Origin of the sequence: Krasilnikovia sp. MM14-A1259 (assembly GCF_047159535.1) — a bacterium.
GTDB lineage: Bacteria > Actinomycetota > Actinomycetes > Mycobacteriales > Micromonosporaceae > Actinoplanes.
In genome coordinates this window covers 4,047,509-4,159,950 of sequence record NZ_BAAGAJ010000002.1, presented here as the reverse complement: position 1 = coordinate 4,159,950, position 112,442 = coordinate 4,047,509, and the positions used below count along the sequence as shown (strand labels likewise).

Below are 112,442 nucleotides of genomic sequence, written 5' to 3'. Positions count from 1 at the left end.
CCCGCCCGCTCGCAGGGCCCGGGCGGCCAGCCCGTGCCCGAGCAGCAGGTGGTGCACCGCGGCGAACGCGGCGGCCGGGTCGGTCACCCCGGGCGCGTGCCGCCCGCTGGCGTGCCCCAGGTACGCCGAGCACCACGGCTCGTTCAGCGTGGTCCAGGTCTGCACCCGGTCGCCGAGGCGGCGGAACGCGATCCGGGCGTACTCGGCGAACGCTTCGGCGGTCTCGCGGACCGTCCAGCCGCCCCGGTCCTGCAGCGTCTGCGGCAGGTCCCAGTGGTACAGCGTGACCACCGGGTCGATGCCCTTGGCCAGCAACTCGTCGGTGAGGCGGTCGTAGAAGTCGAGCCCGCGGGTGTTGACCGGGCCGGTGCCGTCGGGCTGGATCCGCGGCCACGAGATCGAGTACCGGTACGACGCGAGGCCCAGCTCGGCCATCAGCGCCACGTCGTCGGCGTACCGGTGGTAGTGGTCGCACGCGATGTCGCCGGTGTGCCCGGCCACGACGCGCCCCGGCGTACGGCTGAACGTGTCCCAGATCGAGGGGCCCCGACCGTCCTCGGCCGCGGCGCCCTCGATCTGGTACGCCGCGGTGGCCGCGCCCCACACGAACCCCTCCGGGAAGCGCGGGCCGGCCTCCGCCGGGGCGCCGCCGGCTGCCGTCGCCGACTGGGACGAGACCGTGGCTGTCATCCGCCTCACCGTTTCCTGCCCGCCGCCCACGCGGCCCAACTTAACCGGTACAGCGTACGGCCACCAGGGCGCCCTTTGCGGTGTGCGGCGGTTCCGGAACCGGATCCGGAACCGCTTCAGCCCACCTGGAGCGCGGCGATGAGGCGGGGGTCCCCGGTGGTGACCAGAGCGTCGGTGGTACGGCGGCCGGTGAGCGCGAGCAGCAGGTCGCTCGCGGTGCCGCCCGCCTGCGCCCGGGGGTGGTGATCGTCGGAGTCCAGGATCGTGCCGGTGTCCAGCAGCGCCACCCCGGCACCGCGGAGCCGGACGAACCAGTCGTAGCCCGCGTCCGTGGCCACCAGGTGCACGACCCCGTGCACGTCGGTCGGGCCGGTGCGCCGCCCGGCGGGCAGAAAGGTGTCCAGCACTTCGCTGATCCCGTCCGCGGCCAGCTTGGTCTCGACCGCGGTGGGCCGGCCCACGGCGGCCTCGGCGTCCCAGCGCCGCAGTGCGATCTCGTGCGCCGTCCGGCGTTGCCAGAACGCGGCCTTCTTCGGCTGGGGTGCCCAGTTCCATGCGGGCAGCTCGGCGTCGACCGCGTCCAGCGTCTCGATCGTGCCGGTGAGCTCGCGGCGCAGCCCGTCCAGCGCCTCCGCCCATACCGGGCGCGGGTCGTGCGGCCCCGGGTCGACGGGCCGGTCGGTGACGCCTCGGGGGGTGTGCTCGCGCACCCAGCGCAGCTCGGTGGTCAGGTGCTCGACGAGATCGGCCGTGGTCCACCCGGGGCGGGACGGGATCGGCAGGTCAGGGCCCGCCTCCGTGACGGCCTCCTGCAGCGCGGGGCCGTCGGCGCGCAGGGCGGAGAGCCAGAAGTCCTTCGTCGCGTGCAGCCTGTTCATCGGAATCTCCGCTCAACCGGACCGCGTGAGGCACCCCGGGCCTGCGAGCCCTAGGGTGAACGTCGTGCCTGACGTTAGTGCTGACCGGCAGACCACCGCATCCCCGGCAGACGCGCGTTCGCTGGGGGCGTACACGACGCTACGCCTCGGTGGTCCCGCGGGCGCGATGTCGGTGGTGAACCGGGCCGACGACGCCGTCGCGGCGGTCCGGGCCGCGACCGCCGCGGACGAACCGGTGTTCGTGCTGGCCGGGGGCAGCAACGTGGTGGTGGGCGACGCGGGGTTCCCGGGGACGGTGGTGCTGCTGCGCACCTCCGGGGCCACGGTGGTGTCCCGGGATGCGACGCACGCGGTGCTGCGGGTGGCCGCCGGTGAGGTGTGGGACGACGTGGTCGCCCGTACGGTGGCCGAGGGCCTTTCCGGGCTGGAGTGCCTGTCCGGCATCCCTGGCAGCGCGGGCGCGACCCCGATCCAGAACGTCGGGGCGTACGGCCAGGAGGTTGCCCAGACGATCGTCGCGGTGCACGCGTACGACCGGGTCACCGACGAGGTGCGGGCGTTCACCCCGCAGGAGTGCGGGTTCGCGTACCGGTCCAGCATCTTCAAGCACACCGACCGCTGGGTGGTGCTGGAGGTCGACTTCCGGCTGGCGGTCTCGGGCGATTCCGCGCCGATCCGGTACGCCGAACTGGCCCGCGGGCTCGGCGTCGAGGTGGGCGCGCGGGTGCCTCAGGCGCTGGCCCGCGAGGCCGTACTGAAGTTGCGCGCGGGCAAGGGCATGGTGCTCGACGCCGAGGATCGCGACACCTGGTCGGTGGGGTCTTTCTTCACCAACGCGGTGTTGTCCGCGCCGCAGTGGGCGGCGTTGCGCGAGCGTGCCGAGCCGCCGCACTGGCCGGGGGACGAGGGTGCGGTCAAGGTGTCGGCGGCCTGGCTGATCGAGCATGCCGGCTTCCCGAAGGGGTACGGCCGGGACGGCGTGGCGATCTCCACGAAGCACACACTCGCGCTGACCAACCGCGGCGGCGGCACGACGGCGGCGCTGCTCGGCCTGGCCCGGGAGATCCGCGACGGGGTGCGCGATCGGTTCGGGGTCGAGCTGCACCCCGAACCGGTCCTGGTGAACTGCGCTCTCTGAATCAGATCCGGCGGAATCAGATCCGGCCGAAGAGCTGGGTGTAGTAAGGCGTGCCGTCCGCGGAGAAGGTGACTCCGGTGCCGATGGAACGGGCAGTGCAGTCCAGCATGTTCGCGCGGTGGTCGGGGCTGGCCATCCAGGCCGCGATGACCTGGTCGGCGGTGGTGTAGCCGAACGCCAGGTTCTCCCCGGTCGGCTGGAGATAGCCGGCGGACCGGGACCGGCTCACGAACGTCGACCCGTTCAGCCACACGTGGTTGAAGTCGCCGGTGAGTGCCATGTGCTCGCTCTGCTGAACGGACGCGATGATCAGTTCCTGGTCGACGCCGAGCAGCCCGCACCCGGCCGCCCACCGCTGCTGGTTCGTCTTCGTGACGAGCTGCGACATCAGCTGCCGGGCGGGTACCGGCAGCTGGGCCATGAGCCGCGCGGCGATGATCGCCGGGACGGGGCTGCCGGCATGGGCGGGTGCCGGTGCCACGAGCGCGAGCGGCGCTGCGGCGGCGAGCACGGCAAGCTTGCGTACGGCGGAATGGAACACGTTCTGCCTCCGGGTCCACGGGTGGGCGCCAATCGCCCCCTTGGCTATCGGACCGGGCGTGTGGAGTGTTTGTCTCATCTTTCGCCGTTCGCGGTGTTCGTCGGCGGCGTCCGTGTCAGCCTGGTGGGATTGCCGCGGCCGCAAGTATGAGGACGCTGGGTGAGTATCTGTCCGGCCGGGTGATCGGCGGTGCTGCGCGTGCCGAGACGGGACATGCCTGCTGAGGGGCCTGGGGTCGAAGACGGCGGAAACGCGCGGACCTGCCCCGAAGGCGGACGAGAACGCTAAACTGTGACTGTCCGTATATGAACCACTAGGTCGTCATACGACCAACCCGGTGACGTTTGTCTAGCTATCGTGGGGTGATTTCTCCCGGCGGAGTCGGACCGATCGCTCCACGGTCGCCGGGGGCCGAATGCCACGACGCTGACCGACGCCGCGCCTGGCGGGCCGGGACAGCCGCGTCTGCCGACGCACAGCGGGGGTGTACGCCATGGGGATGAGGGCATGAGCCGCCTCCTGGTCGTCGAGGACGACCCGGACATCGCGCTCGCCCTACGGCTGCTGTTCAGCCGGGCGGGCTACGAGGTGGCGCACGCCGGGGACGGGCGTACCGGCCTGAAGGAGGCGTACGCGGAGCATCCCGACCTGGTCGTGCTGGACGTCGGCCTGCCCGAGATGGACGGGTGGCAGGTGCTGGAACGGCTGCGCGACGTGTCCGACGTACCCGTGTTGGTGCTGACCGCCCACGGCCAGGAGGCCGAGAAGGTCCGCGGCCTGCGCGGGGGCGCCGACGACTACCTGACCAAGCCGTTTGCCAACAACGAGCTGTTGGCCCGCGTCGAGGCGCTGCTGCGCCGCTCGTCGTCCGGGCAGAACAGCTGGGCCAGTCAGATCTACGACGACGGGCTCGTGCACCTGGACCCCACCAAGCGCCGTGTCTACGTCAAGGGCGACGAGAAGCGCCTCACTCCGACCGAGTTTCGACTCCTCAACGCGCTGGTCCGGCATGCCGGAGCAGTGCTGTCGCCCAACCAGCTGCTGACCCAGGCGTGGGATGACCCCACGGGAATCGGTCAGGAGCGGGTGAAGTTCGCGGTTCTCCGGCTGCGCCGCAAGCTCGGCTGGTCGGATCCGGACGAATCACCGATCGAGTCCGTACGCGGATTCGGCTATCGATACCGGCGCCCCGGAGGCGAGAGCTGATTCGTCTGAGGGCACCGGGTGCGGTGTTCTCATGTGGGGGCCCCGGGAGTCGATGAGGGATCAGGAAGCCCGAGCAGGAGGTAGGCCGTGGAAGACCTTGGCGAGATCGTCGGCGAATTTCTCATGGAGAGCCATGAGAATCTCGACCAGATCGACCGGGACCTCGTCGCCCTGGAGCAAAGCCCCGGCTCGCGTGAACTGATCGCCCGGATCTTCCGGGCCATCCACACGATCAAGGGCACCAGCGGGTTCCTCGCCTTCAGCAGGCTCGAGACGCTGGCGCACGCGGGCGAGTCGTTGCTGTCCCGGCTGCGGGACGGCGTGCAGCCGGTCACCCCGGAGACCATCACCACGCTGCTGGCCACGATCGACGGCGTCCGTTCGCTGCTCGCGGCGATCGAGCACCGCGGCTCCGAGGGCGACATCAACGTCGACGGGATCATCGCCTCCGTGCACGCCCAGATGCAGACGGAGGCCCCGGCTCTGGAGGCGGCTCCGGCCGCGGTCGAGGCGGAGGCGCCGGCCGAGACGCCGGTTCCGCTGGAGGAAACGAAGCCGGTACGCCCGGCACCCGCGCCCGTCGAAGGACAGCGCAAGCCGCTCGGCGAGATTCTCGTCGAGACCGGTGCGTCGTCGCCGTCGGACGTCAGTTCGGCCCTGCAGCAGCAGCTGGAGGGCGATGAGCGCAAGCTCGGCACGATCCTGCTGGAGGAGGGCAAGGCGGCCCCCGCGGCGGTCTCCGAGGCGCTGCAGACCCAGGCTCCCAAGCGCAGTGTCGCGGACTCCGCGATCCGCGTGGACGTGGACCTGCTGGACAACCTGATGAACATGGTCGGCGAGCTGGTGCTGGCACGTAACCAGCTCGTCCGCGGTGTGATGGAGCTCGGCGACTCCGGGCTCGTGCGCAGCGCCCAGCGGCTCGGCATGATCACCAGCGAGCTGCAGGAAGGGATCATGAAGACCCGGATGCAGCCGATCGAGCACATCTGGTCGAAGCTGCCCCGGGTCGTCCGCGACCTCAGCACCGGGCTGGGCAAGCAGGTCCAGCTGGTCATGGAGGGCAAGGAGACCGAGCTCGACCGCAGCCTGCTGGAGGCGGTCAAGGACCCGCTGACCCACCTGGTGCGCAACGCGGTCGACCACGGCATCGAAGAGGCCGACGTCCGGGTCGCCAACGGCAAGACGCCGGAGGGCACCCTGGCGCTGCGCGCGTACCACGAGGGTGGGCACGTCGCGGTCGAGGTGGCCGACGACGGCGCCGGCCTCAACGTCGAGCGGATCGCGCAGAAGGCGGTCGAGAACGGCCTGATCCGGGCCGACCAGGTCGCCACCATGGACAAGCGCGAGATCATGGCGCTGGTCTTCCAGCCCGGCTTCAGCACCGCGCAGAAGGTCACCAACGTCTCCGGCCGCGGCGTCGGCATGGACGTGGTGAAGACCAACATCGAGCGGATCGGCGGCGCGGTCAGCGTCGACTCGACCCCGGGCCAGGGCACCGTCTGGCGGCTCACCATCCCGCTGACGCTGGCCATCATCCAGGCCCTCACGGTCGACTGCGGCGACCAGCGCTACGTGGTGCCGCAGGTCGCGGTGCTGGAGCTGGTCTTCATCGACGGCAACAGCACCAAGATCGAGTACGCCTCCGGCGCGCCGGTGTACCGCCTGCGCGGCAAGCTGCTGCCGCTGGTCCGGCTGGACCGCGCGCTCGGCTTCGAGGTCGGCAGCGACCAGGGCGTCTACATCATGGTGCTGCAGGCCGACGGCCGCCGCTTCGGTCTCGTCGTGGACCGCGTCCTGAACACCGAAGAGGTGGTGGTCAAGGCGCTCAACAGCCGCCTGAAGGACATCGGCCTGTACGCCGGCGCCACCATCCTCGGCGACGGAAAGGTCGGTCTGATCCTCGACATCTCCTCCCTTGCCCGCCGCTCCCACCTGGGCGCGGAAGGCGAACGGGAGAACATGGTCGGCGCCTCCCGCGCGGTCGGCGCCGGCGATCGGGGCGAGCGCCTGCTCATCACCGCGGTCGGGGAACGCCGGGTCGCGATCCCGCTGGACACGGTCACCCGTCTCGAGGAGTTCCCGCGGGACCGCATCGAGCAGGCCGGTTCCCGCGAGGTCGTGCAATACCGCGGGCAGATCCTGCCCCTGGTGCGCCTGTCGAGCCTGCTCGGGGCGTACAGCGAGGAACCCGAAGGGGACACCGTGCCGGTGGTGGTCTACAGCGAGGGCCCGCGCAGCGTCGCGCTCGTCGTCGACCGGATCGTCGACATCGCCGAGAACGAGACGACCGCCCGCCGCGACGCGGAGGAGGACGGCCTGGTCGGCACCGCGGTGATCCAGCAGCGGGTCACGGAACTGCTGGACGTGCGGCGCGCGATCCTCGCCGCCGACCCCAACTTCTACCGTGACACGACCGACGAGATGCTGGTGGAGGCCTGACATGGCGAGTCGTCAGTTCGCCACCTTCGAGGTGGCAGACCAGTTGTTCGGTGTCGAGGTGGACACCGTCCAGGAGGTGCTCTCGTACAACGAGTACACCCCCGTGCCGTTGGCCCCGCCGGCCGTCGGCGGGCTGTTCAACCTGCGTGGCCAGGTCATCGCCGCGGTCGACCTGCGGGTGCAGCTGGGCCTCAACCGGCAGGCGCTCGAGGGCCCGGTGATGAACGTGATCATCCGCGGCAGCGGCGAGCGTGAACCGGTCAGCCTGCTCGTCGACCGCATCGGCGAGGTCGTGGACCTCGAGGACGAGGCGTTCGAACCGCCGCCGGACACGCTCAGCGGACCGACCCGCGAGCTGGTGGTGGGCACGTTCAAGCTCGACGGGCGGCTCATGTTGGCCCTGGACGTCAACCAGGCCGTCGACACGTACCGAGCCACCACCTGATGTACAGCCTGGTCAGCGCTCCTGTCCTCGGCTTCGACCTGACCCGCCTGGGCGGCGGGTCAGCCACTGCCGAGGTGCTCCTGCGTGCCCTGAAGCTTCAGCTCGGGGACCTGCCGGTGCTTGCGGAGCGGCTGCCCGACGAAGGGGTGCGCGGCCCCCTGTGGGTCGAGGTGGAGAGCGCGGCACGGCGGTTGCCGACCCTCAAGGGGGTCGGCACCGACGACCCCGGCTCTCTCGCCCTGATCGAACGGGCGCCGATCGGCTCGGTCGACGCTCTGCTCACCTGCATCCGTTACGACGTGATGGCGTGGACGTGGCAGGGCACCGGCCGGGAGGCGACGCAGAGCGAGGCCGCGGCGGCGGCCACGGCGCTGCTGTGCGACGCCGCGGTCGCCAGCTACCTGCGTGAGGTGCTGGACGAGCAGACCCGCCGGATGCTCGGCGCGGGCTGGGTCGCCGCGGTGCGCAAGCTGCCGACCGGGGCGCCGATCGACCTGGGCCCGTACCACTACGCGATCTCGTCGCTGCTGGACCGGCTGCGCTCGATCCGGCCCGCCGACCTGAACCGGCTGGTGCAGTCCGCCGAGGATGCCCGGCGCAACGCGGGCGGCTGGTCGCCCGCGGTGCATTCGGCGTCCTGGGCGGCGTACCTGTCCGATCGGGTCAAGACGGCCGCGGCGGCGCAGTTGCTGCTGGTCCAGGCGATCGACATCGCCGCGATCCCGCTGTCCGACCGGGCCGGCGGGATCTGGAACATGCTCAGCGGCGCCGTGCAGGCGCTGGTGGTCAAGGACCTGCTGGACACCGCCACGGCACACCGGCTGCTCGCGCCGGTGATCGCGGCGCTCGGACCGGCCTGGCTGGGGTGAGAGGGGGTGGCCCGAATGATTTCCGTGCTCGTCGTCGACGACTCCGTCGTCGTGCGCCGGCTCATCGTGGACGCCCTCGGCGACTCCCCGAACATCGAGGTCGTCGGCACCGCCGCGAACGGCCTGCTGGCCCAGGCGAAGATCGACCGACTCAAACCCGACGTCGTGACCATGGACATCGAGATGCCGCAGATGAACGGCATCGAGGCGGTCCGGGAGTTGCGCAAGCGGCACCCACGCCTGCCGGTCATCATGTTCAGCACGCTGTCGGCAGCGGGCGCCAGCGCCACGCTGGAGGCGCTCTCCGCGGGCGCCACGGATTACGTCACCAAGCCGTCGAACGTCGGGTCCATCGCCCAGTCCATCGCTGCCGTACGCGAACAGCTGGTGCCGAAGATCCTGGCGCTGGCCGGCTGGCAGCGCCCGGCCCGTCCCGCGCCGCCCCCGGCCCGTCCGGGTGCGGCGCCGCCGCGTGCCGGCCGTCCGGCGGCCCCGAGCCGGCTTGCAGTCCCGCCGCTGTCGCGTCCGGCCGCGCCGGCGCGCAGGCGGCCCCCGGGCCGGGTGGACGTGCTGGCCGTGGGGTGCTCGACCGGAGGACCGGACGCGCTGACCAAGGTGCTGATGGCGTTGCCGTCGGACCTGCCGGTGCCGGTCGTGGTCACCCAGCACATGCCTCCGGTGTTCACGCGCATGTTCGCGGAGCGGCTGGATCGCAGTACCCCGTTGCACGTCGTCGAGGCCGTCGACGGGATGGAGATCACCGCGGGCACGGTCTACATCGCCCAGGGCGATCGGCACCTGGTGCTGCATCGCCGGGGCAACGCGATCGTGACGCAGCTCAGCAGTGCACCGCCGGAGAACTCGTGCCGTCCGGCGGTCGACGTGATGTTCCGCTCGGTCGCCGACGTGTACGGCGCGAACGCGTACGCGGCGGTGCTCACCGGAATGGGGCACGACGGACGAGTCGGAGCGAAGTTGTTGCAGGAGGCGGGAGCCGAGGTGTTGGCGCAGGATGAGGGAACGTCGGTGGTGTGGGGCATGCCCGGGGCGGTGGTAGCTGCGGGCCTTGCGGACGAGGTGCTGCCCCTGGACCGGATCCCGGCCGCCCTGCTCAGCCGCTTGAAGGTCGGACGTTCCGCGGCGGTGGCCCGATGACGTTGTCTCAGTCGGACTTCGCGTTCGTGTCCCAGCTGGTCAAGCGGGAGGCGGCGATCGTGCTCGCACCGGGTAAGGAGTACCTGGTGGAAGCACGGCTGATCCCGGTCGCCCGGCAGTTGGGTGCGGGCAGTGTCGGGGAGTTCCTGGCGGGCCTGCAGCGCCGCCCGAACGTCGCCGACCAGCAGCGCATCGTGGACGCGCTGACCACGAACGAAACGTCCTGGTTCCGCGACCGGGAACCGTTCACGGCCCTGACCGAGGTGGTCCTGCCCGAGCTGGTGCAGGCCCGGGCCAGTGCCCGCAAGCTGCGGGTCTGGTCGGCTGCCAGCTCCAGCGGGCAGGAGGCGTACAGCCTGGCCATCACGATGCAGGAGGCTCTGCCGAGCGGGTGGGGCTACGAGATTCTCGGCAGCGACATCTCCACCGAGATGATCGGTCGGGCCGAAAAGGGTGAGTACAGCCAGGTCGAGGTGAACCGCGGACTGCCTGCCACCACGCTGGTGCAGTACTTTGACCGGATAGGCACGCATTGGCGGGTCGCGCCGACGCTGCGACGCAACGTGTCGTTCCGGCTGATGAATCTGACCGCTCCGTTGCCGACGATGCCGCAGTTCGACGTCATCTTCCTTCGCAACGTGCTCATCTACTTCGACGTGGCAACGAAGAAGTCGGTGCTGCACAACGTCGCCAAGCTGCTGCGGCCCGACGGATGGCTGTTCCTCGGCGCCGCGGAGACGACGATCGGGATCGATGACAACTACGAACGGGTAGCGGCCGGTCGGACGTCTGCCTACAAAATCCGAGCCGCGGTGCCAGCGGGTACCGCCAAGAGGGGATGAGCACGCGATGCGCGCCATGGTGATCGACGACTCTCGCGCGATGCGCATGATCCTGAAGCGCATCGTCGCGAAGCTGAACTTCGAAGCGGTGGAGGCGGGTGACGGCCAGGAGGCCCTGGACCTGCTCAACGGCATGGAAGAGGTGCCTGAGCTGGCCCTCATCGACTGGAACATGCCGAACATGAACGGGCTGGAATTCGTCACGAAGGTCCGCTCGGATCCGCGGCTGCGGGAAATGACCCTGGTCATGGTCACGACCGAGAGTGAACAGAGCCAGATCGTACGGGCGCTGGCCGCTGGCGCCCACGAGTATGTCATCAAGCCCTTCACGGAGGGCGCAATGATCGAGAAGCTGGCCCTGCTGGGCCTTGTCCCCACCGGAGCTACCTCATGAGCGTCGATGTTGTGGTGAGCGAGTCCGAGCTCGCCGAAATGGTCGAGCAGGTCTGGATGTCGTACCTGGACCCTGAGGGCGTCGACCCGCTCGTCGCCACCGGGGATGCCACGCAGGTGTGCGAGGTGCATTCCTCGGTCTCCATCACCGGGTCGTGGAGCGGACACGTCGTGTACGCCACCTCCCTCGTTGCCGCGCGCCGTGCCGCCGCCGCGTTCCTGGCCATGGAGCCGGACGAGGTGAGCGAGGAAGACCTCACCGACGTGCTCGGTGAGCTCGCGAACATCGTCGGTGGCAACGTGAAGGCCATGCTGCCGACCGGTGCGCTGCTGTCGCTGCCGCAGGTCGTGCTCGCACCCGAGTCGACCACGAAGTACCCGGCCGCCGAGCGCGTGACCGGTCTGTACGGGCAGTGGGGCGGCGAGCCGGTGTCCATTTCGATGTGGCAGAGCCGCAACGACGTCAAGAAGGAGGGCGAGGCGTGAAGATTCTGATCGCCGACGACAGCCGGGTCATGCGGCAGATCGTCACCCGTACCCTCCGTCAGGCGGGCTTCGACGGACACGACCTCATTGAGGCGTCCGACGGCAAAGAGACTCTGGACATGGCACAGGGCGAGAAGCCGGACCTCATCATCTCCGACTGGAACATGCCGGAGATGACCGGTGTGGAGGTTCTGCGCAAGCTGCGTGCCGCGGGCAACAACGTGAAGTTCGGCTTCGTGACTTCCGAGTGCACGCAAGAGATGCAGGACGAGGCCACGGCGGCGGGGTCAGCGTTTTTCATCGTCAAGCCATTCACAGCGGAGCAATTCGACGAGGTGTTCACTCCGATCCTGGGATGATGTGGTCATGTCCGATACCTCGGTTATTCCTGGCTCGCTCGCCATCCGCAATCTCTTCGAGGACCTCCTCGGCCGTGAGGTCGCCGTCAGCTCCGGTAACCCGCTCGGCGCCGCGGACCTACCCACCGCGACCATCGCCATCTACACGGACGCATCCCAGCAGATGTACGCGGTGCTTGCCATGCAGCTCGGCCTCGCGGCCAATGCAGGCGCCGCCCTCGGTCTGTTGCCAGCCGGCGCGGCCGAGGACAGCATCGAGATGGAGAAACTCCTCCCGAACATCGCCGAGAACGTCTTCGAGCTCTGCAACGTCCTGAGCAGCGTGTTCAGCAACGTGGAGGGCGCCCCGCGCGTCAAGCTCTACCAGGTCATCTACCCGGGCATGGACCTGCCCAACGATGCCCGCGCTCAGCTGCTGGCGCTCGGCAAACGCCTCGACCTGGACATCGAGGTGGCCCGATACGGCAAGGGCACGCTCTCGCTGTCGATCGCCTGATCCGCGCCGGCTGCCGGTTTCGCAGAGTGCCATCTCGCCTCCGACAGCCGGCGCCGCCAACTCTGGATCCGGCCGGATGCCGCGGCGTCAGGACGGCTGCTCGGCCGACTCCGGATCGGGCGTACCGCCCGGTGCGGGTTTGGTCGCGCCGGCCGCAGGCTCAGCCGCCGGCTTGACCGCAGATTCAGCCGCCGGCTTGGCCGCCGGCTTGACCGCAGGCTCGGCCGCCGTCTCCGCGTCCGGGCTCTCCTCGTCAGTCTTGCCGTAACCCGCGGTGACGAAGCGCAGGCCGGCGAGCAGCAGCGCGGCGATCGGTACGGCGATGAGGAACCGGATCAGCACCTGCGTGATGTCCACCTCGTCCGTGACGTAGCGGTACACCGCGGGCGCGCTCATCAGCAGCGCGAACAGCAGAACGGCCGGACGGAGCATTCGTTACCGTCCCCGGGCGCGGCGGGGCGCCGCGGCCATCGGCACGATGTCGGATGCGATCCGGGCGCACAGCATCGCCGCCCACGCGTGCGGGCTGGCCGGGCGGCCGTCCAACGAATAGATCGGCACCTCCAGGCCCAGCACGGTGGCCGGGTCTGTGGTGATCTCCACGTTGTGCACCACGAGCGCCTCGACGTCGCCGAGCGTACGCAGGTGCCGCGCGGAGTCCGGGGTCTTGCGCGTCGCATCGACCACCGCCCACACCGCGGTGGCGCCGAGCGCGTCACACATGTCGTTGACCCAGATGGGATCGGTGTCCCCGACCGGGGTGTCCAGGACGACCACCCATGCGTTCTCCGCGTTCTGCAGCTTCTCGGCGCGGGCCGCGGCCTGCGCGGGAGTGTGCATCACGCGGGACGAGTGCAGACCGGTCCCGGCGGACGACGGTCCGGCGTACAGCAGGTGGTTGGCGTCCAGCTCGATCTCCTGCAGGAGCTGCTTGCCGATGCCGATCGCGTGGGCTACCTCGCCCGCCACGACCAGGATGTCGCCGGGCGCCTCCGGGATGCCCGGCGCGGCGGGGCGCTGGGCCAGCACGGACAGCACCCCGGCGTACGTGTCGCCGCCGGTGATCTGCGCGGCCAGCTGCTCCGGCATGCCGACCGAGATCAGGTTCATCACCACGGGGTCGCTCTGCACCGGGCGCAACGCGGTCGAGGTCGAGGACACCGTGGCGACCGACGAGGAGGCGGCTGTGGTTCGGGCGGGGACCACCGAGCTGGGGACCGGGGTGCGCGGTTCGAAGCTGACGTTCTCGTCCTCGGACATGCCGAGGCCGCCCATCAGCTCGGCCAGGCTGGGCACCGGCGGCAGGGGCCGCACGGCCGCCGGGTTCTCGGCCGAGGGCATGCCCATGCCGACCGCGGCGCCGCGGCCGCCGCCCATCGCGCCGGACGGCGTACCCGTGGCGCCCAGCCCGGCAGCGGCCGCGCCCGGCCGGGTCGTCGTGGGGCCCCGCAGGCCGCCGTTGTTGACCGGCGAACCGGACGCCTCGGAGGGACGGAACGGCCGTACCGTCTGGGCCTGCGGCCGCTCCTGGGCCGCCTGGCGGGCGGAGGCCGCCTCGGCCTTGTCCAGCCCTGCCATCAGCTGCGCGAACGCGGCGCCGCTGCCGGCCGCTCCCGCGGGCTGTGCGAGGTCCTCGTCGCTGAAGCCCGCGACCGCGGTCCGGCCCTGGGTGATCCGGTCGCGCGACTCGGCGCGTTCCAGGAGCTGCTCCAGGCCTTGGGGCTCCTCCGTCGCGGCCGCCGGCCGCCGGAACGCCCGGCCGCCGGGCCGGTCCTCGGGGTCCGGCACCTCCACGGCCAGCTCGTAGTGCTGCTTGGCGAAGAAGCCGCCGAAGCCGCCGCTGCGCACCTTGTCCGCTGAAATGATGCGGACGCCGGAGCCGTACTCCTCCCGCACCTGGGCCAGTAGCGGCTCGATGGCTGGTCCCTCAAGCAACACCCGCGTAGGCACCGTTCACCACCCCCATGGTCTCGATCTGCGCGGTGGAACCGGAGATCTCCGAGTACGACAGCACCTGCAGCTTGTGGCTGCCGGCGCGCAGCAGCCGCATGAGCGGAAGCCGCAACTGGGGGGAACAAGCCAGCACCGGGGTGAGACCCTGCTGCTCGGCACCCTCGACGAGGCGGCCGGCCTCGCTGATGATGCTCTCGGCACGCATGCCGTCGATCGCCATGAAGGCGCCCGTCTCGCTGGGCCGCAGGGACTCCAGCAGACCCTGCTCCAGCATGGGGTCGAGCGTGATGACCGTGAGCCGGCCCTGCGAGACGTACTGGGCGGCGACGGCCGGGCCCAGTGCGGTCCGGGCGGCCTCGACCAGGCCGTCGTGCTCGACGGAGACCTTCGCCCGCAGCGACAGCGCCTCGAAGATGCGGACCAGGTCGCGGACCGGCACACCCTCGTCCAGCAGTGCCTGCAGCACGCGCTGGATCTGACCGAGGCTGAGCAGGGCGGGCGTCAGCTCCTCCACCACGACCGGGTGGGTGCGCTTGACCGTCTCGGTGAGCGCCCGCACGTCCTCGCGGCCGAGCAGGCGGCTCGCGTTGTTCCGGACGATCTCGGCCAGGTGCGTGATGACCACCGAGGCCCGGTCGACGACCGTGGCACCGGAGAGCTCGGCCTGGTAGTGCAGCTCGGCCGGAACCCACTTGCCCGCCAGCCCGAAGACCGGCTCCACACCGGCCCGGCCGGGCAGGGCCTGCAGGCCGTCGCCGATCGCCAGGACCGTGCCGGGAGGCGCCTGGCCGGTGCCGGCGTCGATCCCGGAGATCCGGATCGCGTACGAGGAGAGCGGCAGGTCGAGGTCGTCGCGGGTACGCACCGGCGGCATGACGATGCCCAGCTCCAGCGCCATCTTGCGGCGCAGTGCGCGGACCCGGTCGAGCAGGTCGCCGCCGCCGGCGTCGACGAGGTCGACGAGATCCGGGGAGAGCGCCAGCTCCAGCGGGTCGACCCGCATCTCGCCCATGAGCTGGTCCGGGGAGTCCGGCGAAGGCTTGTCGGCGTCGGCGGTGATCGCCGGGGCCTCGGGCTCCGGGTCCTTCACCCGCTGGGCCATGATCAGTACGGCCGCGCCGACCAGCAGGAACGGGATCTTCGGCAGGCCGGGGATGATGCACAGCGCGAGCGCCGCGCCGCCGCCGATGCGCAGGGCCAGCTTGTTCTGGCTCAGTTGCTGGCTGACGCTGGTGCCCATGTCGCCCGTGGTGGCCGAGCGGGTCACGATGAGGCCGGTGGCGACCGAGAGCAGCAGGGCCGGAATCTGGGAGACCAGGCCGTCGCCGACGCTCAGCAGGCTGTACTGGTTCATCGCGTCGGCCGGGGACATGCCGTTCTGGATCATGCCGATCGCGAAGCCGCCGACCAGGTTGATGACCGTGATGATGATGGCCGCGATGGCGTCGCCCTTGACGAACTTCGAGCCACCGTCCATGGCGCCGTAGAAGTCCGCCTCGGCGGCGACCTCGGCGCGGCGCTTGCGGGCTTCGGCCTCGTCGATCAGGCCGGCGTTCAGGTCGGCGTCGATCGCCATCTGCTTGCCGGGCATGGCGTCCAGGGTGAACCGGGCGCCGACCTCGGCGACCCGCTCGGCACCCTTGGTCACCACGACGATCTGCACGATGATCAGGATCAGGAAGATGACCAGGCCGATGACGAGACTGCCGCCGACCACGAAGCTGCCGAACGCGTGGATCACCTTGCCGGCATCACCGTCGCGGAGAACGAGTCTCGTGGCGCTGATGTTGAGCGCCAATCGGAACAATGTCGCCACGAGCAGGATCGCCGGGAAGGACGAGAAGTCCAGCGGCTTCTGCACGAACATGCTGACCAGAAGGATCAGCAGCGCGGCGGTGATGTTCAGCGCGATCAGGAGATCGAGAAGGAAGGTCGGCAGCGGCACGACCATCATCACGATGATGCCGATGACCCCGACGGGTACGGCGAACCTGCTGAGGTTCTTGTTCTTCACGGCACCTTCCGAGTGTGGGAAGTCCGGGGCCGATCCGTGCCCTGCTGGCGCGCCATCCCTGGCGTCCTTCTGATCGGCGGTCCGTCGCGGTCACTGAGCGGCAGTTTCCGGGCCCGGCGAGCCCATCGTCTCGCGGTTATGGACGGGATGTGAGTAAATCTCCCACATTGGCCCCTATGCGGCGGCAGCCGCGGTTGCGTGCGGGTTGCGATGCATACCGGCCGCGGAGCCCTTGGACTTGAGGCTCATCACAAACGCCAGCACCTTTGCCACCGCACCGAAGAACTCGGCCGGGATCTCCTGACCCACGTCGACACCCTTGTACAGGGCGCGAGCCAGCGGAACGTCCTGCACCATCGGGACGCGGTTCTCGGTGGCCAGCTCACGGATCTTCGTGGCGATCGCACCCTGACCCTTGGCGATCACCTTGGGCGCGCCCTTGTCCGGGTCGTACCGCAACGCCACGGCCACATGCGTGGGGTTGACCAGCACCACGTCCGCGTTCGGCACGTCGGCCATCTGGCGGTTGCGGGCCATCGCCATCTGCCGGGACCGGATCTGTCCCTTGACGTGCGGGTCGCCCTCGGTGTTCTTGTGCTCCTGCTTGACTTCTTCCTTGCTCATGCGCAGTTGCTTGTTGGTGCGGCGGCGCACCATGAAGTAGTCGGCCGCGGCCATCACGATGCCGGCCACGGAGGCGGCCCGGATCACCGAGATCACCGCCTTGTTGACGACCCCGAGCAGCGAACCGAGCGGCAACTGGCCCGCCGTCATGAGCAGCGGCACCATGTCCTTCATCGTGGCGTACACCACGGCGGCGAGCACGGTCGTCTTCACCAGGGCCTTGGTCAACTCCCACAGCGACTGGGAGCCGAACATCCGCTTGATCCCGGGCAGCGGGTTGAGCCGGCTGAACTTCGGGATGAACAGCTTCGTGGCGACCCGGATGCCGCCCTGGCTGGCGGCCGCGGCAATGCCCACCGCCATCATGGTCAAGGCGAGCGGGAGCACGGTCCAGGCCGCGCTCATCAGCCCTTCCTTGAGAATTCCGAGGGCGACGTGCGGGTCGGGATCCGCGATCGTGTCGGGGATCTTCGACATCAGCTCGCGGGCGTGATCCATCGCCGTACCCAGCGTCTTGGGCAGCACGATGCTTCCGGCCAGCATGCCCACCCAGGCGCCGATGTCCGGGCTACGCCCGATCTGGCCTTCCTGTCTGGCCTTCTTGAGCCGTTGCGCGGTGGGCTTCTCGGTCTTCTCGCCGGCCACGTCACCTCCCCGGGTCTGCTGTCATCCCGTTCGGCGCGAATCAGCCGCCGCTGAGCTGTACCACCGCGGTGACCGCCTTGTCGACGAGCGTGTCCAGCGCGCGCGGCAGTGTGGCGATCGCGATGCCGGAGAGGAGCAGCAGCAGAAGGATCTTGGCGGGGAAGCCGAGCTGGAACGCGTTCAGCGCGGGAGCAACCCGGTTGAGCAGGCCGAACGCCACGTCGGTGAGGAACAGTACGGCGATCAGCGGACCCGCGATCTGCAGCGCCGCCAGGAACATGTCACCGACCCCCTGGGTCAGCAGGCGCCCCAGCGTGGAGAGCGAGAACGAGGAGTCGAGCGGCACCGTCTCGTACGAGTGCAGGAAACCGCGCAGGATCAACTGGTGCGCGTCCGTGGCGAACAGCAGGGTCACCGCGATCAGGTTGTAGAAGCGGCCGAACACCGAACTCTGGTTCAGCGACAACGGGTCGAACGCGGCCGCGAGCGTGAACCCGCCGAACACGTCGAGCAGGTCGCCGGCCGCCTGGATGGCGGCGAAGTACAGCGCCGTGATGAAACCGAGGGTCGCGCCGATGAAGACCTGCAGGGCCGCGCTCGCGATGATCGCGGAGGTCTCCACCGAGGGCAGGCTGGCGGTCAGGTACGACGTCATCGGCAACGCCAGCCCCACCGACAACAGCGCCTTGACCGGCGCTGGGATGAGCCGCGAGTTGAACGGCGGGCACACGACCAGCCACGCCGCGGCCCGTACCGAACCGAGCATCACCGCGAGCAGTGTCGCCAGCGGCGCGTCGAAGTTCATCCGTAACTCGCGACCAGCGCGGTGATGATCAGACTCCACCCGTTGACCAGCACGAACAGCAACAGCTTGAACGGCAGCGCCACCGTCACCGGGGGCAACATCATCATGCCCAGTGACATCAGTGAGGCGGACACCACCATGTCGATGATGATGAACGGGACGAAGATGACGAACCCGATGATGAACGCCGCACGCAGCTCCGACAGCACGAACGCGGGCACCAGGGTGGTCAGCGGCAGGTCGTCCTTGTTCGCCGGGGTCGGCTGCCCCGACACCTTCACCATCAGGGCGATCTCGTCGTTCCGGGTCGCCTTGTACATGAACTCGCGCAACGGCTGGATGCCGTCGTGGAACGCCTGCGACTGACTCTTCTGGCCGTTGAGATACGGCTGCAGGCCCTGCTGATTCATCTGCTGCAGCGTCGGGCCCATGATGAACATGCTGATGAACAGCGCCAGCCCGGCGATCACCTGGTTGGGCGGCATGCTGGTCAACCCGAGCGCGTTACGGGCGATCCCGAGGACCATGAACACCTTGGTGAACGGCGTACACACCAGCAACAGCGCCGGCAGCACCCACAGCAGAGTGATGCCCAGCAGGATCACCAGCGAGTTGCCGGGCCGGTTCTGGCCGTTGACGTTCACGTTGATGTTGACCGGGGCGCTCGGCGAGATCGGCGCGGCCGGGGTGGTCGGCCCGACCGGCGCCCGGTACGCGAGCACCCGCACCGCGGGGGCGTGCTGCGTAGGGGCGGGCGCCGGGGTGGGAGCGGGAGCCGGCGGCGCGGCCGACGCCTGGGTGGCGGGCGACATCGCCAGCGCCAGGCCGGTCAGCAGCAGCACGAGCCCTCGACGCATCATCGCCTCGACGTCCGTTCCCGGAGAAACTCCATGGTCGCCCGCCAGGTCCGCGGCGACAGCAGCGAGCCGTCCAGCCGGCCACCACGATGCCGTACCGCCAGGTCTGCCGGGAGTGTGAGGTCGGGGTGGAGTCCGAGGTCCGGCGCGAGGGTGGCCTCCGGTTCCAACGACACCGGGTCCCGCTTCTTCGTCGTCACCGGTGGAAGCGGATCGAACATGTGCAGCTCGGCCTCGCCGAGCAGGCTCACGTACTGGTCGGTGACCCCGAGGATCAGGGCCCGGTCGGCGACCTGCACCACCGTCACCACGGCACCGCGGGCGAGCTGCTGACGGTCCAGTACGGCGAGGTTGGGCGTCCTGTGGCGGCCGGTCAGCGGGCGCCGGACCACCTTGGCCAGGCCCCACATCAAACCGAACACGATCAGCAGCGAGAAGCCGATCCGCAGGACGAGTTCGATCACCGACGGCTACCCCTGTTCGCTGCCCGGGGCGATAATCTCGGTGATCCGGATCCCGAAGTTCTCGTCGATGACCACGACCTCGCCGCGGGCGACGAGACGCCCGTTCACCAGCAGGTCTGCGGGGCTGCCCGCGGCACGGTCCAGCTCCACGATCGCGCCCGGAATCAGTGACAGCAGTTCGCGCACGCTCATCCGGGTACGCCCCAGCTCGGCCGAGACCTCCATCTCGACGTCGTGGAGCATGTCCAGGCCGCCGCGGATCGGGCCGAGATCCGGGCGCCGGGCCGGTACGCCGCCGGGGCCGATCTCCGCGGGCCACGGGTTGGGCGCGAGTGCCACGATCGCCCGTATGGTTTCGCCGTCCACCAGGGGAACGGCTACCGAGCCCGGCTTGGGGGCCAGCGCGCTGAGCGCCACGGCGGGCTCCATCACCTGACCCGGGTCCAGCACGACCGGTCCGAACATGCGGGCGGCAGCCTCCAGGGCGGGGCGTACCGCGGCGGTGAGGTCCAGCTCGCCGAGCGGGCTTTCCTTGAGCGCGTCCGCCAGGTCCTGCTCGACCACGATGACCACGTCGCCGGTGGCGGCGCCACTGAACCGGGCAGTGATGGCCTGGCCGGTCGCGAGCAGGTCCTCGCTGGGCGCGACCGGGTCGCCGACAACCAGCTCGCGGCTCGTGGGCAGGACGGCGCGGGCTGCCTCGGCGGCGCTGCGCGCCAGCGCGACCTGCGGCTCGGTGATGGTGGGCGCGGTCACAGGCGGCCAACCTCCTTGGACGGTTCCTGGGGCGACGGCACGACGAGGCACGCGAGCCGGGCGCCCTGGTTACCCGGCACAGCGTGGGCGAAGACGGTGTCGTTGACGGTCACGTCCAGCGGCACGCTGATCGGGTGTCCCAGCGGCACGACGTCGCCAGGGCGTAGATCCACGATGTCATCGGTACGCATCCGAATGGGGTGGAATCGGACGGCTACGTCGATCGGAGCGGCCGAAAGTCCTGACGTCAGGTTCCGCAGCGCGAGGTCGCGGGTCATCTGCTCGGCGGCGGTCAGCTCGATCGCCTCCTGGTGCTCCAGCACCGGCAGGATCGTGTTGAACGGCAGGCAGATGCTGGCCACGCACTCCTCGGTGCCGATCTTCATCTCGAACGTCGCGATCACCACCGCGTCGCCCGGCTGATGCGCCCGCAGGAACTGCGCGTTGTATTCGACGTCCCGCAGCTTCGGGCTGATGTCGACCAGCGTCTCGAAGCCGTAACGCAGTTCGCCGAGCATCCGCTCCAGCAGCCCGCGCAGCAGCGGCATCTCGACGTCGGTCAACGGGCGTTCCGGCTGGGGACCGCCCGGACCACCCAGCATGTGGTCTATGGCCGTCATCACCGCGGGTGAGGACATTTCCATGAGCACCGTGCCGGGCAGCGGGTCGAGGGAGACCAGCGCCAGGATCGTCGGGTTGGCCAGCGTCGCGACGTACTCGTCGTAGTTCAGCTGCTCGATCGAGTTCAACGTCACGCTGCTCACGACCCGCAGCCGGGTGGTGAGCAGCGTGCCGCAGCCGCGGGCGTACGTCTCGAACGCGATCTGCAGCATCCGGACGTGCTCGCGGGACAGCTTGATCGGGCGGCGGAAGTCGTAGGGTGCCGGCCCTCCGGTACCGCGGCGGGACATCTTGCCCCGCCCGGCCGGCGGCATACTTCCCCGCCCCGTGGCGGGCGCAGACGGAGAGTTGGTCACGTCGTCCTTATCGGCTCGTTTCGCGAACCACTGAGCCTGTGGTTCGCTTTTGTCCACCAGCGCGCCGGATGGGCGGATATCCGTCCGGTCCGGCGCACCGTCAATGCGTCAATGCGTCACTGCGTCACGAACTGGGTGAAGTAGATGTCCATGATCATCTGCTTCTTGTCCTTCTGGTACGCCTGCTCGAGCTTGGCGAGGAGGTCCTCCTTGGCCTTCTCCCGGCCCTTCTCGTTCTCCAGCACCGCGACGTCCAGGCCGGTGTACTGCTCGATCGCGAGGTCCTTCGCCTCGGCGGTGTCGACCTCCTCGGTGCCCGCGTCCGTGGTCATCTGCATGGCGAAGCCCAGTTTCAGATAGTGCCCGGCCGACAGGTTGATCGTCAGCGGATCCTCCAACGTGACGACCACGCCCTTCTCCGGCGCCTTCGGCTTGGCCTCCGCCTTCTGCGGCCCGAACAGCAGATACCCGCCCGCTCCGCCGCCGCCCAGCAGCAGGACCGGCGCCACGATGAAGAGCAGCAGCTTGCCCTTTTTCTTCTTCGGCGTGTCGGCCGATTCCTTCTCGCTCATCGAAACCTCCTGTCGGTCAGCCGTGCGTGGTGGTGGTCGTGTTCGGGGTGGTGCCGTTCGTGGTGGTGCCGTTCGGGGTGGTGCCGTTCGTGGTGGTGCCGTTCGTGGTGGTGCCGTTCGTGGTGGTCGACGGGGTGGTGGTCCCCGCGCCGGCGTTCGCCTCGGCCGTGGTCTGGCCGATGTGCGGCTTCGCGTCGGCGCCCGCAGCGGACGGCAGCAGCGCGGCCTGATCGGGCTTGAGCATCGTCAGCACGACGACGTCGACCCGGCGGTTCATGGTGATCGACCGCGGGTCCTTCGGGTCGATCAGCGGCCTGGTGTCCGAGAACCCGGCGGCGCTCATCCGGCCCTTGGCCAACCCCGCGTCGGTCAGGTACCGGACCACCCGCGAGGCGCGGGCAGCCGACAGCTCCCAGCCGCTGGGGTAGTACGTGGTCGGGGCGTTGAGCTGGTTGGTGTGCCCGTCCACCTCGATCGGGTTCGGCAGCACCCGCAACGGCGGGGCGACCGCACTGAGGATCTTGGCGCCGCCCGGCTGCAGGTCGGCCCGGTTGCCCGCGAAGACCACCTCGTTGGTCACCACGGTGACCACCAGACCGCGCCGGTCGATCGTGAACCGCACCTGGTCGAGCAGCTTCACCTTGACGAGTGCGTCCGAGATCTTCCGCTCGATCTTCTTGAGGTCCTCGGCTTCCTTGGCCGCCGCATCGGCGTTCTTGGAAGCCTGGATCCGGCCCTCCGCGAGGATCGCCCGCTTGACGGCTTCCTTCTGCTCCGGCGTCATCTTCTGCGTGCCGGAGGTGCCGTCGTCGGGCCGCGCCCCCGGGTCGATGTTGAGGACCTGCGTGGCCGGGCCGTTCCCGTCGAGGTTCGACGTCTGGCCCTGGAACGCGACGGTCTGCGCACCGAAGCCGGCGGACAGACCCGCCGCCAGCTCGGCGAACTTCTTCTGGTCGACCGTGCTCATCGCGAACAGGACCACGAACAGTACGAACAGCAGCGTCAGCATGTCGGCGTACGACACGAGCCAGCGTTCGTGATTGACGTGTTCCTCGTGCTCCTCGTGGCCACCGCCACGACGGCGCTTCACGCCCTTGGAAGCCATCGGCTACGCCGCCTTCTTGGTGGATGCGGCCTCGGCGGCCTTGCGCGCCTCCGGAGGCAGCAGGCTGCGCAGCTTCTGGGCCACCAGGCGCGGGTTCGAGCCGGACTGGATGGCCAGTACGCCGTCGATGATGAGCTCCATCTCCTCGCACTCGATGGCGGACAGCCGGGAGAGCCGGGAGGCGAGCGGAAGCCAGATCAGGTTGGCGCTGAGCACACCCCACAGCGTCGCGACGAACGCGGCGGAGATGGCGGGGCCCAGCGTCTCCGGCTTGCTGAGGTTCTCCAGCACGTGTACCAGGCCCATGACCGTGCCGATGATGCCGATCGTCGGCGCGTAGCCGCCCATGCCTTCGAAGATCTTGAAGCCGGCCTTGTCGGCCTTCTTCTTCGCGGCGATCTCGGCCTGCAGGATGTCGTGCAGCTCATCCGGGTCGGTACCGTCGATGGCCAGCTGCAGGCCGCGCTTGAGGAAGGTGTGCTTGACCTCCTTGACCGCGTCCTCCAGCGCCAGCAGGCCCTCGCGGCGCGCCCGCTCGGCCAGCTTGACGATGTCGTCGACGAGCTGGGTCGGCGGCGCCACCTTGGCGAGGAACGCCTTCTGCAGCAGCTTGGGGAAGTTCATCGCGTCCTTCAGCACGCCGCCGGCCGTAGCCGCCATGAACGCGCCGCCGAACACCAGCAGCAGTGACGGGATCAGCAGGATCGACCCCGGCGAGCCACCCTCCAGCAACTGGACGGTGAACACGATGACCAGGGCGGCGCCTACGCCGACGATGGTGGCGATATCCATCAGCGGTCCTTTCGGTGCAGCGGGAGCACCACGGCGTCCTGCGTGTCGTCGATGGTGGCGGACGCGTCGGCGTCCTCGATGCGGCTCGCCTGGGCGATCAGGGAGGCGCGGTAGTGCCGGATCGAGTCGATGAACTCGGGCACCGACTCAGCGATGACGTACTTCGTGCCATCCACCAGAGTGATGACCGTGTCGGGCGTGCAGTCGGCGCGCTCGACCAGGTCCGGGTTCAGGGCGAACACGGCACCGTTCAGGCGGGTTACGAGGATCACGGATCCGTCCTTGGTCGTCTTGCGGCTGGTCAGGGCCTTCCGTGGCCCCTCACATGTCCATCGGACATGCGGTGGGTGCGATTGAGGGCGCACAAGTCGCGATCCGGGTGCGGAGTCCGGTCTGCGACTACCCGGCCACGAGGGCCGGACATGCGACGGCCGGGACAGGCTGACCCATCCCGGCCGTCGTTTCAGTCACCGTCAGCGCTTGAGGTTGACGAGCTCCTGCAGGATCTCGTCGCTGGTGGTGATGATCCGGCTGTTGGCCTGGAAACCGCGCTGGGCGATGACCAGGTTGGTGAACTCCTGGGCGAGGTCCACGTTCGACATTTCCAGCATGCCGCTGGAGATCAGGCCGAGGCCACCGGAACCGGCCGCACCGACCTGCGCCAGACCCGAGTTCACCGTGCTGCGGAACATCGAGTCACCGATCTTCTCCAGACCGTTGACGTTGTTGAAGTTCGCGAGCGCGAGCTGGCCCAGGGTCTGCTTGAGACCGTTGCTGAACACACCCACGATCTGGCCGGTGTTCGACACCGTGTACGAGCTGAGGACGCCCGCGCCCGAACCGTCGGAGTTGCTGACCCGCGACTCGGTGAGACCGCTGTACTGGGTGCAGTCCGTGATGTCGAGGTTGTAGCCGTTCATGGTCAGCGACGTGACGGTCGGCTTGCCGTTGACGAACGTGATGCTCTGCGGGGCCGGCGGCGGGACCTCGTTCGGCATGGAGATGTCCCACGTGTCCGCGGCGGCCTGCCGGGTGAACCGCACCAGCAGCGGCTTGGAGGCACCGGCGGCGTCGTACACCGTGACCGGGATGTCCTTGTAGTCACCCGGGACGGCCTCGTAGGAGAAGTTGCCGGTGAACGTCATGCTGGTGGTCTGCGTCGGGGCCAGGCTGATGCCGATCGGCAGCTTGATGTTGCCCGGGGCGCCCGCGGTGTTGACCACGCCGTTGTTCGCGGTCCAGCCCTGCACGATCTGGCCGTTCGGGGTGGTCAGCGAACCGTTGCCGTCGAACGTGAAGGAGCCCGCGCGGGTGTACAGCGACTCGCCGTTGCTCTTGACGACGAAGAAGCCGTCGCCCTGGATCATCATGTCCGAGGACTTGCCGGTGGTCTGCGCGGCGCCCTGGGTGAAGTTCGAGTTGATGCTCGCCATGCGCACACCGAGGCCGACCTGGGCCGGGTTGGTACCGCCGGCCTGCGGCTGCGGCGCACCGGCCGCGTTGACCATCTGCGACAGGGTGTCCTGGAAGACCGCCTGCGACGACTTGTAGCCGGTGGTGTTCACGTTGGCGATGTTGTTGCCGGTGACGTCCATCATCTGCTGGTGGGCGCGCAGACCGGAGATGCCGGAGAACAGGGAACGCAGCATGTGGTTGGGGTGTCCTTCCCGGTTTGGAGAGAGTTGGGGCGGGTGGGCTGGGATCAGCCCGGCCGGTGGACTTCCGTGACCTTGGACAGCAGCACATCCATGTTCCCGACCACGAGGATCGGGTCGCTGTCTCCGTTGAGCTTTGCCGTGCTGACGACACCCGTCTGGGTGGCGCCGTTGTCGTCCTTGTAGGAGACCTGCTGACCGACCAGGGCACTGGCCCCGATCAGCTGCTGGCTCTTGAGAACGTTCTCGATCTGGCCGAGTTTCTCGACCTGGGTGAACTGCGCCGTCTGAGCCAGGAACTGGGTCGAGTCGGCGGGGTTCGAGGGGTCCTGGTACTTGAGCTGCGCGACCAGGAGCTTCAGGAACGTGTCCTGGTCGGCGAGGTTCTTGGAGCTGCCGGCGTCGGTGGTCGTCTTGTTGCTGTAGATCGACGTCGCCGTCTTGTTGACGTCGAAGTCCTTGCTGACGAAGCCGCTGATCGGCGAGGTCATGACGGCCCTCCTGGGTCGGCGTGGGTGGGGCGGATTTTCTTCTCCCGCCATCGAGTTCGGCGGGGATTCCGCGCGGCTTAGGTGCAGTTCGGGTGCTGGCCGTTGCGCCTGGGCAGCGGTCAGGCCCGGATGTCGAGCCGGCTTGCGCCGTCGGCCCGGACCGGGCCCGGGACGGGCGATTCCGGCGCCTGCGGTGCGGTGTTCGGCCGCGTACCGCCCGGTGCGCCGCCCTCCCGGAAGCCGAACTGCTGGCGGGCCTGTTCCTGCTGGGCAGAGCCCTGCCGCAGGTCCAGAGAGCAGTTCGTGAACCCGGAATCGGTCAGCTGGCGGCGCAGGTCGTCCAGGGACTGCCGGAGCAGGTCCGTTCCGGCGTCGGTCGCACCGGACAGCTGGACGTTGATCTCGCCGTTGCGGATCTCCGCGATCACCTGTACCGGCCCGAGGTCCGCCGGGTGCAGGTTGACGGTCAGGCGGTGGACCCCGTCAGCGTCCAGCCGTAGCGGGGCGATCCGCAGCGCGATCTGGGCCGCGGCCGGTACCGGCGGTGCCGGTGCGGGCGGCGCGGGCGCTTCGGCCCGGGCGACCGGGCCGACCGTGGACACGGGCACGCTCACCTGGCCCGGTACGGCGATCGGCGGGCCGGCCGCTTCCGTGCGGGCCGCGCCCGGCGGGGTGGCCGCGCCCTGGTCCGGGGTGGGACGGCCGTCCGGGTTGCCGCCGGATTCCGGCTCGGGGTGCGCAGCGGGGGCGGCCGTTGCCGGCCCGGAGGCGGGCGCGGCGGGGTCCGTGGCCATGGTGCCCCCCTCCGTGGCAGCGCGCGAAGGCTGGGTGCCACTCGGGGCGGCAGCCTGCGCGGTCACGGCCGGGTTCGCGTCGACGGTGGCCACGGCCGGGGCGGCCTCGGACGGCTGAGCGCCGCCGGGCGTGGCGGCCGGGGCGCCGGTGCCCGCCGGGGCGGTACCGGTGAGATCCGTGCCGTCCGGGACGGTGGTGGCGGCACCGGGTGCCGCCGGGGCGGCGGCAGCAGTCACCGGGTCGCCGGCGACCGGTGCGGCCGGCGGCGCGGAACCGGTGGCCGGAGCGTCCTGGACCGGGTTGGCGGGCTGGGCCGGACCGGCCGCGGTGACCCGCGGGCCCGGCTGCTGCGCGGCGGTGGGGACCGCGGCGGTGACGAGGCTGTCCGGACGGATGACGCCGGCCGGGTCGGAGCCGGTCACGGGTACGCCGGCCGGCGCCGGACCGTCCAGGACCGGGCCGGTGGCGGGCTGGGCGCCGGTGGACGGGCCGGTGGCGGGCTGGGCGCTGGCGGACGGGCCGGTGGCGGGCTGGGCGCTGGCGGACGGGCCGGTGGCGGGCTGGGCACCGGTGGACAGGCCCGTGGTGGCCGGGGACGGCGCCACGTCGGCCCGGCCCGTGGCCGAGGAGAGCCCCGGAGTGCCGGCCGCGGCGACGCGTCCGATCCCGGTCATGGCTCCCGCGTCCCCGTCGGTCGTCGCCGCGGGCACGGTGACCAGCGGCTGGCCGGCGCCAGGTGCGGCCGGGTCGGTGGGTACGCCGTTCGCGGCCGCACCCTCGGCGGGCGCGGCCGGCACGGTGCCGGGCATGCTCTGGGCGGGGCTGAGCACAGCTCCGGCGCCCGGCTGTGACGTCGTCGCCGCGCCCGCAGAGGCGGCGGTCGTTGCGGTGATCACCAGGCCGTCCGTCGCGGAAGCGGCATCCGTCGCGGCGGCCTGGCCCGCCCCGGTGGGCGAGACAGCCGGGACCGCGGCGTTCTGCGGCCCGGCGTTCGGCTGCGGGGTGGCCGGTGGCGTGGTGGCGGGTGGCTCGGTGGCGTCCGCGGTTTCCGGTCGCGCCGGGCGCGTACCGCGGCGGCCGGTCGTGCTGGCCTCGGCGTACCGCTGCTCGGCGGCACGGGACTGCGCCCGCCGCTGCGCCGCGCGACCCTGACCGGCCCGTTCCCGGGCCGTACGGTTCTGCAGCGCGCGGTCCCGGCCGCGGTCGGCCTGGACGGCCCGCTCCTGGACGGCGTCGTCGTCAGCGGCCCGGGTCTGGGCGGCGCGGTCCTGCCCGGCGCGGTCCAGGCGGCCCTGGTCCGAAGCGTCCTGCTCCGCGGGGCGGCGGCTCAGCTCGGCGGACAGCGCCGAACCGAACGCGTCCCCGGTGCCGCTGGACGTGGTCGTGGAACGGCGGAAGGCGTCGGTCACGGTCGTACGGTCCGCCCCGGTGACGGTGCTCGGCGTGCTCATCGCTCGGTTTCTCCTCGATGTCTCGGTGTCAGCCGCCAAGCGCGGCGAGCGCCTTCTGGACCTTCGGCACGTACGCCTGGGTTTCTGCGTACGGAGGGATGCCGCCGTACTTGTGCACTGCGCCGCCGCCCGCGTTGTAGGCCGCGATGGCCAGCGGCAGCGACTTGAATTCCTTGAGGTTGTGCGCGAGCAGCTTGGCGCCGCCGTCGATGGCCTGCGCCGGGTCGAAGGCGTTCTGTACGCCCAGCCCGCGGGCGGTCGACGGCATGAGCTGCATGAGGCCCTGCGCCCCCACGGGGCTGACGGCCTTCGGGTTGTATCCGGATTCGACCTTGGCGACCGCGGCGAGCAGCTTCGGTGAGACGCCGTACTTCGCGCCGGCCTGCATGAACAGGTTCGCGTACGGCACCCCGGCGAGGTCGCCCGACTGCTGCAGGGCGGCCGGGCGCGCCACGGCGGCCGTGCCGAACGTGCCGGCTGCCGCCTCGGTGCCCAGTACGCGGCGGATGTGCGTCGGCTTCTCGTACACCGACTCGATCTTGACGTGGTCGCCCGGCTTGGGCGCCGCGATCATCTTGTTGTCGCCGAGGTAGATGGCCACGTGGTGGACCGGGGACCCGAACGCGAGGATGTCACCGGCCTTGGCGTTGGCCAGGCCGTCCACGGGCGTGCCGACCTTCGCCTGCTGCCACGAGTTTCGGGGCAGGTCGACGCCGAGGTCGCCGTACGCTCGCTGGACCAGCGCGGAGCAGTCCAGCCCGTTGGCGGGGTCGGTGCTGCCGAACACGTACTTGGTGCCCAGGTACTTCTTGGCGGCCGCCACGACGTCGTCGCCGGTGGCGCCGGTGCGGGTCGTGCCGGTGTCCGTACCCGTGGCGTCGGCCAGGGCGGCGGCGAACGCCGTGCCGCCGGTCTTGCCGGTGGCGCTCGTGGCGGTGGCGGTGGCGGCGGGAACGATCCCGAGCTGGTTCTGCAGCTCCGAGATGCGGGCCATGATCCCGTCGATGCCCATCATGCGCGGCTCCGGTTCTCGTCGTCGGTGCTGTCGTTCTCGATGTCGGCCGGTTCCGTGCGCTGCTGAGCGCTCACCAGGGCGGCGCGCTGGGCGGCGAGGGTGAGGGCCGGGTCGGCGAGGTCGATGGTGGGACGCTGCGCGGCGACCGCGTTGGCGGCGGCGCGGCTGGCCGCTTCCCGGTCGGCGGCGGTGCCGCGGCCGTGGCGCATCGGGTTGGCGCGTTCCTCGCGGAGCCCGTCGAGTCCGCGGGCGGCGTTGCGGGCCTTCGCGGTGATGGCCAGCTCGTCGAGGTTCTGCTGGTCGGTCGCGAGGTCGTGCTTTCGTACGGCCTCGGCGTGCCGTTCGGACAGCATCTCGACGGCCCGGCGGCGTTTGGCGGCGTCGGCGAGGTCGGCCATCTTCTCCCGGTTGGCCTCCTCGGCGTCGGTGACCATCCGGTGCGCGTCGAAGAGGCTGGCCGCCAGGGACTGGCGGGCCACGAGCGAGGCGACCATGGCGCGGGCCGTGCCTTCGGTGGGCGCGTCCGAGCCGGTGAGTTCCAGGTGGCGCCGTTTCACGAGCGCCTGGGCCTGACGGATCTCGGCCTGCGACTGCAGCACCGCACCGCGGGCCGCGTCCTCCTGTGCCTTGCGTGCGCGCAGCACGGGCGCGAGCCGAAAGAACCGGTTCACGGGGCCTCCTGGCGGGCTGGGCGGGCGTCTCCATCCCGACGTTCGGCCCGGCCCGGATGGCGCTGAGCGCCTGCACCCGATCTGCACCCCGGCGGCGGCTTACCCGGCCTGCGGAAGCGGCGGCCGGTCTGCACTCGGACCTGCGGGGGCGGCGGCTCCCCGGCCTGCACTCGGACCTGCGGAGGTGGCGCGCGCTACTCGGCCGGCTGCACGAGCGCGTGCAGCCCCTGCCACGCCTGCTCGGCGGTGACCCGCTCGTCCAGGCCCTGCCGCAGGAACGCGGTGATCTCCGGCCAGATGGCGTTGGCGCGGTCCGCGTCGGCGTTGGTGCCCGGCACGTACGCGCCGATCTCGACCAGCTCGCGGATGTCCCGGTGGGCCGCCATCATCCGGCGCAGCTCGGTGGCATCGGCCCGCTGATCCGCCGTGGTGATCTTGTTCGCGACCCGGGAGATGGAGTCCAGCGCTTGAATGCTGGGGAAGTGGCCCGCGGTGGCGAGCTTGCGGTCGAGCACGATGTGGCCGTCGAGGATCGAGCGGGCCGCGTCCGCGATCGGCTCGTTGTGGTCGTCGCCCTCTACGAGCACGGTGTACAGGCCGGTGATGCTGCCACGGGCGCCCGGGCCGGCGCGTTCCAGCAGCGAGGCGAGCATGGCGAACACGCTCGGCGGATAGCCGCGGGTCGCGGGGGGTTCGCCGACGGACAGCCCCACCTCGCGCTGGGCCATCGCCGCGCGGGTCACGCTGTCCATCATCAGCAGCACGTCGGCGCCCTCGTCGCGGTAGTACTCCGCGATCCGGGTGGCCACCGACCCGGCGCGCAGCCGGACCAGCGGCGGCTGGTCCGACGTGGCGATGACCACGACGGAACGGGCCAGCCCCTCGGGGCCCAGGTCGTGCTCGATGAACTCGCGCACCTCCCGGCCGCGCTCGCCGACCAGGGCGATGACGTTCAGTTCCGCTGCCGTGCCGCGGGTGATCATCGACATGAGCGTGGACTTGCCGACCCCGGATCCGGCGAAGATGCCGATGCGTTGGCCCTTGCCGCACGGCACCAGCGTGTCGAGCACCCGGATGCCCAGCGCCATCGGTGCGTCGACGAGCTGGCGTTCCAGCGCGGACGGCGGCGCGGTCTCAATGCCGACCGGGTCGCCGGTCAGCGGCGGGCCGCCGTCCATCGGCCGGCCCAGCCCGTCCAGGATGCGCCCGCGCAGGTCGGGGCCGACCGGTACGCGCAACGGGCCACCCGTGTTGACCACCGGGCTGCCGGTGCCCAGGCCTGTGATGGAGCCCAGTGGCAGGCAGGACAGCCGCTCACCGTCGAGCGCGGCGACCTCCGCGAGTACGGTGTCGGCGCCCTCGCCGACCTGCAGCAGATCGCCGACGCGCGCCTCGAGGCCGCTGACCGTGATCCGCAACCCGACCGCCCCGGTCACCTTGCCCTTGGCCTGGGGCCGGGCGGCGACCATGGCGGCGTTGAGCCGGTTGCGGAACACGTCCGTCACAGCCTCAGTGCCTCCCGGGCTCGCTGCACGGCGGCGGCGATGGTGGCCTCCACGACGGTGGAGCCCACCGTGGCGACGGCGTCGCCGGGGTTCAGGGCCGGATCCGGTCGCAGCTGCAACGCCCGCCCCTCGTAGTTGTAGTCGGTCTCGGTTGCCGCGCCGACCAGATTCTCATAATCGTCCGGATGCAGGCTGACCGTGACATCGCCACGGGGCGGCACGATGGCCATGGCGCGCCGCAGCGCGTCGACCCCGCGTCCCTCGGCGTCCGCCAGGCTGCGCCCGATGATCGCCTCGGCCAGCGCGAACGCGTGCGCGAGGATTTCCTCGCGCATGTCCTCGACGGACGGCACGTACCGTGATTCCAGCTGGTCGGCGGCCTGGCCCATCGCTTCCACGGCTTGGTCCAGCACCGCTTCGCGCCACTGGACGTGCGCCTTCGCGTCGGCGCGGGCCTTCTCCAGGATGCTTTCGTGCTCGAGGGCCGCATCGCGTTTGCCCTGGGCCCAGCCCTGGGCGTAGCCGGCGCCCCGCGCCTCCTCCTTGGCCCGCTGCACCGGCGGGGTGTCCCCCGGCTCCCGCCGACGCAGGTCCACGGCGAACCGGGCGACCGCCGCGGATTCGGCGTCGGTGCCGCGCAGCACCGCGTCAGTCAACAAGTTCATCGGCTTCTCCACCACGCTGGATCTCGATCTGGCCGGAGTCCTCGAGCGAACGGATCACCGACACGATCTTCTGCTGCGACTCTTCGACCATCCGCAGCTTGACCGGGCCGAGCAGGTCCATCTCGTCGAGCAGGTTCTCGCGGCCACGCTCGGAGAGGTTGCCGGTGACCTTGTTGCGCACCGTGTCCGCCACACCCTTGAGCGCGGTGGCCAGGTCGTTGGGCTCCACCTGGCGCAGTACCAGCTGCACCGCGCGGTCGTCGAGCAGGATGATGTCCTCGAACATGAACATCCGGCGCCGGATCTCCTCGGCGATCTCCGGGTTGCGCTCCTCCAGCGCCTCCAGGATGAGGCGCTCGGTGGTGCGGTCGGCCCGGTTGATGATGTCGACCAGCGGCTGCACGCCGCCGACCGTGGAGAGCTGGTCGGGCTGCAGCACCGTGGAGAGCTTGCGCTGCAGGGCCTGCTCCACCTGCCGGATCACGTCCGGCGAGGTGCGGTCCATCACGGCGATGCGGTGGGCGACGTCGGACTGCACCTCGGGTGCGAGGCCGGACAGGATCGAGGATCCCAGTGCCGCCGGCACGTGGGCCAGCACCAGCGCGATGGTCTGCGGGTGCTCGTACTGAACGTACGAGAGCAGCTGGCGCGGGTCGGCGTGGCTCAGGAAGTTGAACGGCATGTCCGTCATCGAGGCTTCGAGACGGTCCAGGATCAGCGCCGCCCGCTCGGGGCCGAGCGACGCCTCCAGCAGATCCCGGGCGTAGGCCAGGCCACCGACGCCGGCGTTCTTGGTGGTGGCCATGGCATAGAACTCGTCGATCACGTCCGTGACGACTTCGGGTTCCAGCTTGCCCAGCCGGGCGATCTCGGCGGAGAGCTCCTCCACCTCGTTCTCGCGCAGGGTGGACAGCACCTTGCTGGAGTGCTTCGTGCCCATCCGGACCAGCAGGATGGCTGCCTTGCGCAGGCCCGTCATGGACGTCGTGGTCAGTGCCGCTGTGCTCAACTCAGTCTCCCCCTCGTACTGGTCAGGTGGTCAGCGGCCGGCGCCCAGCCAGCCCCGGAGCAGGGCGGCGATTTCATCGGGCTGCTGTTCGACCATCTTCTCGATCTCGCGCTGGCGTTCCTCGAGCTGCTCGTTGGCAACAGCCTCGATCGCGGGCGCCGGGATGACGGCGTTCAGTTCGGCCAGGCGCTGCTGCTCCAGGGCGGCCTGCATGGCCTCCAGGTGGGCGAGCTCAGCGGCGGTCAGCGCCTTGCGCTTCTTGGCCCGCCGGCCGCGCCACCACACCGCCAGCAGCAGGAAGAGGACGATCGCGACGAGTCCGCCGGTCTTGAGCATCGACATCTGCTGGCTGGTCTTCTCCGCAGCGGCCTGCGCCAGTGCGTCCTGCTTCGCCTGGTCGGCGGCGCTGGTGTCGAACGGCATCGCGCTGACCGCGACCGTGTCGCCCCGGGTGGCGTCGACGCCGGCGGCGGCGCTGACCAGCTTCTGGATGTCGGCCGGGTTCACCAGGCCGGCGGTCTTGCTGTTCAGCAGTACCGCGACGCCGAGCCGCTTGATCGTGCCGGGCGCGCTCTTGCGGTCCTCGATGGTCTTGTTCAGCGCGTTGTTGCGGGTCGTGGCGGTGTTCTCGTACTGGCCGTTGCCGTTGCCGGACGCGCCGTTGGGCACCTGGATGTTGTCCGGGCCGAGCACGCCGCCGGTGCTGGTGCCGCTGCCGTTGTACGCCTCCCGGCTGATGCTCTCGGCGAGCGCCGGCAGCGACGGGTCGGCCTGGTACGACTCCTTCTTCGTCTCGGTCTGGTCGAAGTCGAGCGCCGCGTTCGTGGTCACCTTGGCGTTGCCCGGGCCGACGACCGCGTCGAGCATGGTCTGCAGCGAGCTGTTGAGCCGGTTCTGGAACGTGACCGTCTGGTCGTCGGAGCCGTCCCCGCCGTTGCCCGCGCCGATCGCGGCGCCGTTGCCGGTGGACAGCATCCGGCCGTTGGCGTCGGCCAGGGTGACCTGGTCCGGCTGCAGACCCTCCACGCTGGACGCGACGAGGTGCACGACCGACTGCACCTGCTGGTTGCTGAGCTGGTCGTTCGCCTTCTCGGTGATCAGAACCGACGCGGTCGGCTTCTTCTGGTCGTCGGCGAAGACGTCCTTCTGCGGGATGACCAGGTGCACGGTGGCGCCCTGCACCCCGTCGATGCTCTTGATGGTGTTGGCGAGCTCGCCTTCCAGCGCCCGCTGGTAGCCCACGTGCTGCATGAAGTCGCTCGTGGTCACGCCCTGCTTGTCCAGCAACGAGTATCCGGTGTCGGATTCGCCGGGCAGACTCTCGCCGGCCAGCTGCAGCCGCACGGAGTACACCTGGTCCTGGGGGACCATGATGGTCTGGCCGTTGTTGGCCAGCTCGTACGGCGTGCCGCTCTTCTGCAGCGAATCGACGATCGCGCTGGCGTCCTTGGTCGACAGGTTGTTGAACAGGGTGCCGTAGGTCGGTTTGGCGGCCCACGTGGCGAAGAAGTAGCCACCGATCGCGAGTGCGAGCACCGCGAAAATGGTGACGGACTTCTGGCCGGGCGTGAATGCCTTGAAACCGTCGATGACTTTGCGTACGGGCGCGGGAAGGCGGTCGATCATGTCAGGCCTGCATCCTCATGATTTCCTGGAAGGCCTCGACGGCCTTGTTCCGGACAGCCACGGTCAGTTGCATTGCCAGGGACGCCTCATTGGCGGCCATCGTGTATTGCGCGGGGTCCTTCAACGTGCCGTTGGCGACCTGTACCGCCAGGTCGTCCGCCTTGCCCTGGGATGCCTGCACGCTCTGCAGTCCCTTGCTCAGCATGTCGGCGAAGTTCGCGTTCGGGCCGGTCGCGGCCTGGGCCCCGGAGGCGGCGGAGACATCGCCGATCCCGGAGACATTGCCGATCCCGCCGATACCGGAGACACCGCCGGCGCCGGAGATGGCGCCAATCGCATCGATCGGAGAGGTCATCGTCGTCACTTCCCGAGGTTGATGGCGGCGGTGTACGAGTCGCGGGCGCGGTCCACCACGGAGAGGTTCGCCTGGTAGGCGCGCTGCGCCATGATCATCTGGGCCATCTGGCTGCCGAGGTCGATGTCCGGGCGGCGGACGTAGCCCTCGGTGTCGGCCAGCGGGTTGTCCGGCTCGTACGAGAGCTGGCCCTGGGCGCTACCCAGTGCGATGCCGCCGACCTGGGCGCCGTTGCCGTCCTGCGCCTCCTGGGCCTGGACGTACCGGGCCTGGAACGCGTTCTCGGACGTCCGCTTGACGGTGTCCATGTTCGCGATGTTGTCGGAGATCGCGTCGAGCCACTTGCGGTACACCGTGACGCCGGTGCCGGCCACGCCGATCGCGTTGAAGATGCTCATGCTCAGACTCCCTTGATCGCGTCGCGGATCAGGCCGTACTTGCTGTCCACGGCACGCAGCGCGAGCTGGTAGCGCATCGTCGTGTCGATGTGCGACAGCGTCTCCTCGTCGAGGTTGACGTTGCTGCCGTTGAGCCGGGTGGGCTCCAGCGAGCGCTGCACGCTGGGCGACACGGATGACGGCGAACGGCCGGCGGCGATCGCGCCGCTCAGCGCCTCCTCGAACTTGACCTTCCGGGCGTGGTAGCCGGGGGTCTCGATGTTCGCGATGTTGTCCGCGATGGCGGACTGGCGCGCAGCCAGACCGGACACGGCCACGCGCAGCGCGGATGACGAAACGTCGTCGAACACGGCAACAACTCCTTCCGTCTCTACTTCTGTGGTTGCCGCCGGTCCGTGGCGTTCGTGCTGAGCTATCCGTGCTCGTATTCCGCTTCGGCGTCCGCGCGAATCCGCTGAGTGGGAAACGGTTGCCGTGGAGTTGCACGCAAAAAAACCTGGTAGCCCCGCGTCTGCGGGGCCACCAGGTTCGGTGTTTCGGTGCTGTGGGTCACATGGCGCGACGGGTCAAGTGCGCGGTGGGTCACATGGCGCAGTCGACGTACGAGGGAATGGCCTTGCCGGCCGTGCCGACCTCGATCCTGGACGCCAGGGCGGTCTGCCGCCGGTTGGCGGTGATCGCCAGTGCGGTGGCCTTCGCGACCTCCAACTGCCGGGCCAGGATGCCCTCCGCGCGCGAGCGCAGGTCCAGCGGGAGCGGCCCGATACCCGCCGGCGGCTTCCACGGCGTGGCCTCCGGCAGATCCTGGGTGCGGTGCTCGTCCCTGATCATCTGCTCGATGACCTCGACGTTCGCCTCCAGCTCATCCAGGGCGCCGACCCACGCGTCACGCCAGTCGTCGGTCATCGTGGCCTCAGCTTCCGGTGGACGCGGTGGCCAGCGCCGCCTCGCGCCATGTGTCGCGCAGCGGCTCCATCAGCTCGCGGCACTGGCGTACCTTGACCGCGTCGCTGTTCACGTTGGCGTTGATGAGCTCTTTCGTCACGAACGCGTAGAGTGCGGCGAGATCAGCGGCGCCGTCCCAGGCGTCCAGCTTCAGCGAGGACTGCAGTTCCAGGACGATGTCCTGGGCGTGCAGCAAATTGCCCCGGGCTTCCTGCCGGTCCCCGTCGAGCAGGGCCTGCTCGCCGCGAGTCAGGTCCAGCATGAGCCGGTCGAACAGCATCATCAGCAGCTTGGCCGGGGAGGCTGTGGCGATGGAGTCGGCGAGATAGCGCTCGCGCATGGCGGGGGTCGCAGAGGTCACAGTCAGGCTCTTTTCGTTAACCGTGGCTGGCGGTCGGGGTCATCAACCGAGGCTGGCGATCTGGCCGGACAGCCAGCTTTGCTGCTGGTGCATCTGGCTGAGGGCGGTATCCAGGGCGGTGAACTGGGTCTGCAGCGCCAGCCGGCGCAGCGCCAGCCGGTCGTCCCATTCGCTGACCTGCTCGTTGAGGTCGCTGATGGTGTCGTTGCGGCTCTGGATCAGGGCCTGCAGGGTGCCCTGCTTGGCCTTGCTGAGGGGGTCGCCCGGACTGATGATCCCCTCCGTGGCCTGCAGCGAGATCTGCTCCAGCTTGCGGCCGAGCCCCTGGGCAACGTCGAAGTTGGGCTGGAACAGGCCTTCGGTGCCCTTGCCGCCCGGATTGGCGGTGCTCTTGGAGTCCGTCTCGGTGTACGACTCGAAGTACCGCTGCGTCTTCGCCGGGTCGGCCGCCAGCGAGGCGACAAACTTGTCCTTGTCGAACGCGATGGTGCCGTCGCGGGTCAACGACACGCCGACGTCCGCGAAGCTGCTGGTGAGCGCGGGGTTGAGTGGGTCGGTACCCGTCACGCCCCGGGAGACGCTGCTCAGCAGATCCTGTCGCAGCGTGCTCAGGGTGAAGTCACCGGCGAGCGGGCCGGCGTTGGCGGTGGTGGCGCCTTGGGTCCGGGTCTGCGTGGAGATCTCGGTCAGCGCCGCGTTCATGCTGTCGACCAGGGACTGCACCTTGGCCGCGACGGCGTCGGAGTCGGTGGCGACGTTGACCGTGACCGCCGCGTCCGTGGCGGCCTGCTTCCGCGTGGCCGTGATGGTCAGGCCGGGCAGCACGTTGGCGAAGGTGTTGGTCGCCGAACTGATCGTGTACGACGACGAGACCGGATTGCCGGAGCCGTCCACCGCGTCCTCGCCGATCCGGAGCTGGGCGTCGGCGCCCTGCACGGTGGTCGTCGCGGCGCCCAGGGTGAGGCCGGTGGGCAGCTTGCTGGCGTCGAACGCGGCGGTCGCGCCGCTGGTCTTCGCGGTGAGCTGCAGGGTGTACTTTCCGGCGCCGATCTGCACGGCGGACGCCTTGTAGGCGGCGTTGGCCTCGCCGTTGATGGCGGCCACCACCGAGTTCAGCGAGCCGTTCACCGGCGTCAGCGTCTTGGTGGAGCCGTCGGCCAAGGTGATGTCGAACGTACTGCCGGACAGCACTGACGAGCCGGTGGCGTCGCTGGCGGAGCTGACCGACCCGCCGGTGAAGGTCATGGAGTGGGTGGTCGCCATGGACTCGACCCGGAAGCTCAGCGCTCCGGCAGACGCGCCGGGCTGCGCCGTCACGACGGCGGCGTCGGAGCTGCTGGTGGCCTTCATCGCGCCCCAGGTGTCGGGGCTGCTGAGGTTCTTCGCGGCGGTGGCCAAGATGGAGACCTTGGTGTTCACCGCCTGATACGCGCTGACCGCCGCGCTCTGGGTGCTGACCTTGTTCTTGAGCAGACTCTGCGGGACCGCCTCGGCCTGCATCAACTGGTTGATGATGTCCGTGGTGTTCAATCCCGAGCCGAGACCATCAATCGCCATGGCCATCGCGGCGTTCCTCCTTCACTGACTGCCCCTGTCCGTGGGACGGAACGGGCGGTCGGCGTCATCGCCGACCGCCCGTCTGTTCGGTTGTCTATTCAGTTGGCTGAGCTTTTCAGCTCGGTACCGCCGTCACTATTGGGTTGTCGTGAAGAGCGATCAGCGGAGCAGGGAGAGCACACCCTGCTGCGACTGGTTCGCCTGCGCCAGCATCGCGGTGCCGGCCTGGGACAGGATCTGCGAGCGGGTGAAGCTCATCATCTCCTGGGCCATGTCGGTGTCGCGGATGCGGCTCTCCGACGCAGACAGGTTCTCGACCGCGACGTTGACGGAGTTCACGGTGTGCTCGAACCGGTTCTGCAGCGCACCGAGCGAAGCCCGCTGGGTCGAGATGGACGTGATCGCCTTCTGCACGTCGTCACTGTTCGTGGCCGCCGTGATGTCCAGCGTGCTGGTGGCAGTGGTGAAGTCGGCCAGCCCGGTGGTGCCGTCGACCGTGATGGTGTCGGTCGTGCCGAAGCCGACCTGGAAGGTCATGTCGGCGCCGGCGAACAGCGAGACACCGTTGAACGTGGTGTTCTGCTGGATACGGGTGATCTCACTGTTCAGTGCGTCGAACTCGCCCTGCAGAGCGGCCTTCGAGTCCGTGTTCTGCACACCGCTGTTGTACTGCACGGACAGGTCGTTCATGCGCTGCAGCATGCTGTGCACCTCGGTGAGGGCACCTTCAGCGGTCTGCACGACGCTGATGCCGTCCTGGGCGTTGCGGGCGCCGACCTTGAGGCCGCCGACCTGGCTGCGCAGACCCTCGCTGATGGCCAGACCCGCGGCGTCGTCGGCCGCCCGGTTGATCCGGAAACCCGAGGACAGCTTCTCGAGCGACTTGCCCATCTGGGTGTCCGTGACGGACAGGTTCCGGTAGGCGTTCTGCGCGGCGATGTTCTGGTTGATGCGGAGACCCATGAAAAATTCCTCCTTGAGTAGGGTCTTGGTCGACTCATCCGTGAGCCGTTTGACTTACGCCCTCATTATTCGGCCGGTCCCCGGCGGTGATGAGGACAGTGCGGAGAATTTCTGGAACTTTTCCTGAGCCTCCTTGCCCCGCGCTTGAGCTGGCCTTGAGACCCCCGCCCAGCGGCGAGTTCCGCTGTGCGGGGCCCTTTTCAGGCGCGGATACCTCTTATATGCACGGGGGCGTTCCACGCTTATGTCGCGGCACCTCACCGCCGTCGCGCACCTCTGATATGCATGCCTGCGGCCGGTCCCGCAACCGTCTGACCTCCCGATCGGCGGGGAAGCCTCAGTCGCGCCGGGAACGTGCCGACCATTTCGGGTGAGCAGGGAACGGCCGGCGCGGCCTGTCCCCGTACGAGCCGAGTCCCGAGCCGAGAGTGAGGAGCCCGCGGGTGAGCCTGACAGACCTTTCCAGCGTGCTGTGGCGTTCGCGTGAGCTGTTGGAATTGTTGCTCTTCAAGCTTGAGGAGGAGCAGCTGATCCTCGCCGCGGGCCGCACGCGCTGGTTGCCGCATGCCACCCGGGAGGTGGAGGTGGTGCTGGACCAGATAAGGCAGACCGAGGTCGCCCGGGCCGCCTATTCGCAGGGCGTCGCGGTCGATCTGGGCCTGGCGCCGGAAGCGTCGCTCGGCGAGCTCGCCGACGCGGCCCCCGACCCGTGGTCGGATCTGCTGCACCAGCACCGCAAGGCGTTCCTGACGCTGACCGCTGAGATCAACGGCATGGCGAACGCCAATCGTGAGCTACTCACCGCAGGCCAGCGTGCGGTGCGCGACACGATGCACGTCATCGCGGGCAACGTGGAGACCTATGGCCGGCAGGGCCAGACCGTTGTCGGCGGTGCACGCCGTCCGAGCTTGGTAGATGAGGCAATCTGATGACGACGAATTTCGGTAGTTCCTTCGGTTCCATGAACATCGCCCTCACCGGCCTCTACGCCAACCGGCGCGGGCTGGACGTGGCGGGCCAGAACATCTCGAACACGAACACTGAGGGATATACCCGGCAGCGCGTCCAGATGCAGTCGGTGGTCGGCGGCAGCTCCGCCGCCATGTACGCCCGGTCCACCGGGCTCGGCGACGGCGTCGAGGTGACCTCCGTGCAGCGCCTGCGCAGCGAGTTCCTGGAGGGGCGGGGCCGCAGCGAGCACGCCGTCGGCTCGTACCTGACCACCCAGTCCACGATCTACAACGCGATCGAGGACGCCTTCGCCGAGCCGAGCGACACCGCCCTGCAGGCGCAGTTCCACGACATGTGGGCCAGCTGGGCCGATGTGTCGAACTCGCCGGACAATCTGGCGGCCCGCTCCGCACTGCTGCAGAAGAGCGCGACGGTGGCCGACGGGCTGCGCAACGCCCACGACGCGCTGGACTCGCAGTGGCGGGACCTGCGTGGTCAGACGGACGCCTTCGCCTCCGAGATCAATCAGACCGCGACCGCGATCGCGGAGCTGAACAAGAACATCGTGCTGGCAAAGGCGTCCGGGGCGACGGTCAACGAGCTGGAGGACCAGCGCGACCTGCACGTCATGCACCTGGCCGAGATGGTCGGTGCGACCGCCCAGGAGCGGCCCAACGGCGCGGTGGACGTCCTGATCGGCGGCGCCCCCCTGGTCAGCGAGTACGTGGCGCGCGGCGTCGAGGTGACCGGTGCGGTGCGGCTCGACGACCAGGCCATCGACCCCGTGACGCTGCGCTGGTCGGACCTTGGCACGGCGACCACCGCCGGCGGCAAGATGGGCGCGATGTTCGACGGCCTCACCACGGTTATTCCGGACATTTCCACCAAGCTGGACAACGTGGCCAACACGCTCATCTCCGTGGTTAACGCCGCGCACACCCCGGCGTACGGCCTGGACGGGGTCAACGGCCGGGCGTTCTTCACCGGGAACAGCGCGGCCACCATCGCGGTCGCCATCCCCATGGACAAGCCGGACCAGGTCGGGGCGGCCCCGACCGCCGGAACCTTCGACGGCTCGGTGGCCGACCTGCTGTCGCGCACGGGTGCCTCGACCACTGGCCCGGACAAGGTGTACCAGAACATGATCGCCGACCTGGGTGTGGCGTCTCAGACGTCGAGCCGCCGGGCCGATATTCAAGGCAACATCACTCTGCAGATCGACTCGGCCCGAGAGGCGGAGGCGGGCGTCAACCTCGACGAGGAGATGACGAACCTGCTGACGTACCAGCGTGGGTACGAGGCGGCCTCCCGGGTGATGACCACGATCGACTCGATGCTTGACCAGCTGATCAACCGCACCGGCCTGGTCGGAAGGTAGGTAGGACGACATGCCTCAGATGAGGGTCACCGAGGGCAGCATCACCAGCCGGGTGCTGGCCAACCTGCAGCGCAACGTCGCCCGCAGCGGGAACATCCAGGAGCAGCTTTCCAGCGGCAAGCAGCTCAACCGGCCGTCCGACTCGCCGACCGGCACGCTGACGTCGATGCAGCTGCGCGGCGAGGCACGGGTCAACGAACAGTACGCCCGCAACGCCGACGACGGCCTGGGCTGGCTCGGTACGGTCGACAACACGCTGACCACGTCGCTCACCCAGCTGAACCGGGTGCGCGAACTCGGCATCCAGAGCCAGAACGGCGCCTCCTCGCCGGAATCGCGCCAGGCGCTGGCGGTCGAGGTGGACAACATCCGGGGTGCGCTGATCGGCCTGGCGAACACGACCTACGTGGGACGGCCGGTGTTCGGCGGCACCACGACGGGGCCCGCCGCGTACGACAGCGCCGGCAACTACCTGGGCGACAACGGCCAGGTGACGCGTACGGTGGGCAGCAACGCCCAGGTGCGGGTCGGCGAGACCGGTCCGAGCATCTTCGGCACGGGCGCCACCCAGCTCTTCTCGGTGCTGTCGGACATCTCCGCGGCGATCCGCAGCGGCAGTTCGTCGGCCGTGCAGGCCGGGATGGATCAGCTGAACGTGTCCGACGGCGTCATCAAGTCGACCTTGGCGGACGTGGGTGCCCGATACAACCGTGTGTCGCAGTCGAAGGACACCGCACAGAACCGGATGGACACGCTGAAGAACCAGGTCTCGGACATCGAGGACATCGACCTGCCCAAGACGATCATGGATATGCAGCTGCAGCAGACCGCGTATCAGTCCGCGTTGGCCGCGACCGCCAAGGTCCTGCAGCCATCGCTGCTCGACTACTTGCGGTAGGAATGGTTCGTGCCGACGGCCCCCGGATTTGCCGGGGGCCGTCGTCGTTTCAGGGCGGACGCCCACCCTGCGAGGCCGACAAAGCCGCTGACAAGCGGAAATCGCCCTTTCCGGAGATCGGACGACGCTAGAATCGGAACGCGCAGACGAAGACGCTGCCGGGGACCGCTCGGTGTCCGTGGCGCCGCAACGGTCCGACATCGAGGACATCGATCTGCCGAGACCATCATGGAAACACAGCTCTAGCAGACGTCGTACCAGGCCGCCTTGCCCGAGGGGCCAAGGCGGGCCAGCCCTCGCTCATCGACTTCCTGAGGTGACCATGACTACTCGCACCGCGTCCCGACCTTCTATGGGGGACATCATGACCGACATCGATCTGCCGATCATCGACATGGCCGCGCCCATGGCCGGCTTTCCCGCGCATCGGCAGTTCGTGCTGGTCCGGTTGAACGACGAGGGCTTGCTCTACGCGTTCACCTCCGTTCAGGACCCCAGTCTGCGGTTCCTGGTGGCACCGCCCGAGCCCTTCTTCCCGGACTACGCCCCGGAGATCGAGAACGACACTCTCGCGGCCCTGAACAACAAGGACCCGGACCGAGTACTGGTCATGGTGGTCATCACCGCCGGCACGGAAGAGACGACGGCGAACCTGCTGGCCCCGATCATCGTGGACCGGGACAGCCGCCGGGCCATGCAGGTCATCCTGCAGGACAGCAGCATGCCGGTCCGGGCGGTTATGCGGCGCAACTACTGACGGCACCAGGTCCGGCCGCTTCCGGCCGGACCCGCGCCGTCAGCGGCCGTACGGCGCGGGCGCGGCGCGATTGTCCTTGTCCATGGATGGTGAAAGGGCAGCCAATGCTGGTGCTGACCAGGAAGGCCGGCGAGAGCGTGATCATCGGCGACAACATCGTCGTGACCGTGCTCGAAGCGCGCGGCGATGTGATCCGGATCGGCATCCAGGCCCCGCGCGACGTGCAGGTGCACCGCGAGGAGGTCTATCGGGAATTGCAGGCCGCCAACCGGGAGGCCGCCTCACCGGCTGAGGAGTCGGTGCAGGCGTTGACCGACAGCCTCCGCCCGACTCCCAGGCCGGACTGACGACAAGGGTGCTGGGCGAGGCCGCTGGGCTGGGGCGACCGCGCGCGTGTTGCGGGAGTGGCGTTCGGGTTCGGGTTGGTATGACACGATTGCTCCACCGATGGTCGGCCGCACTTCCCGGGTGCCGCTCGGACGGCCGATCGGTCAGAGGTGATTGGCGTGCCAGTCTCAGTGATCGTCACCGCCAGCGGCAGTGCCAGCGACTTTCAGACCCTTCTAGCTGGGCTGCGCCCGGCTCTGGGTGTGCGTGACGAGGTCGTCTGTGTGTTCCCACCCCAACGTGGCGATCTGGCTGCCAAGGCTCGTGCCGAGTCCTGGCTGACGGTTCTGGACCAGACCCCATCGGAACAGGGTGCTCGCTGGTCGGCGGGGCTGGCCGCGACCATCCATCCGGTGGTGGTGCTTCTCGACGGCGACACCGTCCTGCCGCCACGCTGGCTCGACGCCGTCGCCGCAGCTTTCGACGACCCTGCCGTTGTCGCCGCGGGCCCCCGCTGTCACCGCAGTTTCGGCCCGCAGGGGGTCGAGTTGCCTGAAGAGGCTCTCATCACCGTAGCGGCGTTCAAGGCGTATGCCCGGCAGTGGCGCCAGGACCACCGTGGCCTGACCGACGTGGACCGGCTCGGCCCCGTGTGTGTCGCGGTCCGCCGTGAAGCATTGGAGCGTGCGGGCGGACCGACGTTGGACATGCCGTACGACAAGCTGCGCGAGCAGGGTCGGCTGGTGCTGGTCGAAAACGCGCTCGCCAGCCACATTGGAGGCCCGCAGTGCGCGCTGCGGACAACGGCGGCTGCCGATGCGCCGCTGCTGTCGGCGAGCCTGATCGTCAAGGATGAGGAAGCGGTCATCGCCGACTGTCTGAGCGCACTGCGCGATGTGGTCGACGAGATCGTGGTCTATGACACCGGCTCCACCGACCAAACCAGGGAGATCGCCCGCGAACACGGCGCCCGCGTCATCGAAGGTTACTGGGACGATCATTTCGGCGACGCCCGCAACCGATCTCTCGCCTACGGGACCGGCCGGTGGATTCTCCACGTCGATGCCGACGAGGTCGTCAGGGGCGACGTCACCGCGCTACGACGCGAGCTTGTCTCGACCGACCCGCCGGTCGACGCGCTACTCGTACGGGTCACCAGCCCGACCGAAGCCGGCGGCATCTCGGGCTTGGGGGCGCGCTTGTTCCGGGCCGGCGGCTACTGCTTCAGCGGTCGACTGCACGAACAGGTCACCGATCGGATCACCGGTGGCGTCCCGCAGGCCCGAACCACCGACGCGCTGGTTCTCGAACACTCCGGCTACCTCGTCGCCACCGTGGCGACGAAGGACAAGGTCGCGCGTAACCGCCGTATCGCCGCAATGGCCAAGGCTGACGGACCGGACGCGCTTTACCATTTCGCCCGTACGGAGGCCGACGTCGGCAACTTCGCCGAGGCCATCGATGCTTGCAGATCAGGCCTTGCCGCCAACCCCGGCACCGGAATCCGTACCGGGCTGCTTCACCTCCTGATCCGCTCATGCGCACAGACCGGTCGCCTCTCGGAAGCGAACGAGGCCCTTGCAGATCTGCGTAAGGCCGCCCGCATACAGGTCACGATAGATGCGGCGGAGATCATGGTGCGGAGCGCGGAGGGTGACCACGAGCGAGTGCTGGAAATCCTCCGTGGCATGCCCCAATCCGCGCCCAACGATCTTGCCGCGGAGTCCGGCCGTGGTCAGATGGCGGGCTACGAAATCATGAGCCTCATGGCCACCGGCCACTCGGCAGAAGCGGCTGAGATTCTCCGGGCGGCGTTGCGCAGGGGCCGCCTGATCCTGCCGCTCGTCGGAATCGTCGGGGTGCTGGAAGGCGTGGGCTCCGACGTGGGTGAGCTGGCCAGGCTGATCCCGGCGGACACCGTGCGGCAGGTGCTTTACGCCACTCGGCACGTGGAACCGCCGCTCGCCGAGGCCGTCGTAGAGGCGCTCTGGCAACGCTTCCCCGGCGATCCCCAGCTGTTCGGCGTGGTGGTGTGGCTCGCCGACCAACTGCCGCTGGACAGGGCCATCGAATGGTCGGGCCGGCTACGGCAACAAGGGCTGGCGAAATACTGCCCGCTACTGGCCATCGCGGCCTCCACCAAGCGCCCGGCCGACGAACGGGCGCTTGCCGCGGCAGTCGTACTGGAGTCGTACAACGACCAGGAGGCGCTTCCCCTGCTGTCCGAGGCGCTGGACCAGGTGCCCGAGGACCGGGCCGGCGCGGTGCTGGAGAAACTGCGTGCGCTTGCGCCCAATGTGGCATCCGCAATCGAACTGGTGTGACACAACGATGCGCGGGGCCTTGCGTTCCCCCCACTCCTTCTCGCGCGCCGGCCGCCTTGTCGCCCTCAAGTCAATCAAGGGCAGAGCCGATAGGTCAGAAGGCAGGGTGAGAGCCCGAAATTCGACTCGACTGGGGGGATACGCCTTATGGGCCAGATGCGCCGGATTGCAATCGGAAGCCCGGTTCAGCAGAAGCCGGCTATCCTCCGGCAATTCCTCAACGGTCTCTACCAGCAGGAGCTCGACGGCATCGAGGCCGAGTACGTCTTCGTCGACGACAATCACGATGAAGCGTCGTCCGCGCTGCTGCGCCAGTTCGCCGACGCGGTTCCCGGCGTGGTGTTGGTGCCCATCCCGCCCGCCGAACCGTATCAGTGCGATGACACGACGCATCGCTGGAAAGAGAGCCTGGTCTGGCGGGTGGCGGAGATCAAGGACGCGATCATCGAGCATGCCCTGGAGAAGGGGCACGAAGGGCTGTTCCTCGTCGACTCGGACATCGTGCTCCAGCCACCGACTGTGCGGCACCTCGCAGAGTTGGGCTGCGACATCGTCTCGGAGGTCTTCTGGACGAAATGGCAGCCGGACGCGCCCGAGTACCCGCAGGTCTGGTCCCTCGACCAGTACGACCTCATCCCGAGGAAACGGGGCGAGCAGCTGTCCAAAGAGGAGGGAGTCCGGCGGCTCAACCTCGTGCTGAGCCAGCTCCGTACCCCTGGGCTGTACGAGGTCGGCGGCCTTGGGGCGTGCACGATGATCAGCCGGCGCGCCCTGGAAATGGGGGCTCGGTTCAAGGAGATCCCCAACATCTCCCTCTGGGGTGAGGACCGGCACTTCTGCGTTCGGGCCGCCGCGTTGGGCATCGTCCTGAATGCCGACACGGAATTCCCGCCTTTGCACATCTACCGCGATGGGGATCTCGAGAGGGTCCCGGCCTTCGCGGAGTCCTGCGGGCTGTCGCTCGACGCGTTCGACAAGCCCGCCCTCGTGGCGCCGTGATGGCGCAAGCCATGCCGCCGCGCGTCATGCTGGTCTTCGGGACGCGACCCGAGGCCGTCAAGATCGCCCCGGTGGCGAAGGCTCTCGCCGCCGCTGACGTCCCCCACGACGTCGTCTCCACGGGGCAGCACGGGCCGATGCTCCAGCCGATCCTCGACGACCTCGGGCTGACGGTGGACGCCGATCTGGGACTCCACCGGCCCGGCCAGACCCTCACCGACGTCACCACCGGGGTTCTGAACAGCCTGCGGTATCTCCTTCAGGACCGGCGGCCGGACGCGGTGATGGTCCAGGGCGATACGACCAGCGCCCTGGCGGCGGCCCTGGCAGCCTTCTACGAGTGTGTGCCCGTGGTGCATCTGGAGGCCGGGCTGCGCAGCGGCGACCTGCGCCACCCCTGGCCGGAGGAGGGCAACCGCCGGCTGCTCGCCCCGCTGGCCGATCTGCACCTCGCCCCGACTCCCGCGGCCCGGGACAACCTGCTCGCCGAAGGCGTGCCGGCCGAGCAGGTGCTGGTCACGGGTAACACCGTCGTGGATGCCCTGCACCACGTCGTCCGGTCGGGCAACGGGTTCGCCGAACCCCGGCTGCGCTTCCTCGACAGCGATCCGGACCGCCGCATGGTGCTCGTCACCGCGCACCGCCGCGAGTCGTGGGGCGAGGGCATCCGCGGCATCGGGGAGGCGATCCTGACCATCGCTCGGCGGCATCCTGACATCGACGTGGTGATGCCAGTCCACCCGAATCCGGCGGTGCGGGCCGCGCTTCCCGCCGACCTCGAAGATCGGGACAACGTCCACCTGTTGCCCCCGGTGGGTTACGCCGACCTCGCGCGGCTGCTGGCGCGCTGCCACTTCGTCGTGACCGACTCCGGTGGCTTGCAGGAGGAGGCGCCGTCACTGGGTCGGCCGCTGCTGGTCACCCGCGAGGTGACTGAGCGGATGGAGGCTGTCCACGCCGGCTGCGCCCGCCTCGTGGGCACCCGGCGCGAGGCGATCGTTGACGAGGCCCAGCGTCTCCTGACCGACGCCGAGGCGTACGCGGCCATGGCGTCGACCGGCAACCCCTTCGGTGACGGCAGGGCGGCCGAGCGCGTCGTCGCCGCGCTGCTGCACCGGTATGCCGACGGCGACCACCCGGAGGAGTTCCGACCTCCGGCAACGACTCGGCTCCACACGGTTAGCGTGTTGCCCGGCCCCGTCGCACCGCCGCGGGCGCTGGCCAGCTGAGCGGACCGGCCGGCCGCGCCTAACGGCTGATCTTCTGGTCCAGGGTCTTCGTGGCCGAGCGGTTGCCCGCCCGGTCGATCGCCGCGTACGCGAACCGGACCGTACCCTTGGTCAGGCTCTTGATCTTGGTGCTCCACGCGCCGGAGCCGGAGGGAACGACGGTCAGCACCTTGGCCTTTTTCGCCGCGACCGACGAGGAGGACGCCTTCTTCCACGCCGAGCCCGTGTAGTAGTACCAGGCGCTGCCGCGCTTCTCCACCGCGGTCAGCGTCACGTTGCGCACCCCGGCGCCCGCGTCGGACGACTTGCCCCGCACGGTCGACCAGGACGTGGCCTTGGTCGGGTTCGCCGGCCTGGTCAGCGACACCACGGGCTTCGTGCTGTCCGTCTTCGCCGTCACCGTGCCCACCGTGCGGGCCGCGGCGGTGCCGTTGGCGTTGGCCGGTGCCGCCGTGACGGTGAACGTCCCCGCCTTGGCGTAGGCGTGCGCCACCGTCTTCAGGTTGATGTCGGCCTTCGCGGTGCTGGTCGTGCCGTCGCCCCACGAGATCCGGACGGTGTCCGTGTCGTCGGACTCGTGGTGTTCCAGCGACACCGGCTGGCCGACGAACGCCGCGGTCTGCCTGAGCTTGAAATGCGCCACGTACGTGTTCACCGAGACGACGCTGGGCGCCTGCATCGAGTAGACGCGCGCGTCCGTGCCGTCCGACACCGTCACCGTCGGGCTGTACGTGCCCGCCTCCGGATAGACGTGCGCGATCCGGGTCGTGGTGCCGGGAACGCTGCTCGGCGCCGAGCCGTCACCCCAGTCGACGACCTGGGTGATGACGGCGTTCGGCGTCAGGTCGTCGACCAGCGAATCTTGCACGACCGTGATCGACTGCCCGGGCCAGATGTCGGTGGCCGACAGGTGGTACTCGCCCTGCGGCGCGCCCGGCTCCACCGTGGCGCCCAGGGCCGTCTGGGCCAGGACGATCCCGCCACCGCCGAGGACCGCCGCACCCAGCGTGACGGTCACCAGCGCGGTCACGCGGCGATTCTTGGCCATGCGAACTCCCCGACGCTCATCGCCGCGGGCCTGCCCGCGGACTTCGAGATCGGCAGGATATGGAGTGGCAGGGGATTCGATCAAGGCCGAAGTAACTTACGACACCCGAGAACCGGGCAGCTCCAGGCCGTGGGAGCGCAGGAACGGGATCGGGTCGATCGCGTTGGCTCGGCCGGCCGGCGGCCCGCCGGTGTGTACCTCGAAGTGCAGATGCGGACCGGACGACGACCCCGACGTGCCGACGAACCCGATGACCTGACCCGCGGCCACGTCATCACCGACCGTCACCGACGGGCGTCGCACCATGTGGCAGTAGCGCGTGATGACCCCGCCCCGGTGCTCGATCTCCGCGTACCAGCCGCAGCCGCCCAGGGAGCGGCTGCCGTCGACGTCGCAGCTGCCCGCCGAGACGTTGCACCGCACCCTGATCACGGTGCCGGCCGCCGCCGCCCGGATCGGGGTCTCCCGGGCCGCGCCCAGATCCACCCCGTCGTGACGCGGACGGCTCTGGGTGCGGAACCCGCTGACCAGTCCGGCCTCGACCGGCAGGGTCCAGGCACCCGCCGCGGAGACGCGCTTGTCGCGGCACGCCGGGAGGGTGGGGTCGGCGCGCGTGACGTACGCGTCCGAGACGTAGGTGTCGTCGGTCAGCCGGTCCCACAGCCCGGTGGTCCGTACCGTGCCGTCGATGTGCTCGCCGACGGCCTGGCAGACAATCGAGAGGGAGGCGCCGGGTTTGATCCCACCGGTCCGGTCCGCCGCGGTGTTGGGCCCCGTGCGTGTGTTGAGTGAGCCGCCTGCCGTGCTCACCCGGCCGGCCGTGGGAGCGGCGAGGGCGGCCGAGGCCGGCATCAGAACGCCGGCGACCACGCCGGCGGCAGCGAGTCCGGCCCGGGCGGTAGGTCGGCCCTTCATTGACACGGTTTCCCTTCCGGCGCGAGCCGCGGGGGTGATCTGGGCGCACGGAGAAGCGCTCCCATGGACGAGGCTTCCGAGCGGCGGGTGCCGTACCGGTGCGGCCGGAGTGCAGAACAGTTGCGCCCGGGTCTGCTGCGCGGCATGGGGCGCACCCGGAATGCACCTGCCGCGGACCCCGGCCCACAACGCCGCGGACCGAGTCTCAGGTTCGAGGCGGAAGCACCCGCCGAGCAGAGGTTCGGGAGCACAGGTGAGCGTGGAGCGGGAATCAGTCATCGTGGGTGGCGGTGCCGTCGGGGCCGCGCGCCCGGTCGACCTGCTCGTCGACGCGCACGTGCACACCGGCTTCGCGGCCGGGCGGGACGCGATCGGGGTGGTCGTTTCGGCCGCCGACCGGGCCGGTCTGACCGCGCTCACGTTCGCTGACCAGGCCGGGCCGGACACCACCTGGCTGCAGGCGTACGCGGACGCGGTGCGCCGGGCCAGCCGCCGTACGGAAATGACGCTGCGGGCAGCGATCGAGGTGGAGATCGTGCAGCCCGACGGGTGGCTCGCGTTCCCCAACGATCTCGGTCAGCTGGAGGCGGTCTCGGTCGCGATGTCCCGGCTGCCGCTGCCCGACGGCCCCGTGGGCCCGGGCGAGATCCGCGCGCTGCTGACCGCGGGTGCCCTCACCCCCGAGCAGGTGGCCGAGCAGGCCGTGACCGCCATCGTCAACGCGATCGAGCGGGCCTCCCGGTACGCGCCCACCCAGCTCGCCCGCCCGCTCAGCCTGCTGGCCCAGGTGGGCCTGGACGATTGCGTGATCACCGCCGAGCTGGTGGACGCCCTGGCCTCGGCGTGCCGTTCGACCGGCACCGCGGTGGAGATCAGCGAGGCGTGGCGCAGCCCGTCCCCGCGCATCGTGGCGATGCTGCGCGACGCCGGGGTGACCCTGCTCGCCGCGAGCGACGCCCGGTACGCGGTCGAGGTCGGCCGCTGGCAGTACCTGCGTCGGATCTGACGAGAAACCAGACGCGAACAGTTCACTTCTACGTACTCTCTGTCATGCCAGCACTTCAGCATGGGGGAGAGACGCGATGAGTATGGTTCAGCAGGCCATCGAGATCGGCGCGCCGCTGCACATGGTGTACGAGCAGCTCGCCACGTTCGAGAACTACCCGCGCTTCATGGCCGGCGTGCATCGGGTCACCACGACCGGCAACGACCAGACTCACTGGGTCATGGACGTCGACGGCCACCGCCGCGAGTTCGACGCCCAGATCACGGAGTGCTCGCTGGACGAGCGGGTCTCCTGGTCGACGATGGAAGGGCCGCTGCTCGCGGAGACTCTCACCGTCCGGCCGCTGGGGGAGATGCGTACGCAGGTGGTCGCGCAGATGGAGGCGGACATCGCGTACCTCATGCCGAGCGACCGGCACGGGCAGGAGACGCTGAACCGCCGCCTCAAAATGGATCTCGAGGAGTTCAAGTACCTCATCGAGTCCGGCGAGCTGGCCGGGGCGGCCATGTTCGGCGGGGCGAGCACCAAGCGGCTTTCGGGGGACCGCCCGGACCTGGCCTCGCCCGCCTCGGTCGCCGCGCGGATCAATGCGAACCGGGCCGGCACCGGCCGCGGCGACATCTCCGGCCGGCGTTCCGACACCCCGGACGAGGTCGTCGACATCACGTCCGCGCCGGGCATCCACAGCCCCACCGACCTCGAGGACGTGCTCGCTCCCGGACGCCGCATTGCCGGCAACCGCCCGGTGCGCGGCGGCGCGGCGGGAACCTGGCCGGCGACCGGCGGCGGGGGCACCGCCCCGATGGGTGGCCAGCGGATGTCCGCCCAGGACGCCTGGGGCGACGGAATGATCAACGAGGGGGACCGGGGCGGCGCCCTGGACTACTGAGAGCTGCGGGCGCGGTCAGCCGCGTACCGCCGCGATCTCGAGGGTGAGGATCATCCGGGCGCCACGCGGCTCGGCCCGCTCGTAGCGGACCGAGCCGCCGTTCGCCTCTACGAGATGGCGCACGATGAACAGCCCGAGCCCCGCCCCGCGCGCGAACCGGTCGAACAGCCGGGGCAGCTTCTCGTCCGGGATGCCGGGGCCCCGGTCCTGGACCACCAGCTCTACACCGTCGGCCAGCCGTCGCGCCCGCGCCTGCACGGGCGGCTCCCCGTACGCGACCGCGTTGGTGAGCAGGTGCTTCACGACCACGTCCAGGTGACCGCGGTCGGCGAGCGCCGCCACCTCGTCGTCGATGTCGATCTCCGCATCCGGGGCGCACCCGGCGGCGACCGACTCGACCAGCTCGCGCAGCGGCACCGGGGTCCGCCGGGCGGTCACCGTGCCGGTGTCGAGCCGGAACAGCAACTGCAGGTCGTTCATCATTTTGATGAGCCGCCGCGTGTTCTTGTCGATCTTCGTGGCCAGCTCCAGCCGGATGTCTTCCGGCAGGTCGGCCCAGTCCGCCGCGAGCAGCTCGGCCAGGCTGGCGATCGAGCTGATCGGCTGCGCCACGTCGTGGGTCAGCATCGACGTCAGATCGTTCTTGAACGCCAGCGCCCGTTCCAGCCGGGTGTTGTTCTCGCGCAGCCCGACGTTGCTGCGCTCCAGCTCACCGGCGCGCTCGGTCAAGGCCTGCTCGGCCCGCTTGCGGTCGGCGATGTCGACGTACGTGGCCACGTACCCGCGCGGCCGGCCCGCGGCGTCCGGGATCGGCGCCATCGTGGCTAGCACCGGGACGTCGGCGCCGTCCGGGCGGCGGACCCGCCATTCGCCGGTCCACTCCCCGCCGGGGGAGGGGGGCAGGCCGTCGGGGCGGCGGCCCAGCTCGTCCTCGGGGGGCCGGCCGCTGAGCTCGTGCCAGCGCCGGTTCACGTCGAGCACCCGGTAGTTGGCGTCCAGGACCATGACGGCTTCGTTGATCGACTGCAGCAGGGTGTCCGCGTACTCGCCGCGTTCGCGCAGCTGGGCCACGAGGTCGCGCTGGCGGCGGTCCGCGTCGTCCAGCGACCGGACCAGGCGGCCGGCCAGAGCCAGCAGGAACAGCGCGGTGAGGATGGCCCCGGTGCTGATCGCGGCGACCGGGCGGCTGACGCCGCTGCGTGCCGCCAGCGCGCTCACCACGGCCGCGACGACCGGCACGGCGACCAGCAGGGGCAGCGCGTGCCGCACGGTGGTGCCCGGTCCGGCCTGCGCCGTGGTGCGCAGCGGACCGGCTTCGGGGCGGGCGAGGATCGCGCCCGCGGCGAGCGCGAGCAGGGCCCAGGCGGCGTACGCGGACATCACGCCCTCCGGAGCCCGGCCGGGCGGGAAGGCGGGCGCGAACAGCCGGGGCACCAGCGCGACCAGGGCGATCACAACCACGGCACCCAGCAGCGGGTCGGCCGCCCGGAACGTGGCCTGCGCGCCGCGGCGCAGCCGGATCCGTACGTCGAGGCAGAGCAGCGCGAGCCCGGCGAGGAGCGTGGCGGCCCCGGCCGCCGCGTGCCGGGTGAGGCCGGCCGCGCCGATCACCGCGGTGAGGCCCGCGAGTACGCGGGCCGTTCCCCGTACGGCGGGGCCGGCGCCGGGCAGCACGTGGAGCAGCAGCGCGAGGCCCGCGGTGACCAGCGCCGCCACGAGGGCCGTGACCGGGTCCCGCAGCGGCGGGTGGTCCGTGACGAGCAGCACGATCAGGGCGGATGTGGCGACCGTGGCCCCGGCGCACCCGGCGATCAACCGGGATAGCCGGCCCACGCGCTGTGCCGCTATCCGCACCCGATAAACCCCTCTATTACGGGCCTATCCGCCCGGAAGTGAGGGATCGATCATAACGCCACGGATCTGGTCAAGAGCTCACGCGGTGGGAACGCCGCCCACCCAGCCGAAGCCCTCCTCGAGCTCCACGCGGGCAGCCACCCGGGCGATGTCCGCGGCGTGCTTGTTCGAGTGGTGCCCGCAGAACGCCAGCGAGCCGCCACCGGCGACGGTGACCTCCAGCTTCGCGGCGGCGCTGCAGCGGTCGCAGCGCTCCGACAGCGACGCGACGGTGCGGATCTCGGGCGACAGGGCGGTGGCGGTCATCCTGGTGCTCCTTGCTCGATGACGGTCCGGCTGGCTGACACCTGCACGTTCGGCCGGCCGTCGGGGCGGCTTAGGGATGCCTTCGCTGACCCTGCCGGGCCGAGTTGAGGGATGCCTTCGCTCGGGCCGGGTTTTGGGGATGCCTTCGCTGACCGCGGGCCGGTTCGGGGGATGCCTTCGTTGACGCAGCGGGGACGGTCGCAACTGGGGCGCACCCGTACGGATCCTCCCGGCCTCCCGGCGCCCGGCAGGCTGATGCGCACCTTGCCCTCGCCATGCCTCGGCCGGCTGCCCGGTGCCGGAGGCGGAAACGGAGCAGCCTGCATGATCCGCGTCGTACTGGTTGGTGGACTCGCCACGGCCATCCTGGCCGCCACCGCAGGCCCGGCCCTCGCCGACACCCCCACCAGCACGCCGCCGACCGGCACGGTGCTCGACGCCGATCCGGGCGAGGCGATCAGCAACAGCTACATCGTCGTGCTGAAGCCGGACTCGGCCGCCGCCGACCAGGTCACCTCCGCTTCCCTGGACCTGGCCCGCCGGTACGGCGGCCAGGTCCAGGACAACTACCTCGCGGCCGTACGCGGCTTCCACATCCGGATGAACGCGACCCAGGCCGCCCGGATGGCCGCCGACCCCTCGGTCCAGTACGTCGAACAGGACGCCAAGGTCGAACTCGCCGACACGCGTACCGACCCCACCTGGGGACTCGACCGCATCGACCAGCGGGCGCTGCCGCTGTCCCACTCGTACACCGCCGGGTCCGCGTCGAACGTCACCGCGTACGTGCTGGACACCGGAATCCGCACCAGCCACGAACAGTTCGGCGGACGGGCCCGCTACGGCTGGGACTTCGTCGACGACGACCCCGTCGCGGACGACTGCAACGGCCACGGCACCCACGTCGCGGGCACGATCGGCGGCGCCACCTACGGCGTGGCCGACGACGTGCAGCTCGTCGGCGTACGGGTGCTCGGCTGCGACGGCTCAGGGTCGTACGCGTCGATCATCGCGGGCGTCGACTGGGTCACCGCGCACGCGGTGAAGCCCGCGGTCGCCAACATGAGCATCGGCGGCCCCGCCAGCGTCGCCCTGAACGACGCCCTCGCCAACTCGATCGCCTCCGGGGTCACGTACGCGGTGGCCGCGGGCAACAGCGACGACGACGCCTGCCAGTACTCGCCCGCCTCCGCGCAGGCTGCGATCACGGTCGGCGCCACCGACACCGACGATTCCCGCGCCTGGTTCTCCGACTACGGCTCCTGCGTCGACCTGTTCGCCCCCGGGGTGGGGATCACCTCAGCCTGGTACGACTCCGACACGGCCACAGCCGACCTGAGCGGGACCTCGATGGCCTCGCCGCACGTGGCGGGCGCGGCCGCGCTCACCCTCGCGGCCCACCCCGGATGGACGCCGGCCCAGGTACGCGACGCGCTGGTCGGCGCGAGCACTGCGACCGTCACCGACCGCGGAACCGGCTCACCGAACCGTCTGCTCTACACCGGGCCGTTCACCCCGGCGCCCCCGGTGAAAACCGCGACCGTGGTGTGCCGTCCGTTCACGAACGCGAGCCGGTCGATCATCCCGGCCCGCCGGACCGTCACCCGTACGCGCGTGGTCTCCGGCTGTTCCGGCGTGGCGTCACGCACCTCGACGGTGACCGTGCGCCTGCGCGGCTCCTACCGCGGCCGTCTCGGCGCGGTGCTGGTCACGCCGGTCGGCCGGACCAGGATCCTGCCTGCCGCGAGTTCCGCCCGGCGCGGCGGCGAGACCGTCGTCACGTACCGGGTCAACCTGAGCGGGTTCCGGCGTAACGGCAGGTGGACGCTGCGGATCACCAACCCGCGCGGTCCCCGTACGGGGTACCTTGACTCGTGGACCCTGGCGCTCTGACCTGGAGCTGAGCACGCTGAGGCGGGCGTCCAGGCGGCACCGCCGGACTCGGGTCCACGGCGACTCAGGGGAGGCCCCATGACGGAGGCTCCGGCACCGGCGCGACCCACCGTTCTCGTCGTCGACGACGAAGAGGACCTGCGCGACATCATGCGCCGCATGCTGGAGCGCCGCGGCTTCCACGCCCTGATCGCCGGAAACTCCGAGGAGGCCTTGGAGATCTGCCGGAGCCCGGGGGCCGCCATCGACGTGCTGGTCACGGATCTCGGCCTTCCCGGCGTGTCCGGGGGGGAACTGGCAAACGCCGCGGCCGCGCTGCGGCCCTCCATGGCGATCGTGTACGTCTCGGGCCTGCTCAAGGAGATCGCGATCGACCAGGGCCTGATCCCGGACGACGCGGTGCTGATCAAGAAGCCGTTCACCTCGGACGTGCTGATCGACACGCTGCACTCGGTCCTGGGCAGCGAGACGCCGCCCACCGCCTGACCCGTGCCGGCGCCCGCGGTCCGTACCTGAACCGCGCCGGACCGCCGCGCCCGTGCCCATCCCCGGCCCCGCACCGCTTCCGCTTCCGCTTCCGTGCAGCGCACGCGGAAGCGGACGGTGAGCCACGTCCTATCCGCTCATACCCCGCCCGTCGGGCACCGATCTAGGCGCCGGAGGTTCGTCCCACCGCTTCCGGCACCCGCCCCTTGGGCCGCCGGACCATCTCGGCCGAACGGATGAAGAGCCCGATACCGGCCGCATTCAACGATGTCCGTTTGGTGCACCTGGGCTGCACCTGTTCGGAGCCCGGCCCCGCACCCGCTTCTCCCGACCGTGGATGGCACAAGCGATCCGACGAATCAGGGGGAACGGATGGACGCGAGGCGGGTAGTCATTTCCACCGCCGTTGCCGGTGCCATGGTGGCTGGAGGGCTCACCGTGGCCGGAACCGCCGAAGCCGCGGCTACGACGACCACGGGCACCGTGGCCAAGTCGGCCACCGACGACGCATACACCTCCAGCACGCGCCGCAGCACCAACTTCGGCAGCGCGGACAAGCTCGTGGTGGGCAAGGCGGACGGCGAGACGCGTCTGTCCTATGTGAAGTTCGCGACCGGTGCGCTGCCGACCGGCGCGGTCGTCAAGGGCGCGCAGCTGCGTCTGCCGCTGAACGGCAAGCCCATCGCGGCGACGTTCAGCGTGCAGCCGGTATCCACCGCGTGGACCGAGTCGAAGATCACCGCCGCGAATGCGCCGGCGGCCTCGTCGACCGCCGCGTCGGTGAAGCCCGCGACCACGGACACCGTGCTGAAGGTCGACGTCTCCAAGTGGGTCACCAAGGCCGGCACGTACGCGTTCGTGCTCAAGTCCGCGTCGACCACGGACGTGACCCGCCTGTACTCCACCGAGTACGGCAACGACACGACGGGCGGCCCGCAGCTGGAGGTCACCTGGAGCCGGACGGAGCCCACCAAGCCCCCGACGACCCCGCCCACCAAGCCGCCGACGACGCCACCCACCAAGCCGCCGACGACGCCGCCCACGACGCCGCCCACGACGCCACCCACCAAGCCGCCGACGACGCCGCCCACGACGCCGCCGACGACGGCCCCGCCCACCACGACGCCGCCGACCACGCCGCCGACCGCGGCTCCGGGGTGTGTCACCGATGCGTTGCTGGTGCCCTCGTGTGGGGTGTTGTGGGGTGCGGCCGCGGGTGGGTTCACCAGCGCGCCGCGGGACCAGGCGTTGAAGGACTGGGAAGCCAAGACCGGCCGCACCGCGGCGATCTTCCACACCTACCACAAGGGTGACGAGCAGTTCCCGACCAAGTCGGAGATCGCGATGACCCAGGACCCGGCACACCCGCGGGTGCTGCTGCTGAACTGGAAGGTCGCGTACGGCACCACCTGGGCCAAGGTCGCCGCCGGGCAGCAGGACACCCGCATCGACAACTGGGCCAAGTACGTCAAGGCCAACTACGGCACCCAGAAGTTCTACCTGGCCCTGCACCACGAGCCGGAGAACGACGTCAACCCGACCGCCGGGTCCGGGATGACCGCGAAGGACTACGCGAACATGTACCGCCACGTCATCACGCGGCTCAAGGCTGACGGCGTGACCAACGCGGTCAACGTGGTGGCGTACATGGGTAACGAGAAGTGGATGGCCCAGTCCTGGTGGAAGGACCTGTACCCCGGCGACGACGTCGTCGACTGGATCGGCCTGGACTCCTACGTGTCCGTGGAGAAGGGCTACTACCACTACGGCGACTTCGGTGACATCCTCGACCGCCAGCCCACCGGTGGCGGCCAGGGCTGGTACGACTGGGCCGTGGCCAACCACCCGTCCAAGCCGGTCATGCTGGCCGAGTGGGGCATGTACCACCGCGTCGCATACCCCACGGACAAGACGGCCGCGTTCAACACCGTGCTGCCCGAACTGGCCACCCACCCGCAGGTCAAGGCGATCGTCTACTTCGACACCGCCTCCGACAACGAAGGCGACCGCAACATCGCGGTCGACTCCACCCCGGCCAGCCTGACCGCGTTCAAGCAGGTAGCCGCCAACAAGATCTTCGACGTGAAGATCACCCAGTAACGCGCATCGCAACCCAGCCCGGGCCGGTCCTCAGTGGAGGACCGGCCCGGCTGTCGTCTGCGGCCACGGCACACTCAGCTCACCGAGCCGCCACCGGGCCGGGCCGTCCAGCACCGCCGTACCCTCGTCGCGCAGCCGGGCCACGGTGGCGAGCCAGCGCTGCCGCGCCCCGAACGGCGTGGCCGACGCGTCCCACGCCCGGCCGATCGACCGCACCAGGTCGTGGATCGGCTCGCCCGGCACGTTGCGATGGATCAGCGCCTTGGGCAGCCGTTCCGCGAACGTCGCCGGGTGATCCAGGGCGGAGAGCCGGGCCGAGAAGGTCAGCGAGCGCGGACCGGAGGAGTCCACGCACGCCCAGGTGGCGATCCGGCCCAGTTCGTCACAGGTGCCCTCGATGAGGAACGCGCCCGCCCCGGTCATCGCCCGCCACGCGCCGGCGACCTCGTCCTCGGCGTACTGGCGCAGCACGTTGAACGCCCGCACCACCACCGGGCGCAGTCCGGCCAGCTCGAACCCGCCCCGCCGGAACTCCAGCCCCGGCGGGTCCGCGGCCGGTTGCGCCTCGGCCACGCGTACCGGATCGATCTCCAGCCCGACGACCCGGACGTCCGGACGGACCGTGGCCGCGAGCCGGGCCCGCAGTTCGACCGCGGTGACCGGCGTCGCGCCGTAACCCAGGTCCACGACCAGCGGATCGGTGGCGTCCGCGAGCAGCGCCCCGCACCGGTACGCCAGGAACGCGTCGACGCGGCGCAGCCGGTTGGGATTCGTGGTCCCCCGGGTGACCGCCCCGACCGGCTTGGTCATCAGCGGTCCCGGACCACCTTGTGCTGCGCGGCCTGCGCGATCGGACGGACGACCAGGCGGTCGACGTTCACGTGGTGCGGGCGGGTCGCCACCCAGGTCACGCAGTCCGCAATGTCGTCGGCGACCAGTGGCTCCCTGACTCCGGCGTACACCGCGTCGGCCTTGGCCTGGTCACCGAACCGGTTCAGGGCGAACTCCTCGGTGTGCACCATCCCCGGGTCGATCTCGATCACCCGGACGGGCCGTCCGGCCAGTTCCAGCCGCAGCGTGCCGACCAGCGCGGTCTGCGCGTGCTTGGCCGCGGCGTACCCGGCTCCGCCCTCGTACACCGTGAAGGCCGCGGTCGAGCCGATCGTCACGACCGTGCCGGCACCGCTCGCCTCCAGCGCGGGCAGCAGCGCGTGGGTGACCCGCAGGGTGCCGAGCACGTTGACGTCGTACATCCACTGCCAGTCGGCGACCCGGCCCGCCTCGACCGGGTCCAGGCCGCGAGCCCCGCCCGCGTTGTTGACCAGCAGCGTGACCGGCGCGCCCAGCTCGCCCACCGCGGCGGCCAGCGCGGCAACGCTGTCGTCGGCCGTGACGTCGCACGTGATCGCGGTGGCGTCCGCGCCGATCTCGGCGACCAGGGCGTCCAGCCGGTCCGCGCGCCGCGCCGCGGCCACCACGTGGAAGCCCTCGGTGGCCAGCCGGCGGGCGGTGGCCGCCCCGATGCCGCTGGATGCGCCGGTCACCACGGCGATGTTCTTCTGCACCATGGGTCGATCCTGCCGCACGTCCCGGCACGGGTCCGTGCGGGCCGGGTAAGAGAGCTGGGTCACCTCACGCGCCCTGGGCATAGGCGGAGCGAAGGTCGATGGGGAAGATGAACGACGGCGTAACACCTTTGCGCGTCACTTTTCCGCTCTGAAGGGATTCGACGTGGCTGAGCTGCCGGCTGCAGGCTGCTGGCCGACCCCCTCACGCATCGCGACCCTGTCGGTGCACACGTCGCCCCTCGAGCAGCCCGGCACGGGCGACGCGGGCGGCATGAACGTGTACATCGTCGAGGTCTCCAAGCGGCTCGCCGAGCGCGGCGTCGAGGTCGAGATCTTCACCCGTGCCACGTCGAGCGAGCTGCCGCCGGTGGTCGAGATGGCGCCGGGCGTGAACGTACGGCACGTCACGGCGGGCCCGTTCCAGGGCCTGTCGAAGGAGGAGCTGCCTTCGCAGCTGTGCGCGTTCACCCATGGGGTGCTACGCGCCGAGGCCGCCCGCCCGCCCGGCCACTACGCCCTGATCCACTCGCACTACTGGATGTCCGGGCAGGTGGGCTGGCTCGCCGGGGAGCGCTGGGGGGTCCCGCACGTACACACCGCGCACACCCTCGCCAAGGTCAAGAACAGGTTCATCGCCGAGGGCGACCGTCCCGAGCCCAAGGCTCGGGTGATCGGCGAGGAGCAGGTCATCGGCGAGGCGCAGCGGCTGGTGGCCAACACCCGGTTCGAGGCGCAGGACCTGGTGGGCCACTACGGTGCGGAGCCGACGCGGGTCTCCGTCGTGCAGCCCGGGGTGGATCTCGACCGGTTCCGGCCACGCTCCACGCGGACGGCCGACCGCCGGCGGCTGGGACTGCCCGAACGCGGCCACGTCATCGCGTTCGTGGGTCGCATCCAGCCGCTCAAGGGTCCGGACGTCATCGTCGCGGCGCTGGCCGAGCTGCGCCGTCGAGACCCCGACCTGGCCCGCGACGTCACGGTCGTCATCTGCGGCGGCCCCAGCGGCACCGGCCTCGACCGTCCGACGTCCCTCATTGACCAGGCCGCCTCCCTCGGCGTCGGCGACGCGGTCCGTTTCCTGCCGCCGCAGACCGGCGACTCGCTGGCGGCGCTGTACCGGGCGGCCGATCTGGTGGCCGTGCCCTCGTACAACGAGTCGTTCGGGCTGGTGGCGCTCGAAGCGCAGGCCTGCGGCACCCCCGTGGTCGCCGCGGCCGTCGGCGGCCTGGTCACTGCGGTGCGCGAAGGGATGAGCGGCACCCTCGTGGACGGGCACGATCCGCAGGACTGGGCCCGGGTGCTGGCCGCGCTGCTGCGCGCGCCGGCCAGGCTCACGCACCTGTCCGCGGGCGCGGTCCGGCATGCGGCCAACTTCTCCTGGGACCGTACGGCCGACGGCCTGTTGCGGGTCTACCGTGAGGCCGTGACCGAGCACCGTGCGCTCATCGCCACCCGCCTCACCGGCTGCCTGGCATGACCGCGGGTGCTTACGGCGAGCTCATCGAGCGGGTCTGCGCTGAACGGGAGCTGCCGTGCGATCCCACGGGCGATCGCGGGTACGCGGTGACCCTGCCCGGCACGCACAAGCTGAAGACGGTGTGCAACCTCATCGTCGGTGAGCATGCGTTGCGCGTCGAGGCGTTCGTGATGCGCCGCCCCGACGAGAACCACGAGCAGTTGTGGGCGTGGCTGCTGCGCCGCAACGCCCGCATGTACGGCGTCGCGTTCTCCATCGACGCCGTCGGCGACGTCTACCTGACCGGCCGGGTGCGCCTGACCGGCCTGGACGAGGACGAGCTGGACCGGCTGCTCGGCGCGGTCGTCACGTACGCGGACGAGTCGTTCGACACGATGCTGGAGATCGGGTTCGGCTCGGCCATCCGGCGCGAGTGGCAGTGGCGCGTCAAGCGCGGGGAGTCGCTGGCGAACCTCCAGGCGTTCGCCCATTTCGCTGCCCCATCGGGCGAAGCTGACCCCGTCGGGTGACATCGGTCGGCTGGTGACCCCGTTCCGCTGAAGTTCGACGACTGTTCGCGCGTCGTGTCTGACCCGATCCGGGCCTCGGACCGTACGATTGTCCGGTGCCCGCTGGCTCGGAAGGATCACGGATGGACGGCCTGGTGGATGGCAAATCAGGCGGTTCTTCCGTGATGTTTGATGCATCTGCGGTCTGCTGTGACGGTTCAGACAGATGGCAGACAGCCAACTGGCTTGTGGCCGGTGACCGGCCGAACTAGCGTGGTCAATGGATGTCGAGTCGTCAGTTCGGGGAACGGGTTTCACCGGCAACGGTGGCCGCGGCTCGACGTCGGGGACGGGTGGCATTAGCCGTTGGGGGACGGCGCGACCCGAGACCGGCGGCATGTGCGGGCGACGCCTATGGGGATGGGGGTCGTCCGCCGCCGCCGGCGCCAAACATCGGCGCCGCCCGGCACTGGGCGGCGCCGCTTTTGTATACCCAGGCTGACGCTCGCGGGGCCAAACGCCTGCGTCGGGCCCTCTCGGTCTGATGACGTGGATGGATCGCCCCGGCGTCCGCTGCCTGTCCGTGTCCGGCGACCTTCTCAGGCGGCGTTTCGGACCTCTGCGCGCGCCACGGCGGAACGCGTGCGGGGCACGATCGCGGCTGAGGCGCGTGTCGTGGCGGCGCGCAGCGCGGCGGCCCGGCGTTCCCGGGCGGGGCCGGAGGCCAACTGCCCGGCGGCCGCCACGAGCCCGACCCCGGCACACGCCAGCCACAGCGCGGTGTTGCCGAGGTGTTCCTGCACGTACCCGCCGACGATCGGCGCCAGGGCGGTCGCTGCGGACCACGACAGCGAGCTGACGCCCTGGTAGCGGCCGCGCAGTTCGGCCGGGGACAGCTCAGCGACCAGCGCCGAGTTGGACGGTGACTGGATCATCTCGCCGAGGGTCCAGATCGCCACTGTGCCCGCGAAGAGCCAGGCCGTGTCGGCGAGCGCGCACAGGCCGAAGCCCGCGCCGATGAGCACGGCCGCGACTGCCAGGATCCGGGACCGCGCGCGGCCCGCGAGCAGGCGGGGCACGAACAGTTGTCCCGCGACGATCATGATGCCGTTGACCGCGACCACCCAGCCGTACGTGGTGGTGCTCAGGCCCTGGGTGGTCATCGTGATCGGCAGGGTCGACATGTGCTGCATGAGCACCAGCACGATGAGCAGGTTGAGGCCGAGGTAACCGAGGAATACCCGGTCGCGGAAGACCACGCCGAGCCCGGCGGGACGGCCGGGCGAGGCGCCGGAGGCGGGCCCACCGGCGGCCGGGTGGGTCAGGCGTCGGCCGTCCGCGCGTTCCGGGCGGCTCTCGGCCAGGAACAGCAGCGTGGTGACGGCGGTGACCGCGGTGGTTCCGGCGTCCACGACGAACAGCAGCAGGTAGTCGGCGTGTGCCGCGAAACCGGCGAGGATCGCGGCGAACGAGTAGCCGAGATTGATGGCCCAGTAGTTGAACGCGAAGGCGCGCAGCCGGTCCTGCGGGCGGACCACGTCGATCATCATGGCCTGGAACGCCGGGCGGGCCGCCTCGGCGAATACGCCGAGCAGGAACGCACCGATCGCGAGCTGCCAGAAGCCCCGGCCGAATCCGAGCGCCAGCATCAGTGCGGCCGCGCCGAACTGGGCGGTGAGCAAAGTGGGCCGGCGGCCCCAGCGGTCCGCGAGGACGCCGCCGGAGACCGTGCCGAGGGCGCCGCCCGCGCCGTACGCGCCGAGGACGAGACCGGCCTGCGTCTGGCTGAAATGCAGCGGCCCGGTCAGGTAGATGGCGAGGTAGACGATGGCGAAGGCGCCCAGTTTGTTGATCAGCGTCCCGGTCCAGAGAAACCAGAACGGCCGCGGCAAACCACCCGCGGCCTGCCGCAGCCAGCCCGGCACACCCCACCCCCGTACACCCGTAAGCACCGATACGCCATCGTTGCCTTACAACCTATCGGCTGGGCCTGATCTTGCGCAGCGGAGTTTCCACGTGGTGGTCGCCACTGCGGGTCCGCGTACGGTCGCAACCGAGCTGCGGCAGGATGACCTCATGACTGTGGGGACCCTGGTGCTGCTGCGGCACGGCGAAAGCGAATGGAACGCCAAGAACCTCTTCACCGGCTGGGTCGACGTCGACCTGAACGTCAAGGGTGAGACCGAGGCGCGCCGCGGTGGTGAACTGCTCAAGGAGCACGGGCTACTGCCCGACGTGGTGCACACCAGCGTGCTGCGCCGCGCGATCCGGACCAGCGAGATCGCGCTGCACGCCGCCGACCGGCACTGGATTCCGGTGCGCCGCTCGTGGCGGCTCAACGAGCGCCACTACGGCGCGCTGCAGGGCAAGAACAAGAAGGAGACCCTGGAGGCGTACGGCGAGGAGCAGTTCATGCTCTGGCGCCGCTCGTACGACGTGCCGCCGCCCGCGATCGCGGACGACGACGAGTGGTCGCAGGTCGCCGACCCGCGTTACGCGGTGCTGCCGGACGAGCTGAAGCCGCGTACGGAATGCCTCAAGGACGTGCTGGAGCGCGCCCTGCCGTACTGGTACGACCAGATCGTGCCGGATCTGCGCACCGGGCGCACGGTCCTGGTGGCCGCGCACGGCAACTCGCTGCGGGCGCTGGTCAAGCACCTCGACGGGATCTCCGACGAGGCCATCGCGAAGCTGAACATCCCGACCGGCATCCCGCTGCGCTACGACCTCGATGCGGAGCTCAAGCCGGTCAAGGCGGGCGGCGAGTACCTCGACCCGGAGGCGGCCAAGGAAGCCGCCGCGGCGGTCGCCAACCAGGGGCGCTGATCGGCGCACCGGACCGGGGCGCCCCTCCGACGCCCCGGCCCGGTGCGGGCGCCGCAACTGCGGACGCCCGTGACCGGCGCAGCTCGGGACCAGCGGCGCCGGACCAGCGTGGTCTCAGCCGGGCCTTTTGTGGGGACCGGGGACGCTCAGTCGCCGATCGGCTCGCCCGTGGCGAGCTCGCCGGTGACCAGGTAGACGACGTGCTCGCCGATGTTCACCGCGTGGTCGGCGTACCGCTCGTAGAACCGGCCGAGCAGGGCGCCGTCGATGGCGGTCTCGGCGCCGTACGGCCAGTCCTCGGCCAGCAGCACCGCGAACAGGTCCCGCTCCAGGTCGTCGATCGCGTCGTCGTCCTTCTCCAGTCCCGCCGCGATCGCGGCGTCCGGCTCGGCGAGCAGGCCGGTGATCTTCTCGGCCATGCGGCCGGCGACGTCGGCCATCTGCCAGAACACCGGACGCAGCTCGGCGGGCACGGCGGGGGACGGGTGGCGACGGCGCGCGGTCTTGGCGACGTGCTCCGCGAGGTCTCCCATCCGCTCCAGGTCGGCGGAGATGTGCAGGGCGGTGATGACCGTACGCAGGTCGGACGCGACCGGCGCCTGCCGGGCGATGGTGTCGGACACCTTCGCCTCGATCTGGCGGTAGAGGTCGTCCACCTCCTGGTCACGGCCGATGACCGCCTCGGCGGCCTCGCGGTCGGCGGCCAGCAGGGCGGTGGTCGCCTTGCTGAGGGCGGCACGGACCGCCTCCGACATGGTGACCAGCAGCCGATTGACCTCCAAGAGATCGGCGTGAAACTCTGCGCGCATCTTCTCGTCCCGGATCTCGGGGCCGTCGCTGTCGACGGGCGGCGGCCTTGGTGAGCTCACGCTAGGTGGGTGGGGCGGCGGTTACGTGAACAGCGGTGAACGAAGCCGGGCCGGGCGATGAACATTAACCGACGGCCGCCGGATTTGTCCGAATTATCGGGTGGCCCAGGTAAACAATGACCCTACGATCGCTGCGTGGACTGGGTGTACCGCGTCGGCCTCCTTCTCGCTGCCCTCGCCGTCGGCGTGGCGGCGGGACTGCTGCTCGCCCGCAGCCGCCGGTCCGCCCGGGCGACCGCCGGGACAGGCGGCGCGGACGAGCCCCGAGGAGGACGTGCCGTCGACATGGACGAAGGGCAGACGCAGGCAAAGCAGGGCTTCAAGGGGCTGGGCCGGCGCAGCCTGGACTCGTTGCGGGTCGGCGTCGTGGTGCTCGACGCGAATGACGAGCCCGTACTGGTCAACCCGGCGGCCCGGGCCATGGGCCTGCTGCGCTCCGGCGGCGCCCCCGGAACGATCGCCGCCCACCCCATCCTGCGTACGCTGGCCAGTCAGGTCCGGCGCACCGGAGTGCGCCGCGAGGTCGAGCTCGACCTGCCGCGAGGTCGCGCGGGCGGCGCGTCGGCGCCGCTCGGCCTGCACCTGCGCGCCGTGGCCCTGAACGCCACCCATGTGGCGGTCGAGGCCGCGGACGTGACCGAGTCGCACCGGCTCGCCCGGGTCCGGCGCGACTTCGTGGCCAACGTCAGCCATGAGCTCAAGACCCCGATCGGGGCGCTGCAGTTGCTCGCCGAGGCGCTGCTGGACGCCACCGAACTACCCGAACCGGCGCCCGAGGCGCAGAGCGAGGACCTGCTCGCTGCCCGGCGCTTCGCGGAACGTATCCACCACGAGTCCGCCCGGATGGGCCGGCTCGTCAACGAGCTGCTCGAACTCACCCGGCTGCAGGGTGCCGAGCCGCTGCCCACCCCGGAGCCGGTGGCCCTGGACTGGGTGATCGCCGAGGTGATCGACCGGACCCGAACCACGGCGTCGGCCAAGGGCATCGACGTCGAGTACACCGGGCCCAAGGGCGCCACGGTGTACGGCAGCGACAGCCAGATCGCCACCGCGGTGACCAACCTGGTCGAGAACGCCATCGCGTACTCGGGGGAGGACACCAAGGTGTCGCTGGCGGTGCGGCCGAGCGACGACTGGATCGAGATCGACGTCGCCGACGAGGGGATCGGCATCGCCCCGCACGATCTGGACCGGGTTTTCGAACGGTTCTACCGTGCCGACCAGGCCCGCTCCCGGGCCACCGGTGGCACCGGCCTCGGCCTGGCCATCGTCAAGCACATCGCCACCAACCACGGTGGCCGCGTCGGCGTCTCCAGCACTCTCGGAGGCGGCTCGACGTTCACCTTGCGCCTACCTGCGCGACCCCCGGAAGCCCCCCAGCCGCTACCCGCGGCGATTGAGATCGAGTCCGGTGCGACGGGCCACTGACCCCGCCACCGACGACGGAAGGAACCGCTTTGGCCCGCGTGCTCGTGGTCGAGGACGAGGAGTCGTTCTCCGACGCCCTGTCGTACATGCTGCGCAAGGAAGGCTTCGAGGTGTCGGTCGCACCGACCGGGACCTCGGCGCTGACGCAGTTCGACCGGACCGGGGCCGACATCGTGCTGCTCGACCTGATGCTGCCCGAGATGTCCGGCACCGAGGTGTGCCGGCAACTGCGGCAGCGCTCCGCCGTACCGATCATCATGGTCACCGCGCGGGACAGTGAGATCGACAAGGTGGTCGGCCTGGAGATCGGGGCCGACGACTACGTCACCAAGCCGTACTCGCCGCGTGAGCTCGTCGCCCGGATCCGGGCCGTGCTGCGCCGCCACGGCAGCGACGCCGCCGAGGTCACCGCGCCGACGCTGGCGGCCGGTCCGGTGCGGATGGACGTCGAACGCCACGTGGTCACGGTCGCCGGCTCCTCGGTGCAGTTGCCGCTGAAGGAGTTCGAGCTGCTGGAGCTGCTGTTGCGCAACGCCGGCCGGGTGCTGACCCGCGGCCAGCTCATCGACCGGGTGTGGGGCGCCGACTACGTGGGCGACACCAAGACCCTGGACGTGCACGTGAAGCGGCTGCGGTCCAAGGTGGAGCCCGAGCCCAGCGCGCCGCGGTACATCGTCACCGTGCGCGGCCTGGGCTACAAGTTCGAGCCCTGATCAGCCGCGCTTGCGCGGGTTCGCGGCGGCTGTGGTCGCCGGGTGCACCGCCACCAGGCCGGTCTTGAGGCGGGCTTCGCACAGCTCGGCCAGTTTCGCGTACGCCTCGTCGCCGACCAGCGCCGCCAGCTCGGCCGCGTAGCTGCGGAACATCGGCTCCGTCCCGACATGCGCGTCCGGCGACGAGGTGCACCACCAGTCGAGATCGTGGCCGCCCGGCCCCCAGCCGCGCCGGTCGAACTCGGTCAGGGTGCTCTGCAGCACCTTGGTGCCGTCGGGCCGCTTGATCCAGTCCTGCTCGCGGCGGACCGGCAGCTGCCAGCACACATCGGGTTTGTAGGTCAGCGGGTGCTCGCCGTCGCGCAGCGCCTGGGCGTGCAACGCGCATCCGCCGCCGCCGGGGAAGTCCGGGTCGTTGAGGAAGACGCACGGTCCGTCGTCGGGCTGCGTGGCGGTCCGGCGGGCCGGTTTCGTCCCGTCGACCGTGTCCATCTCGGTGTAGTTCTTGAAGCCGCGCCGGTAGTGCTGCCAGGTCTCCGGGGTGAGCTTGGCGGCCGCGGTCTTGACCCGGTGCTCGTCGTCGGCGTCGGTGAAGAACGCGCCGTGCGAGCAGCAGCCCTCCTGCTCGCGGCCGGCGATGATGCCGTGGCAGGCGGAGCCGAAGACGCACGTCCAGCGCGACAACAGCCAGGTCAGGTCGGCGCGGACGACGTGCTGCTCGTCGGCGGGGTCGACGAACTCGATCCACTCGCGAGGGAAGTCGAGGTCGACTTCGCGGTCGCGGGCGGCATCCGAGTCCAGCGTGATGCGAACGGGGGTCTTTCGGCTCACCCACGTCAGCGTACGCGGGGGTGAATCCGCGTGCGGGATGTGGCCCTGTTTGACAGGATATGTCCTGATCTTGCTCGGAGGGGCCGCGCGCCGCGGGTCTACCCTGGTCCCGTGGCCTTCCGCGTCCCCGTGCTCCTGTCCAGCTCCTCGGTGTTCCCCGAACCCACCGCGGCCGCCTTCGAGATGGCGGCGACCGTCGGATACGACGGTCTCGAGGTCATGGTCTGGACCGACGCCGTCAGCCAGGACGCCGGCGCCCTGCAGGGCCTGGCCGATCACTACGGCGTCCCGGTGCTGTCGGTCCACGCGCCCTGCCTGCTGGTCACCCAGCGGGTGTGGAGCCCCGACCCGTGGGAGCGGCTGAGCCGGGCCGCCCAGCTCGCCGAGACCCTCGGTGCCCCGACCGTCGTGGTGCACCCGCCGTTCACGTGGCAGCGCGACTATGCCCGCAACTTCGTCGCGGGCCTGGCGAAGGTCCAGGCCCGGCACCCGGACACGACCTTCGCGATCGAGAACATGTACCCCGTGCGGATGGCCGGGCGGACCTTCGTGCCGTACGTGCCGGGCTGGGACCCGACCGAGACCGGGTACGACGCGTACACGCTCGACCTGTCGCACTGCGCGGCCGCCCGCGGCGACGCGATGGAGATGGCCGACCGGATGGGCGGGAACCTCAAACACGTGCACCTGGGCGACGGCACCGGCGAGGGGCGCGACGAGCACCTCGTACCCGGACGTGGCGCCCAGCCGTGCGCGGAGCTGCTGCGGTCCCTGGGGCCGCGCGGCTTCCGTGGCTCGGTGGCCCTGGAGGTCTCCACCCGCAAGGTGACCAGCCGCGCCGTCCGGGAGGCGGACCTGCGCGAATCTCTGGAATTCGCCCGCCGGCACCTGGCCGCCGCCGACTCCCCGGCCCCGCTGCCGAGCTGACCCCGGCCGGGGCGGGTCGTCAGGCCGGGGACAGTGTGGTGGTGGCGGCGCGCTTGCGCGCGCGATGGGCGGCCACGTGCGAGCGGGTGGCGCAGCGCTCCGAGCAGAAGCGGCGGCAGTTGTTCGACGACGTGTCGAGGTAGACGTTGCCGCAGCGCTCGTCGGCGCAGATGCCGAAGCGGGCGCTGCCGTACTCGCACAGCCACACCGACAAGCCCCACACCGCGCCGGCCAGGAACTCTGCGCTGACCGAGGCGCCGCGGCTGGTGACGTGCATGTGCCAGTCGTGTGCGTCGTGCCCGGAGATGCGCGGCTGCACCGGGAACGCCTCCAGCAGCGCGTTCAGCTCCGTGACCGCATCGGCGTCGCGGCCGGAGGTGCCGTACTCGAAGACGTCGCGCAGGCGGCGCTGCGCGCGCCGGAAGACCGGCAGGTCCTTCTCCACGACCTCGTCGCGCATCCACTCCTGGTCGTCCGCGAACAGGGCGCGCAGCCCGTCGAAGTCGTCCAGGCCCGCGTTGACGAGATCCACGGCGGTGCGCGCGTACGCGTCGAAGTTCACCCGCCAACCGTAGCCAATGGGCGCCCACTGCCGCCGCGTCCGAATGGGCACCACCGGGCGTGCCCACGGCGGGGACCGTTGGCCGCAGGCTCCGCCGAGGTGGGCGATACGCTCGGCCCATGCTCCGTTCCGTCATCCTCGCCGCCGCCGGCTCCAGCCGGATGGAGCGGTTCGTCGCCAACGCCCCTGTCAGTAAGAACATCGTCCACCGGTTCGTCGCAGGCGAGGGCGTCGAGGACGCCCTGCGGGTGAGCCGGGAGCTGGCCGACGACGGCCTTTCGGTCAGCCTTGATCACCTCGGTGAGGACACGCTCACCGCCGAGCAGGCCGTCGCGACCCGCGACGAGTACCTGGCGCTGCTGGGCCGGCTGAAGGAGACGGGCCTGACCCCGACGACCGAGGTCAGCGTGAAGCTTTCCGCGCTCGGGCAGAAGGTCGACGACCGTACGGCGTACGAGCACGCGCGAGCGATCTGCGCCGCGGCGGCCGAGGCGGGCACCACCGTGACCCTGGACATGGAGGACCACACCACCACGGATTCGACGCTGGAGATCCTGGCCGAGCTGCGCAAGGACTACCCGACCACCGGCGCGGTGCTGCAGGCGTACCTGCGGCGCACCGAGGGGGACTGCCGGGAGCTCGCGGCGAGCGGTTCGCGGGTGCGGCTGTGCAAGGGCGCATACGCGGAGCCGGAGTCGGTGGCGTTCCAGTCGGCGCTGGACGTGGACAAGTCGTACGTGCGCTGCCTCAACATCCTGATGGCGGGCGAGGGTTACCCGATGATCGCGACGCACGATCCGCGGCTGATCGCGATCACCGAAGACCGGGCCCGCTGGTTCGACCGGGACCCGTCCGAGTTCGAGATCCAGATGCTGTTCGGTGTGCGTCCGCAGGAGCAGACCCGGCTGGCCGCCGCGGGTTACACCGTGCGCGTCTACGTGCCGTACGGGGATCAGTGGTACCCGTACCTGATGCGCCGGCTGGCCGAGCGCCCGGCGAACCTGGCGTTCCTCGGCCGCGCGCTGACCTCGCGCAAGTAGCGTCTGTCGGCGATCGGCGCGGAAATAGCCATTTCGGGGGAAACCCCACCGATCCGCGGCGAGTCGCCTTGACTTTTTGGTGGCGTTTTCACGGAACGCATCGCCCTGGTCACAGCCGTCTCGATACCGTACTGAAGACACGCACGTTGGCCCCAAGCCTGCGAAGGGATCGGTGCGAGGAGATGACGGGACCAGCCCAGTCCGAGGAACGTCTCTCGGAGGTGCGCTTCCTGACCGTGGCCGAGGTGGCCGCGCTCATGCGGGTCTCCAAGATGACCGTCTATCGCCTGGTCCATGGCGGCGACCTGACCGCCGTACGGGTCGGTCGCTCGTTCCGCGTGCCGGAACATGCAGTTCATGAGTATCTGCGCGGGGCGTTCAGCCAGAGTGCCTGACGGCGTGGCGGGGGCCCTGTTGGTCCGGGGGAGGTCGGGCCGCTACGCTGAAGCGGCTGGTTCCCAGGTCTTCGTGCGCGCCAGTGGCGTTGGTGGTCGCCACCACCGCCTCGTGCCGGGCCTGGGCCGCGGTCCAGTTCGGAGACCGGACGCGCCGTAATGCGCGGTCCGCTCCGACCCCTACATGGTTTCGAGAGGCTTGTCGTATGGGCTCCGTGGTCAAGAAGCGCCGCAAGCGTATGGCGAAGAAGAAGCACCGTAAGCTGCTGCGCAAGACCCGCGTCCAGCGTCGTCGTCTCGGCAAGTGACCCCCGGCCGGGCCACTGGCCCGGCCGCGTCACCCACGCAACCGCCGCCGACCCCCGAAGGGCATACGTGGTGACGTCTTCCGCCCCGGCTGCGCCGCGGGTCGTCGTGGTCACCGGGGTCAGCCGCCTACTCGGCGCTCGCGTGGCGTCACAGCTCGCCGCCGACCCGCGAGTCGAACGCGTCATCGGCCTGGATCCGCACGAACCACCGCCGCCCCTCGCGGGCCTGCTGGAGGACGTCGAGCTGATCCAGGCCGACGCGCGGGCCGCCACGGGCGCGCTCGCCGAACTCGGCGCGGAGGCACTCGTCCACGTCGCCATCACCGGTGCCCCCGACCCCCAGCACGGCGGTCGCGCGGCGATGAAAGAACAGAACGTCATCGGCACGATGCAGTTGCTCGCCGCCGCCCAGGGCGCGGCGCGGCTGCGCAAGCTCGTGGTCCGCTCGTCCACCGCCGCGTACGGCGCGTCGTTCCGCGACCCGGCCGTGTTCACCGAGGACACCGAACCCCGGGCGGTGCCGCGCGGCTCCTTCGCCCGCGACATCCTCGACATCGAGGGGTACGTGCGCGGCTTCCGCCGCCGCCGTCCCGACGTCACCGCCACGGTGCTGCGGTTCGCTCCGTTCATCAGCTCGACCGCCGAGACCAGCCTCACCCGGTACTTCGCCCAGCCGGTGGTGCCCACGGTGCTGGGCCGCGACGCCCGGCTGCAGTTCGTGCACGTGGACGACGCACTGGAGGTCCTGCACCGCGCGGTCATCGAGGACCATCCCGGCACGTTCAACGTGGCGGGCGCCGGGGTGCTGGCGCTGTCCCAGGCGGTGCGCCGGGCCGGGCGCATCTCGGTGCCGCTGCCCGAGTCCACGCTCTCCTCGCTGAGCGGGGCGGCGCGCGCGGCCGGCATCGGCCAGATCGGGCTGGACCAGATCGACCTGTTCGTGCACGGCCGCGTGGTGGACACCGCCCGGCTGGAGCGCGAGTTCGGCTTCACGCCCCGCACCACCGCGGCCGCGTTCGACGACTTCATCCACGGCCACACGGGCGGTTCCTCGCTGACCGCGGACCGGATCGTCGCGGCCGAGCAGGCCATCCTCGACGGGATCCGCCGGGTGCGCGCGGCCGCGTCGGGCACCGGCCGCCCGGCAGCGCTCGACGCCGTGGCGGGTGACCAGTCATGACCCTCGACGCGGTGCACCCCGGCGACGACGCGCCCCGGGACGTGGCCGATGTGTGGGATCGGCGGGTCGCGAGCGGCCTGGCGTTCCTGCGCCGCCGGCTCACCGGGGCGTACGAGGTGGACGACTTCGGCTTCGACCCCGAGCTGACCGACACGCTGTTCTACCCGATGCTGCGGCTGCTGTACCGGGACTGGTTCCGTACCGAGGTCTTCGGCATCGAGAACGTCCCCGACGACGGCGGCGGGCTCGTGGTCGGCAACCACTCCGGGACGATCGCGCTGGACGCGCTGATGCTGTCCGTGGCGCTGCGCGACGGCACCCCGGCCGGCCGGCACCTGCGGCTGCTCGGCGCGGACCTGGTGTTCAGCGTCCCGTTGATGTCCGAGCTGGCCCGCAAGGCCGGCGCGACCGTGGCCTGCAATCCGGACGCCGAGCGGCTGATGCGCACCGGTGAACTGGTCGGTGTCTTCCCCGAGGGGTTCAAGGGGATCGGCAAGCGCTACTCGGAGCGGTACAAGCTGCAGCGCTTCGGCCGGGGCGGCTTCGTGTCGGCGGCGCTGCGTACGGGCACGCCGATCGTTCCGGTGGCGATCGTCGGGGCCGAGGAGATCTACCCCATCCTGGCCGACTTCAAGCCGCTGGCCCGGCTGCTCGGGATTCCGTACTTTCCGGTCACGCCGACGTTCCCGTGGCTGGGCCCGCTGGGGCTGGTGCCGCTGCCGAGCAAGTGGCTGATCCAGTTCTGCCCGCCGATCCCGACCGCGCACCTGCGCGACTCCGCGGACGACCCGATGGTGGTCTACAACCTCGCGGACCAGGTGCGCGAGACGATCCAGGCCAGCCTGTACGCGCTGCTGGAGAAGCGGCCGGACCCCTTCGGCCTGTAGCCGAAGGGGTCCGCTTCACGTACTGCTCCGGTTCAGCTTTCGTCGCCGAACACCCCGCCCAGGAGCCCCCCGAGCAGGCCCTTGTGGCTTCCGTTGCCGGACTGCGAGTCGGCGGACGACGCGGGGGAGGCGGTCGGTTCCGGGCCGTCGTCGGGCGCGGCGGTACCGGGCGGGACCGTGTCCGCCGCGGGCTTGTCGCCGTCCGCGGCGGTGGTGGTGCTGTGTTCCGGCTTCGCCTTGGTGGTGTTTTTGCCGGCCGCGCCCTGTTTGCCGGGCTTCCCCGTGCCGGACTGCTCTCGTTCGGACGTGGTGTCCGCGCCGGCCGGGCAGTCGCGCAGCTTCGGGCCCAGCTCGTCCGTACCGGCCGGGGTGGGGTTGTCGCAGGCCAGGGCGTCCTTCAGGCCATCGGCCCGGCGCAGCACGTCCTCCAGCAACTGCAGAGAGGTGACCACCCGCGCCCGGTCGAGGGGGCTGAGCCCGTCCAGGACCGGGGTGAGGGTGTGCTGCTGGCCCACGACGAAGGACTCGATCGTGGTGAGCGGGGCGACGTCGTGCCGGGTGACGGCCGCCGAGGTGAGCAGCCGCACGCCGGTACGGGTGTCCGCGTCCATGTCGTTGAGGACCTGGCCGAAGCTCCCGCCCGTACCCATACCGGCCGCTTCGAGGAGCCGGTTGCGGGCGAAGTCCAGGGACAACTGGCCGCGGGTCAGGTCGGAACCGGCCATGGCGAGCTGGGCTCGTTCGGTGGAGCGCTTGACGCCGTACAGGGCGTCGCCGGGGGCGGCGTTCTCGCTGGCTGCGGAGATGCCGGAGACCGCCATGGCGCCCGCGGCGACCCCGATGACAATGGCGCCGCGTGCCCGGAAGCGCCGGACCACCCCGCCCCGCAGGCCGCCGCCGTGGTCCAGCCCGCCGACGGGCAGCGGATCCGCCTCGACGGCCGAGGCGGAACGGCCGATCCCGTCGCGTTCCGCGGTGGCGACCAGCATGGCGCGCAGGCCGACCCGGAAATCGGCGTCGACCCGGACGCCGGGCCGGACCGCGGAAAGGCTGTGGCCGATGGCGACCAGCTCGGCGAGCTGCTCGTCCGCCTGGGCACGGGCGTGGTGCCGACGCCCGCCGATCGTCTCGTCGAGCAGCTCTGCGAAGCGCTCGGCACTGCGGCGGTCGAGGAAATCGAAGTTCACCACGGGCACCTCCCTTCGCTCGTGATTGTGTCGTCGGCTCCGTTGCCGGCAGTCGCGACGTCGGCGGAGGACTTGCCGTCCTGCGCGGGTCGCACCCGGTCAAACGCTCGACGGGCGCGTACGGTTACGGGTCGGGGACTGCCAGGAGGTGGGGTGGAGATCGACATCGGGGAAAATGTCGTCACCACTGGAACCCTTCGGGCAGCAGCCGGGCGAGCGCCCGGACGGCCCGGTACTGCAGGGCCTTGATGGCGCCCTCGTTCTTGCCCATGGTCTGTGCGGTCTCGGCCACGCTGAAGCCCTGCAGGAAGCGCAGCACGATGCACTCCTGCTGTTCCGGGTTGAGCTGTTTGACCGCGGTGAGCAACGCGACGTTGGTGATGTGGTCGACGACCGCCGCCTCCGGGCTGCCCTCGGGGCCCCGGTCCTCGCGGTCGGCGTCGAGCACGTCGCCGGTGGTCACCTCCAGGCGGTACCGGCCGGACTTGAAGTGGTCCGCGACCAGGTTGCGGGCGATCGTGACCAGCCACGCGCCGAGGTCGCGGCCCTGCCAGGTGAAACTGCCGATGCGTTTGAGCGCGCGCAGGAACGTGTCCGAGGTGAGGTCCTCGGCGAGCTGGCGGTTGCCCACCCGGAAGTAGACGAACCGGAACACCGTGTCGACGTACCGGTCGTAGATCAGGCCGAACGCCTCGGCCTCGCCCGCCTGGGCCCGCTCGACCAGCGCCCACACCTCGGCGGCGGCGTCCGTGGGGTCGGGGCGCGCCGGGTATCGGGGCGGCTCGGTTTCGGTCGGGGGGCCCGTGGTGCTCTGCGTGGGCACGACCACGCCGGTGTCACCGTCGGCCGCCGGGATCTCGCCGGGGCGCTGTCCCGGGCCGGGCTGGGCGGGCATCGCGGGCCGGCCCGGTGCGGTCACCCGGCCCGCGACCGGCGTGACGTTGCCGGAGGGCGGCAGGTGCTGGCCGGGCGACTGGTTGAGGTGCGGCCGGTTGGGTGCCCGCCTGGTGCCGTCCCCGCGGATCGCGTGCGCGATCATCCCGTCCACGCTGCGCCGCAGGGCGGTCAGACCCTCGGTGAGCGCGAGGCGTGCGGCGAACACGTCGCGGCGGTACGGGTCGCCGGCGTACACATGGCTCACTGCGCCTCCTTGTCCCGGCAGTCGGTCAAATCACAGCAAAAGGGGTGGGGCTTCCCAGCAACGTGCCGGGCCGGCCTCACCCACGGGTGTGGAATCCGTTACACGAGTGGGAAGTGTTACGGACCTTGAACACTCCGAGTCGCACACCGTGTGCGCTGGGCGAGATTAGCCCGAAGTGGCACACACGGGACGTCAGGAACTTTGTGTCATCATGTCGGGCACGCTTGTCGCGGGTGACGGACACCGCGTGCGTGGCACCCGTTCGGGTGGCCGATGTGCCAGACTCGGGCCTCGTGCAGGACGTTGCCCCCGACCCCGTACGCGCGGCCGCCGCGCGTCGCCCCGACGCCACCGCCCTGATCGCGGGCGAGACCGTGCTGAGCTGGCAGGACCTCGACGCCCGCGTCGACGAGGCGGCCCGCCGTCTGTGGGCGCTGTGCCCGCAGGCCGGCGCCCGGGTCGCCCTGATCCTGGGCAACACGCTCGACTGCGTGGTCGCGTTCCACGGCGTGCTGCGCGCGGGCCTGGTCGCGGTGCCGCTCAACCCGGGCTACACCGACGACGAGCTGTCCTACGCGCTCGGGGACGCCGGTGCGGCCGTGGTGGTCGCCGAGGATGCGGTGCGGGCCCGCCTGCGTCCGGGGCAGGCGGTGGTCGTACCCGCGGAATTGCCCGTCGCCGACGAGCCCGGCACCGCCCCCGCCGCGCCGCGGGCCGACCAGGTCGCGGTCCTGCTCTACACCTCCGGCACGAGCGGGCGGCCGAAGGGCGCCATGCTCAGCCATGCGGCGCTGGCCGCCAACCACGACCAGCTCGACAGCATCGACCCACCCGTCGTCGGCCCGGACGACGTCGTGCTGCTGGCGGTGCCGCTGTTCCATGCGTACGGGCTGAACACCGGCCTGGGCACGGTCGCGCACCACGGCGCCTGCGGCGTGCTGGTCGACAAGTTCGACCCCGCCGGGTCGCTGGCCACAGCCGCCCGGCACGGCGTCACCGTCACCCTGGGCGTGCCTTCCATGTACGCGGCCTGGTCCCGTCGCCCCGAGGCGGCGCAGGCCCTGGCCGGGCTGCGCACCGCGGTCTGCGGCGCCGCCCCGCTCGACCCGGCCGACGCGACCCGCTTCGAGGAGGCCACCGGCACCCGGATCATCGTCGGGTACGGGCTGACCGAGACCGCCCCGGTGCTCACCACCACGGCGGTCGGCACCCGGCACAAGACCGGCTCGATCGGGCGCCCGCTGCCCGGGGTGTCGCTGCTGCTGCGCGCCGCGGACGGCACTGTGCTGTGGCGCGACGGCACCGCATCGCCCGACGAGGACCTGGCCGAACTGGATCTCGCGGTCGCGGACTCCGACGGCACCGACCCCGGCGAGATCGTGGTGCGCGGGCCCAACCTGTTCTCCGGGTACTGGCCCGACGGGCACGGCGGGCCGGACGCGGACGGCTGGTGGGGCACGGGCGACGTCGCGTACGCCGACGGCGACGGCGACCTCGTTCTGGTCGACCGGATCGGCGAGCTGATCCTGGTGAACGGCTTCAACGTCTACCCCGCGGAGATCGAACGGGTGCTCGCCGAGCATCCCGGGGTGGCCGAGGCCGCGGTCATCGCGGCACCGGACCCGGAGACCGGCCAGGCGCCGCACGCGTTCGTGGTGCCCGCCACCGAACTGCCGCCCACCCCCGCGGAGCTGACCGAGCACTGCGCGCGGTGGCTGGCCCGCTTCAAGCTGCCGAAGGCGATCGACATCGTCGCCGAGCTGCCGCACTCCCCGATCGGCAAAGTCCGCAAGAGTGCCCTCTCATGAGTCGGATGACGTTGATCAGCCGGGACGGCTGCCACCTGTGCGAGGACGCCGAGAAGGTGCTCGACCGCATCGCGGCGGAGACCGGGGAGCAGTGGACCCGGGTCGACGTGGACGGCTCGATCGAGCTGGAACGCGACTACGGCGACCGTGTCCCGGTGCTGCTGCTGGACGGCCGCGAGCACGGCTACTGGCGCATCGAGGAGGCCCGGCTGCGCCGCGATCTGGCCCGTCCGCCGGGGACGCCACCGCTGTGAATATCTCGGAAGCGGTTGTCGGTACCGGCCGCTAAGGTCGTCGGGTGGCGCGCAAACACCTGGTCTGGGACTGGAACGGCACCCTGCTCGACGACCTGCACCTCGTGGTCAGTTCGACGAATCACGCGTTCGCGGCGATGGGTGGTCGCAGCGTCGGCACCGACGAGCACCGGCGCCGGTTCCGCCGCCCGGTTGCCGAGTTCTACGCCGAGATCCTGGAACGGGCGGTCGACGCCGAGGAGTTCGGCCGGCTCGACCGGATCTTCCACGAGGCGTACCGGCTGGGGCTGACCACCGCGTCGCTGGCTGCGGACGCGCAGGCCGCGTTGACCGCCTGGCCCGGCACCCAGTCGCTGCTGTCCATGTGGTTCCACGAGGAGCTGGTTCCCGCGATCGAGACGTACGGGCTGGCCGGGGTGTTCACCCGGGTCGACGGGCTGCGTACCGAGGTGGGCGGTGACCTGAAGGCGCGCCATCTCGCCAACCACCTCGCCGAGCTGGGGGTCTCCGGCTCCGACGTGGTGCTGATCGGCGACTCTCTGGACGACGCGAGCGCCGCGGAGTCCGTGGGCGGCGCCGCGGTGCTGTACACGGGTGGCTTCACCGACCCGGCCCGGCTGCGGGCCTCCGGCCTGCCGGTGGCCGACACGCTGGTGGACGCGGTCACCCTCGCCCAGGAGCTGTGACACCGGCCGTCCAAGTGGCCGATCGGCCCGGCTGGGGGCCATACTCGTACGCGTCGGCGCCTGCTAGCACGCCGGCCCGACCTTTGTCCAGTTCTCCTATCAAGATCGCGATTTGTGCACGCCTTCACAAGCGCCTACTGTGTGAGTCCGGCGGGCCCCGGTACCACAGCCGCGTCCGGCAGGTCTTCAGGGGTTCGCCGCAGGTTCGCCACCTCGTCGGCACGGAGTCAGATGAGCCAGCAGCGGCACGGAAGCACACCCGGCAACGCCGGCGCCGTCCCCGCCTTCCCGGATCTGCCGGAGGCGACGATCGCGCGGCTCCCGGAGTATCTTCGCGCGCTGCACCACCTGGCCGAGTCGGGCGCGGACACGATCTCCAGCGAGGGCCTCGCCGCCGCTGCGGGGGTCAACTCGGCGAAACTGCGCAAGGACCTCTCCCACCTCGGCTCGTACGGCACCCGCGGCGTCGGCTACGACATCGCGCTGCTGGTCGACCAGATCGAGTACATCCTCGGCCTGGATCAGCGCCGCGCGGTCTGCCTCGTCGGCGTCGGTAACCTCGGGCACGCCCTCGCCGGGTATGCGGGCTTCGCCAGCCGCGGGTTCCGCATCGTCGCGCTCTTCGACGCCGATCCCGCCCGCGTCGGCGAGCAGATCAACGGCCTCACCGTCCGGCACTTCGACGACCTGCCCCGCGTGGCCGCCGCCGAGGCACTCGCGATCGGCGTCATCGCCACCCCGGCCGGCTCCGCCCAGGCGGTTGCGGACGGCCTGGTCGCCGCCGGGGTGACGAGCATCCTGAACTTTGCTCCCTGTGTGCTGTCGGTGCCGCCGGGGGTCGACGTCCGCAAGGTCGACCTCGCCATCGAGCTCCAGATCCTCTCTTTCCACGAGCACCGCAAGGCCTCGCTCACCGCCCTGCCGGGTGGGCGCGAGAACGCCGGCGGGCAGGAGGCGGTCGGGTCGTGAACCTCCTCAGCGTCGGTGCGTCCTACCGCACCGCGGGCGTAGGCACGCTCGAACAGCTGACCATTGCCGAGTCGGACATCCCCGCGGTGTTGCAGCGCCTGGTCGCCCAGCCGTACATCGGCGAGGCCGTCGTGCTGTCCACCTGCAACCGGGTCGAGGTGTACGCCGCGGTCACCGGTTTCCACGGCGGGCTCAGCGACGTCTGCAACGTTCTCGCCGAACAGTCCGGCCTCGCCGCGGGTGACCTCGCCGGGCACCTGTACGTGCACTACGACGAGGCCGCCGTCCAGCACTCGTTCCAGGTCTCGTCCGGGCTCGACTCCATGGTGGTCGGTGAGGCGCAGATCCTCGGGCAGCTCCGCGACGCGTACCACGCGGCGACCGAGGCGGACACGGCCGGACGCCTGCTGCACGAGCTCATGCAGCAGGCGCTGCGGGTCGGCAAGCGGGCGCACGCCGAGACCGGCATCGACCGCGCCGGCCAGAGTGTCGTCACGGCCGCCCTCGACCTGGCCCGCGACCACTTCCCGGGCGGCATCGAGGGCCGCACCGCGCTGATCGTCGGCGCCGGGGCCATGGGCGCGCTGTCGCTGGCCACGCTCACCCGCGCCGGCGTCGGCCCGCTGCGGATCACCAACCGCAGCGCCCAGCGGGCCGACCGGCTCGCCGAGGCGTACGGCGCCACCGGAGTCCCGTACGCGGATCTCGACGCCGCCCTCGCGGACGTGGACATCGTGGTGACCGCGACCGCCGCGCCCGAGCCGGTGCTGACCCGCGAGCGGCTCGCCGCGGTCCTGGCCCGCCGCACCGATGCCGCCCAGCCGCTGGTCGTGCTCGACCTGGCCGTGCCGCGCGACGTCGCCGCGGACGCCGCCGAGCTGACCGGCGTCGTCGTCATCGACATCGACGGCCTCGCCAGCAGCCGCCGCACCCCACCCGCGGCAGCCGAGACCGCCGCCGTGGAGCAGATCGTCGCCGCCGAGGTCGAGCACTTCCTCGGCTGGCTGCGCGGTGCCGACATCGCGCCGACCGTCGCCGCGCTGCGCACCCGCGCCGACGAGGTGGTCGCGGGCGAACTGGCCAAGCTGACCGCCCGCCGCCCCGAATTCACGCCCGAGCAGCGCGCGGACGTCGCGCGTACGCTGCACCGGGTCGTCCAGCAGCTGCTGCACTCGCCGACCGTGCGGGTGCGCCAGCTCGCCGCGGAACCGGGCGGGGATCAGTACGCCGCGCTGCTGCGCGAGCTCTTCGACCTGGACGTGCCGATGGCGACCCAGGCCGACGCCGTACCCGAGATCGGGGAGACCACCGCATGATCGCCGCCCTTCGGCTGGGCACACGGGGCAGCGCCCTGGCCCTCGCCCAGTCCCGGATGGTCGCGGACGCGTTGACCGCGGCCACCGGCCGCCCGGTGGAGCTGGTCCGGATCCAGACCGCGGGGGACCGTTCGGCCGCCCCGGTCGCCCAGCTCGGGGTGGGCGTGTTCGTGTCGGCATTGCGCGACGCACTGCTCGCCGACGAGATCGACTTCGCGGTTCACTCGTACAAGGACCTGCCGACCGGGGCGCACCCGCGGCTGCACATCGCGGCGATCCCGCAGCGGGAGGACCCGCGCGACGCGTTGGTGGCGCGCGACGGCCGTACGCTGGCCGAGCTGCCGCCCGGCGCTTCCATCGGCACCGGGGCCGTGCGCCGCATCGCCCAGCTGCACGCCCTGGGCCTGCAGTTGCAGGTCACCGCGATCCGCGGGAACGTGGACAGCCGCATCGCACGGGTGCTCGGCCCCGAGGCCGACCTCGACGCGGTGGTGCTGGCCCGGGCCGGCATCGCCCGCCTCGGCCGGACCGCCGAGATCACCGAGACGCTGGACCCGATGCTGATGTTGCCCGCCCCCGCCCAGGGTGCGCTGGCCATCGAGTGCCGGGCCGGCGACGCAGACCTGGTCGAGCTGCTGGCCGTGCTCGACCACGCACCGTCCCGGGCCGCCGTCACGGCGGAACGGGCCATGCTCGCCACGCTCGAGGCGGGATGCTCCGCCCCGGTGGCGGCACACGCCGAGCTTGCGGAGGGCGAGCACGGCGACGAGATTTACCTGCGCGGTGCGGTGATCAGCCCGGATGGGGCCCGAGACATCCGGCTGTCACGCACCGGAACGCCCGCCGACGCGGCGGAGATCGGCAAGGCCCTGGCCGCCGACCTCCTCGACGCCGGCGCCGACACCCTGATGGGGAGCACAGAGAAATGACCACCCGCACTCGTAAGTCCGGCGGCCGCATCGCGTTCGTCGGCGCCGGTCCCGGCGACCCGGGCCTGTTGACCCGCCGGGCCCACGACGCCCTGGCCGACGCCGACCAGGTGGTCTTCGACCGGGGCGTGCCCGAGTCGCTGCTGGCGGCGATCCGTGCGGAGGCCAAGGAGGACGCCCAGTTCAGCCCTGCCGAGGGCGCGCCCGGCGACGTCGCCAAGGTGCTGCTGTCCGCGGCGAAGTCGGGACTGTCCGCGGTGCACCTGGTCGCCGGTGACCCGTTCGGCCACGACTCGGTCGTCAAGGAGGTGCAGGCGGTCGCCCGTACCGCGGTGCAGTTCGAGGTCGTGCCCGGTGTGGGCCAGGCCGCGGGCGTCGCCACGTACGCGGGTGTGCCGCTGCCCGGTGTGCGCAGTGTCGCCGACATCGACGACATCGCCGCCCTGGACTTCGAGGCGCTGGCCGCCGCCGCCGCGCGCGGCTCGTTCGCGGTCGCGGTCGACGCCGGTGACCTCGCCACGGTCCGCGACGGGCTGATCGCCGCGGGCGTCGAGCCCGGCACCGGAGTAGGCGTGACCGGCGACGGCACCGGCGAGACGCAGTACACCACCACCTCCACCGTGGACAGCTTCGTCGCCGCCGCGCTCGGCTTCACCGGCCGCGTCGTGCTCACGGTCGGTGCGAACGTCGCCCACCGCGACAAGCTGAGCTGGTGGGAGAACCGCCCCCTGTACGGCTGGAAGGTGCTCGTCCCGCGTACCAAGGAGCAGGCCGGCGCGATGAGTGCCCGGCTGCGCGCGTACGGGGCGATCCCGTGCGAGGTGCCGACGATCGCGGTCGAGCCGCCGCGTACCCCGGCGCAGATGGAACGCGCGGTCAAGGGCCTGGTCGACGGCCGGTACGCGTGGGTCGTGTTCACCTCGGTCAACGCCGTACGCGCGGTGTGGGAGAAGTTCGGCGAGCACGGCCTGGACGCCCGCCACTTCGGCGGTGTGAAGATCGCCTGCATCGGTGAGGCCACCGCGGAGGCGGTGCGCGCGTTCGGCATCCAGCCCGAGCTGATTCCGGCCGGGGAGCAGTCCAGCGAGGGCCTGCTGGCGGAGTTCTCGCCGCACGACGAGATCCTCGACCCGGTCGGCCGGGTGCTCCTGCCGCGCGCCGACATCGCCACGGAGACCCTGGCCGCCGGCCTGATCGAGCGGGGCTGGGAGGTCGACGACGTCACCGCGTACCGGACGGTGCGCGCGGCGCCGCCGCCGGCCGAGATCCGCGACGCGATCAAGTCGGGCGGCTTCGACGCGGTGCTGTTCACGTCGTCGTCCACGGTGCGCAACCTGGTCGGCATCGCGGGCAAGCCGCACGCTCGCACGGTCGTCTCCGTGATCGGCCCGAAGACCGCCGAGACGGCCACCGAGTTCGGCCTGCGGGTGGACGTCCAGCCGCAGCACGCCTCGGTGCCGGACCTGGTCGAGGCGCTCGCCGAGTACGCGATCGAGCTGCGCGAGAAGCTGGCCGCCATGCCCGCCAAGCAGCGCCGCGGGTCCAAGGTGCAGGGACCCACGGCCCTCCGTTTCCGCTAGGGAGCACAATGCCGTACCCCGAGATCCGCCCGCGCCGGCTGCGCCGGACCGCGTCCCTGCGCCGCCTCGTCGAGGAGACGCGGGTCGCCCCGGCTGAGCTGGTGCTGCCGCTGTTCGTCAAGGAAGGGCTGACCGAGCCGCGCCCGATCAGCTCGCTGCCGGGCGTCGTGCAGCACTCGCGGGAGTCGCTGCGCAAGGCGGCGCACGAGGCGGTGGGGGCGGGCATCGGCGGCCTGATCGTGTTCGGCGTGCCGGAGCAGGCCAGCAAGGACGAGACCGGCTCGGGTGGTCTCGACCCGGACGGCATCCTCAACGTGGCGATCCGCGACGTGATCGCCGAGGTCGGCGACGCCACCGTGGTCATGGGTGACCTGTGCCTGGACGAGTTCACCACGCACGGCCACTGCGGGGTGCTCGCTCCCGACGGCAGCGTCGACAACGACGCCACCCTGGAGCTGTACGCCCAGATGGGCGTCGCGATGGCCGAGGCCGGTGCGCACGTGGTGGCCCCGTCGGGGATGATGGACGGCCAGGTCGGCGCGATCCGCAAGGGCCTGGACCGGGCCGGGCACAGCGACGTGTCGCTGCTGGCGTACGCGGTGAAGTACGCGGGCGCGTTCTACGGCCCGTTCCGGGAGGCGGTCGAGTCGACGCTGCAGGGCGACCGGCGCACGTACCAGCAGGACCCGGGCAACATCCGGGAGGCGCTGCGCGAGGTCGACCTGGATGTGGCCGAGGGCGCGGACATGGTGATGGTCAAGCCCGCTCTGCCGTACCTCGACGTCATCGCCGCGGTCCGTGACCGGGTCGACGTCCCGGTCGCCGCGTACCAGGTCTCGGGCGAGTACGCGATGGTCGAGGCGGCCGCCGCCAACGGCTGGGTCGACCGGGAACGCGTCATCCTGGAGAGCTTGACGTCCATCAAGCGGGCGGGCGCCCAGATCATCCTGACGTACTGGGCCACCGAGGCCGCCCACCTGCTGCGCCAGCGGTACTAGGTCCAACGGGTGATCGCGCCGGCAGCGCCGGCCGCTGCCAGGACCACCAGGTAGGCCAGCACCAGGCGGACGTCCCGCAGGACGCAGGCGGACCGGCGCAAGCCCTGCCGGTGCGCCCGCAGATAGCCCGCGAATGCGAGCACCGCGAACGCGGTCACGGCGACCGGCCCGGCGACCCAGGTCAACACCGCAACGGTCGCGTACACGCACAGCCGAAGTGGATCGTGCGGGGCGCTCACGGTGACACCGCCCGCGGCAGCCGCTGGGCGGCCAGCTGTGGCCAGGCTTGGACGGCGCAGAACGGCGCGCACTGATCCCGCCGATCCCGCCGCGTCGCGACGTGGATGCAGCATTGCGTCAGCCGTTCCTCGATCATCGTCGCCATGTCCATGAACGGCTTGACGGTGATCCGTTTGACCCGGTCGGCCAGCATGCGACGCAGCCGTTCGTGGTTGCCCGGCAGCGCCGAGGAGGCCAACGCGGTCAGCGTGCCGATGCCGAGGTCGCAGTTGGTGCAGATGTCGCGCCACAGGTCCCCGATCCGTGGGTGGGACAGCGACGACTGCTCGGACAGCAGCCCCAGCAGGGAGTCCTTGACCGCCTGCCGCAGGTGTGCGGGCAGATCGGTGTCGGCGATCCGGTTGGCCACCAGGTCGGGCGACAGTTCCAGCAGCTCCAGCAGTCTGTCCGTGCCGATCAGGGCGGTCAGCGAACGCCACCGCCCGGTGTCGTCGCGCAGCAGGTAGCCCACCGAGCAGCAGTGCGGATGCGAACAGGGCAGGGCGGTGAGGTCGCGCCAGGTGACCAAGTCGCCGGACTGCGGGCCGAGCCGTGCCAGCACCCCGGTGTGGGTGAGCCGGTCCCGCCAGTCGATCGGGGCGGAACGCCCGGACCCGAACTGCGGCTGGATCGACACCCCACCCACGTACGGGGTGTCGAGCGCGCGCTTGATCACGGCACCGATCTGGTCGTCGTTGACGCCGAGCGCGGCCGTCATGGTCAACGTGGTGAAGATGCCCCGCCCGCTGAGCCGGTCGATCGCCTGGTCCTTGAGCCGTCGCAGGTCGGCGCCGCGGTGCAGGCGGTGTGCCCGCTCGGTGACACCGTCGTACTGCAGGTAGACCTCCAGCCGGTGGCGGTGGCGGGCCAGCAGGTCGAGCAGCGCGTCGTCGCGGGCGACGGCCAGGCCGTTCGTGTTGAGCAGGATGCGCACCACCGGCCGGGCCGCGAGCTCGTCGAGCAGATCGCCCAGCTGCGGGTGGAGGGTGGGTTCACCCCCGGAGAGCATGAGTACGTCGAGCCGCCCGTTCTCCCGCGAGATCCGGGTGTCGACACCGGCCAGGATGTCGGCGAGCGGGACGACCGACTGGATCGCCGGTGACGAGTCGGCGAAACAGGTGGGGCAGCGCAGGTTGCACGTGTCGGTCAGGTCGGTCAGCAGGATGCAGGTGTGCTGGGTCTGCATCTCGGGCAGCCCGTCGAGATACCCCGCGGGGATCGGCGTGAAGTTGCCCGCCAGGTCCGCCCGGTGTTGTTTGGTGGGCGCGGTCCACCGTTCCAGATATTCGAGGATCTCCGGGTCCTCGTCGTACAGCGTGCTGATCAGGCCGTGGCGGGGGCAGCCGCGTTCCAGCCAGACCCGGCCGTCGCGGACGGCCAGCCGGCCCGACAGCCGGGCCACCTCGGCGAGGTCCCGCAGGGGTTGCTCGGTGTGGCACTGCGGGCAGAAGGCGTTGACGTACCGGTGGATGCGGTCGCCGCGCAGCGGCATGCCGAGCGTGCTCATCGGACCTTCACTCTCCCGTTCACCTTCCAGATCCGCCAGGCCAGCAGCGGCGCGCAGCACAGCAGGAACCATTGCGGCCGGGTCAGCCCGTCGGCCACCACCTGGTTGCCGCGGACGAACTCCACCCCGAACCGGAAGATCGCGTATGCGGCGAGATACCCCGTGAAAAGGGCGTCCGGCCGGCTCACACGGTCGCGCAGCAGCACCAGCGCGCCCAGGGCGAGCAGCTGGAAGACGATTTCGTACGCGAATGAAGGGTGCAGTGGCACACCGGCCCGCGCGCCGGGGATGCGGGCGGCGGCTTCCGGGGTCAGGATGATGCCCCAGCGGCCACCGGTGGGGGTGCCCGGAAGTTCGGTGAGCAGGCAGCCGATCCGGCCGACCGCCATGCCGGCGGCCACCGCGGGGGCGAACAGGTCGCCACTGTGTTCGGTGTAGCCGCACAGCCGTTTGGCGACGAGCACCCCGGCGTACGCGCCGAGCAGCCCGGAGAGGATGCTGCGGTTGCCGTACAGCCACTGCTGGGCGAGGCCCGCGTTGTCGCTCAGCCGTGAATGCTGCAGCCAGGTGCCGATTCTGGAGAAGATGGCGCCTCCGGTCAGGGCGCCCGCGACCAGATACCAGAGCCGCGGGTCATGCCGTTCGCGGCGGTGCGTCTCGGCGGCGAAGACGGCTGCCGCGACGGCGAGACCGAGGCCGGTGAAGAACTCGTGCGTCTCGACCGGCATGGGACCTAATTGCATCTTGCTAGATATAGCCACTAACTCCGTACTATATGGGTCATTCTGCCCAGGTGACACCGAACCGGCCGCCGAGTCATGCCGAGGCCAAGCACGGCGTCGAGCAACGGATGTCGGCAGTCCTGCGCGACTGCCCTGGTCTGATGGCCGTTCCCCTCCCGCCACCGCGGATCCATCAGGAGGCCGCGCTCGCGTCGCCCACCTCGGGGAACCGGGTCCGGGCGGGCGCCATCGCGGTCAACCTTCCGCCGGAGCAGGCGTTCGCGGCCGTGACCGAGCACTGCCGACGTTCCGGCTACCAGGTCACCGACGCCGGTGGCATGAACGGCCGCCTGCTGGTCGCCACGGACCCGGCGGGATATGCCGTGACCCTGCGGCAGCAGGCCGGCGAGCCCCCGATTCTGATCGTCGCGTCCCCGCCGCGGCCCCGCCTGTCCTCGTCGGGCAAGACCTGGATCGGCGTCGCCGCGGGTGCCGTGGTGGGCTTCGTCCTGCCCTGCCTGACGGGGCTCAGCCCGTTGTCCGACCTGCCGTACGTGGTCAGCGCGAACGCGCAGTGGTTCGTCTGGGTGCCGTTCTTCGCCTTGGGGGTGCTGGGCTGCCTGCTCCATCCCGCGGCCCGCCCGTTCGGCGTCGGCCTGCTCATCGGTGGCTCGGTCGTCGGCATCGCCATGGCCAGCATCTGCACCAGCGTCATCTCCAGCTAGCAGGGAAACGCGCGAGGGCCCGGCGGTGTCATCTCACCGCCGGGCCCCTTTGCTTCCCGCGAGCTAGTCGTCGTTGACGATCGTGCCGGTGGCGATCGGCCGGCCCTGCCGGACCGACGTCGAGATGCCCACGAACGCCAGGGTCAGCTTCTCGTCCGGCTCCCGCACGTCGTCGCCGCGAACGGTCACCGTGAAACTCGTGGCCGTCTCACCTGCCGCGATGGTGCGGCAACCGACGTACGGGTCGAAGTCGAGCACCGGCCATGCGGTGTTCGGCGCGGCGAATGCGCACACCGTCAGCGGCTGGCTCATCGGCCGCGACAGCGTCACGGGGAACACCAGCTTGGTGGTTGTGCCCTTGGCTCCTTCGGTGACCCGCGCGTCCGCCACGGTCAGCGCCGGGCGTGACTGGAACCGGATCACCTGCGGGTCGTGGTCGCTGACGCCGCGATTCGCGTCCCCCCGGTCGTTGCCGGAGTAGTCCGAGTTGATGTGCGCCGAACGGATCTGGATCAGGTCGGCGTACAGGGCGTCGGTGACGAAGACGTTGTCCAGCGTCTGCGCCTGCCCCTCGAAGTCGTACGAGTACGCCGCGGCCGGCACGTCCTTCACCAGGTCGTCCCACAGGTTGTGCAGGCCCGCGTTGTACAGGGGGCCGAGCTGGTCGCCGGGGTGGGCGGGGACCGGATCGTCGGGGCGGGGGAACACGTTCAAGTCACCGCCGTACACGACCCGGGCGTGCGGGTGGGCCGCCTCGATCGCGGTGACCAGCGCCGCACCGTACGTGGCCTGCTCGGTGCGCTGCCCGACCCGGGCGTCCGGCCCGGACGAGTAGTGGTTGCTGATCGCCCAGAGCTGGTAGTGCTCGTCGGAGCCCGGAGCGGCCTTGACGTCGAACAGGCCGACCTGCGGGGCCCGCGTGAAGACGTTCGAGCCGTCCACGCCGGTGGACTTGTCCACGTCCGCGGGGAGCACCGCGTTCAGGGCCTTCGGGTTCGACACGTCGGTGTCGGCGGGCAGCGGGGCACCCCGGTACACGACCTTCGGGGCGGCGCCGAGCACGGCGTCGTCCGCGGCCGGTGCGGCCAGCGACAGCCGGTCCGTACGGTAGAGGAACGCCGCGGTGATGCCGCGGGCGTCGGCCCCGGTCCGGTCGAACGCCGCATCGTACGCGGGCCCGCCGGCGGTCTTGACCGCGAGCGCCAGCTCCTGCAGCGTGTCCGGCTTGCCGTCCGCGTTGTTGGTGTCGCCGCAGGTCAGAGCGCCACCGGTGACGGTGCAGATGTCCTGGTCCTCGGCCTCCTGAGCGAGGATCAGGTCGGGGCTGTGCAGGTCGTCGACGATCTGCCCGGCCAGCACGCCCAGCCGCTTCTGGTACTGCTCGGCGCTTGCCGGGACGTAGTCGAACGGCGGCTTGACCCCGGTGCAGCCCGGGTTCCCGGTGAAGTCGCAGCCGTCGAACGGATCGTCGCGGAAGTCGTACAGGTTCTCCACGTTGAACGTGGCGACCGCGACCTCGCGGTTGCGGTCGGCGGCCTTCGGCGGGTTGTTCTTCGCCGGGTCCGGGCCCTGCGCGAACGCGATCGACGCCGGCTGGATGCTGTACTTGCTGAACGCGTAGTAGACGCCGCCGATCGCGTCGCCGCTCACCGTGTCGAACGTGCGCGCGGGGGGCAGCACCGAGTCGGCGTCGCCCACGGCCGCCTTGGTCCCCATCGGGCCGAGCAGGATCCGGTCGCCGTTCCCGTTGTCGACCGTGCCGGGCTGGTCGTCCAGCGGGTGCGCGTCGCGGAACACCCGCCGCGTGTACGGGTCAGGGCGCTGCATCAGCGGGTCGTCCCGGTCGATCGCCCACACCTCGGCGTCGTCCGTGCTGTCGTACACCTTGGTGCCGGACACGATCCCGGAGCCGGAGCGGACGCGCAGCTGCATGCCCTCGTGCCGCTCCCAGAACAGGTCCGCGGCGGCGCTGTCGGCGGGCGGGGCGGCGTTGTCGATCTGCACCTCGGCGGGCACGTCCAGGCCGGTCGCCAGCGTGCTCACGTACTCGGCGCCGGACAGCTCGGTGAGGTTGAAGTACTCGCTGACCTTCGCCTTGATGACGATCTCGTCGCCCACCTTGGGGGTGTAGCCGCCGATCAGGGTGGTGAACGTCGAGGTGTAGACGAAGATGCCGTCGGATGTGTTCGGGTCGCCGTCCGTGGCGTCCTTGCGGCTCTGCAGGAAGAAGCCGTACTGCTTGGTGCCGGTGTCCGTGTGTGACAGGGCGAGCTCGGTGACCACGCCGCGGACCAGGTACTTCGTGGAGCTGGTGCCGTTGCCGGACGGGGGCGCGAGCGGAGAGCGCTGGGTACGCGGCGCGGTCGTGGTGCTGCCTTGCACCGCGCCGATGGTCAGCGGCTCGTCCGCCGCGTGGGCCGCGCCGGGGAACAGGGTGGTCGCCGCGATTATGGATACAGCGATACTGGGCAATATGCGTCGGTAGCGCACGAAGCCTCCACTGGGGAGCTGAACAGGGTAATGCCGACGCTAAAGCCCCAGGTCAGTCCGTGGGTTCCAAGGTCTGTACCAGTTGCGCAACATCGGCGCCATATTCATACCAGTCACGATCCATCTGGAAGCCCAACTCGGCGTTAACCGTGATCATCGATTCGTTGTGCCGCGCGTTCCACGTCTGCACCTCCAGCAGACCCGGCTCCGCCGCGCGCAGCTCGAACAGCATCCGCGCCTTGATCGCCCGGTCGATGCCGTGCCCCCGGTGATCACGGACCACGATCGTGTCGTACTGATCCGCCCGCTCCGGATGCTGGGCCGGGACCACCACCTCGGTGAGGCCCGCCACCACCCCGGTCGCCTCGTGCACCGCCAGCACGATGTACGGCTTCAGGCCGCGCTTGTGCAGCGTCTGCAGGCTGTCGCGTAACCGCTGCGGATCGGACGACCGGGGGGCCAGGTCCAGGTCGTTGTCGTCGTCCTGAGCCTCCAGCTTGGCCTGCGCATACGCCTCCAGCAGCCCCTCCGGAGGCCCGCCCGGGTGGTACTCGATGCGGTAGCCGTGCGCGATGCCGTTGCCCATCGACCCCAGTGCGTCCCAGTCCACCTTGGAAAGGGTTAGCACGCTGCGCATCTCCACATACTCGCGCTCGAAGCCGATCGACTCGTAGAACGCGATGGCCGGGGTGCCGCCGATCACCTCGACCCCGATGGACGAGAAGCCCTCCAGGTATGCGCGGCGCGCGGCGACCGCGACGAGCTGCTGACCCAGGCCGCGACGGCGCAGTGCCGGGTGGACCAGCACCTCCAGCACGCCGATGTCGCCGAGCAGCAGGATGCTCACGTGGCCGTAGACCCGGCTCTCGCCCTCGGGGAGGCGGTCGTCCTCGGCGACCCAGCAGATCCGGCGCTCACCGGGCATCGTCTCGGCCAGATACTCCCTGACCTGCACGTCCTGCCACGGTGGATCGTCGGGGAGGTCCGCGGCCAGCACCGCGTTCAGCGTCTCCACGAGCGATCGGATCTCCCCCGGCGACGCGGCCCGGGGATCCCACTCACGCACCCTCACGCGTACAGCTTGCCGGTCCGGCGAGCGTCAGGGAAGGCCCAACGATGCATTCGTATGTGGTCCGTCACTGTGGGTTGACAATCTCGCCGTTCAGGCCCGGCTTCGCTGGCCGTACGTGTTCGCCGCGTCGAAAACCTTCTGCGCGTACGGCCGCACCGCGTTGTACGACAGGATCGCGTCCCACCAGGCGTCCGCCTTGGACATGTCCCGGCCGTTGCGGCACAGGTAGACCGCGGCGGTCAACGCGGCGTCGTCGATGTCGTTCGGATCGGCGAGCCCGCTGTTGTCCGCGTCGACCGCGTTCTCCTTCCACGTCGACGGGATGAACTGCAACGGCCCGACCGCCCGGTCGTACGTCGCGTCACCGTCGATCACGCCCTGGTCGGTGTCGCGGATCAACTGGCGGCCGCCCTTGCCGTCCAGCGGCAAGCCGTAGATCGGTGGCTGCACCGAACCGTCCACGCCGAGCACCGCGCCGTGCGCGCTGCCGTGCGCCGACTCCACATCGGCGATGGCAGCCAGCGTCGTCCAGTTGAGATGGCAGCTCGGGGTCGTGCGGGCCACCACAAGCTCGGCGTACCCGTAGGCCTGCACCGCCACGACCGGGATGCCGACCCGCGTGCCCACCTGCTGCGCCCAGCCCGCCAGGGCATCCGCGGGGCGGGCGCCGGGGCCCGCCGGGCCGGACGGGCCGGTGCCACCGGGGAAGTTCGGGCCGCCCGGCCGGCCGGGGACGCTGCCGGACGGCAGGGGGCCGGCCTGGTCGATCGGGAAGCCCGGGTCCGTGCTCGGCGAGGCGGCCCGGGGTAGTGACTTCGGCACGAGGTACGCGCCCGCAGATCCGGCCGCGCCCATCAACAGGACGGCGATGATCGCGGGAAGGATGAGCCGGCCGCTGGGGCGCTTGGCCCAGGCGGACGTACGGCGCCCGGCCGCGCGGGCCACCGGGATCGGGTTGGCGTGCCGCAGCAGGCGAGTGGCGCGGCGATTCGGCGCGGTCGTTCCTCCGGCGGCCGTGGGGGGATCGCCCGGGCCGCCCTTCTGCTCGCCGTCGATGCTGGCCGCCGCCGCCGCCGCCGCCGCCGCCGTGGACGCGGACGCCGGTCTAGTGTCGCCGGTTTCGGTCCCGCCGGACTTGGCGGCGTCTGGTTCGATGTCGCCGGTTTCGGTCGTGCCGGGCTTGGCGGCGCCGGTTTCGGTCCCGCGGGTTTTGCCGGGCTTGGCGGTTTCCGTTTCCGAGTCGTCTGCGGGGGTGGGGTTCTTGTCCGGATTGCGGACGTCTGAACCTGGCTGCGGGGAATTATTCGCAACGAGGGGTTCGTGAGCGGCGCCCGAGGGCACCTCGGCCGCGCTGCCGATGGGCTCGCTGCCGTGCGGTGCGGGCGGCCGCACCTCCGGTGTACCCGATTGACTGTCCTGCCCGTCCCCCACGCCCCGACCCTACCCGGCGGCGGCATCAGCCGAGGCCCCGCGACCCGGGCGTCGATCTTCGGGTGAGACGGGGCGGCGCGCGGCCGGGCGGACACCCTAGGCTGTCGGAATGCCGCGTTACGACTACCGCTGCCGCTCCTGCGGCGACACGTTCGAGGTGACCCGCCCGATGAGTGAGGCGTCCGCCCCGGCCGCCTGCCCGCAGGGTCACGGCGACACGGTGAAGTTGCTGTCCACGATTGCGGTGACCGGGCGTGGCGGCGCGGCCCCCTCGGCCCCGGCCGCAAGCGGAGGCGGCTGCTGTGGGGGCGGCTGCGGCTGCTGACGCCACCTGGTCGCATGCCCGGCCGCTGAACGCCTGCTAATCGCTTGCATGCCTGCTGGTCGCTTGACTGGCCGCCGACGCCTGTCGGTCGCGAGCCCGGCTGCCTGAATTGCTCGAACTGTCCTTCATGGACGGATGGGTCCCGCCCGACAATCCGTTGCCGAGATCACGAGGCGGACCTTCGGGACGTATCGTTTCTCCTGTGAACCCCAGCCCACGAACGGCGTACGCCTTCGTGAGTGTGTTCAATCTCGCCCCGGGCCACGGGCCATCGGTTTCGCCGCAACCCGACGCGGTTCCTCTCGTTACGTCACGCGAAGTGCCACGCGTGACCGTCGATGATTCGTCGGGGTGTCGCCCATAAGAGGCGGACATCGCGGGGCGGATGGTTACCGATCGTTTTTACGATGTGCCGTGTCGGTGTGGCGCGCGCACCATGAAACATACTTCCCGGAGGGGCGGAGGTTCTCACCGTGTCGGGACGGACCGAGCTGCCAAGCGGGCTCGTGACCTTCATGTTCACCGACATCGAGGGTTCGACGCGGCTCGCGCGGATGCTCGCGGAAGCGTACGGGGTGGTCCTCAATGCGCATCGCTCGGTGATCCGCGCGGTGTTGCAGGATTTCGGCGGCACGGAACTTTTCACGGAGGGTGACTCGTTCTTCGTCGCGTTCAGCAGCGCGGCGGCGGCGGTGGCGGCGTGCATCGCGGTGCAACGCGCACTGGCCGCATACGGATGGCCGGGGCCCGAGTCGATGCCGCGGGTCCGCATCGGACTGCACACCGGCCCGGCCACGCCGGTCGGCGGCGAGTACACGAGCGCCGAGGTGCACCGCGCCGCCCGGGTCGCCGCCGCCGCCCACGGCGGCCAGGTGCTCTGCTCGGAGGCGACCGTGCTCGCGGCGGGTACGACGTCGTCGCCGGGCGACGGTGTTGACCTGCTCGACCTGGGCCTGTACCAGCTACGTGGCTTCGACGACCCGGAGCGGATCTTCCAGGTGGTGGCGCCGGGGCTGGAACGCAGCTTCCCCCGCCCGCGTACGCCGGGGGCGCCCCGCCACAACCTGCCCGCACCGGTGAGCTCGTTCATCGGGCGGCGCTCGGAGCTGGCCGAGCTGACCGCGCTGGTCGCCGAGCACCGGCTGGTCACGGTGGTGGGTGGCGGCGGCGCCGGGAAGACCCGTCTCGCGCTGGCGGCGGCGGAACAGCTCCTGACGGCGTACCCGGACGGGGCCTGGCTGGTCGACGTCGCCGGAAGTGTGGACGACCTGCCGCGCCGCCCGGCCGAGGTCGATCTGCCCGCGGCCATGGCCCACGCGCTCGGCGTACGGTCCGAGCCCGGCCGGCCGGTCATCGAGACGGTGATCGAGCGATGCGCGCGCCGTCGCATGCTGCTGATCGTGGACACGTGTGACGCGGCCCCTGCCGCGGCCCGCGGGGCGGTACGCCGTCTGCTGGCCGACTGCCCGGAGCTGGGGGTGCTCGCGACCGGCCGCCAGTCCGTCGGCGTCCATGGTGAACTGACCTGGCGGATCCCGCCGCTCACACCGGCGGACGCGTTCATGCTGCTCAGCGATCGGGCCAGGGCCGCCCGGGGCGGTCAGCCGGTGCCCCCGCGGGAGGACGCGGACCTGGTGCGGGTCGCCTCTCAGCTGGAAGGTCTGCCACTCGCCCTGGAGCTGGCCGCGGACCGGCTGCGGCTGCTGTCGGCGGCGCAGCTCGCGAGCCGGCTGGACGATCCGCTGACCGCCCTGGACGCGGGCCGCGAGGGCACGTCGCGCGCGGTCGAGGCGCGATCCGACGCCGCCGAGCGTCACGGCAGCCTGACCCGGACTCTGGACTGGTCGTACCGCAGGCTCGGGGAGCGGGCCGCGCGGTTGCTGCGCAGGCTTGCGGTCTTCGCCGGGCCGTTCGAGCTGGCCGCGGTCGAGTGGTGCGAGGACGATGCGCTGGGCGCGCTGGCCGAGCTCACCACCGCCTCCCTGATCGAGGTGGTGCCCGGTCCGCGGTACCGGATGCCCGAGCAGGTCCGTGGGTACGCGGCACGCCGGCTTGTGGCCGCCGGTGAGGAGCGGGCCGTGCGGGACCGGCACCTGGGCTGGGCGTTGCACGCCCTGAACGGGATGACCGTGGACGCCGACGGCGAGCCGCGCACGGTGTCGCTGACGGAGCTGGCCCCGTACGTGGGGGAGTGGCAGGCCGCATTGCGCTGGGTGGCGGACGGCGGCAGTGCCCGCGCCGGATTGCGTCTCGCCCGGGCGCTCGACCCCTGGTGGCGCGAGTACGGCGGCGCCCGCGACGGCCGGGAGCTGCTGTTCCGCCTGTACGGGCGGCTGTCCGAGGAGGACGTGACCCCGGCCGAGCTGGCCGAGGCGTACCTGATGCATGCGGGGCTGGCCGAGGATCGGGACGAACGTGACCGGTTCCTGCTGCGGGCCGAGCTGGTGGCCCGCGCGGCCGATCAGCCGGGCCTGCTCGTCGGTGTGCAGGCCGCCCGGCGGGTGACGCTGCTGCAGCACGAGCGTTTCGCCGAGGCGGAACGGCTGTGCCGGGACGTGATCGGGCAGGCCGAGCGGTGTCACGTGCCCGGGGCGGCGTTGCCGGCCGTGCTGACGCTCGCCGAACTGCTGTGGCGCAACGGGTCGCTGGACGAGGCGGCGGAGTTGCTCGGGGGTGCGCGGCAGATCGAGGCGGCCCGCCCCGGCGACCGCGGCCGCCGTACGGTCGACTGGCTGCTGGGGATGGTGGCCCTGCGCCGCGGTGACCTGGTCGCCGCGCACGACCATCTCGTGGTGGCCCTGCGGTCGCGTCTGCGGCACGGCTTCCGGGGCGCGGCGGCGGACGCGGTCGCGGCCATCGCGGTGCGCTGCGCGCTCGGCGGGGACGCGTTCACCGCGGCTGTGCTGTTCGGCGGGGCCGAGTCGGTGCGCGGGGAGCGGAGGGCCGAGGTGTTCGGCGGGTACTGGTCGGCGCAGCAGGCGTCCCTGCGGTCCGTGCTGGGTGACAGCGGGTTCGACGCCGCGTACGCCGACGGCGCGGAGCTGGCGTTCGACCGCATCGTGGCGATGGCGCTCGCGGTGGTGCACCCCGATCTGGAGCAGGGTTCGGTCCGCTTCGCCCCGACCCTGCAGTGATGCCGTGCGGGCCGGGGCGGCGGTGTCCGGGTTGCTCAGCGGGTGTGGGCCTTGAGTAGTGCCGCGTGGTCGAGGTCGGCGCGCTGCACCTTGTCGAGCGAGCCGAAGACGTGCACCGCCTCGTAGTAGGTCCAGGCGAGGCTGTAGCAGGCGGGCTGCAGCGCGGCGCTGTACGTGCCGCATTTGCGCTTCAGGTCGGCGTAGAACATCGAGTCCACCCGGTCCTTGTTGGCCGGGAACTGTCCCACCGACTTGTAGTTGCGGTAGCCGAAGTCGTGGTGCCAGCAGGAGAGCGTGAAGTCGAAGCCGAGCGGGTTGTCCGGGCTCGACGAGCAGTAGTCGGTGGACCAGTCGAAGTGGTAGTCGGCCCACGGCTCGCGGTTGAGGCGGGCGGCGTTCCAAGCGTTGGTGCTGGTGGCGGTCGTCTGGGTCCAGGAGGAGAGGACCGCGAGCTTGTCGTCCGGGGTGGCGGCGCGCGCGGTGGCGGCGGGTGCGAGCAGGGCCAGCGACGACAGGACGACGACGAGGGTACGGCGGACGGACCGGTTCATCGGGACCTCCAGCGGGGGGCGGCCCCTTGTGAGGGCCGGTGACCCTCAGTGTTCGAATGTTTGCAGAACTAATACAAACATGTCGATGGTTTCTGCTGGAGCGCGCTGAAGCTACCGCGGGGTGTTCCGGCCCGACGCGGTTTGTGATGTCCTGAAATTTCGTGGTGCGGCCATCTCGCCTGCCGGGGCGGGACGGCGGCTATCGTGATCGTGTGCAGGCGGGCGTTTCGTGATCCACATTCCCCTGGTCCGTCAGGGGCCGCTGCGCGCGCTCGGCATCCGGGCGGCCGCGGCGTTGCTGCTCGTCCTGCTGACCGTCGGAGTCGTGTACGTCGGCCGCGACGGCTACCACGACATCAACGAGGACGGGCTCTCGCTCCTCGACAGCTTCTACTACGCGGTCGTGTCGCTGTCCACGACCGGATACGGCGACATCACGCCGGTCACCGCACAGGCCCGGCTGATGAACATCGTGGTGATCACGCCCGCCCGGGTGCTGTTCCTGATCATCCTGGTCGGCACGACCCTTGAGGTCCTCACCGAGCAGTACCGGAACAACCTGCGGGTCAGCAGGTGGAGGCGCAAGTTGAAGGACCATGTCATCGTCTGCGGCTACGGCACCAAGGGGCGCTCGGCCGTCGCCGCCCTGCAGGAGACGGGCTTCGACAAGTCCCGCATCATCGTGGTCGAGAACCGCGAGGCGGCCCTACGCCACGCCGCGGCCGACGGCCTCGTCGCCATCGAGGGCAACGCCACGCGGTCCTCGGTGCTCAACGAGGCCCAGGTCAAGAACTGCAAGGCGGTCATCATCGCCACCGACACCGACGAGGCGTCGGTCCTCATCACCCTGACCGTGCGGCAGTTGACCGCCGGTCAGGTGCGGATCATCGCGTCCGTCCGCGAGCAGGAGAACGCCGCCCTGCTCAAGCAGAGCGGCGCCCACCACGTCATCGTGTCGTCGTCCACCGCGGGCCGGCTGCTCGGCCTGACCACCACCGCACCGCCGCTGATCGACGTCGTCGAGGACCTGCTCACCCCCGGTCAGGGCATGGCCTTGGCGATGCGTTCCGCGGAACGCAAGGAGGTCGGCTGCAAGCCCCGCGAGCTGGACGCGATCGTGCTGGCACTGATCCGGCGGGGCAAGGTGGTGCCGCTGGGTGGGGAGGACGCCGTCGCGATCGAGACCGGCGACATGCTGGTCTACATCCGCAACGAGGACGCCCCGGCCAACGGCGTCGCGGTCTGACCGGGCGCCCCGGCCCCCGGCAGGCACCGGGAACCGGGGAGCACGTTCAGATGATCGTCCAGGTGTCGCCGCCGTGCAGCAGATCCGACAGCATCTGCTCCGGAGTCCCGCTCGCAGTCTCCTTGGCGTCATCGAGCTGCCGCTGCAACAACTCGTCGTAGGACGGGCGCTGCACGGACCGGAACACCCCGATCGGCGTGGTGTTCAGGTCGGAGCCGGACAGCCGGGACAGCGCGAACGCGTACGCGGGCTCGGCCACGGTCGCGTCGTGCACCACGGGCTGCTCGTCGCCCAGCCCCGCGGTCTCGCGGACCTGCAGGCCGAAGCCGCCTGCCGGATGCACCACGGAGAACTGCCCCTGCGAGCCGAACGTGATCGGCTCGCCCTGCTCCAGGCGGATCAGGTGGTCGTCCCGGGTCTCCGGGTCCTTGATCAGCTCGAACGCGCCGTCGTTGAAGATGTTGCAGTTCTGGTAGATCTCCACGAACGCCGAGCCCTGGTGCTCCGCCGCCGCCCGCAGCACCGACTGCAGATGCTTGCGGTCCGAGTCGATCGTACGGGCCACGAACGTCGCCTCGGCGCCCAGCGCCAGCGAGATCGGGTTGAACGGCGAGTCCGCCGACCCGGCCGGCGTCGACTTCGTGATCTTGCCGAGCTCGGAGGTCGGCGAGTACTGCCCCTTGGTCAGGCCGTAGATCCGGTTGTTGAACAGCAGGATCTTCAGGTTGACGTTGCGGCGCAGCGCGTGGATCAGGTGGTTGCCGCCGATCGACAGCGCGTCGCCGTCGCCGGTCACCACCCACACCGACAGGTCCGGGCGGGAGGTGGACAGGCCGGTCGCGATCGCTGGGGCGCGCCCGTGGATCGAGTGCATCCCGTACGTGTTCATGTAGTACGGGAAGCGCGACGAGCAGCCGATGCCCGAGACGAACACGATGTTCTCCCGGGGGATGCCCAGCTCCGGCATGAAGCCCTGCACCGCGGCGAGGATCGCGTAGTCACCACACCCCGGGCACCAGCGGACCTCCTGGTCCGACTTGAAGTCCTTCGCGGTGAGCTGCAGCGGGGTACGCCCCGCGGGAATCACTGGGCTAGCCATTCTTGACCACGTCCTCGAGCATGTGCTCCAGCGTCGCGGCCGTGAACGGCAGACCGCTGACCTGGTTGAAGGGAACCGCATCGACCAGGTACCTGGCCCGGATGACGTGGGCGAGCTGACCCAGGTTCATCTCCGGGATCACCACCTTGTCGTACGCGTTCAGCACCGCGCCCAGGTTGGCCGGCAGCGGGCTGAGGTGCCGCAGGTGCGCCTGAGCGATGGGCAGGCCCCGCTGGCGCAGGGCCCGGCAGGCGGCGCCGATCGGCCCGTACGTCGAGCCCCAGCCCAGCACCAGCACCCGCGCGTTGTCGTCCGGGTCCTCGACCGCCACGTTCGGCACCGGGATCGACTCGATCCGGGCGGCCCGGGTGCGGACCATGAAGTCGTGGTTCGCCGGGTCGTACGAGATGTCGCCGGTGCGGTCCGCCTTCTCCAGGCCGCCGATGCGGTGCTCCAGCCCCGAGGTGCCCGGCACCGCCCACGGGCGGGCCAGCGACTCCGGGTCGCGCAGGTACGGCAGGAACTTGCCGTCCTCGCCGTTGGGCTCGGTGGCGAACTCGACGCTCAGGTCGGGCAGCTCGGAAACCTCGGGCAGCAGCCACGGCTCGGAGCCGTTGGCCACGTAGTTGTCCGAGAGCAGGATGACCGGCGTCCGGTAGGTCAGGGCGATCCGGGCGGCCTCCAGCGCGGCGTGGAAGCAGTCGGCCGGGGATTTCGGCGCGATCACGGCCAGCGGGGCCTCGCCGTGGCGGCCGAACAGGGCCATGTTCAGGTCGGCCTGCTCGGTCTTGGTCGGCATCCCGGTGGACGGGCCCGCCCGCTGCACGTCGACGATCACCAGCGGCAGCTCCAGCGCGATGGCCAGGGAGATCGTCTCCCCCTTGAGCGCCACGCCCGGCCCGGAGGTGGTGGTGACGCCCAGGGCCCCACCGTACGAGGCGCCCAGGGCCGCGCCCACCGCGGCGATCTCGTCCTCCGCCTGCATCGTGGTGATGCCGAACCGCTTGTGCTTGCTCAGTTCGTGCAGGATGTCCGACGCCGGGGTGATCGGGTACGCGCCGAGGAACAGCGGCAGCTTCGACCGCACGCTCGCGGCCACCAGCCCGAGCGCCAGAGCCGCGTTCCCGGTGATGTTGCGGTACGAGCCCGGCACCATCTTGGCCGGCTTGACCTCGTAGCGCACCGAGAAGTCCTCGGTCGTCTCGCCGAAGTTCCAGCCCGCCCGGAACGCCGCGATGTTCGCCGCGACCAGATCCGGGCGCTTGGCGAACTTGCGCTCCAGGAACCGCAGCGTCGACTCGTACGGCCGGGAGTACATCCACGAAAGCAGGCCGAGGGCGAACATGTTCTTGGCCCGCTCGGCGTCCTTCTTCGGCACGTTGAGCTCGGCCAGCGCGCCGACCGTCATCGACGTCAGGCCCACCGGGTGCACGGCGTACCCGTCGAGCGAGCCGTCGTCGAGCGGGCTGGTCGCGTAACCGACCTTGGCGAGGTTGCGCTTGGTGAACTCGTCCGTGTTGACGATGATGTCCGCGCCCGCAGGCAGGTCGCTCAGGTTGGCCTTGAGGGCGGCCGGGTTCATCGCCACGAGCACGTTGGGCGAGTCGCCCGGGGTCAGGATGTCGTAATCCGCGAAGTGCACCTGGAAGCTCGACACGCCCGGCAGCGTGCCGGCTGGAGCGCGGATCTCCGCAGGGAAGTTCGGCAACGTCGAGATGTCGTTGCCCAGTTGGGCAGTCTCGGAGGTGAAGCGGTCCCCCGTGAGCTGCATGCCGTCGCCAGAGTCCCCCGCAAATCGGATCACCACTCGATCGAGCCGCTCGACCCGCTTGGTCGCTGTGTCGATCTCGCTGGTGACCTCGCTCTGCTCGGCCACGATAAACCTCCTGATGGAGCGAGCCGGCGGGTATGCGCGTCGATGAGCCGGCCCGCGATCTGTCAGTTACAGCCTACGTCGGTGCTCCTTACCCCTACCGGCAGGGAAGCTGTCCGGTCGCGGACCGTTGACCACAGTAGCCAGGTAAGGCACACCCGAACCAATCGGTTCCATCCCTTGGCGCGTCGCGGGCGGCGGCCCCTTCGGTACGCTGCGGCCGTGGACGGCTACCTGGGTTCTTACGCCACGCTGGGCCTGGTGATGGCGGCGGGCATGCTGGTCTTCGTGGGCGCGTTCGGGGCGAACCGGCTGCTGCGCCCGGCCCGGCCCGCCGAGCCGGCGGGCAAGCGCATCGCGTACGAGAGCGGCATCGACCCGGTCGGCGGCGACTGGGCCCAGGCCCAGATCCGCTACTACGTGTACGCGTACCTGTATGTCCTTTTCGCGGTGGAGGCGGTCTTCCTGTTCCCGTGGGCGGTGATCTTCGACCGCCCGGGTTTCGGGCTCGTCAGCGTGGTGGAGATGGGCATCTTCGTGGCCGTCCTGGCGCTGGGCATCCTGTACGCGTGGCGCAAGAAGATCCTCACCTGGACCTGACGCTCGCCGATCCGGTGATCGTCCGGCCCGCGCGGCGGACCGGCGGGGTGGCGGGCTCGCCACGCTGAACGGCACGTGCCAACATCGTGCGCATGGGTCAGCTTCTGCTTTTCATCGTCGTGGCTCTGGTCGTCGCGGCGATCGTCTTCGGCGTGACCGTCATGGTGAGCGGCGGTGACCCCGGGCTGACCCGCGTCGAGCCGGACGGCCGGGCCCTCCCGCTGCCCAGCGACCGCCCGCTCGGTGAGGACGACATCGTCAGCACGACGTTCGACACCGCGGTCCGCGGATACCGGATGTCCCAGGTCGACCAGGCCCTGCAGCGCGCCGCGTACGACATCGGGTACAAGGGTGAGCTGATCGGGGTGCTGGAGGCGGAGGTGCAGGCGCTGCGGGAGGGGCGGATCGCCGACGCCGACGTGCTGCGCCGGGCGCGCGAGGCCGCGGTCGCGCCACCGGCCGCGGGTGAGCCGCCGGTCCACGAGGAGGACGTGCTCCGCGGCCCGGCCGCCGAGGCCGCCGGTGTCGACGCGCCCCCGGCGGTGGTCCTGCCCGGTCCCGACGTGCTCCCGGGCGGGGCAGTACTCGACGACGCCGTGCCGGACGCCCACGATCGCGCAGCGGACCACGACGAGCATCTGACGCCCGTGGAGGACCCCCAGGCCGTGGTGGCCGGGCTGCCACCGGACGCGACGCTGCCGCATCCGGCGCCGCCGCATGGCGCCGGCAGCGAGGCATCGGCGGAGCGCCGGTGAGCGCTCCGGACCCGGTCGAGGGGTTCGACGACGCGGCCCGTCCCGGCGCCGGGGAGATGACCGCGACGGTGATCGTCGACGCGCCGGCCGCTCAGGTGTTCGCCGCGTTCCTGGACTGGGAGAGCCAGTCCCGGTGGATCCCGTTCACCACGGTCCGGGTGGTCGAGGGCGACGGGGGCCAGGGCAGCCTGATCGAGGCGGTCACCGCGGTCGGCCCGGCTGTTCTCCGCGACGAGCTGCGGGTTGTGCGGGTGGATCCGCCGTACGAGGTGCGGGTCGTGCACTGCGGCAAGGTGCTGCGCGGGCCCGGCTCCATGCGCTGCACGGCGATGGCGGGCGACCGTACGCAGGTCGTGGTGCACGAGTGGTTCCACCTGCCCGGCGGTGCCGCCGGACGGCTGGCCTGGCCGGTGCTCTGGCCCGGCTCGAAGCTGGGCTTCAAGGGGGCGCTGAAGAAGTTCGCCCGCCTGGTCGAGCAGGGCGAGCTTCCCCGGGCGTGATTTTCTGTCGGTGCCGGGCCGTACCGTCGGGGCCATGACGGATGCGATGAGCCGGACCGGCCCGTTGGCGGACGGGCTCGTGCTGGGCGCCGACGGCCGCCCGCGTTGCGCCTGGGGCGCGAGCGCGGTGGAGTATGTCGCCTACCACGACGAGGAGTGGGGCCGGCCGGTGCGCGGCGACGACGCCCTCTTCGAGCGGATGAGCCTGGAGGCGTTCCAGTCCGGGCTCTCGTGGCTCACCATCCTGCGCAAGCGGGAGGCGTTCCGGCGGGCGTTCGGCGGGTTCGCCATCGACGCGGTGGCCGGCTACACGGACGCCGACGCCGCCCGGCTGCTGGCTGATCCGGGCATCGTCCGTAACCGGATGAAGATTGCGGCCACCCTGCACAACGCCCGGGTCGCGGCCGATCTTGCGGGCGGCCTGGGGGCGCTGCTGTGGTCGTTCGCGCCGAGCCCGCCCCGGGCCCGGCCGGTCACCCGCGCCGACGTGCCGGCCACGACGCCCGAGTCCACCGCGATGGCCCGGGAGCTGAAACGGCGCGGCTTCCGATTCGTCGGCCCGACCACGGCGTACGCGCTGATGCAGGCGACCGGCATGGTCGACGACCACCTGGCCGACTGCCACGTCTCCTGATCGCCGGCGTCTCCCTCATCGCCGCGGCGTCGACGGCCCGTGCCCGGTGCAGCGTCCGGGCGTGATGTGATGGTGCGCATGGCGCACTGGGCGGTGATCATTCCGGCGGACACGTGGGCGACCGAGCGGCTGTTCCACCACGACACATTGACCGTGGCCGGATCGTCTCCGGCGCGGCCCGGTGCGGGCGACGACGTGCTGCTGCTGGCCGGCGGCGACGAGCCGGTTCTGGTGGGGCTGGGGGCGGTCGCGCAGGAGTCCGCCGACGAGGTGGTCATCGCGTACCGGCGGCGCTTCTTCGACGAGCCCGTGCCGGCTGGGGGGCTGCGGCTGGACGGGCCGGTGACCGCGGTGGCCCCCGACCAGTTCAGCCGCCTGGCCACGCGTATGGGTGGCGACCCGGACCGGCGTACGTGGCTGGTCAGTGTGGACCTGCCGATCGAGGCGAGCACCCCGGCCGAGGCGGTCCGCCAGTTCTGGTCGTACGTGCAGGAGCTGGGCCCGGCGGAGCTGCCCGCGTTCGTGTCGCCGACGGAGGACGAGCTGGCGATGCAGGCGTTCGTCCTGGGCGAGGAGGCCAACCTCGACCCGGAGGAGGACGACGAGGACTGACAGAGTCCTCCGTGGCCTGGTGGCTCTGCCGGAGCCGGTCAGCGCCGACGGCCCCGGGACCGCGCGGTCCGGGGCCGTCGGGATGTGCCGTTATCTGGACCCGCCCGACGACCGGTGGTCCTCGCGACCGATCGTCGAACGGGAGAGGGATATTCCGGTTCGGCCGCCCGTATGCGTACCCGGCGGCGGTGCGGGGTCAGCCCCCGAGGCTGGACGCGGCCGACTGGATCGCCGCGGCGAACGTGCTGACCTGCGAGTACACGCCGGGCTTGTTGGGCCGCGCGCAGCCCTCGCCCCAGCTCACGATGCCGACCTGGATCCAGGCGTCGGCGGCGTCACGGCGGAACATCGGGCCACCGGAGTCGCCCTGGCACGTGTCGACGCCACCCTGCACGTAGCCGGCGCAGATCTCGTCGCTCGGGATGACCTGACCGTTGTACATCGCGCTGGAGTTGCACGTGGCGTCGTCCACGAACGGCACCGTCGCCTTGAGCAGGTACCGCTGTTGCGCTCCGCCCTCACTCGCCGCGCCCCAGCCCGCCACGGTGAAGGTGCCCGAGTCGTACGCGGTAGTCGTGGCGATCGGCATGGTCGCCAGGCCGGTGACCGGGCTGGACAGGCGGATCAGCGCCCAGTCCTTGCCGTTGCCGTTGTATCCCGGTGCCCGGTACACGTAGTTGGACTTCCGGGTGATCTTGCTGGACGAGTTCAGGTCGACGACGCCCAGCGTGGCGGTGATGCTCGTGTTCGTGCCCGTACGGTTCACGCAGTGCGCCGCGGTCAGCACGATCGTCGGGCTGTAGAGCGCGCCGCCGCACCCCATCGACAGCCGCACCATGAACGGGAATTCACCCTGGGCAGCCTGGCTGCCGCCGATCACCGACGGGCTCACGATGCCGTCGCCCGAGGCGGGAGACGCTGCTGCGGGCGAGGGCTGCAGCACCGTCCCCATCGCCGCCACGGTGAGCGCGGCCGCCGCGCCACCCAGGATTCTGCGCCACTGTGCCATCCGGTCCTCCCCACCCGACGGTGCGCCGGGTCGCGCCCGCCGTCATCGATTGGAGAGAAGCGTAGGCATTCACATTGTTAAATGTCGCTATCCCAATTGGCTCATATTGCCGACCATCGATCGCGGGGCCCCGGGCCCCGCGATCGGCTGGTGCTCAGTGGCCCTGGAAGCTGGGCTTCTGCTTGGCGACGAACGCGGCCACCGCGTCCTTGTGGTCGGCGGTCGCACCGCAGATCGCCTGTGCCTGCGCCTCCGCGGCCAGCGCGTCCGACAGCGTGCCGGCGTCGGCGATGGACAGCTCGCGCTTGATCGCCCCGTACGCGACCGTCGGGCCGGCCGCCAGCCGCGCGGCCAGCTCCTGCGCCGCGGGCAGCACCGCCGCGTCGTCGTCGAGCAGGCGGGTGAGCAGGCCGAGCTCGGCGCACCGGTCCGCGCGCACCGGCTCGGCGAGCAGCAGCAGCTCCAGCGCCCGGGCGTGCCCGACGATGCGCGGCAGCGACCAGCTGATCCCGGTGTCGCCCGCGAGGCCGACGTTCGCGAACGCCATCAGGAACGTCGTCCGCGGACCCCCGATGCGGAAGTCCGCCAGCAGTGCGAGCGAGGCGCCCGCCCCGGCGGCCGTCCCGCGGACCGCGGCGACGACCGGCTTGGGCAGGCTGGCCAGCCGCTGCGCGATCGGGTTGTAGTGGGCCCGCACCGTGTCCAGGTCCGTGGCGCCCGAGGACAGCGTTCCGGCGTGCTCGCGCAGGTCCTGACCGACACAGAACGCGTTGCCCGCGCCGGCCAGGACGACGGCCCGGCAGGACTTGTCGGTCTCCAGCGCGGCGAGCGTGTCCCGCAGCGCCTCCTTGAGGTCGACGTCGAGGGCGTTCATCGCGTCGGGGCGGTTGAGGGTCAGGGTGACGACCGCATCGGTGCGGTCGACGAGCAACGAGTCCGTCATGGCTCAGAGAATCCCACAACGCCGCCCGGATCAGGACCGGCGTGTGACCGAAGCGTCCAGGCAGCGGTCCACGAACCGGTCCGCGGCCGGGCGCAACCGGCCGGCGTGCCGGTCGAAGAAGTGCGCCGCGCTGATGCCCGGCCAGTGCTCCGGCAGCAGGGACGCCGGCAGTTGCGGGTCCTGGAAGAGAAACGACCGCCAGGCGTGCACCAGCTGGAACCGCGTCGCGTACGCCTCCTCATCGGAACTGCGGGCGGTCACCCCGGCGACCAGCGGCCGGTGGGCGGCGACGAACTCCTCGTACGCGCGCCCGATCTCGGTCAGGTTCCAGGCCTGCCGCACCACCTGCGCCGCGCCCGGTGACCCGGCGGCGTGGCAGGCGCTGAACCGCTCGTACTGGACGGCGATCTCGGCGAGCACCGCGTCGATCTCGTCGGCCGGGCGCGGGGCGACCCAGGCGTGCTCGTCCACCATGCCGTAGCCGAGAAAGGACAGCCGGGCCGCGTCGCGCCGGGACACCGGCGTCCGCAGCACCACCAGGTCGAACCGGCCGTCCCAGGCGATCCGGTGGGTGCGGTAGATGCGCGCGGACGCCTCGTCGAGGCGCCGAGCCGCCTTCGGGGTGAGCAGGTAGCCGGGGCCGGACACCAGCCGCATGGGGTGCAGCCAGCCTTGACGTACCATCCGGGACACTGCCGTGCGCACCGCGGGCGGGGCGATGCCGAGCGGTGCGAGCAGCCTGACCAGGGCGGCCACCGGGGCACGCCCGCCACGCGGACGAAGGTAGTCGCCGTAGAGGTCGAAGAGGGCCGACCGCGCCTGCATGACCGCACATTGTGACAGCACGGAAGGCGATATGCTAGATGCTGTCACATCGGGCCGGGCTGGGTTTGGGATCGCCGGGGTTCATCAGGGAAAATGTTTGATCGGCACGGTGGGCCAGGCTGCGTGTAGGTATCGGCGTGGCCCGCAGGCTGCGGTCTCGGGTCGGTCCGGCGGGGGCGACTCCGCCGCCGGTCGGAAACGAGGTATGGCGCCGCGTGGGGCTGAGCACGCGGCGTTGACGAAGTGGCTGTGGGGAGACCCACCGACCCTGATGTAGGTCTGAGGGGAGACAAGATGGCGGCGATGAAGCCGCGGACGGGCGATGGTCCGCTGGAGGTCACCAAGGAGGGTCGTGGCATCGTCATGCGCGTCCCGCTGGAGGGTGGTGGCCGTCTCGTCGTTGAGATGACTCCGGACGAGGCCAACGCGCTGGGTGACGCGTTGAAGTCGATCGCCGGCTGACGTTTCACGCAGGGCCCGCCGGTACGGTACCCGCCGTACCGGCGGGCTTTCCACGTTGTCCGGAAAGGTCATCCGTCAGTGTTTCCGATCCGTTTGGTCGCGCGTCCCGGCGACGACCGTACCCGTGTGATGGTGGTCGGCCCCGCGGGGCCCCTGGCCACCGAGACCGACAGCGCTGCCGAGCTGTCCGAGTTGTGCCGCAGCGCCGACACGCCCGGGCGCGCCGGGACCGTGCAGGTTCTGCCGCGCCCCCTGCGTACCCCGGCCAAGGTCCTGGCCGTGGGCGTCGGCGCTGCCGACGAGGCCGGGTGGCGCGCGTGCGGCGCGGCCGCGGCCCGCACTGCGGCCGCCGACGAACCGCTCGCCGTCGTGCTGCCCGCCGGGGCGGCCCCGGACGCGGTCCACGGCCTTGCCGAAGGGCTCTGGCTCGGCGGCTACCGAGCCCCGGGCGGGGCGAAGACGTCCCGCACCGCCGAGGTCGAGCTGGTCGTCGACGACCCCGACCGGTACGCCGACGGCCTCGACGTCGCCCGCGCTGGGGCGAGCGCCGCCTGGCTGGCCCGCGACCTCACCAACACACCGTCCTCGGTGAAGAACCCGGCCTGGTTCGCCGAGCGGATGCTCGCCGAGTCCGCCGGCCGCCCCGGCCTGACCGCGACCGTGTGGGAGCCGGACCGGCTGGCCGCCGAGGGCTTTGGCGGCGTGCTCGCGGTCGGTGGCGGCTCGGCCAACCCGCCCCGCATGGTCGAGCTGGCCTGGGCGCCCTCCGGCGCCACGCGGCACGTCGTGCTGGTCGGCAAGGGCGTCACGTTCGACACCGGCGGGATCTCCATCAAGCCGGTCGGCGCGATGCAGCTCATGCGCAAGGACATGGGCGGGGCCGCGGCGGTCGTGGCGGCCACCCTCGCGGTCGCCGACCTGCGCCTGCCCGTCCGGGTGACCACGCTCGTCCCGCTCGCCGAGAACGCGGTGAGCGGATCCGCGTACCGGCCCGGGGACGTGATCACCCACTTCGACGGCACCACGAGCGAGAGCACCAACACCGACGCCGAGGGCCGCCTCGTGCTCGCCGACGCCCTCGGGTACGCGGTCGCCCGCCTCGCCCCGGACGTCGTCATTGACCTGGCCACCCTCACCGGCGCGAACGCGGTCGCGCTGGGCACCCGTACCGCCGCCCTGTACAGCCACGACGACGAGCTGGCCCGGGCGCTGTTCGCGGCCGGGGAGGCGAGCGGCGAGCGGATGTGGCGCATGCCGCTGCCCGACGACTACGCCGAGTACCTGCGCAGTGACATCGCGGACCGGCACAGCTCCCCGGCGCAGGGCGGCGGCTCCGTGACGGCCGCGCTGTACCTGCGCGAGTTCCTCGGTGACCGGGCGGACCGCTGGGCCCACCTGGACATGAGCGCACCGAGCTGGGCGTCCGCCGCCGACGGCGAACTCAGCAAGGGCGCCACCGGATGGGGAGCCCGGATGCTGCTGCGGTACCTCAGCGCTTGACCGCGGCGAGCATCCCCGCACCGCTCGGAATGAGCGCGGGGATCCACTCGTCGGCCTCGCGTACCGCCTTGACGGTCTCCCGGATCGTCACGGTGTCGACGTCGCGGGCGGCCGGATCACCGATCCGGCCGCCGGCCAGCGCGCCGTTGACCACAAGCACCCCGCCGGGGCGCAGCAGCCGCAGCGCCGCCTCCGCGCACGCGCCGAACTCGGCGGCGTCCGCATCCGCGAACACCAGGTCGTAGACCCCGTCGGCCAGCCTGGGAAGCACGTCCAGCGCCCGGCCGGTGATGATTCGCGTACGCGACGCCGCGAATCCCGCCTCGGCGAAGATGCGCCGGGCGATGCGCTGGTGCTCGCTCTCCACGTCGATCGTGGTGAGGACCCCGTCGGTACGCATCCCGCGCAGCAGCCAGACGCTGCTGACGCCGGTACCCGTACCGATCTCGACCACCGCCTTGGCGTGACCGGCCGCGGCGAGCAGGCGCAACACCGCGCCCGCGCCGGGGGTGACGCAGGGGATGCCGAGCTCGCGCGCCAGCCCGCGAGCGGTCTGCAGGACCAGGTCCTCGGTGGCGTACGCCTCGGCGAAGCTGAGGGACTGTGCCGTCGGCGAGCCGAACGGCCGGGGGGCTGCGGTGACGATGACGACCTCCGGCATAAGGGGGATGGGCGTTGGCTAACCGGCGCACATCGGGTATGAGAGTAGATCGGTGCCCGACCGGCGCGCATCGGGACTTCGATGGATCGAATACCCGGCCTGTGGAGGGGCGACTCGGTGCCACCGATCCGTGTCATCCTGGGAGGGGATCCGGGATGAGTGGAGGCATCGACGTGACCGACGGCTGGAACTGGCGCCAGCCTCAACCGCCGACGCCGCCCACCGGGCCGTCTGCGGCGGGTTCGCCTTGGTGGTCCGACGCGCTCGCGGATCCGTGGCGGGATCCGTACGCTCCGGCGGCCGTGGTGGTGCCCGGTGCCCCGGTGAGCAGCGGGCCTGCGCCCGAGCCGGTCACCGACCCCGACGCGCTGCGCCGCTCGTACGGTCCGGTCCTGCTGATCTGCCTGATCACCGCGCTGCTGGCGGGTGGTCTGGGCGGCACCCTGGGCTACGTGTTCGCGGTCCGTGGCGGGGTCGGCTCCGGGACGACGCTCGGGGCGCAGCCGCAGGCCGCCCCGTCGGCCGCGCAGCGGGCCCCCGACTCCCAGGCCGGGGTGGCGAAGAAGGTGTTGCCCAGCGTGGTCACCGTTCGGGTGACCGGCGCAATCGGGTCGGGCTTCGTGGCCACCGCCGACGGGTACGTGATCACCAACGATCACGTCGTGGAGGGCGCGGACAAGACCATGTCCGTGGCGTTCACGGACGGCACCACGGCCTCGGCCAAGGTCGTCGGGCGCGACCCGGAGTCGGACATCGCCGTCATCAAGGTCGACAAGTCGCGGCTCACCCCGGTCTCGTTCGGCAACTCCGACGCGATCGCGGTCGGCGACCCGGTGCTCGCGTTCGGCGCCCCGCTGGGCCTGGTGAACACGGTGACGTACGGCATCGTCAGTGCACTGGACCGCACCATCCAGGCGGGCGAGCCGGGCGGCACCACCCGCTACTACGCGGCCATCCAGACCGACGCGGCGGTGAACCAGGGCAATTCCGGCGGCCCGCTGGTCGACGGCGACGGCCGGGTCATCGGGATGAACTCCGTGATCCGCTCCGTGGGCGGCACCGAGACCGAGGCGGGCAACATCGGGCTCGCGTTCGCGATCCCGGTCAACCAGGTGCGCCGGGTGGCCAAGGACATCATCGACACCGGCAAGGCCCGGCGTACCGTGATCGGCGCCGAGGTGGCCGCGACCGGCGGTCTGTCCGGTTCCGGCGGCGCGCGGCTGCGCTCCGTGGAGCCGTCCGGGCCCGCCGCCGCGGGTGGCCTCAAGGCCGGTGACGTGCTCACCCGGCTCGACGGCCACCTCATCGAGGACGGCACCGACCTGATCGCCCTGGTCCGCAAGGACGATCCGGGCGCCACCGTGGCGGTCGAGTACCGGCGGGGTGCCAAAACGGCAACGACATCCGTCACCCTGGCCGAGGACGCCAACTGACCCGGGATGCGTACGCTAGGTCGGTCGGTTGTCGATGGTGTAGGTCCGTGGGAGAGCTAGGGGAGGTCGGGCGGTGTTCGAGAACCTGAACTGGTGGGAGATCCTCGCGCTGCTCATGCTCGCCCTGCTGATCTTCGGCGAGCGGCTGCCCAAGGTCATCGGGGACGGCCTGCGGATGCTGCGCGGCCTGCGCGCGATGGCTCAGAACGCGACCAGCGACCTCAGCCGCGAGCTGGGCACGGACATCCAGCTGCAGGACCTGCACCCGAAGGCGTTCATCCGCAAGCACCTGATCAGCGAGGACGAGGAGGCGGCGCTGCGCAAGCCGCTGCAGGGCCTCTTCGACGACGTCAAGAGCGACCTCAACGGGGTCAAGAGCGACCTTGGCGGCGTCGCGGGCACGGGCTCGTGGCGCAGCACACCCGCGGCCAGCACTCCTGCGGCGAGCACCCCGGCCAGCACCCCCGCCCCGCCGGCGCAGACCCGCCCCGCCAGCCGCTTCGACGTCGACGCGACCTGACGGCCTCCGCGGTCAGCCGCGGCGGGCGTTGACCATCAGGCCGAGGGGCTTACCGACCAGCGACTCGCGGCGTACGGCCAGACGCTCGGCGACCGCGTCGAGCGCCTGCGCGGCCGGGGCGGACGGGTCGGCCACCACGATCGGCTCGCCCGCGTCGCCGGCCTCGCGGACGCGGGTGTCCAGCGGGATCTGACCCAGCAGCGGCACCGAGGCCCCCACCGTACGGGTCAGCGACTCGGCGACGGTGGCGCCGCCGCCGGCCCCGAACACCTCCATGCGGGAGCCGTCCGGCAGCTCCAGCCACGACATGTTCTCCACGACGCCGACCAGGCGCTGGTGGGTCTGCAGGGCGATCGCCCCGGCCCGTTCGGCCACCTCGGCGGCCGCGGCCTGCGGGGTGGTCACCACCAGGATCTCCGCGTTCGGCAGGAGCTGGGCCAGGGAGATCGCGACGTCGCCGGTACCCGGCGGCAGGTCCAGCAGCAGGACGTCCAGGTCGCCCCAGTACACGTCCGCGAGGAACTGCTGCAGCGCCCGGTGCAGCATCGGGCCGCGCCACACCACGGCTGCGTTGCCCGCGGTGAACATGCCGATCGAGATGACCTTCACGCCGTGCGACTGCGGCGGCATGATCATGTCCTCGACCCGGGTGGGCTTGCCGTCCACGCCCAGCATGCGCGGCACGGAGTGGCCGTAGATGTCCGCGTCGATCACGCCGACCGACAGGCCCCGCTTGACCAGCGCGGCGGCCAGGTTCACCGTGACGCTTGACTTGCCGACGCCGCCCTTGCCGCTGGCCACCGCGTACACCCTGGTGCGGGAGCCGGGCTGGGCGAACGGGATG

Annotated in this window: 112 protein-coding genes and 2 pseudogenes (2 of these 114 running past the window's edge); 56 read left to right on the top strand and 58 right to left on the bottom strand. The window is 70.9% G+C overall.

Going from position 1 to position 112,442, the window contains the following annotated elements:
• Positions 1-690: the beginning of a GH1 family beta-glucosidase gene (locus ACMCNK_RS18720; RefSeq protein WP_412737696.1), read on the bottom strand. It extends 750 nt beyond the left edge of the window; only the first 690 of its 1,440 coding nucleotides appear in the window; it begins with the start codon at positions 688-690; its stop codon lies beyond the left edge, outside the window.
• Positions 691-806: 116 nt separating this feature from the next.
• Positions 807-1,568, bottom strand: coding sequence for a maleylpyruvate isomerase family mycothiol-dependent enzyme (locus tag ACMCNK_RS18715; protein ID WP_412737695.1), 762 nt, complete (start codon positions 1,566-1,568; stop codon positions 807-809).
• 64 nt (positions 1,569-1,632) lie between these two features.
• Between ACMCNK_RS18715 and ACMCNK_RS18710 the strand changes: the two genes are divergently transcribed.
• Entirely contained in the window at positions 1,633-2,706 is a 1,074-nt protein-coding gene (locus ACMCNK_RS18710; RefSeq protein WP_412737694.1) for a UDP-N-acetylmuramate dehydrogenase, read from the top strand.
• A 16-nt stretch (positions 2,707-2,722) separates the two neighbouring features.
• On the opposite strand, the gene ACMCNK_RS18705 is transcribed toward ACMCNK_RS18710, so the two are convergent.
• Positions 2,723-3,247, bottom strand: coding sequence for a CAP domain-containing protein (locus ACMCNK_RS18705; protein WP_412737693.1), 525 nt, complete (start codon positions 3,245-3,247; stop codon positions 2,723-2,725).
• Between the two features lie 507 nt (positions 3,248-3,754).
• On the opposite strand from ACMCNK_RS18705, the gene ACMCNK_RS18700 reads away from it, so the two are divergent.
• The 10 genes from ACMCNK_RS18700 to ACMCNK_RS18655 all read left to right on the top strand — a co-directional run bounded on the left by ACMCNK_RS18700 (position 3,755) and on the right by ACMCNK_RS18655 (position 11,937).
• Complete coding sequence (locus tag ACMCNK_RS18700; protein WP_412737692.1) at positions 3,755-4,453, top strand: response regulator transcription factor; 699 nt, start codon at positions 3,755-3,757, stop codon at positions 4,451-4,453.
• Positions 4,454-4,540: 87 nt separating this feature from the next.
• Positions 4,541-6,892, top strand: a complete 2,352-nt coding sequence (locus ACMCNK_RS18695; protein ID WP_412737691.1) for a chemotaxis protein CheW — start codon at positions 4,541-4,543, stop codon at positions 6,890-6,892.
• 1 nt (position 6,893) lies between these two features.
• Positions 6,894-7,337, top strand: a complete 444-nt coding sequence (locus ACMCNK_RS18690; protein WP_130509410.1) for a chemotaxis protein CheW — start codon at positions 6,894-6,896, stop codon at positions 7,335-7,337.
• Positions 7,337-8,206 carry a hypothetical protein gene (locus tag ACMCNK_RS18685; RefSeq protein WP_412737690.1) on the top strand — a complete coding sequence of 290 codons (870 nt, stop codon included), beginning with the start codon at positions 7,337-7,339 and terminating at the stop codon, positions 8,204-8,206. Before ACMCNK_RS18690 ends, ACMCNK_RS18685 begins: the two co-directional genes overlap by 1 nt.
• Positions 8,207-8,221: 15 nt before the next feature.
• The gene (locus tag ACMCNK_RS18680; protein WP_412737689.1) at positions 8,222-9,361 is read left to right on the top strand and encodes a protein-glutamate methylesterase/protein-glutamine glutaminase; all 1,140 of its coding nucleotides are present in this window, start codon (positions 8,222-8,224) and stop codon (positions 9,359-9,361) included.
• A complete protein-coding gene (locus ACMCNK_RS18675) occupies positions 9,358-10,203 on the top strand; it encodes a CheR family methyltransferase (RefSeq protein ID WP_412737688.1) in 846 nt (281 codons plus the stop codon). Before ACMCNK_RS18680 ends, ACMCNK_RS18675 begins: the two co-directional genes overlap by 4 nt.
• 7 nt (positions 10,204-10,210) lie before the next feature.
• Entirely contained in the window at positions 10,211-10,597 is a 387-nt protein-coding gene (locus ACMCNK_RS18670) for a response regulator (protein ID WP_412737687.1), read from the top strand.
• A complete protein-coding gene (locus tag ACMCNK_RS18665) occupies positions 10,594-11,082 on the top strand; it encodes a chemotaxis protein CheX (protein WP_412737686.1) in 489 nt (162 codons plus the stop codon). The genes ACMCNK_RS18670 and ACMCNK_RS18665 overlap by 4 nt, the downstream gene beginning before the upstream one ends.
• Positions 11,079-11,441 (top strand): response regulator, encoded by a 363-nt coding sequence (locus ACMCNK_RS18660; RefSeq protein WP_412737685.1) that lies wholly within the window; start codon positions 11,079-11,081, stop codon positions 11,439-11,441. The genes ACMCNK_RS18665 and ACMCNK_RS18660 overlap by 4 nt, the downstream gene beginning before the upstream one ends.
• 7 nt (positions 11,442-11,448) lie before the next feature.
• Positions 11,449-11,937: a hypothetical protein gene (locus ACMCNK_RS18655; protein WP_412737684.1), complete on the top strand. Its 489-nt coding sequence runs from the start codon at positions 11,449-11,451 to the stop codon at positions 11,935-11,937.
• Between the two features lie 87 nt (positions 11,938-12,024).
• Here ACMCNK_RS18655 and ACMCNK_RS18650 read toward each other — a convergent pair whose 3' ends face one another.
• The 29 genes from ACMCNK_RS18650 to ACMCNK_RS18510 form a co-directional block, all read right to left on the bottom strand.
• The gene (locus tag ACMCNK_RS18650; protein WP_412737683.1) at positions 12,025-12,369 is read right to left on the bottom strand and encodes a hypothetical protein; all 345 of its coding nucleotides are present in this window, start codon (positions 12,367-12,369) and stop codon (positions 12,025-12,027) included.
• 3 nt (positions 12,370-12,372) lie between these two features.
• Complete coding sequence (locus tag ACMCNK_RS18645) at positions 12,373-13,887, bottom strand: hypothetical protein (RefSeq protein ID WP_412737682.1); 1,515 nt, start codon at positions 13,885-13,887, stop codon at positions 12,373-12,375.
• Entirely contained in the window at positions 13,865-15,904 is a 2,040-nt protein-coding gene (gene flhA / locus ACMCNK_RS18640; protein WP_412737681.1) for a flagellar biosynthesis protein FlhA, read from the bottom strand. Before flhA ends, ACMCNK_RS18645 begins: the two co-directional genes overlap by 23 nt.
• 174 nt (positions 15,905-16,078) lie before the next feature.
• On the bottom strand, positions 16,079-17,173 hold the full coding sequence (flhB, locus tag ACMCNK_RS18635) for a flagellar biosynthesis protein FlhB (RefSeq protein WP_412737680.1): 1,095 nt from the start codon (positions 17,171-17,173) through the stop codon (positions 16,079-16,081).
• A 40-nt stretch (positions 17,174-17,213) separates the two neighbouring features.
• Positions 17,214-17,978 carry a flagellar biosynthetic protein FliR gene (locus ACMCNK_RS18630; RefSeq protein WP_412737679.1) on the bottom strand — a complete coding sequence of 255 codons (765 nt, stop codon included), beginning with the start codon at positions 17,976-17,978 and terminating at the stop codon, positions 17,214-17,216.
• Entirely contained in the window at positions 17,975-18,835 is an 861-nt protein-coding gene (gene fliP / locus ACMCNK_RS18625; RefSeq protein WP_412737678.1) for a flagellar type III secretion system pore protein FliP, read from the bottom strand. Before fliP ends, ACMCNK_RS18630 begins: the two co-directional genes overlap by 4 nt.
• Entirely contained in the window at positions 18,835-19,299 is a 465-nt protein-coding gene (locus tag ACMCNK_RS18620) for a FliO/MopB family protein (RefSeq protein WP_412737677.1), read from the bottom strand. The genes fliP and ACMCNK_RS18620 overlap by 1 nt, the downstream gene beginning before the upstream one ends.
• Positions 19,300-19,305: 6 nt before the next feature.
• Positions 19,306-20,055, bottom strand: coding sequence for a flagellar motor switch protein FliN (gene fliN, locus ACMCNK_RS18615; protein ID WP_412737676.1), 750 nt, complete (start codon positions 20,053-20,055; stop codon positions 19,306-19,308).
• Complete coding sequence (locus ACMCNK_RS18610) at positions 20,052-20,966, bottom strand: flagellar motor switch protein FliM (RefSeq protein WP_412737675.1); 915 nt, start codon at positions 20,964-20,966, stop codon at positions 20,052-20,054. Before ACMCNK_RS18610 ends, fliN begins: the two co-directional genes overlap by 4 nt.
• A gap of 182 nt (positions 20,967-21,148) precedes the next feature.
• Positions 21,149-21,604, bottom strand: coding sequence for a flagellar basal body-associated FliL family protein (locus ACMCNK_RS18605; RefSeq protein ID WP_412737674.1), 456 nt, complete (start codon positions 21,602-21,604; stop codon positions 21,149-21,151).
• Positions 21,605-21,620: 16 nt separating this feature from the next.
• On the bottom strand, positions 21,621-22,709 hold the full coding sequence (locus ACMCNK_RS18600; RefSeq protein ID WP_412737673.1) for a flagellar motor protein MotB: 1,089 nt from the start codon (positions 22,707-22,709) through the stop codon (positions 21,621-21,623).
• A gap of 3 nt (positions 22,710-22,712) precedes the next feature.
• A complete protein-coding gene (locus tag ACMCNK_RS18595) occupies positions 22,713-23,501 on the bottom strand; it encodes a motility protein A (RefSeq protein ID WP_412737672.1) in 789 nt (262 codons plus the stop codon).
• A complete protein-coding gene (locus tag ACMCNK_RS18590) occupies positions 23,501-23,773 on the bottom strand; it encodes a flagellar FlbD family protein (RefSeq protein WP_412737671.1) in 273 nt (90 codons plus the stop codon). The genes ACMCNK_RS18595 and ACMCNK_RS18590 overlap by 1 nt, the downstream gene beginning before the upstream one ends.
• Before the next feature lie 201 nt (positions 23,774-23,974).
• A complete protein-coding gene (locus tag ACMCNK_RS18585; protein ID WP_412737670.1) occupies positions 23,975-25,150 on the bottom strand; it encodes a flagellar hook protein FlgE in 1,176 nt (391 codons plus the stop codon).
• Positions 25,151-25,203: 53 nt separating this feature from the next.
• On the bottom strand, positions 25,204-25,647 hold the full coding sequence (locus ACMCNK_RS18580; protein WP_412737669.1) for a flagellar hook assembly protein FlgD: 444 nt from the start codon (positions 25,645-25,647) through the stop codon (positions 25,204-25,206).
• Between the two features lie 119 nt (positions 25,648-25,766).
• Positions 25,767-27,893 (bottom strand): flagellar hook-length control protein FliK, encoded by a 2,127-nt coding sequence (locus ACMCNK_RS18575; protein ID WP_412737668.1) that lies wholly within the window; start codon positions 27,891-27,893, stop codon positions 25,767-25,769.
• A gap of 28 nt (positions 27,894-27,921) precedes the next feature.
• Positions 27,922-28,908 (bottom strand): transglycosylase SLT domain-containing protein, encoded by a 987-nt coding sequence (locus tag ACMCNK_RS18570; RefSeq protein WP_412737667.1) that lies wholly within the window; start codon positions 28,906-28,908, stop codon positions 27,922-27,924.
• The gene (locus ACMCNK_RS18565; protein ID WP_412737666.1) at positions 28,905-29,579 is read right to left on the bottom strand and encodes a flagellar export protein FliJ; all 675 of its coding nucleotides are present in this window, start codon (positions 29,577-29,579) and stop codon (positions 28,905-28,907) included. The genes ACMCNK_RS18570 and ACMCNK_RS18565 overlap by 4 nt, the downstream gene beginning before the upstream one ends.
• A 194-nt stretch (positions 29,580-29,773) precedes the next feature.
• Entirely contained in the window at positions 29,774-31,084 is a 1,311-nt protein-coding gene (locus tag ACMCNK_RS18560; RefSeq protein ID WP_412737665.1) for a FliI/YscN family ATPase, read from the bottom strand.
• Entirely contained in the window at positions 31,081-31,749 is a 669-nt protein-coding gene (locus ACMCNK_RS18555; RefSeq protein WP_412737664.1) for a FliH/SctL family protein, read from the bottom strand. Before ACMCNK_RS18555 ends, ACMCNK_RS18560 begins: the two co-directional genes overlap by 4 nt.
• Complete coding sequence (fliG, locus tag ACMCNK_RS18550) at positions 31,733-32,758, bottom strand: flagellar motor switch protein FliG (RefSeq protein ID WP_412737663.1); 1,026 nt, start codon at positions 32,756-32,758, stop codon at positions 31,733-31,735. The genes ACMCNK_RS18555 and fliG overlap by 17 nt, the downstream gene beginning before the upstream one ends.
• Positions 32,759-32,788: 30 nt before the next feature.
• Positions 32,789-34,384 carry a flagellar basal-body MS-ring/collar protein FliF gene (gene fliF, locus ACMCNK_RS18545; RefSeq protein ID WP_412737662.1) on the bottom strand — a complete coding sequence of 532 codons (1,596 nt, stop codon included), beginning with the start codon at positions 34,382-34,384 and terminating at the stop codon, positions 32,789-32,791.
• Between the two features lies 1 nt (position 34,385).
• Positions 34,386-34,739 carry a flagellar hook-basal body complex protein FliE gene (gene fliE, locus ACMCNK_RS18540; RefSeq protein WP_412740903.1) on the bottom strand — a complete coding sequence of 118 codons (354 nt, stop codon included), beginning with the start codon at positions 34,737-34,739 and terminating at the stop codon, positions 34,386-34,388.
• A gap of 5 nt (positions 34,740-34,744) precedes the next feature.
• Complete coding sequence (locus ACMCNK_RS18535; protein ID WP_412737661.1) at positions 34,745-35,137, bottom strand: flagellar basal body rod protein FlgC; 393 nt, start codon at positions 35,135-35,137, stop codon at positions 34,745-34,747.
• A gap of 2 nt (positions 35,138-35,139) precedes the next feature.
• Complete coding sequence (locus ACMCNK_RS18530) at positions 35,140-35,487, bottom strand: flagellar basal body rod protein FlgB (protein WP_412737660.1); 348 nt, start codon at positions 35,485-35,487, stop codon at positions 35,140-35,142.
• 232 nt (positions 35,488-35,719) lie between these two features.
• The gene (locus ACMCNK_RS18525) at positions 35,720-36,043 is read right to left on the bottom strand and encodes a hypothetical protein (protein WP_412737659.1); all 324 of its coding nucleotides are present in this window, start codon (positions 36,041-36,043) and stop codon (positions 35,720-35,722) included.
• Between the two features lie 7 nt (positions 36,044-36,050).
• On the bottom strand, positions 36,051-36,443 hold the full coding sequence (gene fliS / locus ACMCNK_RS18520; protein ID WP_412737658.1) for a flagellar export chaperone FliS: 393 nt from the start codon (positions 36,441-36,443) through the stop codon (positions 36,051-36,053).
• A gap of 42 nt (positions 36,444-36,485) precedes the next feature.
• The gene (gene fliD / locus ACMCNK_RS18515) at positions 36,486-38,006 is read right to left on the bottom strand and encodes a flagellar filament capping protein FliD (RefSeq protein ID WP_412737657.1); all 1,521 of its coding nucleotides are present in this window, start codon (positions 38,004-38,006) and stop codon (positions 36,486-36,488) included.
• A 153-nt stretch (positions 38,007-38,159) separates the two neighbouring features.
• Positions 38,160-38,963 carry a flagellin gene (locus ACMCNK_RS18510; protein ID WP_412737656.1) on the bottom strand — a complete coding sequence of 268 codons (804 nt, stop codon included), beginning with the start codon at positions 38,961-38,963 and terminating at the stop codon, positions 38,160-38,162.
• A 443-nt stretch (positions 38,964-39,406) separates the two neighbouring features.
• Here ACMCNK_RS18510 and ACMCNK_RS18505 point away from each other — a divergent pair, with 443 nt between their 5' ends.
• The 8 genes from ACMCNK_RS18505 (at position 39,407) to wecB (ending at position 47,826) form a co-directional block, all read left to right on the top strand.
• Entirely contained in the window at positions 39,407-39,892 is a 486-nt protein-coding gene (locus ACMCNK_RS18505) for a flagellar protein FlgN (protein ID WP_412737655.1), read from the top strand.
• Between the two features lie 32 nt (positions 39,893-39,924).
• Positions 39,925-41,292 carry a flagellar hook-associated protein FlgK gene (gene flgK / locus ACMCNK_RS18500; protein WP_412737654.1) on the top strand — a complete coding sequence of 456 codons (1,368 nt, stop codon included), beginning with the start codon at positions 39,925-39,927 and terminating at the stop codon, positions 41,290-41,292.
• 10 nt (positions 41,293-41,302) lie between these two features.
• A complete protein-coding gene (gene flgL / locus ACMCNK_RS18495; protein WP_412737653.1) occupies positions 41,303-42,190 on the top strand; it encodes a flagellar hook-associated protein FlgL in 888 nt (295 codons plus the stop codon).
• Positions 42,191-42,554: 364 nt separating this feature from the next.
• Positions 42,555-42,947, top strand: coding sequence for a flagellar assembly protein FliW (gene fliW / locus ACMCNK_RS18490; protein ID WP_412737652.1), 393 nt, complete (start codon positions 42,555-42,557; stop codon positions 42,945-42,947).
• A 104-nt stretch (positions 42,948-43,051) separates the two neighbouring features.
• Positions 43,052-43,294, top strand: a complete 243-nt coding sequence (gene csrA, locus ACMCNK_RS18485) for a carbon storage regulator CsrA (protein WP_412737651.1) — start codon at positions 43,052-43,054, stop codon at positions 43,292-43,294.
• Between the two features lie 159 nt (positions 43,295-43,453).
• Positions 43,454-45,598, top strand: coding sequence for a glycosyltransferase (locus ACMCNK_RS18480; protein WP_412737650.1), 2,145 nt, complete (start codon positions 43,454-43,456; stop codon positions 45,596-45,598).
• 147 nt (positions 45,599-45,745) lie between these two features.
• Complete coding sequence (locus ACMCNK_RS18475; protein ID WP_412737649.1) at positions 45,746-46,597, top strand: hypothetical protein; 852 nt, start codon at positions 45,746-45,748, stop codon at positions 46,595-46,597.
• Positions 46,598-46,608: 11 nt separating this feature from the next.
• Positions 46,609-47,826, top strand: a complete 1,218-nt coding sequence (gene wecB / locus ACMCNK_RS18470) for a non-hydrolyzing UDP-N-acetylglucosamine 2-epimerase (RefSeq protein ID WP_412737648.1) — start codon at positions 46,609-46,611, stop codon at positions 47,824-47,826.
• 19 nt (positions 47,827-47,845) lie between these two features.
• Here the strand turns inward: wecB and ACMCNK_RS18465 are convergent, their stop codons facing one another.
• Both ACMCNK_RS18465 and ACMCNK_RS18460 read right to left on the bottom strand, forming a co-directional pair.
• Entirely contained in the window at positions 47,846-48,874 is a 1,029-nt protein-coding gene (locus ACMCNK_RS18465; RefSeq protein WP_412737647.1) for a PKD domain-containing protein, read from the bottom strand.
• A 96-nt stretch (positions 48,875-48,970) separates the two neighbouring features.
• On the bottom strand, positions 48,971-49,789 hold the full coding sequence (locus ACMCNK_RS18460; protein ID WP_412737646.1) for a peptidoglycan DD-metalloendopeptidase family protein: 819 nt from the start codon (positions 49,787-49,789) through the stop codon (positions 48,971-48,973).
• 253 nt (positions 49,790-50,042) lie between these two features.
• Between ACMCNK_RS18460 and ACMCNK_RS18455 the strand changes: the two genes are divergently transcribed.
• Positions 50,043-50,795, top strand: coding sequence for a hydrolase (locus ACMCNK_RS18455; RefSeq protein ID WP_412737645.1), 753 nt, complete (start codon positions 50,043-50,045; stop codon positions 50,793-50,795).
• Positions 50,796-50,871: 76 nt separating this feature from the next.
• Positions 50,872-51,684, top strand: a complete 813-nt coding sequence (locus tag ACMCNK_RS18450) for an SRPBCC family protein (RefSeq protein WP_412737644.1) — start codon at positions 50,872-50,874, stop codon at positions 51,682-51,684.
• A 15-nt stretch (positions 51,685-51,699) separates the two neighbouring features.
• Here ACMCNK_RS18450 and ACMCNK_RS18445 read toward each other — a convergent pair whose 3' ends face one another.
• Both ACMCNK_RS18445 and ACMCNK_RS18440 read right to left on the bottom strand, forming a co-directional pair.
• A complete protein-coding gene (locus ACMCNK_RS18445; protein WP_412737643.1) occupies positions 51,700-53,517 on the bottom strand; it encodes an ATP-binding protein in 1,818 nt (605 codons plus the stop codon).
• A gap of 99 nt (positions 53,518-53,616) precedes the next feature.
• A complete protein-coding gene (locus ACMCNK_RS18440; protein ID WP_412737642.1) occupies positions 53,617-53,844 on the bottom strand; it encodes a hypothetical protein in 228 nt (75 codons plus the stop codon).
• A 324-nt stretch (positions 53,845-54,168) separates the two neighbouring features.
• On the opposite strand from ACMCNK_RS18440, the gene ACMCNK_RS18435 reads away from it, so the two are divergent.
• From ACMCNK_RS18435 to ACMCNK_RS18425, 3 genes are all read left to right on the top strand, one after another.
• Complete coding sequence (locus ACMCNK_RS18435; RefSeq protein WP_412737641.1) at positions 54,169-55,737, top strand: S8 family serine peptidase; 1,569 nt, start codon at positions 54,169-54,171, stop codon at positions 55,735-55,737.
• A gap of 78 nt (positions 55,738-55,815) precedes the next feature.
• The gene (locus tag ACMCNK_RS18430) at positions 55,816-56,223 is read left to right on the top strand and encodes a response regulator (RefSeq protein WP_412737640.1); all 408 of its coding nucleotides are present in this window, start codon (positions 55,816-55,818) and stop codon (positions 56,221-56,223) included.
• A 438-nt stretch (positions 56,224-56,661) separates the two neighbouring features.
• Positions 56,662-58,323 carry a DNRLRE domain-containing protein gene (locus ACMCNK_RS18425; RefSeq protein WP_412737639.1) on the top strand — a complete coding sequence of 554 codons (1,662 nt, stop codon included), beginning with the start codon at positions 56,662-56,664 and terminating at the stop codon, positions 58,321-58,323.
• A 30-nt stretch (positions 58,324-58,353) separates the two neighbouring features.
• On the opposite strand, the gene ACMCNK_RS18420 is transcribed toward ACMCNK_RS18425, so the two are convergent.
• Both ACMCNK_RS18420 and ACMCNK_RS18415 read right to left on the bottom strand, forming a co-directional pair.
• Positions 58,354-59,133: a class I SAM-dependent methyltransferase gene (locus tag ACMCNK_RS18420; RefSeq protein WP_412737638.1), complete on the bottom strand. Its 780-nt coding sequence runs from the start codon at positions 59,131-59,133 to the stop codon at positions 58,354-58,356.
• Positions 59,133-59,891, bottom strand: a complete 759-nt coding sequence (locus ACMCNK_RS18415; RefSeq protein ID WP_412737637.1) for an SDR family oxidoreductase — start codon at positions 59,889-59,891, stop codon at positions 59,133-59,135. Before ACMCNK_RS18415 ends, ACMCNK_RS18420 begins: the two co-directional genes overlap by 1 nt.
• 163 nt (positions 59,892-60,054) lie before the next feature.
• On the opposite strand from ACMCNK_RS18415, the gene mshA reads away from it, so the two are divergent.
• Both mshA and ACMCNK_RS18405 read left to right on the top strand, forming a co-directional pair.
• On the top strand, positions 60,055-61,368 hold the full coding sequence (gene mshA, locus ACMCNK_RS18410) for a D-inositol-3-phosphate glycosyltransferase (RefSeq protein ID WP_412737636.1): 1,314 nt from the start codon (positions 60,055-60,057) through the stop codon (positions 61,366-61,368).
• Positions 61,365-61,877 carry a YbjN domain-containing protein gene (locus tag ACMCNK_RS18405; RefSeq protein WP_412737635.1) on the top strand — a complete coding sequence of 171 codons (513 nt, stop codon included), beginning with the start codon at positions 61,365-61,367 and terminating at the stop codon, positions 61,875-61,877. The genes mshA and ACMCNK_RS18405 overlap by 4 nt, the downstream gene beginning before the upstream one ends.
• Before the next feature lie 578 nt (positions 61,878-62,455).
• Here ACMCNK_RS18405 and ACMCNK_RS18400 read toward each other — a convergent pair.
• Positions 62,456-63,781, bottom strand: coding sequence for an MDR family MFS transporter (locus ACMCNK_RS18400; RefSeq protein WP_412737634.1), 1,326 nt, complete (start codon positions 63,779-63,781; stop codon positions 62,456-62,458).
• Positions 63,782-63,932: 151 nt separating this feature from the next.
• Here ACMCNK_RS18400 and ACMCNK_RS18395 point away from each other — a divergent pair, with 151 nt between their 5' ends.
• Positions 63,933-64,682 (top strand): phosphoglyceromutase, encoded by a 750-nt coding sequence (locus ACMCNK_RS18395; RefSeq protein WP_412737633.1) that lies wholly within the window; start codon positions 63,933-63,935, stop codon positions 64,680-64,682.
• Between the two features lie 146 nt (positions 64,683-64,828).
• Here the strand turns inward: ACMCNK_RS18395 and phoU are convergent, their stop codons facing one another.
• Positions 64,829-65,491 (bottom strand): phosphate signaling complex protein PhoU, encoded by a 663-nt coding sequence (gene phoU / locus ACMCNK_RS18390; protein ID WP_412740902.1) that lies wholly within the window; start codon positions 65,489-65,491, stop codon positions 64,829-64,831.
• A 195-nt stretch (positions 65,492-65,686) separates the two neighbouring features.
• Between phoU and ACMCNK_RS18385 the strand changes: the two genes are divergently transcribed.
• Both ACMCNK_RS18385 and ACMCNK_RS18380 read left to right on the top strand, forming a co-directional pair.
• The gene (locus ACMCNK_RS18385; RefSeq protein ID WP_412737632.1) at positions 65,687-66,979 is read left to right on the top strand and encodes a sensor histidine kinase; all 1,293 of its coding nucleotides are present in this window, start codon (positions 65,687-65,689) and stop codon (positions 66,977-66,979) included.
• A gap of 29 nt (positions 66,980-67,008) precedes the next feature.
• Entirely contained in the window at positions 67,009-67,692 is a 684-nt protein-coding gene (locus ACMCNK_RS18380) for a response regulator (protein WP_412737631.1), read from the top strand.
• Here the strand turns inward: ACMCNK_RS18380 and ACMCNK_RS18375 are convergent, their stop codons facing one another.
• Positions 67,693-68,523 carry a hypothetical protein gene (locus tag ACMCNK_RS18375; protein WP_412737630.1) on the bottom strand — a complete coding sequence of 277 codons (831 nt, stop codon included), beginning with the start codon at positions 68,521-68,523 and terminating at the stop codon, positions 67,693-67,695.
• A gap of 111 nt (positions 68,524-68,634) precedes the next feature.
• On the opposite strand from ACMCNK_RS18375, the gene ACMCNK_RS18370 reads away from it, so the two are divergent.
• The gene (locus ACMCNK_RS18370) at positions 68,635-69,450 is read left to right on the top strand and encodes a sugar phosphate isomerase/epimerase family protein (protein ID WP_412737629.1); all 816 of its coding nucleotides are present in this window, start codon (positions 68,635-68,637) and stop codon (positions 69,448-69,450) included.
• 19 nt (positions 69,451-69,469) lie between these two features.
• On the opposite strand, the gene ACMCNK_RS18365 is transcribed toward ACMCNK_RS18370, so the two are convergent.
• Entirely contained in the window at positions 69,470-70,012 is a 543-nt protein-coding gene (locus ACMCNK_RS18365; protein WP_412737628.1) for a CGNR zinc finger domain-containing protein, read from the bottom strand.
• Between the two features lie 119 nt (positions 70,013-70,131).
• On the opposite strand from ACMCNK_RS18365, the gene ACMCNK_RS18360 reads away from it, so the two are divergent.
• From ACMCNK_RS18360 to ACMCNK_RS18340, 5 genes are all read left to right on the top strand, one after another.
• Positions 70,132-71,052, top strand: coding sequence for a proline dehydrogenase family protein (locus ACMCNK_RS18360; protein ID WP_412737627.1), 921 nt, complete (start codon positions 70,132-70,134; stop codon positions 71,050-71,052).
• 182 nt (positions 71,053-71,234) lie between these two features.
• Entirely contained in the window at positions 71,235-71,447 is a 213-nt protein-coding gene (locus tag ACMCNK_RS18355; protein WP_130509354.1) for a helix-turn-helix domain-containing protein, read from the top strand.
• Positions 71,448-71,653: 206 nt separating this feature from the next.
• Positions 71,654-71,755: a 30S ribosomal protein bS22 gene (locus tag ACMCNK_RS18350; RefSeq protein WP_007465623.1), complete on the top strand. Its 102-nt coding sequence runs from the start codon at positions 71,654-71,656 to the stop codon at positions 71,753-71,755.
• Between the two features lie 70 nt (positions 71,756-71,825).
• Positions 71,826-72,935 carry an NAD-dependent epimerase/dehydratase family protein gene (locus tag ACMCNK_RS18345; protein ID WP_412737626.1) on the top strand — a complete coding sequence of 370 codons (1,110 nt, stop codon included), beginning with the start codon at positions 71,826-71,828 and terminating at the stop codon, positions 72,933-72,935.
• Entirely contained in the window at positions 72,932-73,822 is an 891-nt protein-coding gene (locus tag ACMCNK_RS18340) for a lysophospholipid acyltransferase family protein (protein ID WP_412737625.1), read from the top strand. Before ACMCNK_RS18345 ends, ACMCNK_RS18340 begins: the two co-directional genes overlap by 4 nt.
• Positions 73,823-73,854: 32 nt before the next feature.
• Here the strand turns inward: ACMCNK_RS18340 and ACMCNK_RS18335 are convergent, their stop codons facing one another.
• The gene (locus tag ACMCNK_RS18335) at positions 73,855-75,012 is read right to left on the bottom strand and encodes a DUF5667 domain-containing protein (RefSeq protein WP_412737624.1); all 1,158 of its coding nucleotides are present in this window, start codon (positions 75,010-75,012) and stop codon (positions 73,855-73,857) included.
• A gap of 178 nt (positions 75,013-75,190) precedes the next feature.
• Positions 75,191-76,150 carry an ECF subfamily RNA polymerase sigma factor, BldN family gene (locus ACMCNK_RS18330; protein WP_412737623.1) on the bottom strand — a complete coding sequence of 320 codons (960 nt, stop codon included), beginning with the start codon at positions 76,148-76,150 and terminating at the stop codon, positions 75,191-75,193.
• A 293-nt stretch (positions 76,151-76,443) separates the two neighbouring features.
• Between ACMCNK_RS18330 and ACMCNK_RS18325 the strand changes: the two genes are divergently transcribed.
• The 8 genes from ACMCNK_RS18325 to hemB all read left to right on the top strand — a co-directional run bounded on the left by ACMCNK_RS18325 (position 76,444) and on the right by hemB (position 84,690).
• Positions 76,444-77,958 carry an AMP-binding protein gene (locus ACMCNK_RS18325; RefSeq protein ID WP_412737622.1) on the top strand — a complete coding sequence of 505 codons (1,515 nt, stop codon included), beginning with the start codon at positions 76,444-76,446 and terminating at the stop codon, positions 77,956-77,958.
• Entirely contained in the window at positions 77,955-78,212 is a 258-nt protein-coding gene (locus ACMCNK_RS18320; protein WP_412737621.1) for a glutaredoxin family protein, read from the top strand. The genes ACMCNK_RS18325 and ACMCNK_RS18320 overlap by 4 nt, the downstream gene beginning before the upstream one ends.
• Positions 78,213-78,256: 44 nt before the next feature.
• Positions 78,257-78,898, top strand: coding sequence for an HAD family hydrolase (locus tag ACMCNK_RS18315; protein WP_412737620.1), 642 nt, complete (start codon positions 78,257-78,259; stop codon positions 78,896-78,898).
• Between the two features lie 231 nt (positions 78,899-79,129).
• Entirely contained in the window at positions 79,130-79,867 is a 738-nt protein-coding gene (locus tag ACMCNK_RS18310) for a redox-sensing transcriptional repressor Rex (RefSeq protein WP_412737619.1), read from the top strand.
• Positions 79,864-81,183: a glutamyl-tRNA reductase gene (locus tag ACMCNK_RS18305; protein WP_412737618.1), complete on the top strand. Its 1,320-nt coding sequence runs from the start codon at positions 79,864-79,866 to the stop codon at positions 81,181-81,183. The genes ACMCNK_RS18310 and ACMCNK_RS18305 overlap by 4 nt, the downstream gene beginning before the upstream one ends.
• Complete coding sequence (gene hemC / locus ACMCNK_RS18300; protein WP_412737617.1) at positions 81,180-82,112, top strand: hydroxymethylbilane synthase; 933 nt, start codon at positions 81,180-81,182, stop codon at positions 82,110-82,112. Before ACMCNK_RS18305 ends, hemC begins: the two co-directional genes overlap by 4 nt.
• The gene (locus ACMCNK_RS18295) at positions 82,109-83,692 is read left to right on the top strand and encodes a uroporphyrinogen-III synthase (protein ID WP_412737616.1); all 1,584 of its coding nucleotides are present in this window, start codon (positions 82,109-82,111) and stop codon (positions 83,690-83,692) included. The genes hemC and ACMCNK_RS18295 overlap by 4 nt, the downstream gene beginning before the upstream one ends.
• Positions 83,693-83,700: 8 nt before the next feature.
• Positions 83,701-84,690 (top strand): porphobilinogen synthase, encoded by a 990-nt coding sequence (gene hemB, locus ACMCNK_RS18290; protein WP_412737615.1) that lies wholly within the window; start codon positions 83,701-83,703, stop codon positions 84,688-84,690.
• Here hemB and ACMCNK_RS18285 read toward each other — a convergent pair.
• The 3 genes from ACMCNK_RS18285 to ACMCNK_RS18275 are packed head-to-tail and all read right to left on the bottom strand — an operon-like array spanning position 84,687 to position 87,219.
• Positions 84,687-84,929 (bottom strand): hypothetical protein, encoded by a 243-nt coding sequence (locus tag ACMCNK_RS18285; protein WP_412737614.1) that lies wholly within the window; start codon positions 84,927-84,929, stop codon positions 84,687-84,689. The two genes, hemB and ACMCNK_RS18285, sit on opposite strands and share 4 nt — an antisense overlap.
• Entirely contained in the window at positions 84,926-86,476 is a 1,551-nt protein-coding gene (locus ACMCNK_RS18280; RefSeq protein WP_412737613.1) for a radical SAM protein, read from the bottom strand. Before ACMCNK_RS18280 ends, ACMCNK_RS18285 begins: the two co-directional genes overlap by 4 nt.
• Entirely contained in the window at positions 86,473-87,219 is a 747-nt protein-coding gene (locus ACMCNK_RS18275; RefSeq protein WP_412737612.1) for a prolipoprotein diacylglyceryl transferase, read from the bottom strand. The genes ACMCNK_RS18280 and ACMCNK_RS18275 overlap by 4 nt, the downstream gene beginning before the upstream one ends.
• A 140-nt stretch (positions 87,220-87,359) precedes the next feature.
• Here ACMCNK_RS18275 and ACMCNK_RS18270 point away from each other — a divergent pair, with 140 nt between their 5' ends.
• The gene (locus tag ACMCNK_RS18270; RefSeq protein WP_412737611.1) at positions 87,360-87,923 is read left to right on the top strand and encodes a hypothetical protein; all 564 of its coding nucleotides are present in this window, start codon (positions 87,360-87,362) and stop codon (positions 87,921-87,923) included.
• A 63-nt stretch (positions 87,924-87,986) separates the two neighbouring features.
• On the opposite strand, the pseudogene ACMCNK_RS18265 reads toward ACMCNK_RS18270, so the two are convergent.
• From ACMCNK_RS18265 to ACMCNK_RS18255, 3 genes and pseudogenes are all read right to left on the bottom strand, one after another.
• Positions 87,987-90,320, bottom strand: a pseudogene (locus tag ACMCNK_RS18265) (endonuclease); the annotation flags it as partial.
• 145 nt (positions 90,321-90,465) lie between these two features.
• Positions 90,466-91,485 carry a GNAT family N-acetyltransferase gene (locus tag ACMCNK_RS18260; protein WP_412737610.1) on the bottom strand — a complete coding sequence of 340 codons (1,020 nt, stop codon included), beginning with the start codon at positions 91,483-91,485 and terminating at the stop codon, positions 90,466-90,468.
• 90 nt (positions 91,486-91,575) lie between these two features.
• Positions 91,576-92,916, bottom strand: coding sequence for a lytic murein transglycosylase (locus ACMCNK_RS18255; protein ID WP_412737609.1), 1,341 nt, complete (start codon positions 92,914-92,916; stop codon positions 91,576-91,578).
• 109 nt (positions 92,917-93,025) lie between these two features.
• On the opposite strand from ACMCNK_RS18255, the gene ACMCNK_RS18250 reads away from it, so the two are divergent.
• Together ACMCNK_RS18250 and ACMCNK_RS18245 are read left to right on the top strand one after the other, a co-directional pair.
• Entirely contained in the window at positions 93,026-93,241 is a 216-nt protein-coding gene (locus tag ACMCNK_RS18250; protein WP_412737608.1) for an FmdB family zinc ribbon protein, read from the top strand.
• Positions 93,242-93,714: 473 nt separating this feature from the next.
• On the top strand, positions 93,715-96,375 hold the full coding sequence (locus ACMCNK_RS18245; RefSeq protein WP_412737607.1) for an adenylate/guanylate cyclase domain-containing protein: 2,661 nt from the start codon (positions 93,715-93,717) through the stop codon (positions 96,373-96,375).
• A gap of 35 nt (positions 96,376-96,410) precedes the next feature.
• On the opposite strand, the gene ACMCNK_RS18240 is transcribed toward ACMCNK_RS18245, so the two are convergent.
• On the bottom strand, positions 96,411-96,926 hold the full coding sequence (locus ACMCNK_RS18240; protein ID WP_412737606.1) for a phospholipase: 516 nt from the start codon (positions 96,924-96,926) through the stop codon (positions 96,411-96,413).
• Between the two features lie 229 nt (positions 96,927-97,155).
• Here ACMCNK_RS18240 and ACMCNK_RS18235 point away from each other — a divergent pair, with 229 nt between their 5' ends.
• Positions 97,156-98,172 (top strand): potassium channel family protein, encoded by a 1,017-nt coding sequence (locus ACMCNK_RS18235; RefSeq protein ID WP_412737605.1) that lies wholly within the window; start codon positions 97,156-97,158, stop codon positions 98,170-98,172.
• Between the two features lie 46 nt (positions 98,173-98,218).
• On the opposite strand, the gene ACMCNK_RS18230 is transcribed toward ACMCNK_RS18235, so the two are convergent.
• Together ACMCNK_RS18230 and ACMCNK_RS18225 are read right to left on the bottom strand one after the other, a co-directional pair.
• A complete protein-coding gene (locus ACMCNK_RS18230; protein WP_412737604.1) occupies positions 98,219-99,271 on the bottom strand; it encodes a 2-oxoacid:ferredoxin oxidoreductase subunit beta in 1,053 nt (350 codons plus the stop codon).
• Positions 99,264-101,117, bottom strand: coding sequence for a 2-oxoacid:acceptor oxidoreductase subunit alpha (locus ACMCNK_RS18225; protein ID WP_412740901.1), 1,854 nt, complete (start codon positions 101,115-101,117; stop codon positions 99,264-99,266). Before ACMCNK_RS18225 ends, ACMCNK_RS18230 begins: the two co-directional genes overlap by 8 nt.
• 249 nt (positions 101,118-101,366) lie before the next feature.
• Between ACMCNK_RS18225 and ndhC the strand changes: the two genes are divergently transcribed.
• The 5 genes and pseudogenes from ndhC (at position 101,367) to ACMCNK_RS18200 (ending at position 104,245) form a co-directional block, all read left to right on the top strand.
• On the top strand, positions 101,367-101,744 hold the full coding sequence (ndhC, locus tag ACMCNK_RS18220; RefSeq protein ID WP_412737603.1) for an NADH-quinone oxidoreductase subunit A: 378 nt from the start codon (positions 101,367-101,369) through the stop codon (positions 101,742-101,744).
• Between the two features lie 92 nt (positions 101,745-101,836).
• Positions 101,837-102,215 (top strand): annotated as a pseudogene (locus ACMCNK_RS18215) (DivIVA domain-containing protein); the annotation flags it as partial.
• Positions 102,216-102,555: 340 nt separating this feature from the next.
• Positions 102,556-102,999: an SRPBCC family protein gene (locus ACMCNK_RS18210; RefSeq protein WP_412740900.1), complete on the top strand. Its 444-nt coding sequence runs from the start codon at positions 102,556-102,558 to the stop codon at positions 102,997-102,999.
• Between the two features lie 34 nt (positions 103,000-103,033).
• The gene (locus ACMCNK_RS18205) at positions 103,034-103,633 is read left to right on the top strand and encodes a DNA-3-methyladenine glycosylase I (RefSeq protein ID WP_412737602.1); all 600 of its coding nucleotides are present in this window, start codon (positions 103,034-103,036) and stop codon (positions 103,631-103,633) included.
• A gap of 78 nt (positions 103,634-103,711) precedes the next feature.
• Positions 103,712-104,245 carry a hypothetical protein gene (locus tag ACMCNK_RS18200; protein WP_412737601.1) on the top strand — a complete coding sequence of 178 codons (534 nt, stop codon included), beginning with the start codon at positions 103,712-103,714 and terminating at the stop codon, positions 104,243-104,245.
• Positions 104,246-104,441: 196 nt separating this feature from the next.
• Here the strand turns inward: ACMCNK_RS18200 and ACMCNK_RS18195 are convergent, their stop codons facing one another.
• The 3 genes from ACMCNK_RS18195 to ACMCNK_RS18185 form a co-directional block, all read right to left on the bottom strand.
• Entirely contained in the window at positions 104,442-105,254 is an 813-nt protein-coding gene (locus tag ACMCNK_RS18195) for a serine protease (RefSeq protein WP_412737600.1), read from the bottom strand.
• A 154-nt stretch (positions 105,255-105,408) separates the two neighbouring features.
• The gene (locus tag ACMCNK_RS18190; RefSeq protein WP_412737599.1) at positions 105,409-106,197 is read right to left on the bottom strand and encodes an enoyl-CoA hydratase-related protein; all 789 of its coding nucleotides are present in this window, start codon (positions 106,195-106,197) and stop codon (positions 105,409-105,411) included.
• A 30-nt stretch (positions 106,198-106,227) separates the two neighbouring features.
• On the bottom strand, positions 106,228-107,022 hold the full coding sequence (locus ACMCNK_RS18185; protein WP_412737598.1) for a PaaX family transcriptional regulator C-terminal domain-containing protein: 795 nt from the start codon (positions 107,020-107,022) through the stop codon (positions 106,228-106,230).
• 294 nt (positions 107,023-107,316) lie between these two features.
• On the opposite strand from ACMCNK_RS18185, the gene ACMCNK_RS18180 reads away from it, so the two are divergent.
• Positions 107,317-107,484, top strand: coding sequence for a DUF3117 domain-containing protein (locus ACMCNK_RS18180; RefSeq protein WP_014447667.1), 168 nt, complete (start codon positions 107,317-107,319; stop codon positions 107,482-107,484).
• Positions 107,485-107,562: 78 nt separating this feature from the next.
• Positions 107,563-108,984: a leucyl aminopeptidase family protein gene (locus tag ACMCNK_RS18175; protein ID WP_412737597.1), complete on the top strand. Its 1,422-nt coding sequence runs from the start codon at positions 107,563-107,565 to the stop codon at positions 108,982-108,984.
• Here the strand turns inward: ACMCNK_RS18175 and ACMCNK_RS18170 are convergent.
• Positions 108,974-109,645, bottom strand: coding sequence for an O-methyltransferase (locus ACMCNK_RS18170; protein WP_412737596.1), 672 nt, complete (start codon positions 109,643-109,645; stop codon positions 108,974-108,976). The two genes, ACMCNK_RS18175 and ACMCNK_RS18170, sit on opposite strands and share 11 nt — an antisense overlap.
• Before the next feature lie 173 nt (positions 109,646-109,818).
• Here ACMCNK_RS18170 and ACMCNK_RS18165 point away from each other — a divergent pair, with 173 nt between their 5' ends.
• Together ACMCNK_RS18165 and ACMCNK_RS18160 are read left to right on the top strand one after the other, a co-directional pair.
• On the top strand, positions 109,819-111,078 hold the full coding sequence (locus ACMCNK_RS18165) for a S1C family serine protease (RefSeq protein ID WP_412740899.1): 1,260 nt from the start codon (positions 109,819-109,821) through the stop codon (positions 111,076-111,078).
• 73 nt (positions 111,079-111,151) lie between these two features.
• Positions 111,152-111,598, top strand: a complete 447-nt coding sequence (locus tag ACMCNK_RS18160) for a preprotein translocase subunit TatB (RefSeq protein WP_412737595.1) — start codon at positions 111,152-111,154, stop codon at positions 111,596-111,598.
• 12 nt (positions 111,599-111,610) lie between these two features.
• Here the strand turns inward: ACMCNK_RS18160 and ACMCNK_RS18155 are convergent, their stop codons facing one another.
• On the bottom strand, positions 111,611-112,442 hold the 3' portion of the coding sequence (locus ACMCNK_RS18155) for an Mrp/NBP35 family ATP-binding protein (RefSeq protein ID WP_412737594.1). Its footprint extends 323 nt past the window's final position; the window shows 832 of its 1,155 coding nt (coding positions 324-1,155); its start codon lies beyond the right edge, outside the window — the gene reads right to left on this strand; the stop codon is at positions 111,611-111,613.

What these genes read in the sequence shown, in the direction of transcription:
- ACMCNK_RS18570 (WP_412737667.1), bottom strand. Translation starts at nt 28,908, where the DNA reads ATGATGGGCATCGACGGGATCATGGCCCGCATCTCGGAGCTGCAGAAC.
- ACMCNK_RS18585 (WP_412737670.1), bottom strand. Translation starts at nt 25,150, where the DNA reads ATGCTGCGTTCCCTGTTCTCCGGCATCTCCGGTCTGCGCGCCCACCAG.
- ACMCNK_RS18190 (WP_412737599.1), bottom strand. Translation starts at nt 106,197, where the DNA reads ATGACGGACTCGTTGCTCGTCGACCGCACCGATGCGGTCGTCACCCTG.
- ACMCNK_RS18350 (WP_007465623.1), top strand. Translation starts at nt 71,654, where the DNA reads ATGGGCTCCGTGGTCAAGAAGCGCCGCAAGCGTATGGCGAAGAAGAAG.
- ACMCNK_RS18185 (WP_412737598.1), bottom strand. Translation starts at nt 107,022, where the DNA reads ATGCAGGCGCGGTCGGCCCTCTTCGACCTCTACGGCGACTACCTTCGT.
- ACMCNK_RS18650 (WP_412737683.1), bottom strand. Translation starts at nt 12,369, where the DNA reads ATGCTCCGTCCGGCCGTTCTGCTGTTCGCGCTGCTGATGAGCGCGCCC.
- fliE (WP_412740903.1), bottom strand. Translation starts at nt 34,739, where the DNA reads ATGACCTCTCCGATCGATGCGATTGGCGCCATCTCCGGCGCCGGCGGT.
- ACMCNK_RS18275 (WP_412737612.1), bottom strand. Translation starts at nt 87,219, where the DNA reads ATGCAATTAGGTCCCATGCCGGTCGAGACGCACGAGTTCTTCACCGGC.
- ACMCNK_RS18655 (WP_412737684.1), top strand. Translation starts at nt 11,449, where the DNA reads ATGTCCGATACCTCGGTTATTCCTGGCTCGCTCGCCATCCGCAATCTC.
- ACMCNK_RS18310 (WP_412737619.1), top strand. Translation starts at nt 79,130, where the DNA reads ATGAGCCAGCAGCGGCACGGAAGCACACCCGGCAACGCCGGCGCCGTC.
- ACMCNK_RS18320 (WP_412737621.1), top strand. Translation starts at nt 77,955, where the DNA reads ATGAGTCGGATGACGTTGATCAGCCGGGACGGCTGCCACCTGTGCGAG.
- fliD (WP_412737657.1), bottom strand. Translation starts at nt 38,006, where the DNA reads ATGGCCATGGCGATTGATGGTCTCGGCTCGGGATTGAACACCACGGAC.
- ACMCNK_RS18465 (WP_412737647.1), bottom strand. Translation starts at nt 48,874, where the DNA reads ATGGCCAAGAATCGCCGCGTGACCGCGCTGGTGACCGTCACGCTGGGT.
- ACMCNK_RS18605 (WP_412737674.1), bottom strand. Translation starts at nt 21,604, where the DNA reads ATGAGCGAGAAGGAATCGGCCGACACGCCGAAGAAGAAAAAGGGCAAG.
- ACMCNK_RS18595 (WP_412737672.1), bottom strand. Translation starts at nt 23,501, where the DNA reads ATGGATATCGCCACCATCGTCGGCGTAGGCGCCGCCCTGGTCATCGTG.
- fliP (WP_412737678.1), bottom strand. Translation starts at nt 18,835, where the DNA reads ATGCGTCGAGGGCTCGTGCTGCTGCTGACCGGCCTGGCGCTGGCGATG.
- ACMCNK_RS18610 (WP_412737675.1), bottom strand. Translation starts at nt 20,966, where the DNA reads ATGTCCCGCCGCGGTACCGGAGGGCCGGCACCCTACGACTTCCGCCGC.
- ACMCNK_RS18280 (WP_412737613.1), bottom strand. Translation starts at nt 86,476, where the DNA reads ATGAGCACGCTCGGCATGCCGCTGCGCGGCGACCGCATCCACCGGTAC.
- ACMCNK_RS18405 (WP_412737635.1), top strand. Translation starts at nt 61,365, where the DNA reads ATGACCGCGGGTGCTTACGGCGAGCTCATCGAGCGGGTCTGCGCTGAA.
- ACMCNK_RS18580 (WP_412737669.1), bottom strand. Translation starts at nt 25,647, where the DNA reads ATGACCTCGCCGATCAGCGGCTTCGTCAGCAAGGACTTCGACGTCAAC.
- ACMCNK_RS18630 (WP_412737679.1), bottom strand. Translation starts at nt 17,978, where the DNA reads ATGAACTTCGACGCGCCGCTGGCGACACTGCTCGCGGTGATGCTCGGT.
- ACMCNK_RS18690 (WP_130509410.1), top strand. Translation starts at nt 6,894, where the DNA reads ATGGCGAGTCGTCAGTTCGCCACCTTCGAGGTGGCAGACCAGTTGTTC.
- ACMCNK_RS18700 (WP_412737692.1), top strand. Translation starts at nt 3,755, where the DNA reads ATGAGCCGCCTCCTGGTCGTCGAGGACGACCCGGACATCGCGCTCGCC.
- ACMCNK_RS18510 (WP_412737656.1), bottom strand. Translation starts at nt 38,963, where the DNA reads ATGGGTCTCCGCATCAACCAGAACATCGCCGCGCAGAACGCCTACCGG.
- ACMCNK_RS18600 (WP_412737673.1), bottom strand. Translation starts at nt 22,709, where the DNA reads ATGGCTTCCAAGGGCGTGAAGCGCCGTCGTGGCGGTGGCCACGAGGAG.
- ACMCNK_RS18230 (WP_412737604.1), bottom strand. Translation starts at nt 99,271, where the DNA reads ATGGCTAGCCCAGTGATTCCCGCGGGGCGTACCCCGCTGCAGCTCACC.
- ACMCNK_RS18195 (WP_412737600.1), bottom strand. Translation starts at nt 105,254, where the DNA reads ATGGCACAGTGGCGCAGAATCCTGGGTGGCGCGGCGGCCGCGCTCACC.
- wecB (WP_412737648.1), top strand. Translation starts at nt 46,609, where the DNA reads ATGCCGCCGCGCGTCATGCTGGTCTTCGGGACGCGACCCGAGGCCGTC.
- ACMCNK_RS18525 (WP_412737659.1), bottom strand. Translation starts at nt 36,043, where the DNA reads ATGACCGACGACTGGCGTGACGCGTGGGTCGGCGCCCTGGATGAGCTG.
- ACMCNK_RS18460 (WP_412737646.1), bottom strand. Translation starts at nt 49,789, where the DNA reads ATGAAGGGCCGACCTACCGCCCGGGCCGGACTCGCTGCCGCCGGCGTG.
- ACMCNK_RS18205 (WP_412737602.1), top strand. Translation starts at nt 103,034, where the DNA reads ATGACGGATGCGATGAGCCGGACCGGCCCGTTGGCGGACGGGCTCGTG.
- ACMCNK_RS18420 (WP_412737638.1), bottom strand. Translation starts at nt 59,133, where the DNA reads ATGACCAAGCCGGTCGGGGCGGTCACCCGGGGGACCACGAATCCCAAC.
- ACMCNK_RS18450 (WP_412737644.1), top strand. Translation starts at nt 50,872, where the DNA reads ATGAGTATGGTTCAGCAGGCCATCGAGATCGGCGCGCCGCTGCACATG.
- ACMCNK_RS18360 (WP_412737627.1), top strand. Translation starts at nt 70,132, where the DNA reads ATGCTCCGTTCCGTCATCCTCGCCGCCGCCGGCTCCAGCCGGATGGAG.
- ACMCNK_RS18180 (WP_014447667.1), top strand. Translation starts at nt 107,317, where the DNA reads ATGGCGGCGATGAAGCCGCGGACGGGCGATGGTCCGCTGGAGGTCACC.
- ACMCNK_RS18430 (WP_412737640.1), top strand. Translation starts at nt 55,816, where the DNA reads ATGACGGAGGCTCCGGCACCGGCGCGACCCACCGTTCTCGTCGTCGAC.
- phoU (WP_412740902.1), bottom strand. Translation starts at nt 65,491, where the DNA reads ATGCGCGCAGAGTTTCACGCCGATCTCTTGGAGGTCAATCGGCTGCTG.
- ACMCNK_RS18575 (WP_412737668.1), bottom strand. Translation starts at nt 27,893, where the DNA reads ATGAGCACGCCGAGCACCGTCACCGGGGCGGACCGTACGACCGTGACC.
- ACMCNK_RS18475 (WP_412737649.1), top strand. Translation starts at nt 45,746, where the DNA reads ATGGGCCAGATGCGCCGGATTGCAATCGGAAGCCCGGTTCAGCAGAAG.
- ACMCNK_RS18680 (WP_412737689.1), top strand. Translation starts at nt 8,222, where the DNA reads ATGATTTCCGTGCTCGTCGTCGACGACTCCGTCGTCGTGCGCCGGCTC.
- ACMCNK_RS18210 (WP_412740900.1), top strand. Translation starts at nt 102,556, where the DNA reads ATGACCGCGACGGTGATCGTCGACGCGCCGGCCGCTCAGGTGTTCGCC.
- ACMCNK_RS18250 (WP_412737608.1), top strand. Translation starts at nt 93,026, where the DNA reads ATGCCGCGTTACGACTACCGCTGCCGCTCCTGCGGCGACACGTTCGAG.
- ACMCNK_RS18685 (WP_412737690.1), top strand. Translation starts at nt 7,337, where the DNA reads ATGTACAGCCTGGTCAGCGCTCCTGTCCTCGGCTTCGACCTGACCCGC.
- ACMCNK_RS18675 (WP_412737688.1), top strand. Translation starts at nt 9,358, where the DNA reads ATGACGTTGTCTCAGTCGGACTTCGCGTTCGTGTCCCAGCTGGTCAAG.
- ACMCNK_RS18415 (WP_412737637.1), bottom strand. Translation starts at nt 59,891, where the DNA reads ATGGTGCAGAAGAACATCGCCGTGGTGACCGGCGCATCCAGCGGCATC.
- hemC (WP_412737617.1), top strand. Translation starts at nt 81,180, where the DNA reads ATGATCGCCGCCCTTCGGCTGGGCACACGGGGCAGCGCCCTGGCCCTC.
- ACMCNK_RS18355 (WP_130509354.1), top strand. Translation starts at nt 71,235, where the DNA reads ATGACGGGACCAGCCCAGTCCGAGGAACGTCTCTCGGAGGTGCGCTTC.
- ACMCNK_RS18535 (WP_412737661.1), bottom strand. Translation starts at nt 35,137, where the DNA reads ATGAGCATCTTCAACGCGATCGGCGTGGCCGGCACCGGCGTCACGGTG.
- hemB (WP_412737615.1), top strand. Translation starts at nt 83,701, where the DNA reads ATGCCGTACCCCGAGATCCGCCCGCGCCGGCTGCGCCGGACCGCGTCC.
- flgK (WP_412737654.1), top strand. Translation starts at nt 39,925, where the DNA reads ATGAACATCGCCCTCACCGGCCTCTACGCCAACCGGCGCGGGCTGGAC.
- flgL (WP_412737653.1), top strand. Translation starts at nt 41,303, where the DNA reads ATGCCTCAGATGAGGGTCACCGAGGGCAGCATCACCAGCCGGGTGCTG.
- ACMCNK_RS18435 (WP_412737641.1), top strand. Translation starts at nt 54,169, where the DNA reads ATGATCCGCGTCGTACTGGTTGGTGGACTCGCCACGGCCATCCTGGCC.
- csrA (WP_412737651.1), top strand. Translation starts at nt 43,052, where the DNA reads ATGCTGGTGCTGACCAGGAAGGCCGGCGAGAGCGTGATCATCGGCGAC.
- ACMCNK_RS18200 (WP_412737601.1), top strand. Translation starts at nt 103,712, where the DNA reads ATGGCGCACTGGGCGGTGATCATTCCGGCGGACACGTGGGCGACCGAG.
- ACMCNK_RS18295 (WP_412737616.1), top strand. Translation starts at nt 82,109, where the DNA reads ATGACCACCCGCACTCGTAAGTCCGGCGGCCGCATCGCGTTCGTCGGC.
- ACMCNK_RS18440 (WP_412737642.1), bottom strand. Translation starts at nt 53,844, where the DNA reads ATGACCGCCACCGCCCTGTCGCCCGAGATCCGCACCGTCGCGTCGCTG.
- ACMCNK_RS18665 (WP_412737686.1), top strand. Translation starts at nt 10,594, where the DNA reads ATGAGCGTCGATGTTGTGGTGAGCGAGTCCGAGCTCGCCGAAATGGTC.
- ACMCNK_RS18555 (WP_412737664.1), bottom strand. Translation starts at nt 31,749, where the DNA reads ATGAACTTGTTGACTGACGCGGTGCTGCGCGGCACCGACGCCGAATCC.
- ACMCNK_RS18170 (WP_412737596.1), bottom strand. Translation starts at nt 109,645, where the DNA reads ATGCCGGAGGTCGTCATCGTCACCGCAGCCCCCCGGCCGTTCGGCTCG.
- ACMCNK_RS18715 (WP_412737695.1), bottom strand. Translation starts at nt 1,568, where the DNA reads ATGAACAGGCTGCACGCGACGAAGGACTTCTGGCTCTCCGCCCTGCGC.
- ACMCNK_RS18340 (WP_412737625.1), top strand. Translation starts at nt 72,932, where the DNA reads ATGACCCTCGACGCGGTGCACCCCGGCGACGACGCGCCCCGGGACGTG.
- ACMCNK_RS18670 (WP_412737687.1), top strand. Translation starts at nt 10,211, where the DNA reads ATGCGCGCCATGGTGATCGACGACTCTCGCGCGATGCGCATGATCCTG.
- ACMCNK_RS18270 (WP_412737611.1), top strand. Translation starts at nt 87,360, where the DNA reads ATGGCCGTTCCCCTCCCGCCACCGCGGATCCATCAGGAGGCCGCGCTC.
- ACMCNK_RS18240 (WP_412737606.1), bottom strand. Translation starts at nt 96,926, where the DNA reads ATGAACCGGTCCGTCCGCCGTACCCTCGTCGTCGTCCTGTCGTCGCTG.
- fliF (WP_412737662.1), bottom strand. Translation starts at nt 34,384, where the DNA reads ATGATCGACCGCCTTCCCGCGCCCGTACGCAAAGTCATCGACGGTTTC.
- ACMCNK_RS18395 (WP_412737633.1), top strand. Translation starts at nt 63,933, where the DNA reads ATGACTGTGGGGACCCTGGTGCTGCTGCGGCACGGCGAAAGCGAATGG.
- fliW (WP_412737652.1), top strand. Translation starts at nt 42,555, where the DNA reads ATGACCGACATCGATCTGCCGATCATCGACATGGCCGCGCCCATGGCC.